Genomic DNA, 107,680 nt, shown 5'->3' with positions numbered 1-107,680 from the left:
GATTCGGCCGCGCTGATGCTGATCGCGCAGATCCGCGACGAGGCCCACCGCTTTGCCATCACCGGCATGCGGGCCAAGCGCGCCAAGGTTAGGGTGGGGGGCAGCAAGCTGGAAGACATCGCGGGCATAGGCCCCAAGCGGCGCGCCAGCCTGCTGCAGCGTTTTGGCGGTATTCGCGGCATTGCCTCTGCGAGCGCGGAAGATATCGCCACGGTGGACGGCATTTCCAGGGACCTGGCCGAGGAAATCTACCGCGCGCTGCATTGATGCGCCATTGGGCGCCAGACGTATTTGAGCAACGGAAACCACCGTTTTGGTGCGCTTTGGCCCGGTGTCCGGCGGGCTTGGTGCGGCTCATGCCAAAATCGGGTCATGTTTCTGACCATCCCCACGCTGATGACCTGGACCCGCATTGTTGCGATTCCGCTGATCGTGGGGGTGTTCTACCTGAACCTGGCGCCCACTGAGCGCAACCTGATCGCCACCGTGATGTTTGTGGTGTTCGCCGCGACCGACTGGCTGGACGGCTTTCTGGCGCGCAAGCTGAACCAGACCTCCTCCTTCGGCGCCTTCCTGGACCCGGTGGCCGATAAATTCCTGGTCTGCGCCTCCTTGCTGGTGCTGGTGCACCTGCAGCGCGCCGATGTGTTCGTGGCCCTCATCATCATTGGCCGCGAAATCGCCATTTCGGCGCTGCGCGAATGGATGGCCCTGATAGGGGCGACCAAAAGCGTGGCCGTCCACATGCTGGGCAAGGTCAAGACCACGGTGCAGATGATCGCCATTCCCTTTTTGCTGTTCGACGGTGTGCTCTTCGGCGTGGTCAACACGCATGTCTGGGGCACCTGGCTGATCTGGATCTCCGCCATCCTCACGGTCTGGTCCATGATTTATTACCTGCAAAAAGCCATCCCGGAAATCCGCGCGCGCGCCAAATAGCCCCGCCGTCCCCCTAAAGCTGCCCTCCTTGAGTTCTGCCTCTTCCTCCCCGGGTGCCTTGATCCGGGCCATGCCCGCCGTGTTTGTCGTGATCTGGAGCACCGGCTTCATCGTCGCCAAATACGGCCTGCCTTACGCCCCGCCGCTGACCTTCCTGGCCATACGCTACTTCCTGTCCATTGTTTGTTTCCTGGTCTGGATAGTCCTGGCCCGGGCCGCCTGGCCCAGGACGCGCGCGCAGTGGGGCCACCTGGCGGTCACCGGTTTGCTGATGCATGCGGGTTACCTGGGTGGCATCTGGAGCGCGATGAAGGCCGGCATGGGTTCGGGCCTGACGGCGCTCATCGTCGGGCTTCAGCCCGTGCTCACGGCGCTGTGGGTGTCGTGGATGTCCTCGGGCGATGCCGGCAACGCGCAGGCCCGGGTCAGCCCGCGCCAGTGGGCCGGCCTGGCATTCGGGCTGGGCGGCCTGTTGCTGGTGGTGTCGCGCAAATTCGGTACCGGCCAGGAGGTCAGCGCGCTGACGCTGGCCTGCACTGTCTTCGCCCTGTTCTGCATCACCGCCGGCACGCTGTATCAAAAGCGTTTTGTCCAGCCCACCGATGTGCGCACGGCCAATGCCATCCAGCTGGCGGCGGCCTTGGTGGTGACGCTGCCGCTGGCCTTGTTTGAAACCGAGGCGATCAACTGGAACGTTCATTTCCTGGGCGCCATGGCCTGGTCGGTACTGGCGCTGACGCTGGGCGGCAGTTCGCTGCTTTACCTGCTGATCCAGCGCGGCGCGGCGACTGCCGTGACCAGCCTGCTTTACCTCGTGCCGCCCACCACGGCCCTGATGGCCTGGGCGCTGTTTGGCGAGTCCATCACCACGGCCACCATCCTGGGCACGGCGCTCACGGCGCTGGGCGTGAGCCTCGTGGTGCGGCCCGTGAAGCCGCCGCCGGCCCTGTAGTTTTCCAGGGCGTGTCCTGGAATTGCGCGGCCAGGTGGTCTATCAGAAGGCGTATGCGCCGGGGCTGGTCGGTGCGGTAGGGCGCCAGCCAGTGGATGTCGGCATCGGGCATCGAATAGGCTGGCAAAACACGCACCAGCTGGCCCGAGGCCAGCTGTGGCGCGATGTCCCACAGGCTGCGCAGCATGATGCCGCGGCCTTCCAGGCACCAGTCGCGCACCAGTTCGCCGGAATTGCTGGCCAGGGGGCCGTGGACGCGCACGCGCGCCGGCACCTTGTCGCGCTCCCGGTGCAGCGACCAGACATCAAAGCGCCGCCCCGCGGTGTTGCCGTTTTCACGCACGATCAGGCAGGCATGGTCCTGCAGGGCTTCCAGGCTGGCCGGTGCACCGTGCTGCTTGATGTAACGCGGCGAGGCCACCAGCACGCGCTGGTTGCGCGCCAGCCGCCGGGACACCCACTGCGCCGCCTGCCTGCCCTCGACCGACCAGAGCCAGATCGCGCCGTCAAACCCTTCAAGCGCCAGGTCGGGCAATTGTTCGGTGAGTTGCAGCTGGATTTCAATGCGCGGGTAACGTTCCTGAAAACCGGAAAGCGCCGGCCCCAGCCACAAGCGCCCAAACCCGAAAGTCGCGACGAGGCGGATCAGTCCCGTGGGCTCGGCCTTGCGCTCCTGCAACTCCGATTCAAGCGATGTGAACCCCTCCAGCAGGACCCGTGCGCGTTCGCACACGGTCTCGCCCTCGGCCGTCGGGCTGACCCGGCGTGTCGTGCGCTGGAACAGGCGCTGTCCCAGCTTGGCTTCCAGGGCGGCAAGCCGTTTGGTCACGACCGGCGGCGCGACGTCGAGGGCCAGCGCGGCGGCGCTCAGGCTGCCGCTGTCGCGAACCGCCAGCACAAGTTCAAGGTCGCTGCGATCCATTCATGCCTTAAAGGAAACAATTGATTGCTGAATTATTGCTTGAATCAAGGCGATGCGCTAGCCAGAATGAGTCCCACAACGAACAGGAGACTCGCATGCCATTCATGGACCTTCATCACAAGCTGCGCCGATCATGGTTGTGCCGCGCCGCCTGGCTTGCCTTGGCATGCATCGCCGCCCCGGCCTGGAGCCAGGGCTTTCCCGACAAACCCATTCGCCTGGTGGTGCCCTATGCGCCGGGCGGCAGCGCGGACATCGCGGCCCGGCTTATCTCCGACGAATGGGGTAAACGCCTGGGGCAGCCGGTGGTGGTGGACAACCGGGCCGGTGCCTCCGGCAACCTCGGCATGGATGCTGTCGCCAAGTCGCGGGCGGACGGCTACACGCTGTCGCTCAATACGGTTTCGCAGGCCATCAATCCATCGCTGTTTGCCCGGTTGCCCTTTGACACGCTGAAAGACCTGAAAGCGGTTGGCACCGTGGCCACGTCGCAGCACGTGCTGGTGGTCAACAACCAGGTGGCCGCCAAAACCGTTCGCGAGCTGGTGGCGCTCGCCAAAGCCCGGCCTGGGAAACTGTCATTCGGCTCGGCGGGGACCGGCAGCACCTTTCATATGGCGGCCGAATTGTTCAAGGCCGAATCGAATACCTTTATTCTTCACGTTCCCTACCGGGGCGGCGGGCCGGCTTTGGTCGATACCATCTCGGGGCAGGTGGACATGAGCTTTCCCGTGCTTTCCGCCGCGCAGCAGCATGTGGCGGGCGGCAAGCTGAGGGCGCTGGCGGTGACAGGACCCAGGCGCTCGCCCATGCTGCCGGAGGTACCGACCATGGCGGAGGCCGGGTTGGCGAACTATGTGTTTGAAACATGGTTTGTGGTGAGCGCGCCGGCCGCTGTTTCGCAAGACGTGCTGGGCAAGCTCAACCAGTCCCTGAACGAGACGCTGAACGCGCCCGAGGTCCGGGCGCGCCTGGCGCGTGAGGGTTTTGATGCATGGCCTCAAACGCCGGTGCAGTCCGACGCCTTGATCCGGTCAGAATACCAACGCTGGAACAAGCTGGTGGCGCAAAAAGGAATCAAGGCCGATTGATGTTCGAAGGATTTTCCCAACGCGACATAGAAGGGCCCGCCGGCAGGCTGCGCACCCTGCGGGGCGGCAGCGGCGCGCCTTTGCTGCTGCTGCACGGCCACCCGCAAACCCATGTGATGTGGCACGCGGTGGCTGGTGAACTGGCCAAGGTATTTACCGTGGTTGTGATGGACTTGCGCGGCTACGGGGATTCGGCACGGGTCGCGAGCGACGCGGATCACCAGGCCTATTCGAAACGCGCGATGGCGCAGGACGCCATGGCCGTCATGAAGGCCTGCGGCTTTTCGCGTTTCCAGGTGCTGGCCCACGACCGCGGCGCGCGCGTGGCGCATCGCCTGGCGGCCGACCACCCGGATGCGGTGCAGCGCCTGATGCTGCTGGACATCGCGCCCACACTCGCCATGTACAACAACACCTCGGATGCGTTCGCGCGCGCCTACTGGCACTGGTTCTTCCTGATCCAGCCGCCGCCTTTGCCGGAGGCGCTGATAGCCTCCGACCCGGTGCGCTATGTGCGCAGCGTGATGGGCAAGCGCCATGCGGGCCTCGCCGCATTCGCGCCGGCCGCGCTGGCCGAGTACGAGCGCTGCGCGCAAATCCCCGGCACCGCCGTCAGCATTTGCGAAGACTACCGGGCCTCCGCCGGCATCGACCTGGTGCATGACCGCGCCGACGTTGCGGCCGGCCTGCGGCTGGCGCAGCCATTGCGCGTGCTGTGGGGCGAGCATGGCGCGGTGGGCCAGTGCTTCAAGGTGCTCGAACTCTGGCGCGAGCGTGCGCTGGATGTGTCGGGCCTGGCCCTGCCATGCGGCCACTACATCGCGGAAGAAGCGCCGGCATTGCTGCTGGCCGAAGCGCTCCAATTTTTCAAACCCTGAACCAGCAAACCCAAGATCCCCTGAAAACCCAAAGGAACACCATGAGCAAGCACACCGGAAAAAAAAGAATCGCTGTCATCGCGGGCGACGGCATCGGCAAGGAAGTCATGCCCGAGGGCGTGCGCGTGATGGAGGCCGCGGCCGTCAAATACGGCATTGACCTGCAGTTCGACCATTTCGATTTTTCGAGCTGGGACTATTTCGAGAAGCACGGCAAGATGCTTCCCGACAACTGGAAGGACCAGATCGGCGGCCACGATGCGATTTACTTCGGCGCGGTGGGCTGGCCCGAGAAGATCGCCGACCATGTCTCCCTGTGGGGCTCGCTGCTGCTGTTCCGTCGCGAGTTCGACCAGTACATCAACTTGCGGCCGGCGCGCCTGATGCCCGGCATCATCGCGCCCGTGGTGCGGCGCGACGGCAGTCCGCGCCAACCCGGTGAAATCGACTTTTACATCGTTCGCGAAAACACCGAGGGTGAATACTCCAGCATAGGCGGAAAGGCCTTTCCCGGAACCGACCGCGAGTTCGTGCTGCAGGAATCGGTGTTCACCCGCATCGGCGTGGACCGCGTGCTGAAGTTTGCGTTCGAGCTGGCGCAATCGCGGCCCAAGAAACACCTGACGAGTGCAACAAAATCCAACGGCATCTCGATTTCCATGCCTTACTGGGATGAACGCGTGGCCGAGATGGCGAAAAGCTATCCGGCCATCCAACTGGATAAATTCCATATCGACATCCTGACCGCGCATTTTGTGCAGCGCCCGGACTTTTTCGATGTGGTGGTGGCCAGCAACCTGTTCGGCGACATCCTGAGCGACCTGGGGCCGGCGTGCACCGGCACCATTGGCATCGCCCCCAGCGCCAACCTCAACCCCGAGCGAAAATTTCCCTCGTTGTTTGAGCCGGTGCACGGCTCGGCGCCCGACATCGCGGGGCGCAACATCGCCAATCCCATTGGCCAGATTTGGTGCGGTGCAATGATGCTGGAGTTCCTCGGTCACAAGGAAGCGCACGACGGCATACTCGCCGCGATCGAAAAAATATTGAGTCCCGAAAGCGGTGCACCGCGCACGCCCGACCTGGGTGGGAAGGCCGGAACGGCCGATGTCGGCAAAGCCGTTGCACAGGCGCTGGCCGGGTCGTAAATTCGTTGGAAAGCCGTGTTTTGTCAAGCATGAAAATTACACACCGTGCTTACGATTAAGTCGTGAAAGGGCTGAAAAAACGTCTAGAATCCGCCTCCGCACGTTGTAAAAACTTGCTGCTGTATTGACAGGTTAGAAGTCCATGGCTCTAATTGGAAGCAGCAGAAAACCTGCACAAGCCGCTCCCGCTGACGCTACACCACAGTGTCCCGGGAGATATTTTTTAGAGACAACCAGATTAACTTTTTATCAACGAGGGGCTCCTTGTGAACAAGACCGAACTGATCGAGCACATTGCCAAACATGCTGACATTTCCAAAGCTGCCGCCACGCGCGCACTGGAATCCACGATTGGCGCTGTGAAAACAACCCTGAAAAAAGGAGGCTCCGTGTCTCTGGTGGGTTTTGGCACTTTCGCGGTGGGCAAACGCGCTGCGCGCACCGGCCGTAATCCACGGACCGGCGATGCGATTAAAATCAAGGCAGCCAAGGTTCCAAAGTTCCGTCCGGGCAAAGCGCTCAAGGATGCTTTGAACTGACAAGAACGTTTGACGTGGGGTGCTTAGCTCAGTTGGTAGAGCAGCGCCCTTACACGGCGTAGGTCGGCGGTTCGAGCCCGTCAGCACCCACCACCCACGAGGAAAAAGGCGAACGAGGTTCGCCTTTTTTGTTGGTGGGCCCAGGTTGTCCGTTAGCAGTCGTACAGGAAATTCGAGATGTTTGATTTCGTTCGCAAGCACACCAAAATCGTCATGGTGCTGTTGTTTTTGCTGATTCTTCCGTCCTTTGTGTTGTTGGGCCTTGATGGCTATAACAAATCCAAGGACCAGACCGCAAAGGTGGCCAGGGTGGACGGCAAGGACATCATGCAGTCGGAGTGGGACCGCGCGCACCAGCGTGAAATGGATCAGCTCCGCAATTCCATGCCCAACCTGGACCCCAAGCTGCTCGATTCGCCCGAGGCGCGCTACGCCTCCCTGGAGCGGCTGGTGCGCGAACGCGTTGTCGCCGCGGCGGCCGAGAAGTTCAAGCTCACCGCGAGCAACGAGCGCCTGGCGCGCGAGCTGCAGCAAAGCCCCGAAATCGCCTCCCTGCGCCGCCCGGACGGTAGCCTCGACATGGAGCGTTATCGCCAGCTGTTGGCGGCCCAGGGCATGAGCCCCGAGATGTTCGAGGCCAATGTGCGCACCGACCTGTCGAACCGCCAGGTGCTGGCGGGTGTGGGCGCCAGTGGTTTCGCTTCCAATTCGGCCGCCGACATTTCGCTGAACGCCTACTTCGAAAAGCGTGAAATCCAGCTGGCCCGCTTCAACGCCGCCGACTTTGTCGCCAAGCTGAACCCTACGGACGCCGAGCTCGAGCAGTATTACAAGGCCAACGAAAAACTCTTCCAGGCGCCTGAACAGGCCAGCATTGAATATGTGCTGCTGGACATGGATGGTGTGGGCAAGGGCATTGCCGTCAACCCGGCCGACCTGAAAACCTATTACGAGCAAAATCTTCCGCGCTTTGAAGGCGAGCGGCGAGCCAGCCACATCCTGATTGCGTCCCCGAAGTCGGCCCCCGCAGCCGACCGTGAAAAAGCCAAGGCGAAAGCGCAGGAACTGCTGGCCTTGGTCAAAAAATCCCCCGACAGCTTCGCCGACATCGCGCGCAAGAATTCGCAGGACCCAGGCTCTGCAGCCAAGGGCGGCGACCTGGATTTCTTCGCCCGCGGTTCCATGGTCAAGCCTTTTGAGGATGCCGCTTTTGCCATGAAAAAAGGCGAGATCAGCGACATCGTCGAGTCCGAATTTGGTTATCACATCATCAAACTGACGGACGTCAAGCAACGCAGCTTTGAAGAGCTGCGCCCGGAACTTGAGGCCGCCATGAAAAAGCAGGAAGCCCAAAAGAAGTTCGCTGAATCGGCCGATGTCTTTACCAACGCGGTGTATGAGCAGGCCGAGAGCCTCAAGCCGGCGGCAGACAAGCTGAAGCTGGAGATCAAGTCGGCGGCGAACGTGACGCGCCAGCCCCAGGTCGGCGCGACTGGCGTGTTGGCAAACGCCAAATTCCTCAACGCCTTGTTTGCCCCGGATGCGATCGAGAAAAAACGCAACACCGAAGCCATTGAAGTGGGGCCCAGCCAGCTGGCTTCGGGCCGCATCGTGCAGTACGCCCCCGCGCATACCCGCCCCCTGGCCGAAGTCAAAGACACCGTGCGCCAGCGCTGGCTGGCCCAGCGTGCCGCGGAAGAGGCTCGCAAGGAAGGCGTGGCCAAGCTGGCCGCGTGGAAAGCCGCTCCCGCGTCGGCGACGGGCCTGGCCGCGCCGGTCGTGGTGTCCCGTGAACAGACGCAGAAACTGCCTATCCCGGTGATCGATGCCGCGCTGCGCGCCGATGTTGCCGCTTTGCCGGCTTTTGCGGGCGTAGATCTCGGGAGCCAGGGCTACGCCATCGTCAAGGTCGAGAAGGTGGTTCCCCGTGACGCACCGGTTGAAGCGGCCGCCAAACAGCAGCGCGACCAGTATGCGCAGTGGTGGACGTCGGCGGAAAGCCTGGCGTATTACAACAGCCTGAAAGACCGTTTCAAGGCGGAAATCCTGGTTCCCAAGCCTGTCCCGGCCAAGGCAAATGCAGAAGAAGTCGTGACCCAATAAAGAAGCGGCGGCTTTGCCGCTATAATGCAGGGCTCCGGTGGCTGTAGCTCAGTTGGTAGAGTCCAGGATTGTGATTCCTGTTGTCGTGGGTTCGAGCCCCATCAGCCACCCCAATATCTGAAATCCCGCGTGCCCTTTGGTACGCGGGATTTTTTCCTTGGGCTTGCCGCATTCACAATTCGAAACGCGGACCCCGACTGTGTGCGGCAAGATACAGATGCTGGCAGCTGTTTCCAGCTGTGTGTCCGCCACTTCAGCCCCTCCACCAGGTTTTCTCGCAAATTTCGGGAGAGCCGTCTTCTACGACAGGAACGCCTTGTTTCAGAGATTTGGTCATTTCGCCTCGGCCAGACAGTGCTTGATCCGCTTGCCGGCCATTTTGCTGGTCACGGCGCTGTGGACGGCCGGCGCGCATGCGGCCGATACCTGGCTCACCATCACCGGTGATCCCGCCAATTCCGCGAGCCATTACGTCCAGGTCAACGTGGCCGCCATCGAGGTCAAGGAGGACCAGCGGATCATCCCGGTGCGCATCAACCGTGCCATGCAGTGGGCCCCCGCCGGCGAAGCCCTTCAATTTCGCTCGGTGGTGACCCAGGTGCAGATCGATTGCACGCAGCAAATCGCCCGTTATGTGAAGGCGGCTTTTTATGCCCAGCCGGATTTTCGCGGGGAGCCTTTCAGGATCACCACCTATGCCGGGGACGATATGCGCCCGATGATCTTCAAGGACAGTGACGACGATCCCAATGCGCGCATCGTCAAGGCTGCCTGCAGCGTCGGGAACGTGACCAACAATTAGCCACGGATGCAGCTCTGAGGGACCGCCGAGCTCTTGGAACGCTCAGTTGACCATGACCAGCTTGCCCTTGACACCGCGCGAGCCCATGTGGGCATAGGCGGCCTTGAGCTCGGCCATGGGCATGGTGCGGTCTATCACCGGCTTGATCTTGCCCTGCGCGTACCAACCCGCCAGTTCAGCCATCATGGCGGCATTGGCCTTGGGCTCGCGTTTGGCAAAGTCGCCCCAGAATACCCCCACGATGGAGGCGCCCTTGAGCAGCGTCAAGTTCAGCGGCAGGGCGGGGATGGGGCCCGAGGCGAAGCCGACGACCAAATACCGGCCGCGCCAGGCGATGGAGCGGAAGGCCGGTTCGGCAAAGTCGCCGCCCACCGGGTCATAAATCACGTCCGGCCCCTTGCCGTCGGTCAGGGCTTTGATTTCATCGCGCAGGTTCTTGCTGCTGTAGTTGATGGTGGCATCCGCGCCTATGGAGGTGCAGAGTGCGCATTTCTCATCGGTGGAGGCGGCCGCGATCACGCGCGCGCCGGCAGCCTTGGCGATCTGGATGGCGGCGGTGCCCACGCCGCCAGCGGCGCCCAGCACCAGCACGGTTTCACCCGCCTTGAGCTGCGCGCGGTCCATCAGGGCATGCCAGGAGGTGGCATAAATCATGATGAACGCGGCGGCATCCACATAAGAAAAGCCCGGAGGCAACGGCATGCACAGGGCTGCCGGCGCGATGGTGTGCGTGCCAAAGCCGCCTGTGCCCGAGAGGCAGGCGACGTTTTGCCCTACCTGGAGGTGCTTGACGCCTTCCCCCACGGCCTGGACGACGCCGGCGTACTCGGAGCCCGGCACAAAGGGCAGGGGCGGCTTGATCTGGTATTTGTTCTGCACGATCAGCAGGTCGGGAAAGTTCAGGCTGGCCGCCTTGATTTCAATCAGGACTTCGCCGGCCTTGGGTTGTGGCGTGGGCAGCTCTTTCCAGGTCAGGGCGTCTACGCCGGTGGGATTTTCACAAAGCCAGGCTTGCATGAGATGTCTCCGATGAAGTGAAGGTATGAAGGCGGCGGTACGCTTGAAGGAGCGGAAACCGCGCAGGGCGGCGCCTTGACTGCATCATAGGCAAAGCAGGGGCGCTCGCCAGTCCCAATGAGGTCCGGGCTGTCACGGCCGTGACCGTAAAATCACCCCATGAAAATTCTCATCTGCAACGACGACGGTTACCAGGCTTCCGGCATCATCGCCCTCTACGAAGCGCTTAAAACCGTTGCGGATGTCGAGGTCGTGGCGCCCGAGCAGAACAACAGCGCCAAATCCAACGCGCTGACCTTGCACTCGCCGATGTATGTACAGACGGCGGCCAACGGTTTTCGCTACATCAACGGCACGCCCGCCGACTGCGTCCACATCGCGCTGACCGGCCTGCTGGGCTACCGGCCCGACCTGGTGGTGTCCGGCATCAATAATGGCGCCAACATGGGCGACGACACGATTTACTCCGGCACGGTGGGCGCGGCCATGGAGGGCTATTTGTTCGGCATCCCGTCCATTGCCTTTTCTCAGACTGAAAAAGGCTGGGCCCACATCGATGTCGCGGCCAGGCGCGCGGCCGAGCTGGTGCGGCAACTGATCCCCTCGCTGGAAAATGTGGCCGAGGGCACGGAACCCACGGTGCCGCCGTGGCTGCTCAACGTGAATATTCCCAATCTGCCTGACGATGAGATCCGTGGCATGAAAGTTTGCCGCCTGGGGCGCCGCCATGCGGCCGAGCGTGTCATCATGCAGACCAGCCCGCGCGGCGAGACCATGTACTGGATAGGCGGCGCGGGACCCGCGAAGGAAGCCGGTGAGGGCACCGACTTCCACGCGACCAGCCAGAAGTTTGTCTCCGTCACACCGCTGCAAGTGGATTTGACCGACCATGAGCGCCTGCCTTACTGGGCCCAGACCGCCGCCCGGTTGAGCGAGACGCGCTGAAGGGCGGATGCATGAAATCCAGCCTCAAGCCTCCTTTTAATCTCGCTGCAGCCAAGCCCGCCTCGAAGGTGCCGGAAGGCGCGACGCGCCCGTCCTTTCCGGTGCGTCTCAAGCCCGATGCTGGCGTCCCATCGGCGACCCGATTGGGCGCGGCCAATGTCCGCCCCGCGGTGCCTGAGGGCTCCAACTTGGCGAAGAAGGCCGCAATCAGCGCCTCTTCCGCGCGGCCAGGCGGTGTCGGGCTGGACTCGCAGGCTGTGCGTGCGCGCATGGTGGCCAAGCTCGCGGCGCAAGGCGTCAGCGATGCGCAGGTATTGGCTGCCATGGGCCTGGTGGAGCGCCATCGATTTGTCGACTCCGCGCTTGTCAACCAGGCCTACGAAGACACCAGCCTGCCGATAGGCCTGGGCCAGACCATCTCCAAGCCCAATGTGGTGGCCCGCATGCTTGAGCTGCTGCGCCACGGGGCAGCGGGTGGCGCGGGAAAACTGGGCAGGGTGCTGGAGATCGGCACCGGCTGCGGCTACCAGGCCGCGGTGCTCAGCCACCTGGCCACGGAGGTCTACAGCATAGAGCGGCTGCGCGGCCTGCATGACAAAGCCAGGGAGAACCTGCGGACTTTACGCCTGCCCAATCTGCACCTGCTCTTTGGGGATGGCATGATGGGCTATGCCAAAGGCGCGCCTTATGCGGCCATCATCGCGGCGGCGGGTGGTGAAGCCATCCCCGCGGCCTGGATAGACCAGCTGGCCGTGGGTGGCCGCCTGGTGGCGCCCATGCAAACGGCCGGCGGTGCCCAAGCGCTGGTGGTGCTGGACAAAACCCCCCAGGGCGTGCGGCAGACCTTGCTGGAAGCCGTTCACTTTGTGCCTTTAAAATCGGGGACAAGCTAAGCCGGGGCCCACAGAGGCGCAGACCGGCATCATGAAGAAATAAGTCCGATAAACCAGACGCGCCCTTCGGGCCTTGCGGCTCAGGCAAGTCAGCCAAGATTGAAGACGAAAGAAACAATGAATCAAACCGTAAGGTCGAACAGGATAGCGACTCTGCCTGCCACCCGCTCCATGCCTGGCAGGCTGGGCCTGTCCTGCATGCTTGCTGCCGTGTTGCTCATGGCAGGTTGCGCTTCGCGTTCCCCCACCAACGCGCCGGTGGAAGACCGCGGAACCTTCGGAGCGCGCCCAACGCCGGGCGCTGTGGATCCCGGCAACGTCAAGCAACTGCCCGGCTTTGAGAACGCCGGTAAACCCGGCTACTACACGGTCAAGCCCGGCGACACCATGATCCGCATCGGCCTGGAGAACGGCCAGAACTGGCGCGACATCGTGCGCTGGAACAACCTTGAAAACCCCAACATCATTGAAGTGGGGCAGGTGCTGCGCGTCGTGCCGCCGACCAATGAGAACCCCTTGGTCGTGACCCGCCCGGTGTCACCCGGCTCGGCCCCCGCGTCCAGCACGGCACCCGCACAGGCCGCCAGCGCCGCCAAACCTGCATCCGCACCTGCCAATGCCAGCCCGGCACCGGCCGCGACAGGGGGTGATGAAGACATCGCCTGGATCTGGCCGGCGCAGGGCCCCATGGTGGCGGGCTTTGACGAAGCCAAAAACAAGGGCCTCGATATTTCCGGCAAGGCCGGCGATGCGGTCGTGGCCTCCGCCGACGGGCGTGTGGTGTATGCGGGTGCCGGCTTGCGCGGCTACGGCAACCTGGTCATCCTCAAGCACAACAACACCTTCCTCACGGCCTATGCGCACAACCAGACGCTGCTGGTGAAGGAAGACCAGAACGTCAAGAAGGGCCAGAAGATCGCCGAGATGGGCAACAGCGACGCGGATCGCGTGAAACTGCACTTTGAGATTCGCCGCCAGGGCAAACCGGTGGACCCGGCCAAATACCTGCCAGCCAAATAAGCGCGCTGCGTGCAGGCAAAAGGAGCCCGGCGACCGCCCGGCTCCTTTTTCTTTGCCTACCGTTTGTGGGCCCCTCAGCGAGGATCCACGATCTCGTCGTAGCCGCGGCCCTTGAACTCCAGCAGGTCCAGCCCGTGGCCGAATGGGTCGGCCAGCCCGGCGATGCGTCCCCAGGCACGATCGGCCACCGGCATCTCCAGTACCGCGCCGCAGCGCTGCAGCCGTGCCACTGCGGCATCGATGTCTTCCACTACAAAATCCAGGTGAACCGGCGTCCAGTGCCGGCTGTAATTGCGCACACCTTCGCTTGCGCTGACGGGCCTGGTGCCCGGCGCGTTGAAGAGCAGGTCTATGGGGCTGCCGGCACCCAGGATTTCCACAAAATCACTCTTGAAACGGCGGCCGACCCGCAGCCCCAGTCCCTGGGTGTAGAACGCGATGGCGCGCGCCATGTCATCAACGTCTATGCAGATGCGAAGTTCCATGCGGCATTCCTTTCGGTGGTCCGGAAAATGGTAGCGCAGCCTGAGACAATCGGTGCATGACAGAAGAAAGCCCCATCACCAAGCCCGCCGCTGCTGCAGACTATCTGCCTGACCTGCTGGAGGTTGAGTCGCTCGACATCGACGCCCAGGGCATTGCCCATCGGGCCGACGGCAAGGTGGTGTTCATCGAGGGTGCCTTGCCTTTTGAGCAGGTGACGGCCAACGTCTACCGCAAGAAGAGCAGCTTTGAAAAAGCCGTGGTCATGGCCATCCACCGTGAGTCGTCCCAGCGCGTGCGCCCGGCCTGCCCGCATTTCGGCATGCACACCGGCGCCTGTGGCGGCTGCAAGATGCAGCACCTGCACGCGGGCGCGCAGGTGGCCGTGAAACAGCGAGTGCTGGAAGACAACCTTCGGCACATCGGCAAGCTCAGGGCGGACAACCTGCTGCGCCCGATTGAAGGGCCGGCCTGGGGCTACCGCTTCCGCGCGCGGCTGTCGGTGCGTTATGTGCGCAAAAAGGGAACAGTGCTGGTGGGTTTCCATGAGCGCAAAAGCAGCTACGTGGCCGACATGGTCGAGTGCCATGTGCTGCCCCGCCATGTCAGCGACATGCTGGTGCCGCTGCGTGAGCTGATCGGCGGCATGGACGCGAAAGAAACCCTGCCGCAGATCGAGCTGGCGTGCGGCGACGACGTGACGGCCATGGTGCTGCGCCATATGGAACCCCTCAGCGCAGGCGACCTGGCACGCTTGCGCGCCTTTGCCGCGGCCCACCCGGGCCTGCAGTGGTGGCTGCAGCCCGGCGGGCTGGAGACGGTGAAGCTGCTGGACGATGCGGCGCAGCAACTGAGCTACGGCCTGCCCGAATTCGGCATCACCATGCCTTTCAAGCCGACCGACTTCACCCAGGTCAATCCGCAGATCAACCAGGCGCTGGTGTCGCGGGCCCTGCGCCTGCTGGCCGTGCAACCGGATGAGCGGGTGATTGACTGGTTTTGCGGCCTGGGCAACTTCACGCTGCCACTGGCCACACGCGCCCGGGAGGTGCTGGGTATCGAGGGCAGCGAAGTGCTGGTGGCCCGGTCCCGTGAAAACTTTGAAAGAAACCGGGCGGCATCTCCCGTCCGCCGGGCATTGGCTCCTACCCGGTTTGTGGCACGCAACCTGTTTGAAATGACCCCGGCCATGCTGGTCAAGGACGGCGCCGCCGACAAATGGCTGGTAGACCCGCCGCGCGAAGGGGCGTTCGAGTTGTTCAAGTCCTTGGCGGCCCTGGAGCAGCAGATCGCGAGCGGCGTTCCCTGCGACGACGGCGAGCACCAGCAAAGCCTGGCCCTGGACGGCTGGACGCCGCCCAGGCGCATCGTTTACGTGAGCTGCAATCCGGCCACCCTGGCACGCGATGCGGGTGTGCTGGTGGCCGGCGGCGCCTGGCACTGCACGGCGGCCGGCGTGGTCAACATGTTTCCGCATACGGCGCATGTGGAGTCCATTGCGGTATTCGAGCGAACATAAAAAAAGGAGCCCAGGAGGCTCCTTTTTTCGAGGCGGGCGTTTTTAGTCGCTGTCGCCGCCGAAGATCCCCAGCAGGGCCAGCAGGCTCTGGAAGATATTGAACAGGTCCAGGTAAATGGCCAGGGTGGCGCTGATGTAGTTGGTTTCGCCGCCGTCAATCACCTGTTTCAGGTCATACAGCAGGTAGGCGCTGAACACCGCGATGGCCAGGGTGCTGATCACCGCCATCATCATGGTCGAGCCGATAAACACGTTGATGATGGCCGCCACCATGATGACCAGAGCGCCGGCAAAGAGCCATTTGCTCATGCCGCTCAGGTCGCGCTTGATGACGGTGGCCAGGCTGGCCATCACGAACATCACGCCGGCGGTGCCGGCAAACGCCGTCATCACCAGCGAGGAACCATTGCTGAAGCCCAGCACGATGGCAATCAGGCGAGAGAGCATCAGGCCCATGAAGAAGGTAAAGCCCAGCAGCACGGGCACGCCGGCGGCCGAGTTCTTGGTCTTCTCAATGGCAAAAATAAAGCCGAATGCTCCGCCCAGGAACACGATCAGGCCCAGTCCGCCTGTCAGCGAACGGGTGATACCGGTCGCCACGCCCAGCCAGGCGCCCAGCACAGTGGGCAACAGGCTCAGGGCCAGCAACCAATAGGTGTTGCGCAGGACCTTGTTGCGTTGCTCGACGCTTGTGGCAACGCCATAGTCGAGGGTTTGAACATTGTCAGTCATGAGAGTCGTCTCCAGGGCGCCAGCAAATGCGGGCAAGATTATTTTAGGGTGCATTGCCGTTTTTCCAGTCCGCACTTCCTACTTTTTGTAAGGGTTCTATAAGCTAATTTGGCGGCAATGGGTTTGAAGGAGGGCCTCGAATTTGCGTATGCTCGGTGTCTTTGCCATCAACGGAAAATCCTGAAGACCATGAAATCAAAAGCAGTGCTTGAATTCGCAGACGTCAAAACCATCGCCGCGGCCGCCGAGGCGGAAGCCCTCAAGAACAACTGGGCCGTGACCATCGCCATCGTCGACGACGGTGGTCATTTGCTGCACCTGCAGCGCCTGGACGGCGCACCGCCGATTTCCTCGCACCTTGCGCCTGCCAAGGCCAACACCGCCGCCATGGGCCGCCGTGACAGCAAGATCTACGAAGACGTCATCAACGGCGGGCGTATGTCTTTCCTGTCGGCACCTTACCTTCATGGCATGCTGGAAGGCGGTGTGCCCATCATGAAGGACGGCCAATGCATTGGTGCCGTGGGCGTGAGCGGTGTGAAATCCAGTGAAGATGCGCAGATCGCGCGCGCAGGCATGGCCGCCATTGGGCTCTAAAGTTCGCTTGCCAGGGGGCATGAAAGCCGACCGCAGGGTCGGCTTTTTTTGTGGGTATGAGCCTGATATCGAGGAAAAAAAGCCTGGCTAAACAACTCCGGGGAGTCTGTGGCTGGCTAAAAACGACCTTGGGAGCTTGGTAGCCCCGGATCGCCCCACGATGAAACTCTTGATGAAAAACTGTGCTGAAACCTGTGTGCGACCTTATTTGGTCAAAATCAATTTGCCCAGGCGCGTGGCTTGTAGCCGGTAGGTGGCGCCGTTGTGGTTAATTTCCACGGCCTTTTGTCCGCGCAGGATTTCCGTGCTGTTGACCGTGGCCGCAGGACTGCCCTGGCCGCCCGAAGCGGTCTCTGTGTGCACGGGCGCGCGCGCAGGAAGGCTTAAGGTGTTGGAGGGGGGCAATGCGATGGACATGGTTTAAACCTGTTTGGGTTTCGTTGAGTTAATGATAACCATTCTCATTTGAAAGTCAAGCGAGTTTGGGCTGCGAAGTGTTTTCTTTTTGTGTCAAAGGAGAAGGCCCGCCGTGCGGTTTAGGTGGCAGGCCTTGATCAGTTTTGATCAGTTCTTGGGTTCGGTGATAAAGCCGATCTTGCGCAGTCCGGCCTGTTGCGCCGCCGCCATTGCCTGGGCCACGCGTTCATAGCGAACCGATTTGTCGCCGCGGATGTGCAACTCGGGTTGCGGGTTATGGGCTGCCGCGGCCTTGAGCTGAGTGCCCAACTCTTCATCGGTGATCTTGGTTTCATTGAGGAAATAGCTGCCTTCAGCGTCCACGCTCAGGCGAATCGTTTCCGGCTTGATGTTCTGCGCTTCGTTGGAGGCGCGCGGCAGGTCGATGTTGACGGAATGCTTCATCACGGGGACCGTGATGATGAAGATGATGAGCAGCACCAGCATGATGTCCACCATGGGCGTCATGTTGATCTCGTTCATCACGTCATCGCTGTCGTCTTGGGTTCCAAAGGCCATGGTGCTTCTCGGTCGCTGAATAGGGAGCCCCGCGTTACAGGTCGCGGGGGGCTGTTTGGATGGGGCTCAGGCCTTTTTCATGGCCACGACGTTGGCCTGGCCGCCGGCGCTCACGCGGGCGCCGGTCACGAAATAGGCATGCAGGTCGTGCGCGAAGCGGTTGAGCTTTTGCAGAACGCCCTTGTTGCCGCGCACCAGCGCGTTGTAGCCCAGCACCGCGGGAATGGCTACGGCCAGGCCCAGGGCCGTCATGATCAGCGATTCGCCGATGGGGCCAGCCACCTTGTCAATCGTCGCTTGGCCGGCCGCGCCTATGGACAGCAGCGCATGGTAGATGCCCCACACGGTGCCGAACAGGCCAACGAAGGGCGCGGTTGAGCCGACGGAGGCCAGTATGGCCAGGCCGGACTGCAGCTTGCCGGTGAATTCGTCGATGGTGTTGCGCAGTGTGCGCGTGACCCAGTCGCTCACGTCCAGAGCGTCATGCAGGTGCGCCTTGGTGTTGCGGTGGTGCAGGGTGGCTTCGCGGCCTTCCAGGGCCAGCTGGCGGAAGGGGTTGGTTGGGTCGCCGCCGAGCTTGGTGAGGCCGGCCGCGAAATCCTCGCTATGCCAGAAGTCTTCGGCCGCGCGGGCGATCTTTTTGTATTTGATGAGGTCCAGCGACTTGATGATGATGACCATCCACGAGGCCAGCGACATCACCAGCAGCAGCACCGCCACTGATTTGGTGACGATATCGCCCTGGCTCCAGACGTTGGCAAGGCCGAATTGGGAATTCATGAATCAATACTCCACGGGTTTAAAAAGTTAGTTAGTCCATAACGAAAATGACGGGCACCTCAACCCATGTTTCCTGAGGTACGCCGCCGCGCTTGCTCGGCACAAAGCGCCACTTCAAGACGCCATTGACAGCTCCCTGGTCAAGCCGGTCAAAGCCGCTGGACTTAAGGACCTCAGATTTCTTGACCTGTCCGTCAACGCCAACGAGCACGCGCACCATCACCTTGCCTTGTTCACCCCGTCGTCTGCTGATGGGTGGGTAGGGCGGTTTGGGGTTGTACAGGTAGTCAGCGTCGCTGGAAGGCAATTGCACAGCGGCAGGCGGTGCAACGGGTGCCACGGGTGCCACGGCAACGGGTGCCGGCGGTAGCGGCGGCGCGACCACGCCAGTCGGTGCGTTTGGCGACGGCGTTGGGTCCGTGATGGCCAGAGGCTGGGGCGCTGGCTGCACGGGCGCTTTGGCGATGGCTTTTTTCTGAACCGGGGGCGTAGGCGGCGTTGGGGGAACGGGTTCCACCTTGGGGGCTGGCGGGTCGACGAACTGCGTCAGGATTTCCACAGGCACCACGATTTCCGCGGCGCGCATCAGCAGGCCGCTCTGCAGTGCCCAGATGAAGCCGATGTGCAGGCCGACCACGACCAGGGCGATCACGGCATTCCGGCTCAGGGGCTGGCGTGGCGCGGGCGGGCGCGGGGCGGTGGAAAAGGTGGCGGTCATCGGGAAATGGTGGGTAGGCGAAGGGCCGCGAATGTGTCGCGGTCCGGTTCTAACGATGTTTGAGCAGAATCAGCGGCGGAAGATCCACCACGTGGAAGCTACCACCAGGACCAGGCTGGCAGGAAGTGCCGCGATCAGGCTTGGGGTGAGTGTTGCAAGATGTTCCATGGGCCGCCTTCCTGTGTATGGGTGGCAAGCTTGATGTTGGCGGTCGGGCAGCTGTTGCTGCACTGCGCCACCACGTCACGGGCGCAACCTTCGCACTGGCCGCACTGGGTGGCCACGCCGAGTTCGAACTGAATCTCGTCAAAGCCCAGGCCCGCACGGGCATGGCGGACGATTTCGCGGTCGGAGATACGGCGGCAGACACAAACAATCATGGAGTGGCTTGGCTGGGGATTGATTCAATCGATGCGTAGATTATAAATGCGAATCTGTCGCATTTGCAATCTTAAGGGGCATTATTTCGATACAGGGCTGCCGCCGGCACACCATTCACCGTCCAGCGTAGCCTGGAAATCCCGCTGAGCAATGACTGTCAAGCCTTTGATGCTATGAATTTTGTAGTGTTCGGGCGGGGCACGGCCGCGCTCCCCGGCCCCAAAAGGCCCCCAGCGGTAGGGGTGATGTCCGGCGAGGCCTTTAGACTTCAGCCCACATGCGCAGCAGGTTGTGATAGCAGCCGGTCAGGCGCACCACTTCCGGGCTTTCGGCGGCGCCTTGGGCCGCGCGTTCCAGGTCTTTCTGGCGCAGCGAGGTGATGGCCATGTCCATCTCGTACAGAAGCCGGCGCTGGGCATCGGAGCGGACCATGCTTTCGATCCAGAAAAAGCAGGCCAGCCGTTCGCCGCGCGTGACCGGCTCAACGCGGTGCACGGAGGTGCCCGGGTACATGACCAGGTCACCGGCCTCGAATTTGATGCGCTGTTCGCCATAGGTGTCCTGCACCACCAGCTCGCCGCCGTCATAGCTGGCCGGATCGCTCAGGAACAGCGTGCAGGAGATGTCGGTGCGGACATGGCGCGCCGTGGCCGCATGCGTGCGCACGGCATTGTCGATGTGGTTGCCGAAGTTGTTGGCGTCGCCGCCGTAGCGGTTGAACAGCGGCGGATAGACCGATTTGGGCAGCGCCCCAGTGACGAACATGGGGTTGCGGGCCAAGGCCACCGACACGATATGGCGCGCCTGCTGGGCGGCCGGCAATTCTTCGGGCAGTTGCCGGTTGTTCTTGACGGTACCGCTCTGGCTGCCGGCGGTGATGCGGCCGTCGGCCCAGTCGGCGCCCAGGATCAGCTCGCGGACCTGCGCGAGTTCGTCGGGCTGGAGGGCTTGATGAATGCGAAGCAGCATGGAGGAATCTCCGGAAAGATCGCTGAAATGAAAAAGGCACCCGGAGTATCCCCCAGGTGCCCAAAACCTTGAAAAAATTCGCTTCTTCGAATCAGAACTTGCTGGTCAGCGTCACACGCACGCTGCGTGCGTCGCCGGGCGCGGCGAAACCGCGGTACAGCGTGTTGTAGTAGACCTTGTCGAAGAGGTTGTCGATGTTCAGCTTGACGGTATTGCCTTCGCTGATGCGGTATTCCACCAGCGCGTCGGCTTTGACATAGCCGGGTGCGCGGTTGAAGGTGGTGACGCTGTTGGCCGGCTTGTTGGTGCTGACGGCAGTGAAGCCGCCGCCGATGCGCCACTTGTCGCCTATGCGGTAAGTGGTGAACAGGTTGGCCTGGCGGCTTGGGCTCAGGCCCGGGTTTTGGCCCACCTCGGCTTGGCTTGCCGGACTGCTGCCGGATTGGTCGATCCTGGCTTTGAGGAAGCCAATGCCCGCAAAAATATCCCACTGGGGCGTGATTCGGCCTGCGACTTCGAATTCGAGGGCGTCGGTATGGCGTTTGCCGGACAAAATATAGGAATCAAATGGGCTTGGGCCCGTTGTGTCGGTGTTGCGCTCGTTGTATTTTTCAGTGCGTGCCAGTGCGGCGCGCAGTGACAGGTCACCGCCATAGAGTTCCCATTTGGCGCCGATTTCCATATTGCGGCTGCTCTCGGGCGGTGTATTGGCCGATTGCGCATCAAACTGGTAGAGATCGCCCTGGGTATTGAAGGAGGTGCCATACGCCGCGTAATAGCTCACTTCTTCCGTCGGCTGGAACATCACGCCCAGACGTTTGCTGAGCAATGTGTCCGATCGCTTCAGACGAGTATTGTTGGGTGCGGCATTTCCAGAGCGGTCGAAGTCTCCCCGGAAGTTATCGATCCGAAGCCCACCCACCAGTTTCCAATAAGGGGTAAGTTCAAGGGTGTCCTGTCCGTAAAGCCCCAGCGTGGTGGCTTTGAATTGCGTTGCGACACGATCCGTGAGATTGCCACCGATACCTGCGCTGATCGGGTTTCCAACCGTGGTCGAGGGTTTTGGCGTGAGCGCGTTGGTTATGGACGGATAGGTGGATCGGCTGGAGTTCTCAACCGCATATTCAGCGCCGACAAGAATGCTGTTTTTGCGTCCAAACCAGTTGGTGCTTGTCAGGTAGTCCGTCTGCAGGAAGGTGTGATGCTCCTTGCCCGACTTGGAGTTATTGCTACGGTTGACCACCGTGTTCGGATTCAGGTTGAAGATCGTGGTGCCCGCGGCGAAACTGGACTGCGTGGCCCACATGGCGCGTGAGTAATAACCGTCGCGTAGCGTGGTCTTCAGGCTGCTGCCATCGGCCCAGCGGTGCGTGTGCGACAGCGTCAGAGCATCGGCCTTGTCATTTTGAAAGTCGGTGTTCAGGCCATACCAGTATTTGTTGGTCGGCGAGGGCGCGGGACGGCTATTGAGCCACGCAAAACCCCAGTCGGGTTTGTCGTTGTAATGCAGGTGGTAGTAGCTGATTTCAAATTCGTTGGCCGTGCCGATGCCGAAACGGTAGTCCACCGCCAGGCCGCGGCGGTGGGTGGAGGCGCTGGCGTTTTCGCCGCGGCCATCGCCGTCGGTGGCCATGGCGTTGATGCGCAAGGCCGCATCGTCGTCCAGTTTGAAGTTGAAGTCGCCCTGGTAGCGCTGGTAGCCCTTGGTGCCGACAGTGGCGTTCACCTCGTGTTCGGTGATCAGGCGCGCCTGCTTGCTGACCTGGTTGATCACGCCGCCGGTGGAGCCGCGGCCGAACAGCATGGAGGCTGCGCCGCGCAGGACTTCCACGCGCTCGGTGTTGAAATTGTCGCGGTTGTACTGCGCGATGTCGCGCATGCCGTCCAGGTAAATGTCGCCCGCCGCGCTGAAGCCGCGCAGGCGGATGTTGTCGCCGACGCGGCCGCCTTCGCCGGCTTCAAACGTGATGCCGATGACGTTTTCCAGGGCGCTCTTGAAGCTGTCCTTGCCCTGGTCGTGCATCAGCTTTTCATTGACGACCGTCAGCGATTGGGGGATGTCCTTGGCCGCCACGGGCATCTTGCCGACGCTGGTGATGCCGCTCTGGTAGGTTTGGTTCTCGCGGTCGCGCGTGCCTGTGACCGTGACGGGCGCCAGGGTTTTTCCCTCGGCCTGTGTGGAGGTCGTGGTGCTTGCGGCGGCGGGGGCCGGGGCGGCGCTTTGCGCCCATCCGGACACTGATACAGCCAGCATCAGCGCGCCCAGCGGCAGCAGGGCTTTGTCGGAGGATGAGGCAGAAGCCGCTGGCGCGGCGAGAGGGGCGAAGCTGTTGGTACCGGCATTGCGGTTCTTTTTGTTGCGCGCAGTTTTTGCGGCGCGAGCGGACGGGTGTGCCAAGATGGCCTCCAAGCAAGGTCCGGCCTGTGGCAGGCGGACCGGGTTCAGGAAAAAGCTTGGCTGGCCCGAAATCACCGAAAAGGGACGCGAGTTGGCTGGCTCGAAAAGATCGCTCGAAGTTTATCTCAAATGATAATGATTCGTAATATCTTGTTTCTGAACGATGAAGAATTGGGTGCCGCAAGGCTTGTTTTTGTGGCAAAAATGCAAAACCGAGGGACCAAAGCGGATTGCAAGACGGGGTCGCGCGGGAATGAGACAGGCGGCACAAGCTGCCGAAACGACGACGGGGCCCACAGGCCCCGTATTTTGTTGAGCCGCACCAAAGGTGCGGGCTTGCCGCCAGGGCTTAGCTGATCTCGCCCATCTGGCTTTGCAGGTAGTTCTGCATGCCGACCTTGGCGACCAGCTCGATCTGGGTTTCCAGAAAGTCGATGTGCTCTTCGGTGTCGTCCAGGATCTCCTGCAGCAGGTCGCGAGAGACGTAGTCGCGCACGCTTTCGCAGTGGGCGATGCCGTCCTTGATCGTCGCCTGCGCGCCGGTTTCGGCTTTCAGGTCGCAGTTCAGGGCTTCCAGCACGTCCTCGCCGATCAGCAGCTTGCCCAGGTCCTGCAGGTTGGGCAGGCCGTCGAGCATGAAGATGCGGTCCATCAGCTTGTCGGCGTGTTTCATTTCGCCGATGGATTCCTCGTATTCCTTCTTGGCCAGCTTGTCCAGGCCCCAGTGCTTGTACATGCGGTAGTGCAGAAAGTACTGGTTGATGGCCGTCAGTTCATTCTTGAGCTGCGCCTGCAGATGAGCGATGACTTTTGCGTCGCCTTTCATGGGAATTCCTTATCGTTGTAGTTCGGATCGCCCATTGTCACTGGCCGCAGCTCGCAACTCAAGCATTCCCCCGCTGGCGCGGTCTGCTTGCGTTTGATTGTGAGAACCGTTCGTATTGCTGCGGGGCCGGCGTTCAGCGCTCGGCGAAGGCGCGCTCCACCACGAAGTGGCCGGCATGCTGCATATTGCCCTCTTCCAGACCCTGGGCTTCCAGCATGGCCTTGATGTCGCGCAGCATGTCGGGGCTGCCGCACAGCATCAGGCGGTCGTTTTCCGTCGAGATCGCCGGCAAGCCGAGGTCGCTGTAGATCTTGCCCGACTGCATGAGCTCGGTGATGCGACCCTCGTTGCGAAAGCGCTCGCGCGTCACGGTCGGGTAGTACATCAGCCGGCCGCGCACCAGTTCGCCCAGGAACTCATGCTCATGCAACTCGTGCTCGATCAGCCCGCGGTAAGCCAGCTCGGCGCTGGTGCGGCAGCCGTGCACCAGCACCACGCGCTCAAAGCGCTCGTAGGTGTCGGGGTCCTTGATCAGCGAGAGGAAGGGTGCCAGGCCGGTGCCAGTCGCCAGCAGCCACAGCGTCTTGCCGGGCAGCAGGTTTTGCAGCAGCAGCGTTCCGGTGGGCTTGCGGCCCACCAGGATGTCATCGCCAGGCTTCAGGTGTTGCAGCCGGGAGGTCAGCGGGCCGTTGGCCACCTTGATGCTGAAAAATTCCAGTTGGTCTTCATGGTTGGCGCTGGCTACGCTGTAGGCGCGCATCAATGGCTTGCCGTCGACGGGCAGGCCGATCATCGTGAACTGGCCGTTGACGAAACGAAAGCCGGGATCGCGCGTGGCAGTGAAGCTAAAGAGCGTATCGGTCCAGTGGTGGACGGAAATAATGCGTTCGGTGTTAAAGGCGCTCATGAGAAAAAGGAAGAAGGAAAGAACGAAAAGTAGTTTGGACAATGCAAGAGGGCAGGAGGCCCGCCGCGCACTCCTTCAGTTCAGCCTTCAGATCGTGCGTGAGCAGCGTCGTATTTTATCGCCTGCGCGAAGCTGTCGTTCGCGAGCCCTGCGACGCCATGCCGGCGCCAAGGTCTCGCTGCTGCTCAGCGCCCGTCCGGTTTGCGGGGCACCCACGCGAACCAGGCCATCACGGCGACCGGCAGGCCCAGGCTCAACCAGGCCCACCAGTCGCCCCAGCCGTCGGAGACCAGTGCGCTCAGCAAGCCGCTGGTGCTAAGCAGGCCTAGCATCAGGGGCCAGCGCCAAAGGCGCCAGAAGGAGTTCGTCAATGCGTTCATGCGGCACCGTCCGGTGCTTTGCGGCCGAGGGCGCGCGGCTCTGGCACATGTGTGGTCGTGGTTGGTTTCGCCGCCGGGTTGCGGCGCTTGATCCACAGGTAGAGGCCGCTGCCCAGCACGACGATGGTGGCGATGTCCAGCAGCGCCCAGAGGATTTGCATGGGCATGCCGCCGTAATCGCCGAAGTGCAGCGGCTGCGATACCAGCAGCGCGGTGAGGTACCAGGGCAGCGGCGGGCTGGCGGTGAGCGCATTGGTACCCGCATCCACCAGCACCGGCTTGAGCAGGCGTGAATTGAAAGGCTCATTGCCGCGCAGGAACACCGTGTAGTGGTGCGGGCTGGAAAACGTCGTGCCCGGAAAGGCGATGAAAGCCATCTTCATATCGGGGGCGAGCGCGGTGGCCGACGATGCCGCCTGCTGCACCGAGGCCAGCCGAGCCGGCGGCTTTTGCCCCTGGTAAGGTGCCAGCAGCGCGCTGAGCTGGTCGTACTGCCAGTATTTGATCACCAGATCGGCCCAGGTGTTGATCATCCCGGTGGCGCCCACGGTGAAGGCCCACACCAAAGTCACGATGCCCAGCAGGTTGTGCAGGTCCAGCCATCTGGCGCGCGGCCGGCTTTGCCGCACGGCGCCGAACTCCAGCTTGCGCATAAAGGGTGCGTACAGCACCACGCCCGAAACAATCGCCAGCAGCAGCAAGAGGCCCATCAAGCCCAGGAACAGCTTGCCGGGCAGCCCGGCGAACAGGTCCACATGCAGCTTGAGCATGATGTACATAAAACCTTCGTCGAACTTCGGCTGCGCCAGCACTGCGGCGCTGCGCGCATCGACAGCGACGGTTTTGTTGCCGACCTCGGAGGTCGGCGTGTCACCCAGCGTGACGTACCAGAAGCGGTCGTCGTCGATCTCGTGTGAGGCGAACATGGGCACCTTGCCCGGGTGCAAGGCCTGCGCCACCTGCATCACCTTGTCGAGGCTGGCGCGCGGCGTGTCTTTGGGGAGGTCTGGCACTTCCACTTCAGTACCCAATAAATGGCCGATCTCATGGTGAAAAATCAGAGGCAGCCCGGTCAGGCACAGCAGCAGCATGAAGACCGTGCAGACCAGGCTGCTCCATTTGTGGATCCAGGTCCAGGTTTTGACCTTGCGGCTGTTCATCGTAGTTCTCCTTCATGCCTAGAAACGGTAGGTGGTGCACATCAGCTTCGGCCGTGCGGCGCTGGGGGTGTGCAGGCCGTGCCGCCATCCTGGAGCGCGGTGGCCAGGGAAAGAACGCTGAACGGGGCCAGGCGGCGTGTGGTGCACGTCAAGTTCGAGCTGGACAAGTCAAAACTCCGGGGAGGAACGCCAGGAAACTGGCGTGCACACGTCGGCCCGATGCGCCACGGCGAGTGGCGGAAATTCAGGAGCCGCGTGGGCAGGTTGTTGGCTTGCTGCGCCTGGCAGCGCGAGAGGCTGCTGGGATGTCTGGCTAGCGGAAGAGAACAAAGGGAAAGGGCGCTGCGGACTATAGCATCAATGAGAGTAATTCTCATCTGAAAGACGCTAGGGTTCGTCCGGTTTTTGGCGGGATTCCCGTCCTGTGACGCAAAAAAAAGCCGCCCGGTCGGGGCGGCTTTTTGGCTTTCAGCGCTTCATCATGCCAAGGGCTTATTGCGCAGCGATGGGGCTGCGGATCAGGTAGTCGAAGGCGCTGAGGGCGGCCTTCGCGCCTTCACCGGCCGCGATGATGATCTGCTTGAAGGGCACCGTCGTCACGTCGCCGGCCGCGAACACGCCGGGTACCGAGGTCTGGCCCTTGGCGTCGACGATGATCTCGCCGTGTTTCGACAACTCGACCGTTCCTTTGAGCCAGTCGGTGTTGGGCACCAGGCCGATCTGGATGAACACGCCTTCGAGCGCCACGGTTTTCAGTTCGCCGCCGGCGCGGTCCTTGTAGACCAGGCCGTTGACCTTTTGGTCGCCGGTGATTTCGGTGGTCTGCGCGTTGGTGATCACCGTGACGTTCGCCAGGCTGTTCAGCTTGCGCTGCAGCACGGCATCGGCGCGCAAAGCGGTGTCGAACTCGATCAACGTCACATGGCCGACGATGCCGGCCAGGTCGATGGCCGCCTCGACGCCCGAGTTGCCGCCGCCTATGACCGCCACGCGCTTGCCCTTGAACAATGGGCCGTCGCAGTGCGGGCAGTAGGCCACGCCTTTGTTCTTGAACTCATGCTCGCCGGGCACGTTGATGTTGCGCCAGCGCGCGCCGGTTGAAATCACGATGGACTTGCTCTTGAGCGAAGCGCCGTTTTCAAGCTGGACTTCGATCAGGTTTTTGTCCGGACCGCTGTTCGGGATCAAGGCCTTGGCGCGCTGCAGGTTCATGATGTCCACGTCGTAATTGCGCACGTGCTCTTCCAGCGCGTGGGCGAATTTGGGCCCTTCGGTTTCCTTGATGGAAATGAAGTTCTCGATGCCCATGGTGTCTAGCACCTGGCCGCCGAAACGTTCCGAGGCCACGCCGGTGCGTATGCCCTTGCGCGCGGCATACACGGCAGCGGCTGCGCCGGCGGGGCCGCCGCCGACGATCAGAACATCGAAGGCTTCCTTCTTGTCGATGATCTTGGCTTCGCGTTCCACACCGCTGGTGTCGATCTTGGCGAGGATTTCTTCCAGGCTCATGCGGCCGTTGCCGAACATGGTGCCGTTGAGGAAGACCGTGGGCACGCCCATGATCTCGCGCTCCTTCACTTCGTCCTGGAAGGTGCCGCCCTCGATCATCGTGGTCTTGATGCGCGGGTTCTGCACCGCCATCAGGTTCAGGGCTTGCACGACATCAGGGCAGTTGTGGCAGGTCAGCGAGACATACACCTCGAAGTCGAAATCGCCGTCGAGTGCGCGGATCTGCTCCAGCACGGCCTGCTCGACCTTGGGCGGGTAGCCGCCGACCTGCAGCAAGGCAAGGATCAGCGAGGTGAATTCATGGCCCATGGGCAGGCCGGCAAAACGCGGGCCGTGGTTTTCGCTCGGACGGTTGATCGAGAACGAGGGCTTGCGGTGATTGTCGTCGCGGCTTTCCGTTAGCTTGACCAGCGGCGAGGCCCCGGCGACGTCCTTGAGCAGCGACAGCACTTCGCCGGAGGCTTCGCTCTCGTCGAGCGAGGCAACGATTTCGATCGGTTGCGTGGCGCGTTCGAGGTAGCTTTTCAGTTGGGCTTTGGTGGCGTCGTCGAGCATGGGGGACTCACTTTCAATGGCAAAACGGGATCAAAAGGGAACAAAAAAGCCCGGGACGGCACACATGTGCCGGGCCCCCGGGCCTTGTCAGGAGGGCAGCAGGGCGCTTAGATCTTGCCGACCAGGTCGATGGACGGGGCGATGGTCTTGGCGCCTTCGTTCCACTTCGCGGGGCAAACCTGGCCGGGGTGGGCTGCCGTGTATTGGGCCGCCTTCAGCTTGCGCAGGGTTTCCTTGACGTCGCGTGCGATCTCGTTGGAGTGCACTTCGGCGGTCTTGATGACGCCTTCGGGGTTGATCACGAAGGTGCCGCGCAGTGCCAGGCCTTCTTCGGGAATGAACACGTCAAAGGCCTTGGTCAAGGTGTGAGTCGGGTCGCCCACCAGCGGGAACTTGGCCTTGCCGACGGCGGGGGAGGTTTCGTGCCAGACCTTGTGCGAGAAATGGGTGTCGGTGGTCACGATGTAGACCTCTGCACCGGCCTTCTGGAATTCGGCGTAGTTGTCGGCGGCATCTTCGACTTCCGTGGGGCAGTTGAAAGTGAATGCAGCCGGCATAAAGATCAGGACCGACCATTTGCCCTTCAGCGATTCGTCGGAAACGTCGATGAACTTGCCATTGAGAAAAGCTTGGGTTTTGAAGGGCTGGACTTGGGTATTGATCAGGGACATCTAGATGGATTCCTATAGGTGATGAAAAAAGGCTAAAACTTGCCGGCGAATCGATAGTATATAACTTTTAACTACTCATAAACGATTGATATTGACTATTGATTGGATAGGTGCGATGCGGCTTGTCCGGCCGCTATCTTTGCCGCTCCCTGTGACTTCATGGTGACCCATGACACAGCGGGAGACGCGCCAGGACGGAGGTTTCACTGATTTTTTTGCATCCAAATGTTGCGAATGAGAACAATTCGCATATACTTCGATCTCTCCAGAGCCAGCCACAAGTGACCGGGAGCCGACAGGCTCATTCGCGTTGCCGCAGCAAGCCCTCCAAACCTCTTACTTTGGGCTTGCATGACTTCCATCCATCCTTCCTCCCGCTTCGCGCTGCGCGAAATCTCCCTGTTGACCGCCCTGGCCTGTGGCGCCGGCTTTGCCGCGCAGGCACAGACGGTGCCCGCCGCGGTGCAAGTCGCCGCCCTGAAAGAAATTGTCGTCAGCGGCTCGCGCGGCGAGCAGTCGGTCGACGACATCCCGCAAACCATCGACGTGATCGATGCCGACGACATCGAGCAGGGGCAGATCAGGGACATCCGCGATGCGGCCAAAAATATTCCCAACGTCTCCGTGCGCCGCGCGCCGGCGCGTTTCGGTCTGGCGCAAGGCGATACCGGCCGCGAGGGCAATGCCGGTTTCAATATCCGCGGCCTAGACGGCAACCGCGTGTTGATGATGGTGGACGGCATACGCATTCCGCGCAGCTATGCCTTCAGCCCCAATTCCTTCGGGCGCGACAGCGTGTCCATAGACCTCATCAAGCGCATCGAAATCGTCAAGGGACCGGCCTCCGCGCTGTATGGCTCCGACGGCATTGCCGGCCTGGTCAACTTCATCACCTATGAGCCGGACGACTACCTGCGGGACGGCAAGTCGCTGGGCGGCCGCGCATCCATCAGCTACAGCGGCGACAACAACGAGAGCGCCGTCAGCGGCACGATTGCCGGCCGTGTCAACGAGATGCTGGCCTGGCAGCTGAATCTGGCCACCAGCAGCGGCAAGGAACTGGAGAACCGCGGCGACAACAGCGGCACCGGCTTTACCCGCACGGTGCCCAATCCGCAAAGCGACAAGACCAACTCCCTGCTGGGCAAGGTCGTGCTGACGCCGACCGCTTCGCAAAAACACGTCATCACCTTCGAGCACGTCGACAAAAAGAGCGACTACAACTTGCTGACTGCGCGTTCGGCCACGGTGCTGGACTCCTATTCGAGCGGCAAGATGGATCGCGACCGCCTCACCTGGGACGCCAGGTACAAAGTCGACACCGTACTGACCGACAACATCCAGACCGTGCTCAGCTACCAGGACGCGAAGTCCAAGGACTACACCTATGAGCGGCGCACGGCGCTGCCGCAGGAGCGCGTGCGCGACACGAGCTACAGCGAACGCACGCTGCAGGCCAGCATTCAGGCCGACAAAACCATCCGCACGGGCGCCAACTCGGCGCAGAAGATCACCTACGGCCTGGACCACACCAGCGCAAAAATCGAAAACCTGCAGACCGGCCTGGTGCCGCCCGCCGGTGAAACCTTCCCGCTCAAGCGCTTCCCCGACACCACGGAGACCGCCACCGCTGTTTATGTGCAGGATGAATTCATGCTGGGCGACTGGAGCGTGACGCCGGGCGTGCGTGCCGACAGCTTCAAGATAGACGCAGCGCAGGCCGGCTTCCCGGTGCCCGCGGTGTCGATGTCGGGCTCGGCGGTATCGCCCAAGGTCGGCGTCATCTACCGTGCCACGTCGCAGTGGAGTTTCTTTGGCAACTACGCTAGTGGTTTCCGCGCGCCCAATGCGGGGCAGGTGAACGGTTTCTTCCAGAACCTGGCCGGCGGCTACCGCACCGTGCCCAATCCCAACCTCAAACCGGAAAAGAGCCGCAACGTCGAATTCGGGGTGCGCGCGCGGCTGGAGCAATTGAGCTTCGACACGGCCGTGTTTTACGGCCGCTTCAAAGACCTGATCCAGGACGGCGCCATCGTGAGCGGCGCCTTCGGCAACCCAGCCAACCCCGCCGTGATCCAGTCGATCAACATCGACAACGCCACCATCAGCGGCTTTGAGATCAAGGGCGACATGAACTGGGGCAAGTTCGGCGACGGCAAGCTCAGCACGCCGTTCTCCTACGGCTACACCCGCGGCACCGTGAAGAACACCGGCAAGCCGCTGGACACCATAGACCCGGCCAAGCTCAGTGTCGGCCTGAAGTATGAGACCCCGTCCTGGGATGTGCGCCTGGATGCGAACCACCACTCAGCCAAGAAGTTCGACGACATCAGCGCGCAGACCATTGCCGCCTCGCCGCCCGCGGTGCCGGTGGCGGCCGCGCAGTTCGCCGTGCCGTCCGCGACCACGCTGGACCTGACCGGCCAGTGGCGCTTCAGCAAAACCCTGCGCCTGAACGCCGGCCTGATCAATCTGACGAATAAAAAGTACTGGAACTGGTCGGACGTCCGCGGTGTGGCGGCCAACTCCTCCTTCCGCGACGCCTACAGCCAGCCGGGCCGGTACTTCAACGTCTCGCTGGTCGCCGATTTTTGATACCGACCTGTACCTTTTACAAGCCAGAAGGAAAGCGCATGAGCCAGTTTCCCGACCATGGTTCCAACGATGGCGACAGCGGTGCGGCCGACACGCGTGGCCTGCCCCCGGCGCAAGCCCTGCTGGCCGGGACGCTGGCGCTCATGACCGGCCATGCCCAGGCCTGTTGCGAAGGGCAGCGCGCCTTGCTGGCCCAAAAGATCACCGACAACCTCCTCATGCTGTCGCGCCATGTCGGCGCGCCACCGAATTTCAGGGCCATTGCCGCCAACCTGCATCCCCTGTGGATGCGGCTTTTGCAGCCCGGCCCCGACCAGCCACAGCAGGGGCGTTTGCCTGCGGACCCTTCTGATACCCACCGCGTGCTTTGGCACATAACCCCGGAGACCCTTCAATGAGCGCAGTCCTTCAAACCCAGACGCGGCCCGACGCCGCAAGCCATGCAGATGCCGGCACGGCCCGCCTGAACCCGGCCGCCCTGCGCGAGCGCTTCGCCGCCGCGCGTAGCAGCGGCAAGCGTGCCAAAGATGCCGCCGAGAGCCTGGGCATCACCGAAGGCCAGGCCGTTGCCGCCCACGCGGGTACGCACGAGCATGCCCTCAAGGCTACGCCGCTCAAAGGCCCCTGGGTCGAGATCCTGCAGGCGCTGGAGCTGTGCGGTCCGGTGATGGCTCTCACGCGCAATGAAGCCACCGTGCATGAAAAAACCGGTGTCTACCGCAACATCAGCGCGCAGGGCCATATGGGCTTGGCCCTGGGCGAAGAGATCGACCTGCGCATTTTCTTCAGCCGCTGGCACGCCGGTTTTTACGTCTTTGAGCCGGCCAATGATCCCAAAAATCCGGCCTCGGAAAGCCTGCAGTTTTTTGACGCGCACGGTGTGGCCGTGCACAAGGTGTTCGCGCGGCCCGAGACCGACCGCGAAGCCTTCAGGGATGTCGCCAACCAGTTCAGTGACGCCGGCAAGGGCTATGCCTTCACCCCCGCCGTGCCCAAAGAAGCGCCCAAGCCCGACGCGGAAATCGATGCCGCCGCACTGGCCCAGGGATGGAGCCAGATGAAGGACACGCACGAGTTTTTCGGCCTGATCGGCAAGGCCGGCGCCGAGCGCCAGCAGGCCTTTCGCCTGGTCGAAGGCCGCTTCACCCAGAGGGCCGACCTGGGCATTGTGCGCAAGCTGCTCGATGAAGCCTCCATGGACGGCGCGCCCATCATGGTGTTCGTCGGCAGCCCGGGCTGCATCCAGATCCATACCGGGCCGGTCAAGCGCGTCGAGCCCATGGTCACGCCGACGGCGCAGTGGATCAATGTGCTGGATTCGGGCTTTAACCTGCACCTGCGCGAAGACATGGTCAAGAGTGCCTGGATTGTGGAGAAGCCCACGACCGAGGGCCTGGTTACCTCGGTGGAAGTCTTCGACGGCGCGGGCGAGCTGATGGCGATGTTCTTCGGCGCGCGCAAGCCCGGTGTTCCCGAGCTGCAGGCCTGGCGCGACATCGTGGCGCGCCTGCCCAGATTCAAGGAAGCCGCATGAGCGATGCCGGAAACGGTTTCGGCGCCGTGGAGATCAAGGCCTTTGTGCCGGCCAAGGACTTTGCGCTGTCCAAGCGGTTCTATGAAGAGCTTGGCTTTGAGGTCCCCTGGTCGGACGACACCCTGGCCTATATGCGCCTGGGCGACACGGCCTTCTTCCTGCAGAACTTTTTTGTGGCCGAACACGCCAGCAATTTCATGATGCACCTGATCGTGCAGGACGTGGAAAGCTGGTGGGCGCGGCTGCAGAAGACGGACATCGCGACCCGCTACGGCGTGCGCACCGCAGCGCCGCAAGACCAGCCCTGGCGTCAGCGCGACTTTGTGCTCGGCGACCCTTCCGGCGTGCTTTGGCGCATCGCGCAGAACATCGCATGAAGACTTCCTTGCGTAAAACACTCCCCCACAAGGCTTCCCATGACAGCAGCCCCTTCTTTGCTCCGCCGGCGCGACGCCTTGCGGTATTTTTCACTGCCGGTGGTTTCCGCCGCCTCCAGCGTTTGCGGCCTGTCTGCGACTGCTGCGCAGGCCCAAGCCCAGGTGCCGGCGAAGATGCCGCGCATCGTCTCGGTGAGCGGCGCGACCACGGAAATCGTCTACGCGCTGGGCGCTGAAAAGCAACTCGTCGGCACCGACACCACCAGCCTTTACCCGGCCGCGGCCCTGCAGACGCCCAAGGTCGGCTATATGCGCCAGCTGTCGGCCGAAGGCCTGCTCTCGCTCAAACCCGACGCGGTGATAGGCACGACCGAAGCCGGCCCCCATGTGGTGATGGACCAGATTCGTAACGCCGGCGTCAAGGTGGAACTGGTGGAGGCCGACCACAGCTGGACTGAAGTGCAGCGCAAGGTTGCCGCGGTGGGGCGGGCCACGGCCCGCTTGGCCCAGGCCGCCGCGCTGCAGGCCAAACTTGATGCCCAGTGGGCCGAGGTACTGGCCGCCGTGGCCCGCAGGGGCGGCCGCAAACCCCGCGCCATCTTTATCCTTTCGCATTCGGGCTCGCCGCAGGTGGCCGGCGAGAAAACCGCCGCGCATGCGATGCTGAACTACGCGGGCCTGGACAACGCCCTGATCACTGCCGGCAGCGCCAGCAATTTCGCCGGCTACCGCGCCATGACGCCCGAGGCGGTGGTCGCCGCCGCGCCCGACGTGATCGTCACCACCACGCAGGGCGTAGAGGCCGTCGGCGGGCTCGAAAAATTCTGGCAGCGCCCCGGCCTGGAGCTCACGCCCGCCTACAAGCGCCGCGCGCTGGTGGCGCTGGACGCGCTCTACCTGATCGGTTTCGGCCCGCGCCTGCCGCAGGCCGTGGCCGAGCTGCACCAGGCCGGCCTGAAGGCCGTCGCATGAACGACCAGCCCAGGAGAACCGCCATGACCGAAGTCCTCTGCGCACGCACGCCGGTGGTGCTGCACTGCGCTGATTTGCGCCAGGCGCTGGCGTTTTACCGCGACGGCTGGGGGTTTGCCGTGCGGCACAGCGTGCCCGGCGTCATCGCCGTGCTCACGCGCGAGTCGGTCACGGTGCAGCTCTGGCAGCGCCGCGCCGACATGGCGCCGCAGCACTTTGCTTGCCGCTTGCTGGTGGACAACATCGAACAATGGCACATGGCCTTGCAATCGGCACCCGGCCAGGCGCTGCCCGCGCTGCTGGAGCAGGAGTGGGGCCGCGAATGGGGCATCAGCGACTGCGAAGGCAACCGGCTGCTGCTGGTGCAGTCGGCCCCGCATGCCGCCAGGCGCAGGGCCAGCGCATGAAGGCCGCTTTGCACGGCGACCATAGGCGCTGGCCGGCGGCGCTGGTGCTGGGCGCGGGCGTGCTGTTGCTGGCCTTGAGCTTCGTCGCGGGCAGCGCGCGCGGCGCTTATGCCATCAGTCCCTTGCAACTCTGGAACGTGCTGCTCGACATGCTGGGCGGCAGCGCCCAGCCCACGCCTGAGCACCTGGTTTTCATGAACATACGCTTGCCGCGGCTATTGCTGGGCGTAGCGGCAGGGGCGGCGCTGGGCATGTCCGGGGCGCTCATGCAGGGCCTGTTCCGCAACCCGCTGGCCGACCCCGGCCTCATAGGCGTCAGCAGCGGCGCGGCATTGGCCGCCGGCATGGCCATCGTGCTGGGCAGTCTGTGGTTTCCCGACATGCCGCGCACGCTGGGCAGCTGGACGCTGGTGGCCGCGGCTTTCGCGGGCAGCCTGCTGGTCACCATGCTGGTGTATGCCCTGTCGCAACAGGACGGCGCAACGCGGGTCGGCCTGATGCTGCTCGCGGGCGTGGCCATCAACGCCCTTGCCGGTGCCGGCCTGGGCTACCTGACTTTCCTGGCTACCGATGAGCAATTGCGCAACATCCAGTTCTGGCTGCTGGGCAGCCTGGGCGGCGCGCGCTGGAGCGCGGTGGCCCTGGTGTTGTCGGTGGTGACGGCGGCCGTGGGCTCGGGCATCGCGCTGGCCAGGCCGCTGAATGCCATCGCGCTGGGCGAGGCGCAGGCGGCGCTGCTGGGTGTGCCGGTGGAGCGCATCAAGCGCCTTGCGGTGCTGCTGACGGCACTGTCGGTAGGCGCCGTCACGGCCACCACCGGAATCATTGGCTTTATCGGCCTGGTGGCGCCGCATTGCGTGCGCCTGGTGGCCGGGCCTGACCACCGCGTCGTGCTGCCGGGCTCGGCCCTGTTCGGCGCGGCCCTGGTGCTGGCGGCGGACAGCGTGGCGCGCACCATGGTCAAGCCGGCCGAGCTGCCGCTGGGCGTGCTGACGGCTTTTGTCGGCGTGCCCTTCTTTTTGCTGTTGCTGCGGCATTTCCGCAGCCGGATATGAGCCATGAACGCACGCAACCAGACCGACTTTTTGCCGCTGGCCGGCATGCTGGAAGTGGCCGGTGTAGGCGTCGAGGTGCCGGGCCGTTCGCTGCTGCAGGCGGTGTCAGCGCAATTCATCGCCGGCCAGGTCACGGCCGTGCTGGGCCCCAACGGCGCGGGCAAGTCCACCTTGATGTCGCTGCTGACCGGCCAGCGCCAACCTTCGGGCGGCCATGTCCACCTGGCCGGCAAGGCCCTGTCCGCCCATGCCCCGGCCGAGCTGGCCCGCATGCGCGCCTGCGTGGCGCAGGAAACCCAGGTCGCGTTCGAGTTCACCGTGCGCGAAGTGGTGGAGCTGGGCCGCTATCCGCACCGCCGCCATCCCGGCCGGAATGAAGCCGACGTGGTGCTGCAAGCCATGCAGGCCACCGCGGTCGAGCATTTGCAGCACCGAGTGCTCAACACGCTCTCAGGCGGTGAAAAAGCGCGTGTCCACCTGGCGCGCGCGCTGGCGCAGGTGTGGGAGCCACTGGCGGGCCAGTCCACACGCTGGCTATTGTTGGACGAACCCACCGCCGCGCTTGACCTCCAGCACCAGCACCGCATGCTGCAACTCGTGCGCGCCTGGGCCACCGCCCAGGGCGTGGGTGTGGTGGCTGTGCTGCACGACCTGAACCTCGCACTGCGCTACAGCGACCGCTGTGTGGTGCTGCAGCAAGGGCGGGTGGTGGGCAGCGGCGCCACCGCCGAAGTGCTCACGCCGCTTTGCATTGAAAAAGTCTGGGGTGTGGTCGCACACCCGGTGGCGCAGCAGGGCGAGGCGCTAGGGCCGCGCCAGTACCTTTTTGAGGCGCCTGTCTAGGCGCTAGGCCGACAAGGCTATCACGACGGCCGACTCGTCAATCTGCGCCTGCACCAGGCTTTTGGCTTTCAGCCCGCTGCCCGGCGCCGCAAAACCCACCAGTTGCAAGCCACCGTCAAGCTGCAGCGACACCTCGTCGCCGCCGGCGCCGCGGCTGATCCGCACGGCCTGGCCCTTCAGGCTTTGCCCGACTGGTGGTGCGGAGCTTTGCGCGCTGACCACCACCGCCGTGGCCTTGCACAGTGCCAGCACCGTTTGACCTTTTTTCAGGCCGAGCAACTCGGCGCTGGCTTTGGTGATGCGCGATACCAGCGCGGCGCCGCCGGCCAGCCTCAAATGCACATGCGCTACCTGGCCCCGCAGCACCAGCTTGTCGACCTCGCAAGGTAGCTGGTTGCGCATGCTGGTGCGCACGCCCATGTTGGAGAGCGTGGGCAGCGCGCGCGGCAGCAGCAATTCGTTGGACTTGAAACCGGCCAGCACCTGGCTGCGGGTTTCATTCAGGAGGCCGGCAACCGCCAGCAATTTCTGGCCCGCCGGCGTCAGCGTCGCGCCGCCGCCGCCCGAACCGCCCACGGCGCGCTCCACCAGCGCCACGCCGGCCAGGTTGCTCAAGGTGTCTATGGCCTGCCAGGCGGCCTTGTAGCTGACTTCGGCCTGGCGTGCTGCCTGCGAGATCGACCCGCTCTCGCCGACCAGGCGCAGGATGTCGATGCGCTTGTCGGCCGGTTCGTGGCCCAAGGCGCTGGCGAAGGAAGGGGCGGTGGATGGGGCTGCGGGTTTTTTCATGGAAGGCCCGGGGGGCAGGCAGCGCTATTCTAAAATAGAATAGCGCTTGGGCGGTGGGCCATGCGCTGCCAAGTCGGCCTGTCCCAATACCCTCCATCTTTCACCTTCGGAGTCCCCAGATGCCCAAAATCGTGTTGCGCTGGCTACCGGTGCTGTGCCTCGCACTGGCCTCGGCCGCTGCGCTGGCCGAGGAAATCCAGGTCGCGGTCGCGGCCAACTTCACGGCGCCGATGAAACTGATCGCCGCCGACTTCGAAAAAGACACGGGCCACAAGGCGGTGCTGACCTTTGGCGCCACCGGCAAGTTCTACGCGCAGATCAGCAACGGCGCGCCCTTCGAGGTGTTCCTCGCGGCCGACGATGAAACCCCCGCCAGGCTGGAGAAAGAGGGCGCTGCCGTGAACGGCAGCCGCTTCACCTATGCCACCGGCAAGCTGGTGCTCTGGTCGGCGCAGCCCGGCCTGGTCGATGCGCAGGGCGAGGTCCTGAAAAAGGGCGACTTCAAAAGGATCGCCATCGCCGCGCCCAAGCTCGCACCCTATGGCGCGGCCGCCGTCGAAACCATGAACAAGCTGGGCCTGCAGGCCGCGCTGGAGCCCAAGCTGGTGCAGGGCGAAAGCATAGGCCAGGCCTTCAGCTTTGTCTCCACCGGCAATGCCGAACTCGGTTTTATCGCGTTGTCGCAGGTCTACGAAGGCGGCAAGATCAAGTCGGGCTCGGCCTGGATAGTTCCCGACAAGCTGCACAGCCCCATCCGCCAGGACGCGGTGCTGCTGGCCAAGGCCAAGGACAGCAAGGCCGCGGCGCAGCTGATGGCCTATCTCAAGACCGACAAGGCCAAGGCAGTGATACGCGCCTTCGGCTACGAGCCCTGAAGCGCGGCCGACCATGCTGGATGCCGCAGGCCTGCAGGCACTCGCGCTGACCTTGCGGCTGGCGGCGACCACCACTTTGGTGTTGCTGCTGGCCGGAACGCCGCTGGCCTGGTGGCTGGCGCGCACGCGCTCCTGGCTCAAGGGGCCGGTGGGCGCGCTGGTGGCCTTGCCGCTGGTCTTGCCGCCTGTGGTACTGGGCTTTTACCTGCTGGTGTTCATGGGCCCGAGCGGCCCGGTTGGCCAGCTCACGCAGTCGCTGGGCTGGGGCCTGCTGCCTTTCAGCTTTGCCGGCTTGGTGGTCGGCTCGGTCCTGTATTCCATGCCTTTTGTGGTGCAGCCGCTGCAAAACGCTTTTGAAGCCCTGGGTGAGCGGCCGCTGGAAGCCGCCGCCACCTTACGGGCCTCGCCGCTGGACACTTTCTTCAGCGTGGTGCTGCCGCTGGCGCGGCCCGCCTACCTGACGGCCGCGGTCATGGGCTTCGCGCACACGGTGGGCGAGTTTGGCATCGTGCTCATGATGGGCGGCAACATCCCCGGCAAGACGCGTGTGATGTCGGTGCAGATCTACGACCATGTGGAGGCGCTCGAATACAGCCAGGCGCACTGGCTGGCTGGCGGCCTGCTGGTGTTTTCCTTCCTGGTGCTGCTGGCGCTCTACACCTTGAACACCCTGCAGCCGGGCCGGCGCAAAGGGCAGGGCGCATGAAGCCTGAGGGCGGTGGCATCACCGCATCCTTTCGCCGCGCATTCACCGGCTTTTCGCTCGATGTGTCGCTGGCCGTGCCGGGGCGTGGGGTCACGGCCATCTTCGGCCCTTCGGGCTCCGGCAAGACCAGCCTGCTGCGCTGCATCGCCGGTCTGGAGCGCGCCGGCAGCGGCCACCTCTTCGTCAATGGCGAACTCTGGCAGGACGATGCCGCCGGCATCTTTTTGCCGGTGCACCGGCGCCCCTTGGGTTATGTGTTCCAGGAGGCCAGCCTGTTTGAGCACCTGGACGTGGCCCGCAACCTCGACTTCGGCCTGCGCCGTGTGCCGCCGGCGCAGCGCCGCGTTTCGCTCGAACAAGCCATCGCGCTGCTGGGCCTGCAGGCGCTGATGCAGCGCATGCCCGCTACGCTCTCGGGCGGCGAGCGCCAGCGCGTGGCGATTGCCCGGGCGCTGGTCACCAGCCCGCGCCTGCTGCTGATGGACGAGCCCCTGGCCTCGCTGGACCTTGCCCGCAAGGCCGAAATCCTGCCCTACCTGGAGCGCCTGCATGGCGAACTCGACATGCCAGTACTCTACGTCAGCCACGCGCCCGACGAGGTCGCTCGGCTGGCCGACCACCTGGTGTTGCTGGATGCCGGCCGGGTCACGGCCTCGGGCCCCACGCGCGAGCTGATGACGCGACTGGATTTGCCGCTGGCGCATGGCGATGCCGCAGCCGCGGTGCTGGACGCCGTGGTCAGCGCCGTCGAGCCCGACTGGCACATGAGCCATGCCGAGTTCCCCGGCGGCCGCATCAGCCTGCTCAACCCTTCGCTGCAGGTCGGCCAGCGCGTGCGCGTGCGCATCCAGGCGCGCGACGTGAGCCTCACGCTGGCGCGCCAGGAGGGTACCAGCGTGCAGAACATCTTCCCGATCATCGTCACCGGCCTGGCGGCCGACAGCCCGGGCCAGCTCATGGTGGGCCTGGACGCCGGCGGCAGCGCGCTGCTGGCCCGCATCACGCAGAAATCGGCCCAGGCACTGCGATTGCAGCCGGGCAGCCGCGTGTTCGCCCAGGTCAAGGGCGTGGCGGTGCTGGGCTGAGGCGCTGGGCAAAAAAGGCCAGGATTTCGTCGCGCGCCGCCAGCGTGGGCTGGCCCGCCTCATCGACCAGGTGGGCCGTCACCACGCTGTGCGGTGTGGGCACATGCCGGGCAAAGAAGGGCGGCACCTCGGTATTGGCGGCGCTGTCCGGCAGCACCCGGCCCACAAAACGGTCGCCCAGGGCCTCGGCATAGGCCGCAAAGCGCTGGGCCCGGCAAAATTTGTCGCCTTCGAAGCGATAGGCCAGCACGGTGAGCTTCTCTTTATCGAGCCGCCGGCGCACCGCCTGGATGTCGGCGGGCGATATCTCCAGGCCGGCCGGGTCGTTGAGCGGCAACGAGGGCTGGGACAGCACAGGTGCCAGCACCGCGGGCTCCAGCATCATGGAGAGCGCGAAGTTGCCGGTCCAGCACATGCCGATGGCGCCCACGCCGGGCCCGCCGCATTCCCGGTGCGCCAGCCTGGCGAGCGCCGTCAGCCACTGCGTCACCGGGCTGGTCTCATTGGCGCGCAGCGCGCGGAACTCGGCGCTGACGCAGGCGCGCTGGAAAACGGCCGCGCCTTCGTCGGCGCCGGGCACCGCGCCGTCGCGGCCGAACAGTGAGGGCATGTAAACGGTCAAACCCGCGTTGCGCACCCAGCGGCTGAAACGCGCGACCTGCGGGCTGATGCCCGGCATTTCGGTCATGACGATCACGGCCGGGCCCGAACCGGCCACGTAGACTTTTTTGGCCACGCCGCCCAGCGTGATGGCGCGGGCCGTGAAGTCTTCGAGCGGGTCATCCTCATTCATGCTGCGCTGTGCGGGGGCTGGGGAGTGGGCCATGGTCGTGCTTTCTGGGGGGAACGCCTGCATTGGACGCGGCCGGCAGCTAAACTGCGAGTGTCTGTTTAGACATCTTTAAGGCTTTTTCAGTCAATGACCGATTTCACCGTCCTGGTCCTGCCCGGCTCTTTCGCGGCCAGCGTGGCCGTCACGCTCGACGTGCTGCAAGCAGCGGCCACGCTGGCGCCGCGCCTGAAGCTCGCGCGCCCTAGCTGGCGCGTGCTGTCGCCCTCCGGCGGTGCCGTGCCCCTGAGCAGCGGCATGCGCCTGGACACCACGGCCCTGCCCAGGCGCTGGCGCGCCGACACGGCGACCTGGATCATCCCGGGGCTGGGCCTGGACAACGCCCAGGCGGTCGCGGCCGGGCTGGCGGGCGTGGATGCACAGCACGCCATCCAGGCCGTCACCGCACACGCGGCGCGGGGCGGCCGCGTCGCGGCCTCCTGCTCGGCGGTGTTTTTGCTGCAAGCGGCCGGCCTGCTGGCCGGGCGCCGCGCCACGACATCCTGGTGGATGGCGGCCGAACTGCGCCGCCTGGAGCCGCGCTGCACCGTGGATGCCGACCGCATGGTGTGCGCCGACGGCCCCGTGAGTACGGCGGGCGCCGCTTTCGCGCAGACCGACTTGATGCTTCACCTGCTGCGCACGCAGTTCGGCGCGGGGCTGGCCGACGCGGTGGGGCGCATCCTGCTGATAGACGGGCGGCAGGCGCAGGCGCCTTTTGTGCTGCCGGCCATGCTCTCCAACGGCAACGAACTCGTGGCCCGGCTGATGGCGCGCATCGAATCGGCCTTGCCGCACCCGCCCAGCGTAGAGGCGCTGGCCGGCGAGTTCGCGATGTCGCAGCGGACCCTGTCGCGGCGCGTGCGCGAGGCCACGGGCCAGAGCACGCTGGCGCTGGTGCAGAGCGTACGCCTCAACCGCGCCCGCATGCTGATCGAGTCCAGCCGCATGAGCATAGAACAGGTGGCCGGGCAGGTCGGCTATGAGGACGCGACGGCGCTCAGGCGCCTGATGCGCAAGTCGGCGGGTGCCAATCCCAGCCGCTATCGCAGGACGCAGGCTGGTTCGCCGTAAGTAACAGCGGGTTTCATTTCGGCCTGTGGGCTGCGGGAATTGCGTATCGACGCTGCCCGCTGCTTGGACGCGTGAACCGGTCAGGGGCCGGCCGACTACCCGCCCGGCTCAGTATTCGAGCCGTTCCGGCCGGATTTCCTGCAGAATGGTGGTCGAAATCTCTTCAATCGACTTGGTGGTGGTCGAGAGCCAGCGTATGCCTTCGCGCCGCATCATGGCCTCGGCTTCGTGGATTTCGTCGCGGCAATTCTCCAGGCTCGCGTATTTCGAGTTGGGCCGGCGTTCGTTGCGGATCTGGCTCAGGCGTTCCGGCGCGATGGTCAGGCCGAAGATTTTTTTACGGTGCGGCACCAGCGCCGGCGGCAGCTGCCGGCGCTCGAAATCTTCGGGAATCAGCGGGTAATTGGAGGCCTTGAGGCCGTACTGCATGGCGAGGTAGAGTGAGGTCGGCGTCTTGCCGCTGCGGCTCACGCCCACCAGGATCACGTCCGAATTCTCCAGGTCGCGGTTGCTCTGGCCGTCGTCATGCGCCAGCGAAAAATTGATGGCCTCGATGCGGTCGTCGTATTCCTTGCTCTTGGAGGCATCCGAAAACCGGCCCACGCGGTGGTTGGACTTGATGCCCAGCTCACCCTCCAGCGGCGCGACGAACATACCGAACATGTCCAGCAGCATGCCGTTGCAATGGGTTTTGATGACGGCCAGGATTTCCATGTTGACCAGCGTGGTGAAGACGATGGGGCGTTTGCCCTCGACTTCGGCCGTGTGGTTGATCTGCCGTATCGCCTGGTGGGCCTTGTCCACGCTGTCGATAAAGGGCAGGCGGACGTGGCGCGGCTTGAATTCAAACTGGGCCAGGATGGCGTTACCAAAGGTTTCCGCGGTGATGCCGGTGCCGTCGGAGATGAAAAACACGGTGCGTTGGGACATGGTGGGTGTTTGGCTGATTGAAAGCTGGGTGAAAGCCTGACGCGGCGCATCCGGCGGCAGGCCCCTACAATTGGGCCAATTATCCAGTTTGCCACGCCATGCCCCGCCACAACCCCCTAGAACAACAACAAGGTTGCCTGCCGCGCATGGCGAATTCCCCGGTTTTTAAACCTCCCGGAGTATTTTCATGTCCAAGCTGTTTGAGGCGACCGCCCTGGTCGTACCGTTTGAAAACCTGAGGATGACAGACGTCGAGGCCGTTGGCGGCAAGAATGCCAGCCTCGGCGAGATGATCTCGCAACTGCCCACTGGCCCCGAGGGTGTGCGGGTGCCCACCGGATTCGCCACCACGGCCCACGCTTTTCGCGTGTTCCTGGCCCACGACGGGCTGGACAAAAAAATCAACGGCGTGCTGGACGCGCTCAACACCGACGACGTGCGCGCCCTGGCCGACGCCGGCGCCAAGATCCGCGCGCTGGTCGAAGCCCAGCCTTTCCCGGCCGACCTCGAAAAAGCCGTGCGCGACAGTTTTGCCGTTTTGAGCGCCGGCAATGCCCAGGCCAGTTTTGCGGTGCGCTCCTCGGCCACGGCCGAGGACCTGCCCGACGCGTCTTTCGCGGGCCAGCAGGAAACTTTTTTGAATGTGGTCGGCATCGAGGACGTGCTGCACAAGATGAAAGAGGTGTTCGCCTCGCTCTACAACGACCGCGCCATCAGCTACCGCGTGCACCAGGGTTTTGCCCATTCCGACGTGGCGCTGTCCGCCGGCATCCAGCGCATGGTGCGCAGCGACAAGGGCGCGGCCGGCGTGATGTTCACCATAGACACCGAAAGCGGCTTTGAGGACGTGGTTTTCATCACCTCCAGCTACGGCCTGGGCGAAACCGTGGTGCAGGGCGCCGTCAATCCCGACGAGTTCTATGTGCACAAGCCCATGCTCAAAGCCGGCAAGCGCGCCGTGATCCGCCGCAACCTGGGCTCCAAGCTGCTGCAGATGGAGTTCGCCACGCCGGAAGAGAAAAAAGCCGGCGGCAAACTGGTCAAGACCACCGACGTGCCGACGGAACTGCGCAACCGCTACTCGCTGACCGACGACGACGTCGAGCAACTGGCCCGCTACGCGCTCATCATCGAGGCGCATTACGGCCGCCCCATGGACATCGAATGGGGCAAGGACGGCACCGACGGCCTGCTCTACATTCTGCAGGCGCGCCCCGAGACGGTGAAGAGCCAGGCCAAGGGCAAGGCCGAGCAGCGCTACAAGCTCAAGGGCACCGGCACCGTGTTGGCCGAGGGCAGGGCGATCGGCCAGAAGATCGGCACCGGCCCAGTGCGCATCGTGCACGACATCAAGGACATGGACCAGGTGCAGGCCGGCGACATCCTCGTCACCGACATGACCGACCCGAACTGGGAGCCGGTGATGAAGCGCGCCAGCGCCATCGTCACCAACCGCGGCGGGCGCACCTGCCACGCGGCCATCATCGCGCGCGAGCTGGGCATTCCGGCCGTGGTCGGCTGCGGCGACGCCACCGAGACGCTGAAAGACGGCATGCTGGTGACGGTGAGCTGCGCCGAGGGCGACACCGGCAACATTTATGACGGCCTGCTCGAAACCGAGGTGACCGAGGTGCAGCGCGGCACCATGCCGCCCATAGACCTCAAGATCATGATGAACGTGGGCAACCCGCAGCTGGCCTTCGACTTCTGCCAGGTGCCCAACCACGGCGTGGGCCTGGCGCGTCTGGAGTTCATCATCAACAACAACATCGGCGTGCACCCCAAGGCCATCCTCGAGTACCCCAATATCGACGCCGACCTGAAAAAAGCCGTGGAAAGCGTGGCCCGCGGCCACGCCTCGCCGCGCGCTTTTTACGTCGACAAAGTGGCCGAAGGCATCGCCACCATAGGCGCGGCCTTCTGGCCCAAGCCGGTGATCGTGCGCCTGTCGGACTTCAAGTCCAATGAGTACCGCAAGCTGATCGGCGGCTCGCGCTACGAGCCCGAGGAAGAAAACCCCATGCTGGGTTTCCGCGGCGCGGCACGCTACCTGAGCCCCGACTTCGCCGAGGCCTTCGCGATGGAGTGCGAAGCGCTCAAGCGCGTGCGCAACGACATGGGCCTGACCAATGTCGAGGTCATGGTGCCCTTTGTGCGCACCCTGGGCCAGGCCAAGGCCGTGACCGAGCTGCTGGCCAAACACGGCCTCAAGCGCGGCGAGCAGGGCCTGAAGATCATCATGATGTGCGAGGTGCCCAGCAATGCGGTGCTGGCCGACCAGTTCCTCGAGTACTTCGACGGCTTCTCGATCGGCTCCAACGACCTGACCCAGCTCACCTTGGGCCTGGACCGCGACTCGGGCCTGGACATCCTGGCCAAGGACTTCGACGAGCGCGACCCGGCGGTCAAGGCGCTGCTGAGCCAGGCCATCGCCGCCTGCAAGCGCGCCAACAAATACGTCGGCATCTGCGGCCAGGGGCCCAGCGACCATCCCGACTTCGCCCTGTGGCTCAAGGAGCAGGGCATAGGCTCGATCTCGCTGAACCCCGACACGGTGATGGACACCTGGAAACAGCTGGCCGGCTGAGCCAGGCCCGTCGCGCCCACCGAGGGAAAACCCCCGGTGGCCGGCGCCCCCGCGGTAAGCAATTGGCAAGTCCTCCGATGACAATCGGAGGCACTGCCTTTCCTGTCTGTCATCAGCCATGCTTGCCGTCGCCACCACCGCCAAACTGCTTGCTGAAATTGCGCTGCTCGCGCTGGTCGGCCAATGGGTGCTGGGGATGCTGGCTGGTGCCGGACGCGGCGGCAACCCGTTTTACCGCCTGCTGGAACTGCTGGGCCGGCCCTGGGTGAGGGCGGCGCGCTGGATTTCCCCACCCGTGGTCCTGGACCGCCACCTGCCTTTGGTGGCCTTCCTGGTGCTGGCGTTGGTCTGGCTTGCGGCGGCCGTCACAAAAGTCCGCATCTGCCTGGAAATCGGGGTGGCGCTGTGCAAATGAGCCTGCCGCTTGCACCCGCCCTGCAGTACCACTTCCTGAAAGCGCAGGCCTTGCTGCTGCTCGCGGCCGGCAAGCGCGCGGCTGCCTTGCCAAAGTTCACTCGGATGCTGTGCCTGCGGCCTGCCGATCTTTACGCCCTGGCCAGCCGTGGCCATGTGCAGGCGCAACTGCAGCTCACGCAGGAGGCCATTGACAGCCTGCGGCAACTGACCACCGCCTGGCCGCGGCAGGCCGCGGGATGGTTCAACCTGGGCTATGTGTTGCAGCAGGCCGGGCGCCATGAGGAGGCCGGCTCCGCCTTTGAGCGCGCGCTGGCGCTGGACTCGCGCCTGGACCGGGCCTGGTACGGCCTGGCGCTGGTGCGCATCCACCAGCAGCGCTGGCAGGAGGCCGCCCAGGCGCTGGAGCGCAACACCGCGTTGCAGCCGCTGGGCCCATATGGCTGGTACCGGCTCGCGCAGGTCTGGCTGGCGCTGGGCGAGCCGGGCAAGGCACGCAAGGTCATCGCCCACCTGCGCCGTTTCGAGCCGCGCGTGGCCGCGCAACTGGAACGTGAAAACGCCACCGCACTGCAGGCGGGCAGGGTAACCAGCCGCGAGGCAGGCCATGCAGCCCGCTGACAGCCACCGCCGCTACTGGCGTAAAAACCTCGCGGTGACAGCCTTGCTGCTGCTGGTCTGGTTCAGCGTGACCTTCGGTGTCAGCTACTTCGCGCGCGCGCTGAATTTCCGGTTCTTTGGCTGGCCTTTCAGCTTCTGGGTGGGCGCGCAGGGCGCCTTGCTGGTGTACTGCCTGATCATCGGCTTTTATGCCTGGTACATGAACCGGCTCGACATCGAACACGATGTGGCGGACGGGGACTAGATGGCCGGCTTCTTCGGTTCACGCGACGGGGTTTTGCTGTCCAGCCAGCAGTTCAAGGCGCAGCTCAACCGCGTCTACCGCTGGTATACCGTGGGCCTCGTGGTGTTTGTGCTCATCCTCGCGGGCCTGGAGCGCATGGGCCTGCCGCGCCTATGGATAGGCACGGCCTTTTTGCTGGCCACCATAGGCCTGTACGCGGGCATAGGCATCATGAGCCGCACCACCGACGCGGGCGAATACTATGTGGCGGGTCGGCGCGTGCCGGCGGTCTACAACGGCATGGCCACTGGCGCCGACTGGATGTCGGCCGCTTCCTTCATCGGCCTGGCCGGAACGCTCTACCTCACGGGCTACAGCGGCCTGGCCTTCATCATGGGCTGGACCGGCGGCTACTGCCTGGTCGCGCTGGTGCTGGCGCCTTACCTGCGCAAATTCGGCCAGTTCACGATTCCCGACTTCCTGGGAGAGCGCTATGGCAAGCTGCCGCGCCTGCTCGGTGTGGGAGCGGCCATCCTGTGCTCCTTCACCTACCTGGTCGCGCAGATTTACGGTGTGGGCCTGATCACCTCCTACCTGACCGGCATCGCCTTCGAGTTGGGCATTTTCCTGGGCCTGGGCGGCATCCTGGTGTGTTCCTTCCTGGGCGGCATGCGCGCCGTGACCTGGACGCAGGTGGCCCAGTACATCATCCTGGTGGTGGCCTACCTGATCCCGGTGGTGTGGCTGTCGGTCAAGCAGACCGGTGTTCCGGTGCCGCAGCTGGTTTACGGCTTCCAGTTGGAGAAAGTCAGCGCCAAGGAAAAGGAGCTGGCCGCGGATCCCAAGGAGCTGCAGGTGCGCGAGCTGTTTCGGCAGCGCTCCGAGGCGCTGTCCGGCAAGCTGGCCCACCCGGCCGAGGCGCTGGCCGCCGACAAGCTGGCCGCTGCCAAACGCATGGAGCAGCTCAAGGGCGGCAATGCCTCGGTGGCTGAAATCACCTCGGCAGCCAAGACCCTGGCCGCCATGCCCAGGGACGAGGCAGCGGCCGTCAAGGCCTGGACGGCGGCCAAAGCCGCGGCCGAGGTCAAGACCCAACCGCTCAACGGCATGCCCGCCCATGCGGCGCAGTTCTCGGGCGACCCCGAGGGAACACCCCGGGAGCAGGAGGCCTACGACACCTCGCGCCGCAATTTCCTGGCCCTGGTGTTCTGCCTTATGGTGGGCACGGCCGCCTTGCCGCACATCCTGATGCGCTACTACACCGTGCCCAGCGTGCGCGAGGCGCGGCAGTCGGTCACCTGGTCGCTGTTTTTCATCTTTTTGCTGTATTTCACGGCGCCAGCCCTGGCCGTGCTGGTGAAGTACGAAGTCTTTACCGTGCTGGTCGGCACGCGCTTTGACCAGCTGCCGTCCTGGGTCGGCGCCTGGAGCCGGGTGGACGCCAGCCTGCTGTCGGTGGCCGACATCAACCGCGACAACATCCTGCAGCTCAATGAAATGACCATAGGCGGCGACATCATCGTGCTGCTCACGCCCGAACTGGCGGGCCTGCCTTATGTCATTTCGGGCCTGGTGGCGGCCGGCGGGCTGGCCGCCGCGCTGTCGACCGCCGACGGCCTGCTGCTGACGATCGCCAACGCACTGGGCCACGACCTTTATTACAAGATGATCGACCCCAACGCCTCCACCGTGAGCCGGGTCACCGTGTCCAAGATCCTGCTGCTCATCGTGGCCCTGCTGGCGGCCTATGTGGCGGCGCAAAAGCCGGCGGACATCCTTTTCCTGGTGTCGGCGGCGTTTTCCTTCGCCGCCGCCTCCTTTTTCCCGGCGCTGAGCCTGGGCATCTTCTGGAAGCGCGCCAACGGCATAGGCGCCGTTCTGGGCATGGTATCGGGCCTGGGCGTGACGTCTTACTACATGTTCACCAACCAGCCCTGGCTGCGCGCCACCTTCGGCATCAGCTCGCCGGTGCAGCTGTGGTGGGGCATAGACCCGATTTCTGCCGGCCTGTTCGGCGTGCCCGTGGGTTTTGCCGTAATGGTGCTGGTGAGCCTGCTCACCCCGGCGCCCAGCCAAAAAATCCAGGAACTGGTCGAGTACATCCGCTACCCGGACCTGAAACGGCTCTAGAGCCGCCGAAATGTAACAAGGCAGGGGTAGGCGCTAATTCCCATCAGCAGGGGCCGCGGAACTGGCTTTGCCAGGCCGCAGGCGCCCCCTCGGGGGGCAGAGAGCCACACGCAGTGGGCGAACGTGGGGGCTTTTTTCCACCAGCATGAGCCGTGGAACCGGCTTTGCCGGGCCACAGGCGGGCGGCCCCCTCGGGGGCAGGGAGCCACACGAAGTGAGAGACCGTGGGGGCGTGCTATACTCTTGGGCTTCGCCTTGCTGCACCCTTAACGACGCTGGGGCAGCTTTCATCAACCACAAGGAGAGTTTATGCGTCACTATGAGATCGTCTTGCTGATCCACCCGGATCAAAGCGAGCAAGTCCCAGCCATGCTGGAACGTTACAAGGGCATGATCACCGCCGGCGGCGGAAAAGTGCACCGTGTTGAAGACTGGGGCCGCCGCCAGCTGGTGTACCTGATCCAGAAGCTCGCGAAAGCCCACTACCTCTGCATCAACATCGAAGCCAGCCAGGCCGTGATGGAAGAAATCGAACACGCGTTCAAGTTCAACGATGCCGTGCTGCGCCACCTGACCGTGGTCAAGAAAAAGGCCGAAACCGGCCCATCCCTCATGATGCGCAACGTCGAGAGGGAAGAAGCCCGTAAAGCCCAACAGCAGGAGTATGCGGCTTAATTGCCACCATGCTGTTGAACGCCTCGCTGCCGCGCAGCTGCCATTGAGCAAAAGCCCGCAGTGAACCACGTTGAACTGACCGCCTGTATCGCCGAGGCAAGTCCTCTTCGCTACACGCCCGCTGGAATCCCTGCCGCCAATTTCGTCCTCGAACACGAGTCCGAAGTTGTCGAAGCCGGAGTCACCAGACAGGTCAAATTGACGGTCAGGGCGGTTGCCTTCGGAGCGCTGGCTGAGCAATCAGCCAAGTCACCCTTAGGCCAGCCCTTCAGGTTCACCGGTTTCCTCATCAATGCGCGCACCAGCAAAGGTGTTGTTTTCCATATTCAAGCTCTGCACAAGGTAGAGCAAGTACCGAACCCCATTTAAGGAGTCCATCATGGCCGGACCAAAACGTTTCAACAAAGACAAGCGCCCCAAGCGCAATACCCAATCCCTGCTGTTCAAGCGCAAGCGTTTTTGCCGCTTCACAGCCGCTGGCGTTGAAGAAATCGACTACAAGGACATCGACACCCTGCGCGATTTCGTTGCCGAAAACGGAAAAATCATCCCCGCGCGCCTGACCGGCACGCGCGCGATTTTCCAGCGCCAGATCAACACCGCCGTCAAGCGCGCTCGCTTTCTCGCGATGCTGCCTTACAGCGACCAGCACCGTACCCTGTAAGGAGCGCGACCATGCAAATCATTCTGCTCGACAAAGTCGTGAACCTCGGTAACCTCGGCGAAATCGTCAAGGTCAAAGACGGCTACGCACGCAACTTCCTGATCCCTTCGGGCCGCGCACGCCGCGCCACGGAAGCCAACAAGGCCGAATTCGAAGCCAAGCGCGTCGAACTCGAAAAGGCTGCGGCTGCCAAGCTGGCCGAAATGCAAGCCCAGGGCGAAAAGCTGAGCGGCACCACCGTCAAGCTCACGCAAAAAGCCGGTGTTGACGGCCGCCTGTTCGGCTCCGTCACCAACCACGACATCTCGGCCGAGCTGACCAAGCAGGGCTTCCCCGTGCTGAAGTCGCAAATCCGTATGCCCAACGGCCCGCTGAAGATCGTCGGCGACCATGCCGTGACCGTGGCCCTGCACACCGACGTGGCTGTGGACATTACCGTGACCGTGTACGGCGAAACCGCTTAAGCGCTTTTTCCCTTCACGAAAAAAGCCGCTCGCCGAGCGGCTTTTTTCATGCCCGGCCGCATCCCCTGGCTATGCACAAGCTCCCGGTCCATTTCCACCCGATTTCCCCCGGTTATCCACAGCCTTATCCCGCGGTGTTTTGCGTCCACGGCGTACCATTCACCCTCTCCCAAGGAAACCCATGTCAGCCGTACTTTCCACCTATGACGATCCCGGCTACAGCCCCGACCGCCAGATCGCCCAGCTGCGCATTCCGCCGCATTCCATCGAGGGTGAATCCAGCGTGCTGGGCGGCCTGTTGCTCGACAACGGCGCCTGGGACCGGGTGGGCGACCTGCTGGTCGACGAGGATTTCTACCGCTCCGAGCACAAGCTGATCTTCGCCGCCGTGGGTGCGCTCATCAACGCAAACAAGCCGGCCGACATCATCACGGTCTACGAATACCTGCAGAACCAGGGCAAGGCCGACGAAGTAGGGGGCCTGAGCTACCTCAATTCGCTGGCGCAGTACGTGCCCAGCGCCGCCAATATCCGCCGCTACGCCGAGATCGTGCGCGAGCGCTCCATCCTGCGCAAGCTGGTGTCGGCCTCCGACGAAATCGCCACCAACGCCTTCAACCCGCAGGGCAAGGACGTCGCGACCATCCTCGACGAGGCCGAGCAGAAGATCTTCAAGATCGGCGAGCAGGGCTCGCGCATGAAGGAAGGCTTCCAGAGCATGGACACGCTGGTCGTGAGCCTGCTGGACCGCGTGACCGAGATGGCCGAAAACCCGCAGGACGTCACCGGCGTTCCCACAGGCTTCAGGGACTTTGACCATATGACGTCGGGCCTGCAGGCCGGCGACCTGATCGTCCTGGCGGCGCGCCCCTCCATGGGCAAGACCGCGCTGGCCATCAACATCGCCGAACACGTCGCGCTCAACGAAGGCCTGCCGGTGGCGGTGTTTTCCATGGAAATGGGCGCCTCCCAACTCGCCGTGCGTATCGTCGGCTCCATAGGCCGCATCGACCAGACCCATTTGCGCACCGGCGCCCTGACCGACGAGGAGTGGCCGCGCCTGACCGAAGCGATCGAAAAGCTGCGCACCGTTTCGCTTCACATCGACGAAACGCCGGGCCTGACCGTGAGCGAGCTGCGTGCCAATGCGCGGCGCCTGGCCCGCCAGTGTGGCAAGCTGGGCCTGATCGTGGTCGACTACCTGCAGCTCATGAGCGTCTCCGGTGGCATGGCCGAAGAGAACCGCGCCACCGCCGTCGGCGAAATCTCGCGCGGCCTGAAGATGCTGGCCAAGGAACTGCAGTGCCCGGTCATCGCGCTGTCGCAGCTCAGCCGCGGCGTCGAGTCGCGCACCGACAAGCGCCCCATGATGAGCGACCTGCGCGAGTCCGGCGCCATCGAGCAGGACGCCGACATCATCATGTTCATCTACCGCGACGAGTACTACACCAAGGAGGCTTGCAAGGAGCCCGGTGTGGCCGAGGTCATCATCAGCAAGCAGCGTAACGGCCCCACGGGTACGGTGAAGCTGGCCTTCATCAACCGCATCACCAAGTTCGAGAGCCTGGCGCACGGCGCGTCAGGGGACTTCTAACGATCACTGGTGGCCTCAAGGCGCAACACCCGTGTCAGCGGGTGTGCGCCTTTTTTTGCGTATGACCGTCACCGGCCCCGCAACACTCCCCGCTGACGAGGCTTGCACGGGCCTGGCGGCGAACAGTTGCTCAGCGCTGCTGATGGCGGCATCGACGTCGCCGCGGTTCAGCCGCTGAACCACAGACCCATTGACCTGCAGGTAGGCGCCGTTGCGCGCAATGGCCAGGAAACCGAACTCCATACCGCGGTGCACGGTTCCGATCACGCGGTAATGCTCTACCGGTGGAATGGCCCAGGGGGCCCTCAGGATTTTGTGCAGGCGAACCGTCAGGCGTTCATCCATACGGCTTTCTCCCTTGTTCTGGTATCGGATGGCATCGTTCTCCCCGTCTTCGAAAACTTCGCTGACGGTTTGCCGATCTCTTGTGAGGACGTTGAAGGTATTCGAGTTCGCCTGGGAGGCTCGCGCGAATTGTCTGTGCGCGGTAGATGTTTGTCGGATTTCCCGAATCCGGCTCGCTTTGGCCTGTTCTTTGCCGCTTGGACTGGCTAGCATCCGCCGGGACGGCAAGGTTGATCCGCGTTCGTCTGGATCCAAGGTTTGCTCCGTCCGGTTGTCTTGCGGGCACCCGAGCCGTCACTTGAAGTGGAAGTTTTTCAACTCACCAACCTACAAGGAAAATCCTATGCCTACCACCTCGAATAACGCGGAAGCCCACACCTTGTCGCGCAACCTGTCGTCCAATTTCAAAGGGGACGTGAATTCGCTCAACCAGAAGGTTGTCGAAGGCCGCATCCTCGAAACCGCCATTGCCCAGCTCGCGGGCCGGCCCGGTTTTAATCCGGCGGCAATCAGCATCGTGTTCGGCCTGAAGTGGTAACTGCCGGCTAGCCATCGCGGGGCGCGTGAAGATTTTTCGCGCGCCCCGTTCCGGCCCTGGTCCCTTATTCGCCCATTCCCATGTTTCGTTCGGCCATCGTCAAACTGACAGCGGTGTGCGACATCGATTGCAGCTACTGCTACATGTTCAACCAGGCGGACCGCACTTTCGAGCGCATGCCGGCACGCATGGCCTTGCCCACCGCTTTGCGCCTGCTGGACCGCATCTGCGACTACCATCCGCGGGGCGAGCCCGAACCCTTTTCCATCGTCTTGCACGGCGGCGAACCCATGCTCTGGCCCGATGCCAGCTTTGCCGAGCTGCTTTCGCAGATCGCTAGCCGCCGCGAACAAGGCTGGAACCTCGACGTCGCGATACAAACCAACCTGGTGCAGCCGATCGCGCCGCAATTGCTTTCCCTGTTTCGCGAACACCGCGTGTCGCTGGGCGTCAGCCTGGACGGCCCGCTCGAAGTGAACGATGCCGCGCGTGTGGACAAGCTCGGCCGCGGCACCTATGCGCGTGTCATGGCCAACGTCGAGCGCATGCTCGCCGACGGCGATGGCGGTTTGATAGGCGGTTTTCTGGCGGTGGCCAACCCTGCGCTGCCTCCGGTGGAGTTCCTCGCCTGGGTGCGAAGCCTGCCGATTTCCAAGGTCGACGTGTTGTGGCCCATCGAATTCAACTGGCGCCATCCTCCGTGGCCGCTGGGGGCGTCGCGTGCCTATGCCGCCGCGCCGCGCTACGGCGCCTGGTATGCCGAACTGTTCCGCGCCTGGTGGGCGCTGGACGATCCGGGCATCACCATCCGGCTTTTCAACAACCTGCTTCATGTCGCGCTGGGCGGGCTGGGCCATATCGATGCCCTGGTGAACGACAGCTACAACATGTTTGTCGTCAATACCGACGGCAGCTACGAATACCCCGACTACCTGCGTGTGGCCGGCGATGGCTCGGCCGGCACGTCTTTCCACATAGCCATGGACGGCATCGCCGCGCTGGCCGGTGACCCGCTGTTCGCGCGGCTGCTCAACTTGCGCGCCGAACTTCCCGCGAAATGCTCGGGCTGCCGCCACCGCCTGATCTGCGGCGGCGGTTTCCTTCCCGGCCGCAGCGACGCGAAAGACGGCATCGCGCAGCGCGAGTCCGTGCTGTGCGCGGACCAGATGTATTTTTTCGACACCGCGCTAGGCCTTATCGAATCTTCCCTTCAACAGCGAGGTAGCCATGCCCACAGTGACCCGGAAAATGCCGCCGCCACAGGCAGCCAAGCCTGAATTGCAGTGCGCCGATTTTGTCGAGCTGGCCTTGATGCCGGACGCCGTGATCACGGCCAACCTGGTCCATGAATCCGCCGCGGGCCGCCTGGACGACTTTCTGGCTCTGGCCGACATCGTTCAGGTTTCACCGGCGCTGGCCGCGCATCGCGAACACTGGGAGCAGGCGGTGCTCGACCTGGAGGCCCTGCTGCCGCATGAGCGCATCGCCATCGGTTCCTCCCCTTTGTACCGCCGCTGGTTGCATGCGACCGGGCGGGCGCTGATCGCGGGCGCGCCGCTGCCGGCTGTTGAGCCCTTGCTCGCGTCGGTCGCCAACTATATGCCGGGCCTTTCCGAGATGTCGCCGCGCAGCAGGGTGTTGATGTCACGCGGCGGCCGCATCGAGACCTGGGATTGCGCCGGCGGCGTCGAACTGCCGGCCGGCCATGCCGACGGCGCCTGGTTATGCCGGCGTAAAGGCGCCTGGGTCCACCTGAGCCGGCCGTCAGCCGGTGGCCAGACCTTGAGCACCTGTCTTGTCGCGCCGCAGGCGCTGCTGCCGCGGTCCCACATCGTGGTCCGCAACGATCTGCCGGGCTTGCGGGTGTCGCTTGACGAGACACGCACACCCGAGCGCGGCAGCACCGTGCGTGAACAGGAAACTGACGTGCGCGAACGCTCCTACCCGCAGGGCCGCCATCGCCCCATCATCGAAGCGGCGCAGGCCCTGCTGTCGGCCTGGCCCGAGGAGTATGACGACTGGCGCAGCATGATGCGCGTGGTGGTGCCGCGCCTGCCGCCGCCGGGCTGGCAGATGGAAGGGTTCACGATTTCCTCCATGCAGGGGGCGGCATGGATACACCCGTCCACGATCTTGCGCACCCTGGAAAGCTTGGTCCACGAGCACAGCCACGTGAAGCTGCGTTATATCGAGGAAGCCGTCCCGCTGCTGCAGCCCGTGCAGACTGGCGCGCGTTTTCCGGTCGGGTGGCGCACCGACCCACGCCCGGTGGTCGGGATCTTCGAGGGGGTTTATGTGCACCTGCACTGCGTCATGGCGCTGGTCCGCTACCTGCAGGACCATCGCCTCGATGCCACGCTGCGGCGAGATGCCACCACCCGCCTGGACGAATTGCGGACGCAGGCGCGTGAAGGTTTCGAACTGCTGCGCGCGCACGCACGTTTTACCGCGGCAGGCCAGGGCTTTTTGCACTGGGCTGAGTCCGCCTTGCAGGACAGCTGAAGCGCCGGCCCGGGAGAGGCTCGGAGAAAATGCGCCTTAGCGCACGCACTCAAAGCCGTACTGGCCTTCAGCCGGCTTGGTGATCAAGCGCGCATGCCGGCCGCCGCGCTTCTGGCATTCGGTTTCGGCGATCTCGGTGGCGTCGGGCAGCTGTGAAGGGCGGCCTTTGACGATGATCAGCTTTTCACTGTTGCTCAGCAGTTCGGCGGCACAACCCGAGAGCAGGGCGCCGGCCAGCAGCAGCGAAGACAGCAGGTAAGTGTTTTTCATGCGAATTTCCTTGATGGGGTTAATGTAAAGCCTGCGTCAATCCAGTCCCAGCGCCCGGTACACCCGCAGCGCGCCATAGGCATCATTGGCCGCGTAAATGATTTGCGCCTCCGTGAGCCTTTCGTTGGCCCAGTTGGAGGTCGCCGCTTTTTTGGACTTGAGGAAACGCTTGTTGAACATCACCGCCACGGCGCCGCGCACGCCCATGTCCTTGCGGTAGCCGCGCTCGCGAAACACCACGTTGAGGTCCAGCACACCCTGCAGGTCCGTGCCCAGCTTGCGGATGATGCGGCGCTGGTCGTCGCCCAGGCCAAAGCCGGCCTTGATCACGGCGGGTGAGCTCAGCACCAGGCCCACGGCGCGCCGGCATTCGGCGTCTTCGAGCTGGAAGATCCAGGCCTTGTGAAGGGTTGCGAGCTGCACGATGTGCGGCCCGTCCGAGGCCTCATTTTTGGCGAAGGTGGGTTTGGACTCGGTGTCAAAGCCCAGTACCGTGGCGCCGGTCAGGTCCTTGAGTGCCTGGGCTGCCCGCTCGGCGGTGGACACGACTTCGATCTGGTCCAGGCCCAGCCGCTCGAAGGGCTCCAGCAGCGCGATTTCTTCTTTACCGGGGGTGGGATGGCGCTCGGTCATAGGTATCCATGCAAAAAGGGCGTTCAAAAAAACAGGAATCGGCAAGGCTAGAGCTTACAGTCGGGGTAGGGCGCCATTCCGGGCAACCCGCTTCCTGACTCCACCATGGCCGCACAAAGCATCACCACCGAGCATTACAAGCTCTTTCCGTCGCCGCGCAACCGGCACCGTACGATTTTCCTGCACCAGGTGTTTGTGCCGCACTCCTACATGCTGATCGACATGGAAAGCTACCAGCTCAAAGGCAAATACAGCCTGTTCGGGGCTTGTCGGCTGGCCGACATGCGCATGGGCCAGCTGGTCACGCTGGAGCTGGCCGAAGACCAGGCCAGCTTCAACGCCAAGTTCGTGCCGGACTGAAACGCCCGCCACCCAGGCCTAACGAACGGCGCCCACGCCGCGCAGCATTTCATGCACGTCGTGCGTCATCACGGCCAGGAAGCCCGCCAGCGCCAGGTAATAAAACCCGTACTCGAAACGCGTGGCCGCGCTGACCGCGTAATAGGTCTGGGCCTCCTCGCTGTCCGATTTGTAGCGTATCGCCTTGAGCAGCTGCGGCGCGGCCAGCAGCGCCATCAGGATCAGCATGGGGCTGGGCCGCCAGAAGAACAGTGCCACCAGCACCGGTACCCCCAGCAGCCAGATGCGCGGCGACAGCACCGCGGTAATGCGCCCGCCGTCGAATGGCGACAGCGGGATCAGGTTGAAGAGGTTCAGGAAGAAGCCGGAATAGGCGATCGCGAGCAGCAAATTGCTGTCCTGGTCGCGTGCCACGAAATAGCAGGCCAGCGCCCCCACCGTGCCCAGCAGCGGGCCGCCCAGGCCCACATAGGCTTCGGTTTCCGCGTCATGCGGCATGTCCTTGAGCTCCACCCAGGCGCCCACAAAAGGGATGAAGGTGGGCGCACCTACATTGAGGCCGCGCTGGCGGGCGGCGATGTAGTGGCCCATCTCATGCACGAACAGCAGCAGCACAAAGCCCACCGCATAACGCCAGCCGAACAGCAGCGCATATGCGAACACCGACACCAGCATGCTGCCGCCGGTCAGCAGCAGCTTGCCGAACTTGGCGCCCGTGAAAAGCAGCAACAGGAGCTTGGCCATGCCGCTTCGCCGTTCAGGCTTTGGGCGGCGCGGGCGGCACGTCCCCCGCGCCGCCGCTGAACGCGGCGGGCACGGTGTCCTGCTCGGCCCGGCTGACCGCCGGCATAGCGGCAGGCACAGGGGCCGGCTTGCGTTTGAAGTATTTCAGGAACAGCGTGCCAAAGCCCGCCACGGCCAGAAAGATCACCTTCGCGAACTTGGCGAAAAACAGCGCGATCACCGCGAAGAAGCCCAGTTTTTTCGCGGCCACGCCCAGCACCAGCGCGGCCAGGCCGTATTCGGCCACCTTGTCGGTCTTGGCGTTGAAATCGGCGTAACGCTTGCCCTCGTCGTACTGCAGGGCGGCCAGCAGTTCCGCCGCGGCGGGCTTGTCCTTGGGCAGGTCGTCCAGCGCTGTGACCAGGTTCAGGCTGAAGTAACCTTCGCGGCCCAGCGCATAGGTGTTGTAGTTCACGCCCTGCGCCGCGCCTGAGGGCGCGCCGCGGTCCTTGCTGGACATGGCCCAGACCAGGCGGTGGGTGGCGGCGTTGTAGGCCGGCTTTTCAGCCCAGCCCACGATCTCCATTTCGGGGAAACCCATTTTTTTGCGCTCGGCGTTCGACGCCTCGGTGCCTTCGCGGTAGCTTTTGAGCAGCTCGTCTGCGTTCCAGTCCTTGGCGTCGTCGTCCTTCACATAGCCGGCCGCCTCGAAGCGCACCGTCATGAACCAGCTGTCGCCCGTGGCCGGAAACACCAGGCCCTGCAGCCGCGAGTCGGTGCCGGGGTTGCCCATGGCGTTGAGCAGCTTGCCCGCCTGGGGTTGCGGCACAAAGATGCGGCCGGCGGGCAGCTTGAGCACGGCCTGGCTCGCCAGCGCGATGTCCTGCGGCCCTTCCTTGGCGGCGGCGCGGCCCTCGGCCCAGATCTTTTCGCTTTCTTCTTTTGACAGGGTCTGTGCCATGGCGGCGGCACAAGACAGACAAACAGCCAGCGCGCAGATGCGCGTCCACAAACGGTTCATGAAAGCCCTCCTTGTTGGAATAATTTGCGGGCTATTCTGACACGCCACTCGCGAAGGCGGTCCGGAGGCAGCCCGAAAGTGCCCGGGCCGCCCTCGCCAACGGGGCCTAAGCCTGCAGCTGCCGCGCCAGCAGCACCGCCACATGGATGGCCTCGCGTTGCGCGCCGTCCTTGATCTGGTGGCGGCAACTGGTGCCGTCGGCCACCACGATGGCATCTGGCTGCTTGCGCACCGCCGGCAACAGGCTCAATTCGGCCATCTGCATGGACACCTCATAGTGGCCGGCCTCGTAGCCGAAGCTGCCGGCCATGCCGCAGCAGCTGGATTCGATCAGCTCGGGCTGCGCGCCCGGGATCAGCCTCAGCACGTCCAGGATGGGGCTCACCGCGCCAAAGGCCTTCTGATGGCAGTGGCCGTGCAAAAGAATGGGCTGGGCCGCGGGCTTGAGCCGGCCCTTGAGCATCTCGAGCTTGCCGCCCGCCGCCTCGCGTACCAGGAATTCTTCCAGTAGCAGCGCATGGCGGCTGATGGTCTGCGCCGCCTCGCCCAGGCCCATCACCAGCATCTCGTCGCGCAGCGTCAGCAGGCAGGAGGGCTCCAGGCCGACGATGGCGATGCCGCGCTCGGCGAAGGGCAGCAGGGCGCCCACCACCTCGCGCGCCTTGGCCTTGGCCTTGTCGACCATGCCGCCGGCCAGGTAGGTGCGGCCGCAGCACAGGCTTTTGCCGTCGGCCGTGGTCTTGGCGGCGACGTGCACCGTGTAGCCGCCTGCCTGCAGCACCCTGAGCGCGGCCCAAGCATTTTCGGATTCGAAATAGCCGTTGAAGGTGTCCACGAATAGCACCACGGGCTTGGTGGCGGCCAGCACCTCCTCGCGGCTCGCGGTGTGGATGCGGCCCGGCGGCGCCGCGCCGGCTTCAGCCTGTGCGCCCAGCCGCTTCCAGAAGGTGTTGCTGCGCCACTGCGGCAGCGTGCGGCGCGCCGACAGGCCCAGGATTTTTTCACTCCAGGCCGCCAGGCCCGGCACCTTGTCGCGCAGGTTGAGCAGCGGCGCGAAGCGGCTGGCCCAGTGCGCATAGTCGGGCAGGTGGGCGACCAGCCGGTCTTTCAGCGTGTAGCCGTGTTTGGCCTTGTAATGGTGTAAAAACTCCACCTTCATCTTGGCCATGTCCACGCCGGTGGGGCAGTCGCGCTTGCAGCCCTTGCAGCCCACGCACAAGTCCATGGCCTCCTGCACGGCCTCGCTGGTGAAAGCGTCTTCCGCTTTCAAGCCATCCAGTTGGCCCGACAGCGCCAGGCGCAGCGTGTTGGCGCGTCCGCGCGTCAAATGTTTTTCGTCCCGTGTGGCGCGGTAACTGGGGCACATGGTGCCGGTATCAAACTTTCTGCAGTGGCCGTTGTTGTTGCACATCTCCACGGCCTTGGCAAAACCCTGGGCCGGGTCGCCTCCGGTGCCCGGCTCGCTGGTCTGCTCGGTCACCGGGTCGTTCTGCACGTCCCAGGCGCTCCAGTCCAGCGCGGTCTTGATAGGGATGACCTTGTAGCTGGGCGGAAAGCGCATCAGCCGTGTGTCGTCCATCTTGGGCGGGTTGATGATGCGATTCGGGCTCAGCAGGTTCAGCGGGTCCAGGTAGTTCTTGATCTGCGCAAAAGCCTCGTTGATCTTGCGGCCGAACTGCCACTCAATCCACTCGCCGCGGCACAGGCCGTCGCCGTGCTCGCCGCTGTAGGCACCCTTGTAGTGGCGCACCAGGGCCGAGGCCTCCTCGGCGATGGCGCGCATCTTGGCGCCGCCCTCGCGCCGCATGTCCAATATGGGCCGCACGTGCAGCGTGCCGACAGAGGCATGGGCGTACCAGGTGCCCTTGCTGCCGTATTTGCGGAACACGTTGGTCAGCGCGTCGGTGTACTCGGCCAGGTGCTCCAGCGGCACGGCGCAGTCCTCGATAAAGCTGACCGGCTTGCCGTCGCCCTTGAGGCTCATCATGATGTTCAGGCCCGCCTTGCGCACTTCCCAGAGGTTTTTCTGCGGCGCGTCGTCCATCATCTCGACTACCGAGCCGGGCAGTCCCAGGTCGCCCATCAGTTCCACCAGCTGGCGCATCTTGGGCGCCAGCTCAGCCTTGGAGTTGCCCGAGAACTCCACCAGTAAAATCGCGTCGGGCTGGCCGATGAGCGCAGTGCGCACCGTGGGTGCGAAGGCCGGGTTCTGCAGCGACAGCTCGATCATGGTGCGGTCCACCAGCTCGACTGCGCTCAGCATGCCGTCGCCGCCCAGCTTCACGATGTGCTGGGCCGTGTCCATGGCCTTGTAGAAGGTCGGGAAGTTCACCACGCCCAGCACCTTGGTGCGCGGCAGCTCGGCCAGGCGCAGCGTGAGCGATTTTGTCAGCGCCAGCGTGCCTTCGCTGCCCACCAGCAGGTGGGCCAGGTTCACCGAGCCGTCCTGGGCATAGGGCTTTTCGTTCTGGTTGTTGAAGATGTCCAGGTTGTAGCCGGCCACGCGGCGCAGCACCTTGGGCCAGTGCGCCTCCAGCTCGGGCCGCAGCCGGTCGGACAGCGTTTTTACATAGTCGCCCAGTTCGCGCGCCGCGCCGCCGGCCTTGTCATAGCGGCCCAGTTCCAGCAGGCTGCCGTCGGAGCGCCAGGCGCTGGCGCCCAGCACGTTGTGCACCATGTTGCCGTAGGCAATGCTGCGACTGCCGCAGGAGTTGTTGCCGGCCATGCCGCCCAGCGTGGCCTGCGCGCTGGTGGAGACGTCCACCGGGTACCACAGGCCGTGCTGCTTGAGCGAAGCGTTCAGGTGGTCCAGCACGATGCCGGGCTGGACTTCGGCCGTGCGCTCGCCCGGGTCCACGGCCAGGATGTTGCGCAGGTGCTTGGCATGGTCTATCACCAGGCCCGCGCCCACCGTCTGCCCGCACTGGCTGGTGCCGCCGCCGCGCGGGACTATGGGCACCTGCAGGTCACGGCAGATGTCCAGCGCGGTTTTGACGTCGGCATCGGTGCGCGGCACAAACACGCCCACGGGCGTGACCTGGTAGATGGACGCGTCGGTGGCATAGCGTCCGCGGTCCGCCGGCGAGAACAGCACCTCGCCCTGGGTTTCGGCGGCCAGGCGCGCGGCCAGCCGGCCGGCGACCTCGTTGCTGACGCGGGCCACGTCGTCATACGCCTGGGCCGCGGCCTCGCGGCTGATCTTGAGGGGGAGGGGAGCGTTCATCGCGGCTTTTCGCCTTTGGGTGGGGGACTGTGATGGGAGAGCCGGGCCGGGCTCAGGCCTTGGCGCCGCTCTTGCTGTTCGTGGCATGGATGGCGCGCAGCTGCTGCACCACCACGTCGCGCTTGCTGCTCAGGTGGCGCAGCAATACGTTGCGCATGGCCGCGCCGTCACGCTTTTGCAGGGCTTCGATCATCAGCTCGTGTTCCTTTACGGCCGCTTTCCATTTCTCCTCGTCCTGGTTGGAGCGAAAGCGCAGCGCCTGCAGCCGCGCATTGACCTGCGCATAGGTGCTGGCCAGCACCGGGTTCTTGGCGGCCGCATTGATGGCGCTGTGGATGGCGGCATTGAGTCGGTAGTAATTGGGCAGGTCGCGGCGCGTGTAGGCGGCCAGCATCTCGAAATGCATGGCCTTGATTTCCGCCAGCTCGGCCTCGGTGATGCGTTCGGCGGCCAGCTCGCCCGACTGCGCTTCCAGCCCCGCCATCACCTCGAAGGTATTGAGCACGTCGGCTTCGGTCAGTTCCACCGCGATCGCGCCGCGGTTCGGCAGCAGTTCCACCAGGCCCTCGGCGGCCAGCATCTTGATGGCCTCGCGCAGCGGCGTGCGCGAGACGTTGAGCACCTCGCTGAGTTCGCGCTCATTGAGCTTGGCGCCGGGCTGGATGCGGTTTTCCACCAGCATCTGGCGCAGCCGGTGCGCCACCTGTTCATGCAGGGCGGCGCGGGGGATGGGGATGATTTCAGCAGCCATGGGTAAATTTTGTATGCAAAATTTACCCCTGTCAAATCGATATTTAATCCTTTGATGTATTGACAAATGAATTTTGTATGCAAAAAATAGGGGCTTACTTCAGGAGCAGACCGCCATGTTGACGCTTGACTTTCATCCCACGGGACGTCATTTTTTGCAGATTCCCGGCCCTTCGCCGGTGCCGGACCGCATCCTGCGGGCCATGAGCCTGCCCACCATAGACCACCGGGGCCCTGAATTCGCGGCGCTGGGCCTGAAAGTCCTGGCCGACATCAAGAAGATCTTCCAGACCAAACAACCCGTCATCATTTATCCGGCTTCGGGCACCGGCGCCTGGGAAGCGGCGCTCTCCAACACCCTGAACCCCGGCGACCACGTGCTGATGTACGAAACCGGCCACTTCGCCGCGCTGTGGCAAAAGCTGGCCGCGCGCCTGGGCCTGAAGACCGAGGTCATCAGCTACCCCGGCGCCGATATCTGGCGCCACGGCGTGCAGGCCGCCCTGATTGAAGAGCGCCTGAAGGCCGACACCCAGCACAGCATCAAGGCCGTTTGCGTGGTGCACAACGAAACCTCCACCGGCGTCACCAGCAACATCGCGGCCGTGCGCAAGGCCATGGACGCGGCCAAACACCCGGCGCTGTTGCTGGTCGACACCATCTCGGGCCTGGCCTCGGCCGACTACCGCCACGACGAGTGGGGCGTGGATGTCACCATCAGCGGCTCGCAAAAAGGCCTGATGCTGCCGCCCGGCATCAGCTTCAACGCTGTCTCCGCCAAGGCCCTTGAAGCCAGCAAGAAAGCCACCTTGCCCAAGGCCTTCTGGGCCTGGGACGAAATCATCGAGATGAACAAGACCGGCTACTGGCCGTCCACCCCCAACACCAACCTGCTGTACGCGCTCAGCGAAGCCTGCGACATGCTGCTCGAGCACGGCCTGGAAGCCGTGTTCGCGCGCCACCAGCGCTGGGCCGCGGGCGTGCGCGCGGCGGTCAAGGCCTGGGGCCTGCAGATCCAGTGCGCCGACCCGGCCGTGTATTCGCCGGTGCTGACCGGCGTGATGACGCCTGAAGGCGTGGATGCCGACGCGGTGCGCAAAATCATTTATGAGCGCTTCGACTGCTCGCTGGGCACCGGCCTGGGCAAGGTCAAGGGCCGCATGTTCCGCATAGGCCACTTGGGCGACTGCAACGACCTCACGCTGATGGCGGCGCTGTCGGGCTGTGAAATGGGCTTGAAACTTGCTGGTGTCAAGCTCGCGGGTTCGGGCGTGCAGGCCGCCATGGACCATTTCTCCAGCCATGCGGCCGTGGTGCCGCAGCGCAAGGCGGCCTGAGAGCCGCCACCGCCATCCGCCTTCAAACTGTCACTTCGCTTCGTTCTACTACTGAATCAGAGGGAAACCATGCAACGCAGAACTTTTATCAGCGCGACGGCGGCCACGGCCGCCCTGGTGGCGTCACCCATGCTCAAGGCGCAGACCCTGCCGTCCGGCCCGGTCCGCATCATCGTGGGTTTCCCGCCCGGCGGCGGCACCGACGCGCTGGCGCGCGTGGTCGGGCAAAAGCTCTCCACCATGTGGAACACCTCGGTGGTGATTGAAAACAAGGGCGGCGCCGCAGGCGTCATCGCGGCCGACTATGTGGCCAAACAGCCGGGCGACGGCAACACCCTGCTCATGGCCCACATCAACAGCCACGCACTGGCGCCGGCGCTGGGCCTCAAGCTGGGCTACAACCCCGAGCGCGACTACGTGCCCATCAGCATGGTCGGCGTCACGCCCAATATGCTGATCTGCAACGCCGATCAGCCCGCCAAGACCGTCAAGGACCTGGTCGCGCTGTGCAAGGCCAGGCCGGGCCAGATCAGCTTCGCCTCGGCCGGCGGCGGCTCGGCCCAGCATTTCGCGCTCGAGATGTTCAAGCTGCAGGCGAAGATTTTCGCGCTGCACATTCCCTACCGCGGCTCCGGCCCGGCCCTGGTCGACCTGATAGGCGGGCAGGTCAACTACTGCTTCGAGACCATGACCTCGGCCACGCCGCACGTCAAAAGCGGCAAGGCCATCGCGCTGGCGCAAACGCGGCTCAAGCGCGCCAAGGGCCACCCCAATGTGCCCACCATGGCTGAGTCGGGCTTTCCCGGCTTCGAGGCCACCGTGTGGTACGGCCTCATGGGCCCGTCCAAAATGCCGCACGCCATGGTCCAGCGCATGAATGAAGACGTCAACAAAGTGCTGGCCATGCCTGATGTGCAGGAAAAGATGGACCAGTACGGCGCCGAGGACGGCGGCGGCAGCATCGAGAAGTTCGCCACCTTTATCAAGGCCGAGCAGAAGAAATGGGCGCAGGTGGCCGAGCAGGCCAAGGTCAAGGTTGACGCCTGACACCCCCTGCGCGCCTGGGTGGGACCGGCCTGGCGCCGGTTTTTTTTATCAACAACAAACAAGTTTTTTATCAGCAGAGGCTAGGGATCGTTTCATGACAGTTGTGAATTTTTCAAGGGCCGGCCGTGTGCTGGCCGGTTTTTTTCTGTGCGCCGCCAGCGTGGGCGCTTCGGCCGACATCATCCTGGGCCATTCGGGTGACCTTTCGGGCACCAGCGCGGCGCTCACCACCGACTATGTGCGCGGCATGAATGCCTACTTTGACGACATCAACAAAAAGGGCGGCGTGCGCGGCGAGAAGATCAAGCTCGTGAGCCTGGACGACGGCTTCAACCCCGACAAAACCGCCGAGAACACCAAGGCGCTGATCGAGCAGAACGCCGTGGCCCTTGTGGGTTTCCGCGGCACGGCCAATATGCTCAAGATCGTGCCCATCGTGCAGGGCGCCGGCATTGCCCAGATCGGTAACACCAGCGGCGCCAAGTCGCTGCGCGACCCTTATGTGCCCAATGTGTTCCACGTGCGCGCCAGCACCACCGACGAGATCGAGGCTGCCGTCAACCACGCCTGGACCATAGGCATCAACAAGATCGCCGTCGCCTACCAGGACGACGCTTTCGGCAAGGAAGGCCTGGACGCGCTCATTGCCGCCATGCAAAAGCGCGGCGCGGCGCCCGCCGCCGTGGCCCCGGTGCCGCGCGGCACGGTGGACGTGGCCAAGGCGGTGGACGTGATCGCCGCCGCCCAGCCGCAGGCCGTGATGCTGATCGCCCAGGCCAAGCCCAATGCCGCCTTCATCAAGGCCTACAAGGCCAAGGGCGTGAGCGCGCAGTTCATGGTGCTCAGCGTCTCCTCGGGCCTGCATGCCGAGCTGAAAGAGCCGACCGCCGGCACCATCGTCTCGCAGGTCGTGCCTTACCCCTTTACCGAACTCGGTAACGCCGTCGTGAAGGAATACCAGACCGTGATCCAGGGAACTGCCGACAAGAAATTCAGCTACAACAGCATGGAAGGTTTCCTCAACGCCAAGCTGGTGGTGCGCGCGCTGCAGAAGACCGCTGCGCCCATCACGCGTGCCAAGCTCATCAGCACGCTGGAGACCTTCACCAATGAAGACCTGGGCGGCTTCGCGCTGACCTACAGCAAGCAGAGCAACCTGGGCTCTCGCTTTGTCAATTTGACGATGATCCGGGCTGACGGCACTTTCGCCCGGTAAGGCTTTTTAAGCCGCAGGCGGCGGCGTCTTGGGCTCAAAATCGCACCAGGGCGCCACCGCGCACTGCCAGCACAGCGGCTTGCGCGCCAGGCACACATAGCGCCCGTGCAGGATCAGCCAGTGGTGCGCGTCCACCAGGTAGTCAGTGGGCACGCGCTTGAGCAGGTTCATCTCGACTTCCAGCGGGTTCTTGCCGGGCGCCAGGCCCGTGCGGTTGCTCACGCGGAAGATGTGGGTGTCCACCGCCATCACCGCCTCGCCGAAGGCCGAGTTCAGCACCACATTGGCCGTCTTGCGGCCCACGCCGGGCAGGGCTTCCAGCGCCTCGCGCGTGCGCGGCACCTGGCCGCCGTGCTGCTTCACCAATATCTCGCAGGTCGCCAGCAGGTTTTTTGCCTTGGTGCGGTACAGCCCTATGGTGCGTATATACGACTCCAGGCCCTCTAGCCCCAAATCGAGGATGGCCTGCGGCGTGTTGGCCACCGGGTAGAGCTTGCGCGTGGCCTTGTTCACGCTGACATCGGTCGCCTGCGCGCTCAGCAGCACGGCGGCCAGCAGTTCGAACACGCTGGTGTATTCGAGCTCGGTCACCGGCATGGGGTTGGCGGCCTTGAGCGTGGCGAAGAAGGGGGCGATGGCTTCTTTTTTCATGCCCCGCAGTGTATCGGGGTGTCCCGGCCTGCGCCGGCCGGTGCTGTTCAGGCCGCCATGCGCGGCACGTCCCACACCGAACTGGGCGGCTCGCCGGCGCGCTGGAGCTGCTCCTGCACCGCTCGCCAGATGAAGGGGCATTCGTCGGGTCTGGCGGTGCCGGCCACGATATAGGCCAGATGGGCTTCCGCGGCCATGGCCTGCATGCGCTGGTGCGTCTCGGCATTGGGCGCGATGCCCAGCAAGGCCGGCGTGGCCGGCAGGTTTTCGCAGGCGGCCATCATGCGGCTCATCAACGCATCGTCGAATTTGGGCGAGCCGGAAAACAGCATCACAAAATACGGCCAGTCGGGCAGGAAGGCGCGGCGCAGGCCGTGGGTCAGGCCGTTGCGCGCCACGGCGATCATGCGGCAGGGATGGCCGCCTTCCATGAACTCCACATATTCGCTGCTGCCGTCCATGTCCTGCTCACCCGCGAAGCGCCGCTTGGCCACCGTCCCGCCGGTGCGTTGCGCCAGCCAGCCGACCATGGCGAAGGCCTCGTTGCCGCCGGCCGCGCAGATGCCGACGCGGTGGAAGGCTTCGGGGTCGGCCAGTCCCTGCGCCTGCGGCAGCTGCATGGGCGCCGACAGGCGCCGCAACACGGAGGAGGGCGCGTACTGCACGCCTTTTTCAAACTGCTCGCGCAGCGCCATCACGCGGCGGCCGAACTGCACGGCCGACTCGGTGGCCTGCGACATCACCATGGACCAGGGCGTGGGCAGAATGCGCCGGCCCCGGCTGCTGTGCAGGGTATGCAGCGAGTGGTGGCGCGGGTCGCCGGCCAGGCGCAGCAGCAGGGCACGCAGCTCGGGCGACGGGCCCTCGGCCCAATGCACGAACCAGCCGCTCTGGTAATGCAGGATGGCGTGTATGCCGTCCGCGGCGTTATAGGGCAGGGAGTGCGCGCGTATGTCCTCCATTTGCGCGTAGATGCCCTCCTTGATGTGGCAGATACTGGCCGTCACCACACGCTCGACTTCCGGCTGTCCAGGGGGCGCGGCATAGGGCGCAATGCTGTTCACCATGGGACCATCCTGCCCGATAAGCAAAAACCCCGTCAATGCCTGCCCCCAAAAGCCGCGGGTAAATAGTGGCAAAAATGCCTCTTGAAAAGGATCGCAACACTTTCTTGCAACTCGGCGCGGGTGATGTGTGCATGATGCAGCGCCGCTGCAGTGGCGCGCCGGGCCAATGGCGATTCGCGCGCCACGGGTGATTACGGGGGCGGTGCCGGCCCGAACTGCTTTAGCATCGCAGCCATGAAAGCTCACACTCTTTTACGACTGCTGGCCGCCTCTTTGGCCGCCGCATTGCTCGCCAGCTGCACCGCCGCGCCCGGCACGGTGGCCGACGCCGCGCCGCGCCCCAAGCTGGTGGTCTTCCTGGTCGTCGACGGCCTGCCGCAGCGCCAGGTGCTGGACTACCGCGACCAGCTCGCGCCCGACGGCTTCGCGCGCTTCCTGGACCGCGGCGCCTGGTTCGCCAACGCGCATTACGGCCATGCCTTCACCGTCACCGCGGCCGGCCATGCCACCATGCTCACCGGCGCCTATCCGCATCGCACCGGCATCATAGGCAACGACTGGCGCGACCCCGTCACCGCCGAGCCCGTCTACTGCACCGGCGATACCTCGGCCACCTATATCGGCCACGCCACCAACGCCCTGGACGGAACCAGCCCGAAAAACCTCAAAGCCGAAACCGTGGGTGACGTGCTGCGGCGCGTCGACAGCCGCTCCAAGGTCATAGGCATCTCGGGCAAAGACCGCGGCGCCATCCTGCCGGCCGGCAAGACCGGCATCGCCTATATGTATATGGGCGCCACCGGGCAGTTCGCCTCCAGCACGCATTACATGGCGGCGCACCCGGCCTGGGTCGACCGCTACAACGCCGGCAAGCCGGCCGACCGCTACTTCAAGGCCGAGTGGAAGGCCTTGCTGCCCGAGGCCGCGTACGCGCGCTCGCTGCCCGACCAGCAGCCCTGGTACGGCCCCGCGGGCGGCGGGTTGCCGGCGATGTTCGGGGCCAAGGAGGACAGCGCGCCCGGCCCGCGCTTTTACGGCTCGCTGCTGCGCGGCCCCTTTGTCGATGCGATGTCGCTGGAATTCGCGCGCGCCGCCATTGCCGGCGAGCAACTGGGCCAGGACGACATTCCCGACATCCTGTCGGTGAGCCTTTCAGGCCACGACTATGTGAACCACGCCTTCAGCGCCGAGTCGCGCCTCTCGCACGACCACCTGCTGCAGCTGGATCGTTTGCTGCAGGCCTTCTTCCAGGACTTGGACGCGCGCATCGGCAAGGACAACTACATCGCCGTGCTCACCGCCGACCACGGCTTCATGCCCGCGCCCGAGTACAACGCCAGCCAGGGCCGCGAGTCCGGCCGCGTCAACAGCAGCCAGCTGCTGGGCCGCGTCAATGCCGGGCTTGAAAAACGCTTTGGCCCGGGCAAATGGGCCGCGGGCTTTTCAGGCTCCAGCGTGCTGCTCGACAAACAGCTCATCGCGCAAAAGCAGGCCAGCGCCGACGCCCTGGCCGAGGAAGCCCGCGCGCTGCTGATGGCCGAGCCCGGTTTTGCCGCGGCCTACACGCGACGCGAACTGCAAAGCGGCAGCCGCGCCGGCGCACCTTTCTTTGAGCAGATCCGCAAATCCTGGCATGCCGAGGTTTCGGGCGACGTGCAGTATTCGCTCAAGCCCGGCTGGATGTTCGGCAACACGGTCGCCACGCATGGCTCGCCCCACCCGTATGACACGCAGGTGCCCATCCTGATGTACGGCCCGGCCTGGGTCAAAGCCGGCCGCATCGACGCGCGCGTGGAAGTCGTGGACATCGCGCCCACGCTGTCGCGCGTGCTGCGCATCGCGCCGCCTTCGTCGGCCGAAGGCAAGCTCCTGCCCTTGCCGGGGCTGTAGAAAAAAGAAGCGGCAGGGCGCTCAGCCGCTTTTTTTCGCGCCGCGTCTGCGCGCCGGTGCCATGCCGTTGCCCGATTCGCGAACGGCGGCGATCAGCTGCGCGGTGAAGTCCAGCACCAGCGGCGCCAGCGTCTGCCCCTCCAGCGACAGCACCTGCAGCACACGCTGGCGCAGTTCCGGCTCGGCAAAAGGCACGGCCACCAGCTGGCCCTGGCGTATCAGGTGCGCGGCCGTCAGGTAGCCCGACAGCATGATGTCGTCGCCGCGCGTGCTGGGCAGCAGTGCCGACGAAAAATTGCTGACCACCGAGGCCTGGTACTGCAGGCCCTGGACGCTGGCCACCATGTCAAAGAGCTGGCGCCCCGTCATGCCCTTGGCGCTGATGCCCAGCGGGTATTTCACGACATTCGCCACCGTCACCGCGCGGGCCCGCGCCAGCGGGTGCGTGGGCAGCATCAGCGCGTACATGGGCGCGGTGGCCGCATGCCGCACCGTCATGCCTTTTTCCGGCGCCATGGTGTACTTGAGCGCCACGTCGGTTTCGCCTTGCAGCAGCAGGCGGCTGACCGCTTCGGGCGAGCCCACGCTGAGCTCGATCAGCGCCTCGGGGTGGCTGCGCCTGAAGCCCGTCATCACCTCCGGCATGAAACCCGTGGCGAAACCCTCGGTGCAGGCCACGCGCACACGCCGCGCGCTGTAGCCGGCCAGGCCGCGCACCTGTTCCATCACGCGTTCGGCGTCGTCGCTGCCCGCGCGCGCATAGGCCATCAGGCGCTCGCCCGCATCGGTGGGCACCATGCCGCGCGCCCTGCGCTCGAACAGCGCGCAGCCCAGTTGGTCTTCCAGCTTGCCGACCTGGCGGCTCACGGCCGAGGCCGCCACATGCAGCTGCGCCGCGGCCTGGCTGACTGAGCCGGTGCGTGCCACCTCAAGGAAGTAGCGGATCTGCGTGCTGAAAAAAGTGGTTTTCATGCGAAGGCGGCTGGGAGGGGCAGGGTGCTTGAATTCATACTTTGCCAAAAAGGCAAAGCTCTGTTGCGATATCTCTCATTGTAGTAAATCCTGATTCTTCCTACATTTGGTTTCATGACGCGCCCATGAGGCGTCCATGACACGCTCAAGACCGCGCGCCCCTTTTTGAGAACGATGAAACATGCTGAGATCCGACTGCCTTGATGCCGCTGCGGCCTGGTTTGACGAAGGCCATTTTTTTGACGTGCTGCAAAGGCGCGTTGCCCTGCGCACCGAAAGCGACAGCGGCAAACCCAACCCCGCGCTGGGCGACTACCTGCGCGGCGAAATGACCGACTCCCTGCGCGCGCTCGGCTTTGCCTGCAGCGTCCTGCCCAATCCCGTCGAGGGCGCCGGCCCTTTCCTGGTTGCGCGGCGCGTCGAAGACACGGCGCTGCCCACCGTGCTGACCTACGGCCACGGCGACGTGGTCAGCGGCCAGGAAGGGCGCTGGCGCGAAGGGCTGCAGCCCTGGGAACTGGTGCGTGAAGGCGAGCGCTGGTACGGCCGCGGCACCGCCGACAACAAGGGCCAGCACACCGTCAACCTGGGCGCGCTGGCCAGCGTGATCAAGGCGCGCGGCGGGCGTCTGGGCTACAACGTCACGCTGCTGCTCGAGATGGGCGAAGAGGCCGCCTCGCCGGGCCTGCACGCCTTTTGTGAAAGCCATCGGGCCCAGCTCAAGGCCGACCTGCTGATTGCCTGCGACGGCCCGCGCGTGCATGCCGACAAGCCCACCTTGTTCCTGGGCTCGCGCGGCGCGATCAATTTCAGCCTGCGCCTGCGCGCCCGCGACAAGGCCTACCACTCGGGCAACTGGGGCGGGGCGCTGCTGAATCCGGCCACCGTGCTGGCCAGCGCCGTGGCCTCGCTGGTCGATGCGCGGGGCCGCATCCTGGTGCCGGCCCTCAAGCCGCGCGCGCTGCCCCTGTTGGTGCGCCGCGCGCTGGCCGATGTGGACATCGGCGGCGGCGAGGACGACCCGCTGCCCGACGCCCACTGGGGCGAGCCCGGCCTCAGCACGGCCGAACGCCTGATCGGCTGGAACACCCTCGAAGTGCTGGCGTTGGGCGCCGGCTCGCCGCAGCGCCCCGTCAATGCGATTCCCGGCGAAGCCGTCGCCCATTGCCAGCTACGCTTTGTGGTCGGCACGCCTTACCAGGACCTTGCCGCCATCCTGCGCAAGCACCTGGACCGCCATGGCTTCAACCGGGTCGAGGTGGAGATCACGCTCACGGGCGCGGCCACGCGCCTGGACCTGGACCACCCCTGGGTGGGCTGGGCGCAGCGCTCCATAGGGCAGAGCAGCGGCAAGCCGGTCGTTACCTTGCCCAACCTGGCCGGCTCCCTGCCCAACGATGTCTTCGCCGACCTGCTGGGCCTGCCCACCTTGTGGGTGCCGCACTCTTACCCGGCCTGCGCCCAGCACGCGCCCGACGAACACCTGCTGGCGCCCGTCGCCCGCGAAGGCCTGCGCATCATGGCCGGCCTGTATTGGGACCTGGGGGAGCCCGCCGGGCTGCCCTGGCACGCCGCGCCGGCCGCCACCTGAGTTGTTTTTGTCCTGATTGCCCCCTCACTGGAGTTGCCCATGCCTTCCCCCATGCCTTCCCCGCTTTCTGCCTCACGCCGGTCCCTGCTTCACGCGGCCCTTCTGGTGGCCGCCTGTTGCGCACTCGCGTTTCCCGGCCTGTCGCAAGCACAGGCCTGGCCCGCCAAGCCGATCAAGCTGGTCGTTCCCTTTCCGCCGGGCGGCGGCACCGACGTGGCGGCCCGCATCATCGGCGAGCGGCTCAGCGCCCGCCTGGGCCAGCCCGTGATCATTGACAACAAGCCCGGCGCCTCCACCGCCATCGGCGTGGTCATGGTCAGCGCGGCCGAGCCCGACGGCTACACCTTGCTGTTCTCCGGCTCCAGCAGCTACACCGTCAACCCCGCGGTGCGCAGCAAGCTGGGCTACGACCCCTTCAAGCAGCTCTCGCCCATTGCCATGGTCACGCGCGCGCCGCTGGTGTTGGTGACCTCCGCCACCGGGCCCTACAAAACCCTCAAAGACGCGCTGGCCAAAGCCAAGGCCAGCCCGGGTACCGTAACCTATGCCACCTTCGGCACCGGCTCGGCGCCGCACCTGGCCGGCGAGCTGCTGGCCGACGCCGCTGGCGTCAAGTTCTCCGCCGTTCCCTACAAGGGCAGCGCCGAGGCCGACATCGGTGTGGCGCGCGGCGACATCGCCCTGGGCATAGACACCATGGCGGCGGTGAACCCCCTGGTGCAGTCCGGCAAGTTGCGCGTCCTCGCGGTCATCAGCGAAAAACGTTCTGCCCTGATGCCGACCGTGCCTTCTTATGGCGAACTGCAGCTGACGCCGGCGCTGCTCGACGCCTGGTACGCCGTAGCCGCGCCTGCGGGCGTTTCACCGGCCGTGCGCAGCCAGGTGCTGCAGGCGCTCACGGCCGTGATCGCCGAGCCCGAAGTCAGGAAGAAGCTCCAGCAGCAGTCCATGGAGCCGGCCTTGCTGGGCCCGCAGGCGCTGCGCGACGTGATGGATTCCGAGATCACGCGTTACCGCGCCCTGGTGGCGCGCGCCAATATCCGGATCGATTGATTCCTCAGGGCGCGGCCACGGCCTCACGAAGGGCGGAGTCGATGTCGGCCCGCCTCTTGAAGACCAAGGCGCCCTGGTCCTTGATGCCGTACTCCGAGGCGATGGCCATCGGGTCCACGGTGGTCAGCCAGACGGCGCCGTCTTTTTCCCAGGCGGCGGCACGCAGCGGCAGGGCCATCACCGCGGCTGGGTTGGACTGCATCAGCGGCGTGCCGGCGGCGGGGTTGCCGAAGATGAGTTCTTCGGTCGGCGCGAGCTGGAGCCCGGCGTCCTGCGCGGCGCGGCCATGGTTGATGTGCGCGATGATGGCGTTGCCCCGCGCGCGCAGGATTTTTTCAAGCCGGTCCATGGTCTCCTTCACCGTAAAAGGGCTTTGCTGCACCCGCAGCCTGGCGGTCGCCAGCGGTGGGCCCAGGCGCGCGTCATAAGCCCCGGCGATGCGGCGTGCGAGCTGCGTGAGGTCCACGCCCTCCTTGTTGGCCAGCAGTGTCACGCACAGAAGCTCGGACGCATCGGTGAAACGGCTCAGCAGCGAAGAGAAGCCGGCGCCGTCACCCGTCGTCACCATCAGGCCCTTGTGCCCCGGGAAATACCACGGCCCCGAAGACACCCCGCCTTCGGGCGCGGCATAAATCCATTTACGCAGCGCCGGTGACGCGATCAAAATTTCGCCGGCCAGGCCCACGTCCCACAGCGACACATCAAGCGCCGAGGCGTAGATGCGCAGGCCCGCAGGCACGGCGACCGCATCGCCTGCGGCATAACCCGTGGCCGGCTCGCTGGGGTTGATCAGCGCCGGGGTTTTCAGAAAGGCGCTGTGCGGCCTGGCATCTTTTTCCCAGGCCAGCGAGGCAAGGGCGCTGCCGAAAGTGGTGTGCTTCAGTCCCAGGCGCTCGATCTGATTCACGCGGATGTGGTCTTCGGCCGATTGGCCGCTGGCCTGCGCGACCAGGGGCGCCAGCCATTGCGACGTCGTGTTGCCCCCGCGTATGGCTTGCCCCACGGTAAGGCCCGCGGGAGCGCCCGGCACAAAGCGCGAGACCGCATCGTCAAGGCCAAGCTTGTTGGCCTCCACCAATTGCAGTATGGCAACGGAAAGGTAGGCATTCGCCATCTGGCCGATGTCGAACATGGTGTTCGACGCCGAGAGCCGGCGCGAGGCGACATCGCTGAGCCCATAGCCCGTCATTCGCGTGATGTAGGGCGCCTGCACAATCGCCACCGCCATGCCCGAAATCCCCTGTTCGGCCATGAAGCCGGAGATCATCTGGTCTATCGATTGCCCGGCGTAGGCCACATCGGGATTGCCGCGCTGCGCCCAGGCGCTGGAATGGCTTGCCGCCAACAGCAAGCCGGCGAGAAACATTTTTTGCAGCGAACAAACAAGCTTGTGCATGGCGGCGCCCCCCGTAGTTTTGCGGGAGTATGGCACGCGCCGCCAGGCAATGGCGCTACAGGGCTCTTACGGGCACGCAGAGCCAGCAGCTGAAGTTTCCTGTTTTCGGGTCCATCACAAAGTCTTCTTCATACAGTTCCAGCGCCGGGTTGTTGTCCGGCTGGTAACCGCTTTGCGGCAGCCACTCGGCGAACATGTGCGTCCAGGCTTCGTGCACCTCATTGCCAGGCTTGCCGGTGAAGCGCCCGCAGGCATAGCGCCCGCCGCCAAAGTTCTGCACGCCTATTTCGCCCTGCGGCTTGAAGGCTTCATCGACTTCTATGCAGGCGTCGTAGCGGCACTTGTCGGCCGGCGTGATCTCGGGGTTGTCCTGGCTGATCCCGTACATCTTGCGGCGCGGGTTCATATAGCCGTTCTGGCCGCACCAGGCGGCAAAGCGCTGCCACAGCTGCGCCACGCCGTCGCCGTAAGGCCCGGTGTTGCGCATATAGGCCAGGCGCATGGGAGGAAGGGTTTTGAGTTCAATGTGCATGGCAAGGGTTCTTTCGGATGAAGGGACCGGCCCGGCGGGCCAGAGGGTTCTATCTTTAAACAACGCCATGATGGATTCTTGATTCGGCTTGTGATTGCCTTGATGAATCTTGCTAAGTTCAATCTGCCGGTGCGTCGCCCACTCGCGCCAGCCCCCGCGCCGCCACGCTGTGGGCGTCGTGCCGAAGTGGGTGCGAAAGGCACGGCTGAAGACTTCCGCTGAAGCAAAACCCGTGTCGAGCGCTATCTGCAACGCGGTCTGCGGCGTAAAAATCAGGCGCTGGGCGGCGGCCTCCAGCCGAAGGCGGCGCACGCAGTCGGCCAGGGTTTCGCCCGTTACCGCCTGGAACACGCGATGGAAGTGCCAGGGCGAAAAATACGCCACGCCGGCCAGCGCTTGTAAATCCAGCGTGCCTGCCAGGTTGGCGCTGATGTGGTCCACCACCCGGTTGATGCGGGCGATGTAGGTGCTGCGGGCCGCGGGGTTGGAAAGAAGCTCTGCCATCGATGTCAGTCCAGTTCAGCCACGAATTCTTCGGCCTGCGCCAGCATGCCTTCGCGTATGGCCGTGAATACGGGCATGGGGAAATCCGGCGGCAACTGCGCCGCCACGCGCTCCAGCGCATCGGGCACCTGCAGCACCAGCGCCACCATCTGGTCGAAGGCGCCCGGCACGCCGCTTTGCCGCGCCAGGGCCTCCCAGTGGCGAGTGCGGATTTCGTGCAAGTGGTAGTGCGTATTCTTGTTGCGCAAGGCCATGGCAAGTTTGGCGCGGCGTGGGCTCACCTGGTTGGGGCCGTTGCCGATGATGGGCCAGGCCGACAGCACGTCATACAGCGGTGTCATGCGAAAGCCGCCGCCGCGCTCCAGGAAGATCGAAAAATTCTTGGCGTGGCCGTCAGTGGCGGCCATGATCCAGAAGGCCAGCAAGGCCTTGACGAACACCAGCTTGTCGGCAGCAGCCTGGCTGCTTCTGTCAAGCTGGCGCAAGATCGTTCGTACGCCGGGTCCTCCGTCCGATTCGTACTTCATGGCGCCCGACACGCCCAGCGCCTGGCAAAAGTCTTCCTGCGGCAGCCGCGCCAGCCAGGGCGGGCGGCCGGGCGGGGTTTCGGGGGCGCGGTCAAAACGTTCCACCACCAGCACCTTGCGTCGCCCGAAGGTCGCGATCTCGCACGCCGCCACCGGCAAGCCCAGCCGGCCCAGAATCCGAGCGCACAGCCATTCGTTTTCGACGGAGGTCTGCATGTCTGCCCGCATGTTGCCCACCAGGCCCAGCGGCAGCTTGACGATGTGCGTTGTGGGGGTGGCGCCCAGGGGCCGGCACCATAGCCCTTCATGCCAGAGCAGGGCGGTTTTTTCCTGCGCACCGGCAATCGAGATACGAAAATCGTCTTCCTGCTGCTGGCCCAGCGCACGTCCGGCCGTGACCGCGTTGTCGATGGCTTGCTCCACGCCTGCCTCGTCCAGGGGCTGTGCCTCAATGCGGTCAAAGCCCTCTGGCTCCATCCCCGGCGGCAGCAACTGCACCGCGCCCACGCAGTCGCGTCCGACGGCGGCCAACAGCTCAAATGCATTCGTGCTGCCGGTGGCGAACTTGTCGCGCAGCCGCCTGCGGATGGCGTCGCTGTCGGGCAGCAGGTTGTCAAAAAAGTTATTCACCACCTCACCGCGATGCGGCAGATTCCCTGGCATAAAAGGCAAGGAAAGCGACAGGGGACGCGAAGCAGGGGACGCCAGCCACTGTTCGTCGTACTGGAAGCGATGTTCACCATCGGTAATGGACCAGTTGCCAAGGGGCTCTCCATTGGCCCACACTGCCAGCGTGTTGGCGCCTGGACTGGTACGGGGGCGGCGGAAGGTCACCATGGTGCTGGCCCGCCTACCATTTCGGCGCATAAGGGGCGGGCTCGTCTTCTGCCACGCGATGCCGGGGAGCTTCTTGAATCACAAGGCTGCAGCCCATGGCCGAAACCATGCGCGCGATCTGGTCGTAGGCCGTGACTTCAGGCGCGGCCTCTATGCGCGCGATGCGCTTCTGGCTGACGCCCAGCATTTCGCCCAGCTGGGTCTGGGTCAGTTTGCGTGCCTGGCGCAGCGTTCGCAACATGGTGCGCAGTTGCTGGGGCGTGTCTACCGGATAGGTCACATTGCTCACAATACACCTCAAAAGTAGTTAAGCAATAATACTCCTGAAGTGTAGTTAAATCAAATAACTCCTTTTAAGTAGTTAATTCGCACCCAGCGCGTGCATGCCACCCAGCATTAACCAGGATGCCGGTTTGTTGTCATGATTAACCCGCCTTGCGAATCGTGCCCTGCGCCGCGGCGCACAGCGTGCGCTCCCCGCCGCGCAGCACAAAGATGTCGCAACGGCATACGGCCTGGGTCTTGCCGCTGCCCACCACCGTGGCCACGGCCAGCAGGCGTTCGGCATCCCTGGCCGGCCGCAGGTAGTTGATCTTGAACTCGGCCGTCACCGAATCGCCCAGCACCGAGCCGCCCGCGAAGGTCAGCGCGTTGTCCGCTAAATAAGACAGCACGCCGCCGTGCACAAAGCCATGCTGCTGCAGCAAGCCGGGCACTACGGGCACCGACAGCTCCGCGCTACCGGGCGCAAAGGCATCGAGCCGCGCGTCCAGCAGCGCGCTGAAGGGCTGCCGGCTCAGTACGTCGCGGCCGAAGGACAGGAGCTCAGCGGGCATGCTGCCCCCGCGCAAACGGCGGTGCGGGCCGCCGGCGGCCGCCCGAGGCCAGCCAGCGCAGCAGGCGCACGCGCGTCGTCCACGGCACGGGCCGGGGCTCCAGGCCCAGTGAGAGCTGCGCCTGCGACAGCACGTCTTCCACGCAGACGTCGTGCAGCGGCCCAATCACCAGCGGCCAGTAGAGCAGGGCGGGGCCGCGCGCCCGCATCTCGATGCGGTGCTCCAGCACGCAGTGCGCGGGTGTGGCGTCCAGCACCTCAAAGCCGTGCCAGCCCTCAAACCCCCTGGGCGCCGTCAGGCGAAAACGCACGGACTGGCCCGGTGTGTAGGCCTCCACCACATAACGGATAGGCCCATGGCCGCCCGAGGCGCCCACGGCCATGGGCCGGTCCAGCTTCATGCGCGGCCAGGCGCGCCCTGGCCACATCGCATCGGCCGGCGAGCCCAGCGAATCAATCAGCGCGCCCACCCGTTCCGGGCTCGCATGCAGCAGGCGTTGATGAACGTTCACGACTTTCATACAGACACTCCTTGTTGAATTTCTCTTGGGTAGTCGGCTCAGGCCGCCACGGCCATCCAGGCGCCATGCTCCAGCGCGGCGCGCAGCTTGGGCGCAACCGCCGGCACGGGCTGGCTGACCCAGCGCTGCGTCAGCGACATGGACGGCGAGAACACCAGCGCCATCCACACATGAAAAGGCATGGCCCGTATCTCGCCGGCTTCCACGCGCTGCTCCATCCACAGCTTCAGCGCGGCAAAGGCCTGCTCATTGGCCGTGCTGGCCTCGGCGCCATCCGTCATGTCGCCGCCGCGCCGCAAGGTGTGCAGCAGCCGCGCCTGGTCCGGGTGTTGCAGCACCCACTGGATATAGGCGCGCACCAGGCCCTTCACGCCGGCCTGGGCCGAGGCCTTGCCGGCAATCGGCTGCATCAGTGCCGTGTGGAAGCCGCGCAGCATGTGGGCATACAGCGCATCGGCCAGCAGCGCCTTGGTCGGGAAGTGGTGGTACAGGCTGCCGTTGCTCACACCGGCTTCCTGGCGCACCAAGTCCATGGAAGCGGCCGTGAAGCCCTGGGCCAGGAACACCTTGGTGGCGGCCTCCAGCAGGCGGTCGCGAGTGGAGGTTGGAGCGGAGGCGGGGGTAGCAGCGGAGTCCATGACTAGAGTATTACTCTAGATCAACACTCTGTCAACCACCCCTTGGCCCGCCTTGCCGCGCGCAGGCCGCGCCCAAATTGGCGACAATGCAGCCCAGAAAGCGAGAAACCGAACATGCCCCTGCACTTTGCCGACCGCCTCAACAACGTTGAAACCTCCGCCATCCGCGAACTCTTCAAACTGCTGGGCAAGCCCGGCATCGTCAGTTTTGCCGGCGGCTTCCCCGACCCCGCCATGTTCGACGTGGCCGGCATCCAGGAAGCCAGCAACAAGGCTCTCACCGAAGAACCCGGCGGCGCGCTGCAATACGGCGCCACCGAGGGCTACGGCCCGTTGCGTGAACAGCTCAGCGCTTTTATGGCCACCAAGGGCGCCAAAGACGTCGCACCCGAGAACCTCATCGTCACCACCGGCAGCCAGCAGGCGCTCGACTTGCTCGGCAAGACCATGATCTCGCCCGGCGACAAGGTCATCGTCGAAGGCCCGACCTTCCTGGCGACCATCCAGTGCTTCCGCCTCTACGGCGCAGAACTCATCAGCGCACCGATTGATGCGCACGGCGTCAAGACCGACGAGCTTGAAAAACTCATTGCCCAGCACAAGCCCAAGTTTGTCTACCTGATCCCCACCTTCGGCAACCCCAGCGGCGCGCTGCTGAGCCTGGAGCGCCGCAAGCAGGTGCTGGAAATGGCCGTCAAGCACCAGACCCTGATTGTTGAAGACGACCCCTACGGCGACCTCTACTTCGGCGAAGCGCCGCCCCCTTCGTTGCTGGCGCTCAGCCCCAGCGTGCCCGGCAGCCGCGAGCTGCTCGCGCATTGCGGCTCCCTCAGCAAGGTGCTGAGCCCGGGCCTGCGCGTGGGCTGGATGGTCGCCCCCGCCGAGCTGCTGGCCAAGGCCACCATGTGCAAGCAGTTCAGCGACGCCCACACCAGCACCTTCGCCCAGGCCACCGCTGCCCAATACCTCAAAGCCGGCCGCATGCCCGACACCCTCAAGCGCGTGCGCAAGGTCTACGGCGAACGCGCCACCGCCATGGGCAATGCCTTGAAACGCGAACTCGGCGACGCGATTGAATTCACCCAGCCGCAAGGCGGCCTGTTCTTCTGGGCCCGCCTCACCGGCGCGGGCGGCAAAAGCAGGGACGCCGGCGAATTCGCGAAGAAGGCGATTGAACAGCTCGTGGCCTTTGTGCCCGGCGCGCCTTTCTACGCGGCCAACCCCGACCTGGCCACGCTGCGCCTGAGTTTTGCCACGGCCGATGTGGCGAAGATTGAAGAGGGTGTGGCAAGGCTGGGCAAGGCGCTGTAAGCCACCGGGCGGCATTGCCGTTTTTGCCGCGAGGCCGCCACGGACGGCCTCGCGCGATGGATTCATCAAAAAAAGAGAAGAGGGAGCTTATGAGTGAACACCTGACGGAGCCCGTGCCACCGCACGGCGGGATGGATGCGGATGCCTACCCCGCGCCGCCCCAGCTGCATTGGGCCCTGGTGCTGCTTTTTACGCTGCTCACGCTGGGCATCTTCATGATTGTCTGGATCTTCATCCAATCCACCTGGGTGCGAAAAATCAACCCGGCCTCCCATGTGACCAGCCAATTCAGCGCTTATGTCCTGCTTGCCATCGTGAGCCAGGTATTGGTGGAGGGCTCCGGCAACCTTAAGGCAGTGGGCCTGCTGCTGACGCTGGCGTCCTATGTGGTCTTTTACTTCGGCGCGTATTCCATCCGCAGGTCCATGCTCAACCACTACAACAGCGTTGAGCCCATGCAGCTCAGGCTTTCGGCGGCGATGACTTTCCTCTTCAGCACCTTTTACCTGCAGTACCACATGACCCGGATTGCGCGGTGGAAGGCCGCGTCGAAACTGGCCATCTAGCGATCATCAGGGCGACGGTTGCAGCTTTTAAAAACCTCAACAACCCTGGAGCCTGGCGATGCGCAAAACCTCACAACCACAAACCGCATGGCTGGCAGTAGCGGCGCTGGCGTTCTCGGTCTTTGCCGCCTTTACCGGTTTTCCCGCGTTCAGCCAGACGGCCGCACCGAACGAGCCCTCGCAAGCCATCGCAGCGCCCAACCCCGAAGACGCCGCGCTGGGGCAGCAGCTGATGGCCGCCGCCCAACTGCTGCAACTCCGCCAGCCCGAGCGCGCGATCACCGAGCACCTCGACAAAATCATCGCCGCCTATGAGCTGCGCTACAAGGACGAAAAATTCAGGCCCTACACCGGTCGCTCGCGCGTTGAACAGCTGCTCTACCTTGTGCAGGCGGCCGCCTCCAAGCAAGAGCCCGAGCAGGGCGCCATCATCGTGCCGCAGATCTGGTCCGACGCCTGGTACCTCAAGGGTTATGCGCTGATAGAACTCAGGCGCCCGGCCGAAGCGCGCAGCGCGCTTGAAGCCGCGCTGGCCCTGGCGCCGCGCAACGCCCAGTACCTGGGCGAGTTGGGCAACTGGTACCTGGGCCAACGCAACTGGCCCCAGGCTCTGAAGATTTTTGAACAGGCCGAAGCCGCCGCCAAAGCGTTTTCCCCGCCCGAGGTGAAGAACACGGAGCTGTCCCGCGCCTGGCGCGGCTTCGGTTATGTGTATGTCGAGCAAGGCCGCTGGGACGATGCTGAAAAAATCTACCTCCAGTGCCTGGAACTCGACAAGAACGACAGGCGCGCCCAGAACGAACTCAATTACGTGCGCAGCCAGCGGCCAAGCCAGCGCGCACCCGCCGCCACGCCCTGAAGCCGGCCCGACGACGGGCCTCAGCCCGTGTGTGCCAGTTTGCCGGCTGGGGGCCTTACTCGTTGATCTCCGCCTCCACCAGCTTGCCCAGCAACACCAGCGACTGCTGCCAGCCCACATAACATTGGTCCGCGGGGATCACCGCGGGAATGCCTTCCTGCACCACATGCATTTCCACGCCGGCGGAGACCTTGGCCAGCGTGATGGTGGTGGTCATCTCGCCCGGCAGGTTGGGGTCGTCGAAGCTGGCGGTGTAGCGGATGCGCTCGCCGGGCTTGAGCTCCAGGTAGCTGCCGCCGAAGGAGTGGCTGTGGCCGTTCGTGTGGTTGGTGAATGACATTTTGTATTTGCCGCCGACCTTGGCGTCCATTTCATGAACGGTGCCGGTAAAGCCGTTGGGCGGCAGCCATTTGCTCATGGCGGCGGGGCTGAGGAAGGCGCGGTACACCCGGTCAGGGGTGGATTGCAGGACCCGGTGAAGCTTGACGGTATTGGTAGTCATGGCGTGTTTCCTTGGTGAATGACAGAGACAAAAGAGAGAGAAAGAGAGAAGGCAGGGGCCGCCCTCTACCTGTACGACGAACGGGCCACAGCGAGATCGACATGGTTTTTGGGTAAATCTGTAATATTTTCTATACGGTGCGCTTGCACACCATCAACAGCGCCGTGCCATCCGGCGTTTGCACTTCGCCCACCGCGCGAAACCCGGCTTTTTCATAACAGCGTATCGCGCGCGCATTGCGCGGGTCGGGGTCGGTCTGGATGTGGGTGACCTGCGGGTCGGCCAACAGCCGGGCCACAAAGGCCTTCACCATTGCCGTGCCCAGGCCGCGCCCCAGCTGCGCGGCGTCGGCAATCGACTGGTCTATCCCGCGCACGCCCGGGTCGGTTTCGTCCTCCCACCAGCCGTCGCCCGAGCCCATGGCCACATAGGACTGGATGTACGCAAAAGGCCGGCCGTCCAGCAGCGCGATATGCGGTTGCACTTTGCTGGGGTCGTTGATCCATGCGCCGTATTCGGCTTCCACCTCGGCCAGCGTGGGGGCCGGCCCCCACCACTCGGTCCAGTGCGGGCGCGCCAGCCAGCCGTGCAGCAGGGGCAGGTCGGCCGCCTGCAAGGGCCTGAAGCTGATATTCGCGGCCGCGGCGGTCTGCGGTGCGCGTAGTGCGCTGTCCATGGTATCTCCTGGGGTGGGTTCTCAATCGACCTGCCATTTTGCACAGGGGGCAGGGTGCCATGCCCCTTGCCCATACGTTTTGCAGGTGTTTGCCTACAATCCGATACAGCGTGGGTGTGTCGCCCGCTCCCTTGATTCGGGCCTGTTCACCTTCATGACTTCCGCCGCCGCGCACAGCGCCATTCGCGCCTCCTCTTCGCCAATTTCCCCCGCCACCCGCCGCTCCATCCTGCTGCTGTCGTGTGCCACCTTCTCGAGCATGGTGGCCCAGCGCATTTGCGATGCCATGCTGCCCGAGCTCTCGCGCGTGTTTGCCGTCAGCCTGGCCCAGGCGGCGCAAGTGGTCTCGGTGTTTGCCGTGACCTACGGCATCTCACAACTGTTTTACGGCCCGCTGGGTGACAGGCTGGGCAAGTTCCGCATCGTCACCTTTGCCGCGCTGGGCTGCAGCGTGGGCAGCGCGGTCGCCGTGTTTGCCAACAGCCTGGACGTGCTGCTGCTGGCCCGCATCATGATGGCCCTGGGCGCGGCCGCGCTGATCCCGCTGGCCATGGCCTGGATAGGCGACACCGTGCCGGCCCACGAGTTGCAGGAAATGCTCACACGCACGGGGCTGGGCAGCACCCTGGGCATTGTCTGCGGCCAGCTGCTGGGCGGGCTGCTGACCGATGCGCTCGGCTGGCGCTGGGCGTTTGCGTTTCTGGTGTTGCTGTTTGGCGCGGTCGGCTCGCTGCTGTGGGGTGATTTGCGCCGGCAGCAGGCGCTGCCGAAAGCAGAAGCGGAGGCGCAGGCGACCCCAACACCAACACCCGAAGCGTCCGCAGCACCCATGGCGCGCCCGCATTTCCTGAAACAGACCTTGCTCATCATCAGCCGCCCCTGGCCCCGCACCATCCTGCTGCTGGCCGTGATTGAAGGCGCCATGGGTTTTGGGGTGCTGGCCATGTGGGCTTCGCATTTGCACCATGCTTTGGGCTTGTCGCTGTCGGCCGCGGGCGCCATCGTCGCGCTCTTTGGCCTGGGCGGCGTGGGTTATATGGCCGCCGGCCGCTCGCTGATCCCCCGCCTGGGCCAGCACGGCCTGGTCTTGTTGGGCGGCGGGCTGCTCGGCATCAGCGCGCTGGCCATCGCCTATATCCCGCACTGGGGCCCGGCCATCCCGGCCAGCCTGGTCGGTGGTTTTGGCTTCTTCATGTTCCACAACGTCATGCAGGCCAACGCCACCCAGATGGTGCCCGAGGCGCGCGGCACGGCGGTTTCGCTGTTTGCGTCTTTTTTATTCCTGGGCCAGTCCCTGGGCGTGGTGCTGGCCGCGGCCTTGATTGGCCGCATTGGCAGCAGCGCCGTGGTGGCACTGGGAGGAGGGGTGATGGCGGTGGAGGGGGCTTATTTTGCTTGGGTGTTGAGGCGGCGGGGGGGCTAAAGGTGTCGCAGTATCAAGTGCGCCACGTTATAAGAGGTTGAACTCTTCGTCGAAGAGGAGCGCTCAGAAAAAGCCAAGTGGCGCAGGACATCCATCTCCTGTCGGGCGCGGCCAGTGCAACTGAAAAAAGCTATCGTTCAGCGGAATGGGCTGATGGCGGCTGCGCCCAAAGTTGTCCTCGATCTCGTCAGCCAACTTAGTTATCGTGACGTCGTAGATATGAAAAGGTTAGAGTCGAGCAATAAAAGCAATTCAGACTAGGTAATTTTGTCGAAAGCTTAGTAAGTTGCTAAACGTACGTTTTTCCTTACTTCAGCTTTATTAATCATGATGGTGGGGGACGCCAAAAATGAAACTAATCCGTCGGCGAAAAAATGTTGCGGCTTCAGATCCATATAACACTCTTGCCAATCCAATTGCGGCTAGTGTTCTGACCTCTGAGCAATATATGAAGGCTGTCGCAACCTTCATATCGTTTGAAAGCGATTCTCTACTTGAGGTTAGGTTTCGTGCGCTGTTCGAAAAACCGCGATTTAGAAACGTCTTCAATAGTGAGGCGGTACGGATAGAAGATTTTGCAGACAAGAAAATTGTTCGCGCAAGAATTTCGCCACGTCGTGCCGTCGGCATTTATCGCGGAATCATCGCCGGTAATCGAGAAAAGCTAGCCTTGTTCTATGCGAGTAGGCGGCAATATGAGCGAGCCTTCTTGCTTGGAGATTTTGTTGCGGCCGAGGCTATCGCTGAACGACTGAAAAGCGATTGTGGGGAATCACTTTGGTACGTGAGATCGAAAATGGTGTTGCTCTCGAAGCAAGGCCGATTGGATGAAATGGAGAAATTTGCGGCTGAATGTAAAGCCCGCACAACCTCAGGTTTTATCGAAATGGTATTTAGCTGGTATTTGCTTTTGGCCAGCGATCCACTCTTGCATCTTCGTAAGGTGGTTACATCAACTATAAAAGAGCTAGCTGAGGGCCAACAACAGGACTGGTCAGACTTTTTCTCTTTGATGTTTATCCCAGCATCAATGGTCCCTGTTGGTCGTGGCCTCTCGTGTTTGACCTTAGTGCAGATATTGCCGGTCGTAGATCAGGCGTGCCTTCTTGAGGCCCTGATTGGAGAACTCGATTCGTCGGGAGAAGATGTTCTGGATGGAATGAAGCTTTTGCTGATAGATCTGAAAAAGCTCAACTTACCCTCAGAAATATCAACTATTCATGCTTTAGTCCAGTATGAAGAGGAAATGCTTTATAGGTTGATAGCTTCATATGAGCTGGGGAACTATCCAGAGATGTTTCAGTTGTTCAGCGATAGCTTCAGTAGATCTGGGCCATTGTTTGCTCCGTTAAATTTACTAGCTAAGGCTACTGCGTCTGGAGGCGGATGGCCATTAATTTCTCCAGAATCGCCGTTAGGTCAATTAATCTTGATTCTCGGGCAAATCTACATGCTGGACTCACAGCCGGGGAAACTAGAAGACGACTATCTGGCGCAGGTCATCACATTAAATGGGTTCAATAGCACAGGTCACCTACAACTAAGTCTGTATAAGGCATTACCGTATCGATTGCCACGTAAACGGAGAGGTGAGCTAGCAAGGTATGCGAGCAATGGATCGGAGCAAGGTACTCCTCTCAGCTCTCTGTTGTTAGTTTCAACTGAGCCAGTGCTGGAGTATCAATACTCGTCTGACGTGGGGGTAATGCCCGAACATCGGCGCATCAAGCAGGAGATTAGAAGGACGTGGAAGGTTGTGCGGCGAGACTCAATAGAGGACCTGCTATCTAGATATGCCGAGCTCACACCTTTAAAAAAAGATCATCTCGAACTTGCTGCTGCTTACTATCTAGCTTCAGCTGCACATGACTCTCTGGTGAAATTTGGCGCTCGCGCCTTAGCTTCCAATCCGAACGCCTATGTTGCGTTACCCATGGAAGAGATGCTTGGTCATGTTGAAGTTTCGCGCGCCTCTCATATTGAAGCCGTGATTATTTCGTATTTCTATGCCAAGCGTATCGATAAGCGCAAAGAGTATGTATTGAATGAGACGTACGAAGAGTTCTTGCTAACTCAAGGGGCAGAAAGGCCCATAGCACTCCTAGAGAAGCTGGATATGAATGACCCGCTTTCAGTGGTATTGCTGCGAGATGTTTCGGCACTTGATGCTATGGATTTTTTAGGATGTTTCGAGGATAGCAATGATCTGCGATCTGAACGAATCCGTATCCTGGATTATTTAAAAGATCACCAAGCCATCGATCCGGAAGCGCACGGTCAAGAAGTTGACGAAATCGTTGGTCAAGTTGTGATCGATGCTGGAGCTACAGAATTTAACGAAAGCAAGATAGACGTTAATTCGGCGGCCATCAAACGCAAGCTAATGGAAGACGTGACATCTTTGCTGAAGTTATACAAATCTTTCAGCACTGAGAAAGAGGAAAAGGTTATTAGAGTGGGTATGGATGACACGGAGCAAGATTCAATTCAAGCTCTGGTCGTTGGAGATAGAAATACAACGCTACTTCGCTTGCTAAATCTCATTAGAGATGCTTTTGTAAATGATGAGAAGTATGGGTTAGATAAAAACTTGAGCACGGAAATTCGACATGGATTTTTCTCAAATCTTATTCGTTCTAGGCTTGAAGACCGGCGCCTCATCACTGAGATCGATGATTCAGGAAAATATAAGAGAAACGAGTATTGGTTGCAGGCTAACTCGCTGCTTCACGAAGAAATTCTTAAGGAAATTGATGAGCATCTAAGCTGGTTTTCGGCGAGCTTTAATGCGCTTGTGTCTAAAGCAGAGGAATGGATGAAAGTCACCTCAGAAGTGAATGAATTCCCAAATCGAGTCTTTCGCTATCCTCTGTATATGAGCGAGTTTTCGCAATTTCATCCTATTGCATCTAAAGCAAATGCCGAGGAATTTTTAGATTTCTGCATCTCTCGATTGTGGGTTGAAACGGAGGCTTCATTGGTTGCAATGCGAGAGCTTCTAAATGTCGAATTCAAACAAGAGGTAGGGCTGTTATTTGATGAGCTTCTTGAACGAATTACGGAGGCAAAGAAAAATGCAGCAATGCTTGAGCTAATGACGGCCATAGTTCAAGTTCGTCGAGACATACAAGAAGACATTACTACTGTCTCTGAGTGGTTTAAACGAAATGAAGGTGCGTTCAATAGCGATCGCTATATGGTCGATATCCTAGATATTTCAGTTGAATGTTTTGCACGAGTGAGAGGTATGGCGCTGGATGTGGACATAAAGGCGTGTGAAACTGAAACTTCGTTGAAGCTTGAGGGGCAACAGGTCAAAGCCTTTATCGTGGTGCTCGTCAATCTATTTGAGAATTGCTGCAGAAAAAGCGGCTTTGGCGGAGAGACCAAAGTGCGTGTTTTTGAGCATGGCAACAATTCATCCTGGTCTCTTCGGATCTGTAACGACTTATCCCCAAGCAGATTGGCGGAATGCACTCCTGAGTATGTGCGTGCGCTTGATCTGCGTATGCGATCTACAAAATCTTTGGAGTTAATGCGAACTGAAGGGGGAACTGGTCTGAGCAAAGTTTTCAATCAACTTCGCCTAATCAGCGATCGCTTCAATGTGGAATTATCTGTTGTAGGTCGGTCGTTCGAGGTGGAAATTACTTATGAAAAAAACTGTACTTCTAGTTGAAGATAACAGGCACAAACGTGAACGGGTTTTGGCTTTTCTAACGGAGTCATGGAGTTCATGGGCCGTCACGCAGGCTCAATCATTCACATCAGGGTGCAGATGCGTTGCCTCTGACGAATACGGTCTTATCCTTATGGATATGAGCTTGCCCACCTATGACAAATCGCCAAAAGAGTCCGGTGGTCGTTTCCGTACTCTTGGAGGCCGGGAGGTAGCTCGTAAGGCCTTGCGAAAGGGCTCGCAGACAAAAGTACTTTTCTTAACTCAGTACGACGCGTTTGGTGATGGTCCCACGTCTCACACTCTTGAAACCTTAGATGCAGAGCTAAGCATGGAATTTAAGAATCTCTATTTGGGGTTGGTGTATTACGACAGCTCCCAGAGCGCTTGGAAAGAAAAAATATCTAAAGTTTTAGAGGTGTTGGATAGTGAAGTTACTAATAGTTGATGATGATGAGAAGCGCAGTGATGGGCTTAAGGCCTATCTCGAAGCGCATTGCTCTATCCCAGCCTCTGATATTTTTAAAGCCTCACATTTTGACGAAGCAAAAAAATTACTCAAGGCAATCTACTTCGACGTGCTTGTGTTGGATGTCGTTCTTCCAAAGAGGCTAAACGAAAAAAGCGATGCGAGAGTAAGCCTTCAACTTATAGAACAGTTGAGTAGGAACGCCTATTTAAAAAAGCCCGAAAAAATTATCGGTATTACAGGTCACCTAGACGATATCGGAGGGTTTCGGCGGGAGTTCGAGAAGAATTGCCTCGTCGTCATAGAAGCCCCTTCCAACTCAGATGTTTGGAAAAAGAAGATAGGAGAGTCACTTTCCTATACGGATGCGTCCAAATTTTCACGCGTCTTCAATGAAGCTAAGGCGACATTGATAAGTGTGCATGGCATACGAACATTTGGGCAATGGCAAGTGAGATTGAGGAATTTGGTGGAAAAAAATACTGATCAGGTAAATTTTCACACGTACAAATTTGGCTACTTCTCAAGTCTGCTTTTTCTCATTCCCATTGCAAGAACTTATCAAGTGAGACGATTGCGTGATCGACTTGAATCCGCGATTGAAGCTGCGCACAATCAAACGTTATTCATTTTTTGTCATAGTTTTGGCACTTATCTTGTCGCCCATGCTTTGAAGGAGCTCGTGAATGCTAAGGTTCATTTCCCTTCTATGACACTTGTTCTATCTGGTAGTGTCTTGGAGTCGGGATTTGATTGGGGGTTTTTAACCCGAGATACTCGCGTGCGAATTGTTAACGATTGCGGCGCGGACGACAAAATTCTGTGGTTGAGTGAGGCGTTCGTGTATGGAACAGGGATGGCTGGAAGGGATGGATTTCACGGCTTCAACAATCAAGCCTTGATGAACAGGTATTTCAATGGCGGGCATAGCTTGTACTTCGATGGGGATGAGTTCATGGCTAAGTACTGGATACCGTTAATTACGCTACACGAGAGCAAGTTAGCTGAAATTGACGAACGGAAGAATCGCAATTTTTTCGTTGGCTGGGGGAATAATGTAGTGGGGCTATTGGGGACGATCAAAGCTGGGTTTTATTGGGGCTTGGCCGCACTACTCATTTGGCTGTCTATGAGCGGCTATCTAAATATTCTTAATACCGTTAATGGGAACTTCCATTTGTAGAGCGAGCCGAGATCAGTGTTAAATTCATGATCGTTCGCTGCTAGTACTCTTTATCCCGTCCTAATCACCGTCACAAACCCCGTCCCACTCTCAGCCAGCCAGACCTTCCCGGGCCGCCCCAGAATCTGCCGCACCGCGGCATTGGCGCGGGGCAGGGGTATCACTTCAAACTTCTCGCTGGCCGGGTCAAAACGCAGCATCGCGTTGTTGTTCCTTCGTGAGCGTTATCAGGGGCGAATGCCTGACATCTCAATCAAAGCCCAACACCCCGCGAAGCAAACTCCACCACTGCCGGATCACGAAGAAGAATGGCCTGCGCCAACTCTCGCGCCAGGGTGCTGACGGCATATTGTTGTGCCTCGGCAGCGGAGTATGTGTTGCCGAGTTCGGCGCCCCAGACGGCGTCGGAATCCACCAGGATGAACTCGGGGACCGGCTGGGAAAAGGAGGCATGAAATGCAATGATGTGCCGGTTTTGCCATGTGGTGCCCGTACCCCATTCACCCAGCGTGATTTGCAGGTCAAGCCCGCGTTGCCGGTCGCCCTCAAACCAGCGGGCGAGATAGGTGGCCAGCGGAGCGCCCGCCCTGTAGATGTCACCGTGCGCAACGCACACGGGCTCCGTGCAGCCTTCAAAGTCCTCGTAGATGTCGCTGCCCAGTTCGGTGAATGTCAGGTCTTCAGCCATACCTCACCCTTGCGCAAGCCGTGCTGACTGCAATGCTGCTACTGAGCTTCTTCACGAACCACGCCTCCTCACTTCGATTGAGAGAAAACTGGCTCGGCGAAATCCTGAGGGGTCAGCGTGACATCGCCGTCAAATGCACGCGCCACCGCTGTGGCATAGACCGGCGCCCAGTTTTTCAAAGCTTCATAGAAATTTTCGCGGGCTGGATTCTGCGCCACCACCTTGACATTCCAATCGTTAAAAGCGCGAGCGGATTTCTTGCTTTTAGGTATTCCATAGGGTCGAGGGTTAAAGGCGACTCGCATCACGAGACAGTCGTAAGGCGTGTATTTGGTGACGATGATGAAAGGCATATCGGAGGAATATTTGGTGCCGGCCGATACGATGTCGCGCGCCCAAGCTTGGAAGACCTCGCCTCTGGATCCATCGACAATACCGCTTAGATAGCCTATTCGAATACAGAATTGATCGTTCAAACTGCGTTTTCGATCATCAATCCAGTAAGAATCGCCCAATGTCTTGCACGGCTCATCGACCCAATTGAGGTTGTCGGATTGCTTGGTTGCCGAGATCGTCAAAAGCCGGTTGAGTCTTCCTTCCAGAATTTCGTCGAAAGTGATATCAAGCATGGTCGCACCACCGCCAGATGCGCTGGAGTTGCGCTCGGCATGGTGGATGACGCGCCACTTTCCCGCTGGCAAGGTGATGACGCGGCGGCCGTACTTGAACGCACCTGAGACGGTGTCGCCAGCACGCAATGAGCCGGCCGTTACAACCGGCTCTTGTGCGTACGTGAACTGGAGCGAGAAAAGAAGTAAGGCCGCAAGAAACACCCGGAGAAGCGTCGGTGTGGTTTTGGTGGTGGCTGGCAGCATTGATTTCCTCGGTTCTAGCTAATGGTTTTATTGGGGATGAAATTAACCTCAAGAGGTTAACAGTGCTCTTGGGGGTTCCAGCCGCTCTATTGGCTTAAAACCGGTAGTCGGAGAAAAACTCATCTGATGAAGAAAGTTTTTCATTGCGTCGGAGGGATCGATGGCGTGGTAGCTCAGCTTTTCTATCGTTGATCGCGGTGCCAGATAGGAAAGAATTGCAGACTGCTTCAAATGACCGGTTGCGCTATCGACAAGATCATCGACGGCATTGATCTGGACCGCATCGACAGGAATGAGCGCTAGTATTTCCCTGGTGACTCGCAATGACGCGCTGCACACGTGATCTTGATAAAGACGGTTGTATTCGCCTTTGGGAATAGCTTTGACACTCGCGCGTCCAGACGCCAGAAGCTTGGGCCGCTCTTTGGGGATTACGTCCTCGCCGTGCACGCTTAGATCTATGACGACCAAGTTAGGGTTTTCTATCTGAATTAGGAGGTTCTCACCAAGGAGGCCGACGGCGTGTAGAGGTTCGTAGAGTTTGATGGCTTCCAACATGGCCGCCGGATCTTTGGCCAATATGCGTTTTGCAAACTCGACTTGGTCCTTGTGGTCGGCAAGGTCCTCTTCAAACTTGGTCGACTCCTCACGAAATCGTTGCTGATCTTCTATTTTCGCTGCGGACAAGGCATCAGAAAGTTTTTTCAATTTCTTTTCCGTACTGCCAAACAGCTTGTCCAGCCAGGATGGCTTGTACTGGTCCAAACGGGACTGGGCAGCAGTCGCAGACTTTTGGCTCAATTGAGGTTTGGCGGGCGCAAGAGCAGCGGCTTGCGATTGCCAATTAATGGATGGGGAGCAGGATCGATGAAGCGTAATCAGCTTCTCGACATACTCCTCGAAGTCTCTGACGGCTTCGGCCGCTTGTTCACGGGCTTCGAGTTTTTCCGAGAGAGCGATCTCCTTGGCGCGCTGCCTAGCCCTGCGATTTGAGTTTCGTTCTGCTTCCCTGGAAATTGCTCCCAGCGTCCGTAGCGTTCCGCGCCAACCCATATCTGCCTCCTTCGCCTCCGATTGAGGTGTAAGGACATGTTAGCGATCTAGATCGTTCGGGGCATCCTCTACTTGAAGGGGTATTGAAGTATTCAATCCTCACCCCGTCCTGATCACCGTCACAAACCCCGTCCCACTCCCAGGCAACCAGACCTCGCCAGGCCGGGCCAGGATCTGCCGCACCGCAGCATTGGCGCGGGGCAGGGGGATGACGTCAAACTTCTCGCTGGCCGGGTCAAACCGCAGCATGGCGTTGTTGCTCCACTCCGACGCCCAGACGATGTCCTTGCTGTCGATGTGGAGCCCATAGGCATCCGGGTCTGCGGTAGCAACGAGCCCCTCAAATCCCCTGGCCCCCGGATACCTCAATCCGCTGCGCATTCACCCAACGGTTGTTTTCGGTCAACAAGCTCGCGATCATGGGACCTATGTCGTCGGGCAAGCCGGCGCGGCCCAGAGCCGTGATGCCGGCGAAGATTTTGTTGATTTCGGGGTTGTCGCGCACGGCGCCGCCGCCGAAGTCGGTTTCTATCGCGCCGGGCGCCACCGTGTTGACGGCGATGCCGCGTGCGCCCAGTTCCTTGGCCATGTAGCGGGTCAGCACTTCCACGGCGCCCTTGACCGCCGCGTAGGCGGCGTAGCCGGGGTAGGAGGTTCTTGTCAGGCCTGAGGACAAGTTGACGATGCGGCCGCCGTCGGCAATCAGGGGCAGCAGGGTTTGGGTCAGAAAGTAGACGCCCTTGAAGTGCACGTTGACGAGGTCGTCGAATTGCGCTTCGGTGGTGTCGCCTATCAGTGCGTAGTCACCGTGGCCGGCGTTGTTGACGAGGTGGTCGAAAGTGCCCCGCTGCCAGCTGCCCTGCAGCGCGGCACGCAGGCGGTCGGCGAAGGGCGCGAAGGTGGCGACCTTGCCGGTATCCAGCTGCAGGGCCACAGCCTTGCGGCCCATGGCCTGGATGTCGGCGACAACGGCTTGTGCGTCTTCGGCCCGGCTCTGGTAAGTGAGGACGACGTCCCCGCCGCGGCGGGCGATGCTGAGGGCGGTGTTGCGGCCCAGGCCGCGGCTGGCGCCGGTGATCAGGGTGATTGGGGTGATGTTGCTCATGATCGGGTTCTTGTCTGCAGGCTTGGTGAATGAGGATTCCAGTGTCCGGCGGGCGGGCCGGTGCGGGTTGCCGGAAATTCGGTGCTTCTTGCCTGATCCTCCAAATTTCGGCGCCGGGCTCGCGGCACTGGACCGCCAGCGGTTAGGCTTGCGGCATGAGCACGCTCCCTTTTCTTCTGGATGTTGTCGGCCGTTATGCCGAAGCCCATGCCGACAAGGCGGGTCTGGCGCAGACGGCCATCCCTGGTCTCAGCCTGGTGCGCGCGACTTCGCCCAGCGGCCTGGTCCATGCCATATCGCAGCCGCTGGTCAGCCTCTTGTTGCAGGGCAGCAAGCAGGTGGCCATGGGCACACAATCCTTCGCGTTCAGCGCGGGTGAAACCCTGCTGATCACGGCGGACGTGCCGACCGTCAACCAGATCACGCGTGCAAGCCTCGCCCAGCCTTACCTCTCGCTGGTGCTGGAACTGGACCTGGCGGTGATCGCGGAGCTGGTGCTGCAGATGAAGGACGGGCCCGCGCCCGACACTGCGGCTGTGCGGGTGGGCGCGACCGAAGCCGAGGTGGCCGAAGCGGCGTTGCGGCTGATGCAATTGCTCGATCGCCCGGCGGCCTTGCCGGTGCTGCAGGCGCAGCTGGTGCGCGAGATGCACTACTGGCTGCTGGCGGGCCGGCTGGGCGCCGCGATACGGCGACTGGGCTGGCCTGACGGCCATGCGCAGCGTGTGGCGCGCGCGGTATCTGTGCTGCGGGCGGATTTTGCGCGGCCTTTGCCGGTGGAGCGGCTCGCGGGCGTGGCGGGCATGAGCCTGTCTTCATTTCACCAGCACTTTCGCAGTGTGACCTCGCTGTCGCCGCTGCAGTTCCAGAAACAATTGCGGCTGATCGAGGCGCGGCGTTTGATGCTGTCGCAAGGCTTGAGCGCGAGCAGTGCGGCGTTTGCGGTGGGCTATGAAAGCGTGCCGCAGTTCACGAGGGAGTACGGCCGCATGTTCGGCTTGCCGCCGGTGCGGGAAACGGGCGCGACGCGAAGCCGGGCGGCGGCGACAGCCTGAAGATCGTCGTCATGCACAGCGCGCTTGGGCCGGGTGCTGTCGGGTGCTGCCGGATGCTCACCCCGTCCTGATCACCGTCACAAACTCCGTCCCACTCTCAGGCAACCAGACCTCCCCGGGCCGGCCCAGAATCTGCCGCACCGCGGCATTGGCGCGGGGCAGGGGGATCACCTCAAACTTCTCGCTGGTCGGGTCAAAACGCAGCATGGCGTTGTTGCTCCATTCCGAGGCCCAGACGATGTCCTTGTTGTCGACGTAGACCGCATAGACATGCGGGTCGGCACCTGGGGCTTTATACGTTTTCCAGCTGTTGGCGCCTGTGCCCAGTGCCGGGTCGTGCATGGAGAGGTTGCCGCTGCTCCATTCCGAAACCCAGATGCGGCCCTTGCTGTCTGACCAGACCCGCCTTGCGCCCTGGCGCGGGGTAGGTGGCTCGACGATGCGGGATTCGCCGGTTTTGGTGTCCATGTGGGCGATAAACGATCCAGCTAAGGAGCACCACCAGATCTCGCCTTTGGGTGTGGCGCAGATGCCGTAAGGGCCTCGGCCGCGGGGGGAGTCCTTGACGGTCACGGTGCCTGCGCGTAAGTCGACCTTGCCGACATAACCGCTCTGGCCGGTGAACCACAAATTCCCCTCGCCGTCGAAGGCGCAGGTGTTGAGATTGGCATACGGTGTGCCGGCGGGCAGGGGGAAGACTTTGACCTGGCGCGAAGGCCAGGCGACGCGGGCAATCGCGTTTTGCCCGCCGTCGGTCAGCCAGGCTGCGCCGTCGGGGCCGGCAATCACGCCGTGGGGCGATGAGCCTCCGCCCAGGGCAACCAGTTCGGTCTTGCCGCTGCGCGGGTCAAACCAGCCGAGGTGGCCGCTGCGCTGGGCCGAGAACCACACGCCGCCGTCGGGCGCGGGCGCGATGTCGTGGATGCCGGTGGCGGAGCGGGTGTTGAGCGGCCAGGATTGCAACCGGGGTGACTGGGCTTGTGCCGCGCGGGGTGTGAGCAGGGCGGCACCCAGGGCCGGCAGGGCCGCGAGTGTCGTGCGGCGCTTGAGGTCGAAGGTGAAGGCGAGCTGTTGCTGCTGCATTGCCATGGCAATACCTCCTGCTGCGCAGAGTATTTTTTTAGCCGCTGCGCGGAACATGGTGGACGGGTTTGAACCGGGCGAACCCGGGCGGGTGCTCAGCCCATTGTGGCGGCAACAGCGGCGGCCATCAATGGGGCTTGTCCCCGTCCCCTGTAGCGCCGTCCTGGAGGTATTTCTCGACCTTGCTGGCCTTGTCGCCGACGGCGGCAATGGCGCGCCTGAGTTGTTCGCGGTCGGCGTGCAGTTTTTGTTCCCATGCGGCGGCGGCCTGGGGGTTGTGGAGGTTGATGCGGTCGGGTTGCTCGACGGGGCGGTGCGAGAGAAAGCTCATGGATGGAGGTCTCCTTGGCGTCTGTTCGGCGTGTTTATGCGTTTGGCGCCTGTATATCAATAGAACTACCTTAGCGTGATGCCGGTCTGCCGCTTGTAGGCCGGCGCCGACATTTGGGAGCGGCAAGCGCTCCTGGCGGCGCCGGAAAGCAGCTGTTTTTTTCCGGTTTTGCCGGCCTTTCGCCACCCTTGTTTCACCGCGCCGCCGTCCTACAAAAGGGGTTTACAGCGCCCCAGTAAACTTGCAGGCAATGAAGAATCCCTTCCAGACCCTTTTCCAGGCACCCCTGGGCCCGCGCCTGCGCGCATTCGCGGCCTCAATTCCCGGCCGGCTGCGCAAGCTGACCAAGCGTGACCTGGCCCTGGCGCTGGCCATGGTCCCGGTGATGTTGCTGCTGTACACGGTGCTGCTGCTGCCGTTCACGCCCAGCATCAGCGATTTGCGCAAGGCCAAGACGGCCAAACCCTCGGTGCTGATGTCGGTGGACGGCCAGGAACTGGCGAGCTTCCAGCGCGCCAACCGTGACTGGGTCAAGCTTGATGCGATTTCGCCGAATGTGGTGGCCGCGCTGATCGCAACCGAGGACCACCGCTTTTACGAGCACCACGGCATGGACTTCCGGCGCACGGTGTCATCGGTGCTGCTCACGCTCACGGGCCGCAAGCAGGGCGGCTCCACGCTCACGCAGCAGCTGGCGCGCAATATGTACCCCGAGGAAATCGGCCGTTCGGCCACGCTGACGCGCAAGCTCAAGGAGGCGATCACGGCCTTCAAGATCGAGGCGGTGTACAGCAAAGACGAGATCCTCGAGAGCTACCTGAACACCGTGCCTTTCCTCTACAACGCCTACGGCATAGAGATGGCGGCGCGCACCTATTTCGACAAATCGGCCAGCGAGCTGGACGTGCTGCAAAGCGCGACGCTGGTGGGCATGCTCAAGGGCGCGAGTTATTACAACCCGGTGGTCAACCCCGACCGCGCGCTGCAGCGCCGCAACATCGTGCTGATGCAGATGGTCAAGCACGGCAAGCTGCCCGCGGAGAAACTCGCGGCGCTCAAGAAAAAACCGCTGAAGATCGACTTCGAGCGTCTGGACCCGGAACTCGGCGAGATGCCGCACCTGGCGCAGCAGCTGCGCCGCTGGCTGATCGAATGGGCGGACCGCAACGACTACAACATTTACGCCGACGGGCTGGTGGTGCGCACCACGATCGATTCGCGCCTGCAGGCCATGGCCAACAAGGCGCTGGTGGCGCAGGGCGAGCGGCTGCAGAAAATCGTCGCGGGCGACTGGCGCTTCAATTCGGGCTGGAAGGCCAAAAGCGGCGCGCAGCGCGAACTGGCCCTGGCCTTTGTGCGCGACACGCCCGAGTACAAGGCCGCGCGCGCCGCGGGGCAGAGCGACGAGCAGGCGCTTAAAACCCTGACGGCCAATGCCGCTTTCATGCAGGCGCTCAAGGACGAGAAGACGCGGCTGCAGGCCGGCTTTATGGCGCTGGACCCGACGAACGGCCAGGTGCGGGCCTGGGTCGGCAGCCGGGATTTTTCGGACGACCAGTTTGACCATGTGCAGCAGGCGCGGCGCCAGCCGGGCTCGACCTTCAAGCCTTTTGTGTACGGCGCGGCCTTTGAGGAGGGTGCGCGGCAGAGCGACGGTTTTGTCGACGGCGTGGTGGAGATCCCGCTGGGCAACGGCGCCTTCTGGCGGCCCACCGACGGCGGCGGGCCCAGCGGTGAGTTCATGAGCCTGCGCCAGGGTTTGATGTTCTCCAAGAACACCATCACCGCGCAGGTGATGCAGGTGGTGGGCCCGGCCCATGTGGCCAAGCTGGCGAGAGCCATGGGCGTGCGGCAAAGCAAGCTGGAAGAAGTACCGTCGCTTGCGCTGGGCACCAGCCCGGTGACGCTCAAGGAAATGGTCACGGCCTACGGCACGCTGGCCAATGACGGCCGCTATATAGAACCCATCATCGTCACGCGTGTGGAAGACCGCAACGGCAAGGTGCTGGAAGAGTTCGAAGCCAAGGCGCCGGAAACGGTGATGTCGGCCACGGTGGCGCAGACGCTGCTGGACGTGATGCGTGGCGTGATCGACCAGGGCACGGGCGCGGCGATACGCAGCCGCTACGGCCTGCGCGCCGACCTGGCCGGCAAGACCGGTACCACGCAGGGCAATACCGACGGCTGGTTTGTGATGATGCACCCGCAGCTGGTGGCGGGCGCCTGGGTGGGCTTTAACGACAACCGCGTGACCATGGGCGACAGCTGGGGCCAGGGCGCGCGCAGCGCGCTGCCCATCGTGGGCGAGTTTTTCCAGCAGGCCATCAAGGCCAAGGTGGTGGACGCCGAGCAGCGCTTCCCGGCGCCGCAGGGCGGCGGTGTGACGGACCAGGAGCAGCAGCGTGTGGAAGCCTTGCTCAACGGCGCCGAGCCGCCGCAGGAAGGCCAGCCGGGCGAGCTGCCGGCCGGCGTGGGCATGGCGGGGGCGTCAACGGGCGGGCAGGGCGGCGCGCCGCGCTGGCAGCCGGCGCCCGTGATCAAGTACGTGACCATCCAGGCGCCGGCAGAAACACCTCAGGCCGTGCAGGGCGGGGATTCGGGCGGCATGCCCAATGTGGTGCTGCAGCCGCCGGCGCCGGTGGCGGCCGAGAAGTTGCCGGTGTTTCCGGGTGTGGTGGTGGGGCCGCCAATCGCGCCGCGCTAGCTTCTGGCACCCCCCCCAAAAAAACGGCCACTCGAAAGCGGCCGTTTTTCATTGGAAAGGGAAAGCGCGATCAAGGCTTGGGGGGATCGCGCTCCAGGTCTTTCCTGATTTCCTTGGCGGTGTCCTTGATGTCTTCCTTCACATCGCCGTAGGCCTTCTGGGCCTTGCCTTCAAACTCGCGGGCATGGCCCTTGGCCTGCTGCTCGGCGTTGCCGACCATCTTGCCGGTGTGCTCCTGCACTTCGCCGGCGACTTCCTTGATCTTGCCTTTGACCTGGTCTTTGTTCATGGGGATACCTTTCGGGTGGTTGGGAGGGACATGGAAAAACTCCATGCCTTCAAGTTAAGGGCTGCCCGGGGCGGCGCACGCAGGGAGGGGGCGCGGCCGGGTGTCGGCTGCGGACTACAACAAGGTGTTGCTGCCATGCCAACGCACGTGCAACGCTATGTCATTTCATGTGACAAGCCGCACCGCCGCCCGTTAGACTGGATCGAGTGCGACATTGTGCAAATGCTGCAAGAGGGCGAAACATTCTTAGGTCCCGCAGCATCATCAAAAGAGCTGCCATGAAAAAGAACATGCTGTTTTGGGGCTTGCTGGGAGGCGCCTCCGTGCTGCACGCGCAGGCCGCGTGGTTCACCGTGCTCGGCGACCCACAGGACCCGGCGCTCAACACCATAGAGGTCGATCCGGTCCCGGTGAGCGTGCAGGGCGAGACGCGCACCATGAAGATACGCGTGAGCCGCTCCCTGCCGCGCACCAGCTGGGACGGCGTGCCTTACCGCTCCTACACCTCCACCGTGCAGTTCGACTGCGCGAACAAGACCGCGCGCTACCTCTCGCTGGATTTCTACAAGGAGCCGCTGTGGCAGGGCGAGCCGCACCAGACCTCGACCTACCCTGAGGGCGTGGTGCGGCACATGGCGTTTCGCGACGTGACGCCCAACCCGACGCAGCGGCTGATACGCGCGGCCTGCCGCCCGGCGGAGAAAAACTAGCGGCGGCGGCGCCCTTGTGCCTTGGCGGGGCCGGCGCTACGATGGGCGGACGCCGCCATGTTGGGAGTGGCTGCGATACCTCCTCCAGAAGAAAGGCTTCTCCTCATGCCGCAACTCATTGCATCGGTCGAAGGCGTCGAAATCAAGCACATCTACCTGAAGAACGACCGCACGACGCTGGGGCGGCGGCCGTACAACGACATCGTGTTCGACAACCTGGTGGTCAGCGGCGAGCATTGCGTGTTTGAGCTCAAGGGCATCGCCGACGTCTACCTGCGCGACCTGGGCAGCACCAACGGCACCTACCTCAACGGCCACATGGTCAAGGCGCGCGAGCTGCTGCACGACAACGACATCATCAACATCGGCCACTTCAAGATCCAGTACCTGGCGACGTCCGCGCATGAGGAACCCGCCGAGAGCCAGGAAACCACGGCAATGTCGCTGGACGCGATAGGGCTGCCCGGCACCGCGGGGGCGCGGCAGGCCAGCTTGCGTGTGCTCTCAGGTTCGTCGGCGGGGCTGGAAGTGCCGGTGGTCAAGGCGGTCACCACCTTCGGCCAGCCGGGCGTGGCGGTGGTGTCGATCTCGCACCGGCGCGACGGCTACTACGTGGCCCATATGGATGGGGAGACGCCGTCCACCCTCAACGGCAAGGCCATAGGCCCCAAGGCCACTCCGCTGTCACACCAGGACGTGCTGAACCTGGCGGGGACCGAGATGGAGTTTTTGCTGAAGTGAGCCTGGCTCCGTCTCCCAGAGGGAGCGGGGACTTAGAAGATGCGCCGCCGCTTGGCGGCGCCTGGGGCACACCAGGGCCCCATCCATAACAACACCGGCGACGAGGGCGCACCATCATGACCAGACGCGAATGGCAATTGGCCATCCCCATCCTGATCGGCCTTGCGCTGTGCGTGGCGGCCTTTGTGCATGGCCAGAACATGGCCAACCCGGATGGGGGCATGGTGGCGCTGCGGGTGTTCAAGGCGCCGCAGGGTGAGCGCGTCGCCGTCGTCGCCAACAAGGCCTTGCATGTGCTGGATGCCCAGGGGCGCCGCATCGCGCGCCAGGACCTGAAGGCACTGGGCCTGGGCGAAAGCCCCGGCGACATGGACTGGACAGTGGATGCCCGGCAGCGGGTTGAGGCCTGGTTCTTTGACGGCGCCGCCGTGCCCCGCGTGCTGCGTTGCGCCTGGAGCGATGCGCAGCTGCAACTGGTGGACTGCCGCACGGCCATGGAAGGCCCGCAGCTCAAGAACAATGCACTGTCCCTGACCGTGCACCTGGCCGTGGACCGCCTGAGTGAGCGCGTCTTCATCGCCGATGCCAAGGGGACCCGCGTGCAGTCGTTTGACCTGGACGGCAAGGCCCTGGGCAGCAGCGACCCGCAGCTAGTGCCACTGCTGTTCCCCAACCGCCTGCGCTATCTGGGCAATGACACCCTGGTGGTGGCCGACAACGACCACCGCCGGCTGATCTGGCTGCGCGTCGCCGCCGGCCAGCCGACCGAGCTGTTGCGTAGCCTGGGCTCGGCTGTGCACGGCCAGGCCCGCCAGGGCCGCGGCAAGGTCACCGACGTGGCCCTGGGCCCGGACGGCACGCTGTGGATGCTGGCCGTGATGCAGGGCCAGAAGGATGGCGACGTGCTGGTGTTCGACGCCCAGCGGCGGCCCGTGGCGCGCGCGGCATTGGCCGATGATTCCGACCCGCTGCTGATCGACGCGCTGGGCAGCGCTGCGCTGGTCGGCGACTACAGCTTCATCAGGCTGAACCGCGTCGACGCGCAAGGCCGCGACCTTGGTGAGTTTGGCGACGCCGCTTTCCGTGGCGAACTGCAGGCCGTGCGACAGCGGGTGCTGTCCGGCGCGCTGTGGAAAACCGGCGCCATGGCCATGGGTGGCCTGCTCATTGCGGCCGGCCTGGTACTGGGCCTGCTGTTTGGCCAGAAACCCCAACGGCCGGGGGCGGTTTGATCACCACCCATGCCCGCAGAAAGCTAGATGAGGGAACTGCTCGGGTTGGTACTCGAGTAATTGACAGGCCTGCGCGGCGGGCCCTCGCCGGCCAGGCGCAGCGCGAAGGCGCGGGCCAGGGCCTGCAGCTTGAGGGTGGACTTCAGGTGCAGCGGTGTCATGCCGGCCTTGGTGAGGTCCGAGGCATTGCTGGACACACGTGAGAGCTGCGGCTGCTCGAGCTTGGCGCGGGCGGGGCGGCGGGCGCGTTCGCTGGGGGCGAGTTTGGCGGCTTCGCTGGTGGTGGCGCCCAGGAATTTTTCGCGCAGCAGCGCGGCGCTGGGCCGGCGCTGGCTTTCAACAATCCAGTAGGGCAGGCCGGCGCGGGCCAGCAGCTCGCGCTTGAAGCCGTGGTTGCGGCCGGTGACCTCACCGCGGCCCAGCACGTCGATGCAGCCCAGCACCGTGCCTTTCTGGTCGGCCAGGGCGCAGGAGAAATTCACCGTGCTCAGCAGCGCCTGCCAGTGGGCGTCGCCGCCGCGCTGGTTGGGTTCGATAAAACCGGTGAAGGGGACTTTGGGCAGGATGCGGTGCTCGGGGAACACTTCCTCCAGCCAGCGCCAGACCTGGAGCTCGTCGCGGCTGGCCAGGGGCTTGGCGCGCAGGGTGTGGTTGCGCGCCACTTTTTTGCGGGTGGCCACCACATGGGACAACCAGCGTTCATAAGCCAGGGCGCCGAGGGCCACACTGCCGACAAAGAGGAAAAACCCGATCAGAAAACTGCTGCCCGTCATGTTCGCGCCCTGAAATCGCCCGGAGGTCATACTGAAGAAGAAGGGCGTAGCGCCTATCCCGGCCCTGTTTATAAGGGATATCAGGTACATTTTTGGTTTTCTGTGAACTGCTTCACAATTTTTTACGAACGATCGTTCTAAAACTTGGCGCGCCGCCCGGCGGCCATCCCTCTTTTCTCTTTGATGAAACAAACTCCCGCAGGCGGCCTGGTGTATTCCACCGAGGCCGGAAGAATGTGCCCGGTCTGCCGCCGGCCGGTGGCGGCCTGCAGCTGCAAGCAGGCGGCGGCGCCCATGGCTGGCGGGCCGGTACGCGTGAGCCGCGAAAGCAAGGGCCGGGGCGGCAAGACGGTGACCGTGGTCAAGGGCCTGCCGCTGGACGCCATGGCCCTGGCGCTGCTGGGCAAGCAACTGCGCGCGGCCTGCGGATCGGGCGGCACGGCCAAGGACGGGGTGATCGAGGTGCAGGGCGACCATTGCAACACCGTGATGGCGGCGCTGCAGAAACAGGGCTATGCGCCCAAGCGGGCTGGCGGCTAGGGCTCTATATATATGAACCCCGAAGACCTGTTGCTGCTGGTGACCCGCGAAATGCCTTTCGGCAAGCACAAGGGCACGCTGATCGCCGACCTGCCGGGCAATTACCTGAACTGGTTTGCGCGCGAGGGTTTTCCCAAAGGCGAGATCGGCCGCCTCTTGGCGCTGATGCAGGAAATCGACCACAACGGCCTGAAGCCGCTGCTGGACCCGCTGCGCCGTTGAGCAGCGCGGCACTGCCGCGCGTCGCCTCCTACATTTGCAGTATTGCCCCCTGATGCATTACTGCGCAGAATCCTTGCACTCGCGTTGGCCGGCAGCATGCCGGCCCAGGCCGCACCCCGCGCCGCAACGCCCGCACGAGGTGACCCGAATGGAATACGAACTGCCCTTGGAAACCAAGGCCAGGAAAATGATGGCAAGGTTCCGCACCCACGAGTGGCTGGGCCTCGCCGCGGGCTTTCTGATCTTTGCCGCCGCCGACCTGCTGCGCGCCTGGTGGGCGCCGCAGCTTCCGGTGTGGATGGTGCGCGGCTGGTTTTTCCCCATCATCGTGCTGGCCTCGGTGGCCGCGCTCTACCTGTCGGTGTCCATGCACAAGGCGCTCAAGCAGCACAGCGTGGTGGACCCGCAGCGGCGGCGCGAGATGTGCCTGCTGTTCCTGCTGGGCTCGCAGGACCAGCAGGGCCTGAAGCTCATGAAACGCATCGCCATGGCGGCCAATGTGCATGCGCTGAGTTTCGGGATGGCGCTGGGGTTGCTGGTGTTCAGCCTGGTGCGCGTCTAGAGCCGTTCAAAAACCCTCCTGGCGTTGTTGCGGCCGCCTTGCCGTGCCAGGGCCTGTTAGCCCTGTGTTTGCAAATGCGAATGGGGTGAAAACGGCGCCAATCAAGGCGCGCGACGAATCCCAGACCGGGAGTCTGGGTGAGGAGTGCAACGCCGAGTGGCGCCGTTTTCACCCCATTCCCTTCGGGTTGCGATCAAAAAGGCCTTGCGCGGCGTTGCAAAGCCTTGACGGGGCTCGCCCCGCCTGCGTTTTGCGCCTTGCTCAAGGCCTTTTTGACTCGCAACGCATCTTGCAAACACAGGGCTAACAGGCCCTTTGCACTGTCTGCGGCGTCGCGCCTAGCCAGGACCGCTTCGCTGGGTTTTGTGAACAGCTCTTTTCAAAGAACTGCTGCTAAACGCGTCCCCTGGTTGATCGCGCGTTTGGCGTCCAGCTCGCCGGCCTCGTGGGCGCCGCCTATCAAATGGGTCTTGACGCCGGCCGCGCGCAGCGGCTCCAGCAGTTCACGTAGCGGCTCCTGGCCGGCGCACAGCACGATGTTGTCGACGGCGAGCACGGTGCCGTCCAGACGCTTTTCGCCGAAGGTGATGAACAGGCCCAGGTCCGAACCCTGCTCGCCTATGCGTTCGTAGTTGACGCCCGAGAGCATTTCCACATTCCTCATCTTGAGCGCGGCGCGGTGTATCCAGCCAGTGGTCTTGCCCAGGCCGGCGCCCAGCTTGCCGGGCTTGCGCTGCAGCAGCGTGACCTGGCGCGCGGGCGGCGCCACCTGCGGGCGCACCACGCCGCCGCGCACCTCGCCGGGATCGGCCACGCCCCATTCGGCCAGCCAGGCTGGCAAGTCGAGGGCGGTGGAATGGCCGGCGGGCGTGACCAGGAATTCGGCCACGTCAAAACCGATGCCGCCCGCGCCTATCAGGGCCACGCGCTGGCCCACGGGCTGGCGGCCCAGCAGCACGTCGATGTAGCTGAGCACCCTGGGATGGTCCTGGCCCGGGATGCGCGGGTTGCGCGGCGTGACGCCGGTGGCGAGTATGACTTCATCGAACTTCCCGGCGATCAGGTCCTGGGCGCCGACGCGGGTGTTCAGGTGCAGGCGCACGCCGGTGCCGCTGATGCGGTTGCCGAAGTAGCGCAGGGTTTCCTCGAACTCTTCCTTGCCGGGCACGCGCTTGGCCAGGTTGAACTGGCCGCCGATTTTGTCGGCCGCGTCGTACAGGTCCACACTGTGGCCGCGCAGGGCCAGCGTGGTGGCGGCGGCCAGGCCCGCCGGGCCCGCGCCTATGACGGCGACGCGTTTTTTGGCGGGGGCGATGCGGATCACGAGTTCGGTCTCATGGCCGGCGCGCGGGTTGACCAGGCAGCTTGCGAGCTGGGCCTTGAAGGCGTGGTCCAGGCAGGCCTGGTTGCAGGCGATGCAGGTGTTGATCTCATCGCGGCGGCCCTGGGCAGCCTTGTTGACGAATTCCGGATCGGCCAGGAAGGGGCGGGCCATGCTGACCATGTCGGCGCAGCCCTCGGCCAGCACCTGTTCGGCGACTTCGGGCATGTTCAGCCGGTTGCTGGTGACCAGCGGGATTGTGAGGCCCGCGGCGCGCAGGTCGGTGCGCAGCTTTTTGGTGACCCAGGTGAAGGCGCCGCGCGGCACCGAGGTGGCAATCGTCGGCACGCGGGCTTCGTGCCAGCCTATGCCGCTGTTGATGAGGGTGGCGCCGGCGGCCTCCACGGCCTTGGCCAGCAGCACGACTTCCTCCCAGTTGCTACCGCCGGGGATCAGATCGATCATGGAGAGGCGGTAGATGATGATGAAGTCGCGGCCCACGGCTTCGCGGGTACGGCGCACGATCTCCACGGCCAGGCGCATGCGGTTTTGGTAGCTGCCGCCCCAGTCGTCGCTGCGCTGGTTGGTGTGGGTGACGAGGAACTGGTTGATGAAATAGCCTTCGCTGCCCATGATCTCGACACCGTCGTAGCCGGCCTCGCGCGCCAGCAGCGCGCAGCGTATGAAGGCGCGTATCTGCCGCTCTATGCCGCCGGCGCTGAGTTCGCGCGGGGCGAAGGGCGAGATCGGGCTCTGGATGCGCGAGGGCGCGACGCACAGCGGGTGGTAGCCGTAGCGGCCGGTGTGCAGGATTTGCAGCGCGATCTTGCCGCCCTCAGCATGCACGGCGTCGGTAACCTGTTTGTGGCGGCGCGCCGCGCCCGTGCTGGCCAGCATGCCGGCAAAGGGTTTGGTCCAGCCGGCGATGTTGGGCGAAAAGCCGCCCGTGACCATCAGGCCCACACCACCGCGCGCGCGTTCGGCGAAGTAGGCGGCCATGGCGGGGAAATGCTTGCGCCCGTCTTCCAGGCCGGTGTGCATGCTGCCCATGAGCACGCGGTTTTTCAGCGTGGTGAAACCCAGGTCCAGTGGGGTGAGCAGGTGGGGATAGGGGGAAGAAGGGGTCGCGGCCAAAAGCGGGTCTCCTGTCAAAACTGCCTGCATCGTAGTCGCAACATGCGGCCACAGAAAGCCCACCGGGTACTCTAGGGGACAGGCTCTATCGGCACTCGGTGCTTACCCTGAAGCCCTTGCGGCCTTGTCCGACACGGGGCGTGCGGCAAGACTGCTACTTTGAAGTCATGCCCAAAAACACCACCAGCCCCACACGCGCCAAGACCGGCGAAGGTGCGACCGTGCCGCACCCGCCGCGCAGCGAACCCGACGACGCGGCCGACGGCAATGATGCCGGCGCCTTGATTGAACGGCCCATGAAGCCCGGCCCCGACGGGACACTCAAACAGCACGACTTCCCCGATGGCGGCGGCAGCGGCGGGGCCGAGGCTTTCCGGCGTAAGCCGGGCCGGGGCAAGCCCTCACCGGGTGTTTAACCGGTGGTTAACGGGTGTTTGGCCTGTGTCTGGCTGTCGGCTTAGCGGCTTTTCTTGATCGCCTGCGCGGCCTGGGTGACGAGCTCCGGGCCTTTGTAGATCAGCCCGGTGTAGATCTGCACCACGTCGGCGCCGGCCTGGATCTTGGAGACGGCGTCGGCGCCGCTCAGGATGCCGCCCACGCCGATGATGGGAAAGCCCTTGCCGAGTGCCGCGCGCAGCTGGCTGATGACGCGGTTGCTGGCCTCGAGCACGGGCGCGCCGCTCAGGCCGCCGGCTTCGTCGGCATGGCGCAGGCCCTTGACGGCCTCGCGGCTGAGCGTGGTGTTGGTGGCGACCACGCCGTCCATGGCATGGCGCTTGAGCGTGGCGGCGATGACGGCCACCTGGGCTTCGTCGAGGTCGGGCGCGATCTTCACGAAGATGGGCACAGGTTTGCCGTGCTGTTTGGCGAGTGCTTCGCGGCGCTCGGCGATGCGGCCCAGCAGGGCGTCCAGCGCCTCGTCGCTTTGCAGGGCGCGCAGGTTTTTGGTGTTGGGGCTGGAGATGTTGACGGTGACGTAGTCGGCATGCGGGTAGACGCCGTCCAGGCAGGTGAGGTAGTCGTCGACCGCGTTCTCGATCGGCGTAGCGGCGTTCTTGCCGATGTTCAGGCCCAGCAGCAGGCCGCCCTGCGCGCCGGGCTTGCGCACGCTGGAGCGCCGGACATTGGCCAAAAAGGCGTCCAGCCCTTCGTTGTTAAAGCCCAGGCGGTTGATCAGCGCGTTGGCCTCGGGCAGGCGGAACATGCGCGGCTTGGGGTTGCCGGGCTGGCCCTTGGGCGTGACGGTGCCGACTTCGACAAAACCAAAACCCATGGCGGCCAAGCCGTCTATGCAGCGGGCGTTTTTGTCCAGGCCCGCGGCCAGGCCGACGCGGTTGGGAAATTTGAGGCCGGCCAGCTCTAT

Annotated in this window: 112 protein-coding genes and 2 tRNA genes (2 of these 114 only partly in view); 64 read left to right on the top strand and 50 right to left on the bottom strand. The window is 63.4% G+C overall.

Annotation, left to right across the window (positions count from 1 at the left end):
- The 3 genes from uvrC to BLQ85_RS04090 all read left to right on the top strand — a co-directional run.
- Window positions 1-267, top strand: the final stretch of a protein-coding gene (gene uvrC, locus BLQ85_RS04100) for an excinuclease ABC subunit UvrC (protein WP_074574995.1). It extends 1,704 nt beyond the left edge of the window; only the last 267 of its 1,971 coding nucleotides appear in the window; its start codon lies off the left edge, out of view; its stop codon occupies window positions 265-267.
- A 105-nt stretch (window positions 268-372) separates the two neighbouring features.
- The gene (pgsA, locus tag BLQ85_RS04095) at window positions 373-939 is read left to right on the top strand and encodes a CDP-diacylglycerol--glycerol-3-phosphate 3-phosphatidyltransferase (RefSeq protein WP_007868495.1); all 567 of its coding nucleotides are present in this window, start codon (window positions 373-375) and stop codon (window positions 937-939) included.
- Between the two features lie 70 nt (window positions 940-1,009).
- Window positions 1,010-1,891 (top strand): DMT family transporter, encoded by an 882-nt coding sequence (locus BLQ85_RS04090; protein ID WP_175456038.1) that lies wholly within the window; start codon window positions 1,010-1,012, stop codon window positions 1,889-1,891.
- On the opposite strand, the gene BLQ85_RS04085 is transcribed toward BLQ85_RS04090, so the two are convergent.
- Window positions 1,833-2,813, bottom strand: a complete 981-nt coding sequence (locus tag BLQ85_RS04085) for a LysR family transcriptional regulator (protein ID WP_074574992.1) — start codon at window positions 2,811-2,813, stop codon at window positions 1,833-1,835. The genes BLQ85_RS04090 and BLQ85_RS04085 overlap by 59 nt on opposite strands.
- 95 nt (window positions 2,814-2,908) lie before the next feature.
- Here BLQ85_RS04085 and BLQ85_RS04080 point away from each other — a divergent pair, with 95 nt between their 5' ends.
- The 8 genes from BLQ85_RS04080 (at window position 2,909) to BLQ85_RS04045 (ending at window position 9,374) form a co-directional block, all read left to right on the top strand.
- Window positions 2,909-3,904 (top strand): Bug family tripartite tricarboxylate transporter substrate binding protein, encoded by a 996-nt coding sequence (locus tag BLQ85_RS04080; RefSeq protein WP_083336729.1) that lies wholly within the window; start codon window positions 2,909-2,911, stop codon window positions 3,902-3,904.
- Window positions 3,904-4,782, top strand: coding sequence for an alpha/beta fold hydrolase (locus BLQ85_RS04075; RefSeq protein ID WP_074574989.1), 879 nt, complete (start codon window positions 3,904-3,906; stop codon window positions 4,780-4,782). The genes BLQ85_RS04080 and BLQ85_RS04075 overlap by 1 nt, the downstream gene beginning before the upstream one ends.
- Window positions 4,783-4,823: 41 nt before the next feature.
- A complete protein-coding gene (locus BLQ85_RS04070) occupies window positions 4,824-5,930 on the top strand; it encodes a tartrate dehydrogenase (protein WP_074574987.1) in 1,107 nt (368 codons plus the stop codon).
- 266 nt (window positions 5,931-6,196) lie between these two features.
- Window positions 6,197-6,469, top strand: coding sequence for an HU family DNA-binding protein (locus tag BLQ85_RS04065; RefSeq protein WP_007874140.1), 273 nt, complete (start codon window positions 6,197-6,199; stop codon window positions 6,467-6,469).
- Between the two features lie 17 nt (window positions 6,470-6,486).
- Window positions 6,487-6,562 (top strand) — tRNA-Val (locus BLQ85_RS04060).
- Between the two features lie 84 nt (window positions 6,563-6,646).
- Entirely contained in the window at window positions 6,647-8,572 is a 1,926-nt protein-coding gene (locus BLQ85_RS04055; protein ID WP_074574985.1) for a SurA N-terminal domain-containing protein, read from the top strand.
- A gap of 37 nt (window positions 8,573-8,609) precedes the next feature.
- A tRNA-His gene (locus tag BLQ85_RS04050) sits at window positions 8,610-8,685 on the top strand.
- 245 nt (window positions 8,686-8,930) lie between these two features.
- Window positions 8,931-9,374, top strand: coding sequence for a surface-adhesin E family protein (locus tag BLQ85_RS04045; RefSeq protein ID WP_074574983.1), 444 nt, complete (start codon window positions 8,931-8,933; stop codon window positions 9,372-9,374).
- 42 nt (window positions 9,375-9,416) lie between these two features.
- Here BLQ85_RS04045 and BLQ85_RS04040 read toward each other — a convergent pair whose 3' ends face one another.
- The gene (locus BLQ85_RS04040) at window positions 9,417-10,391 is read right to left on the bottom strand and encodes an NADPH:quinone oxidoreductase family protein (protein WP_074574981.1); all 975 of its coding nucleotides are present in this window, start codon (window positions 10,389-10,391) and stop codon (window positions 9,417-9,419) included.
- A gap of 159 nt (window positions 10,392-10,550) precedes the next feature.
- Between BLQ85_RS04040 and surE the strand changes: the two genes are divergently transcribed.
- The 3 genes from surE to BLQ85_RS04025 all read left to right on the top strand — a co-directional run bounded on the left by surE (window position 10,551) and on the right by BLQ85_RS04025 (window position 13,249).
- Window positions 10,551-11,336, top strand: a complete 786-nt coding sequence (surE, locus tag BLQ85_RS04035) for a 5'/3'-nucleotidase SurE (protein WP_074574980.1) — start codon at window positions 10,551-10,553, stop codon at window positions 11,334-11,336.
- An 11-nt stretch (window positions 11,337-11,347) separates the two neighbouring features.
- Entirely contained in the window at window positions 11,348-12,229 is an 882-nt protein-coding gene (locus BLQ85_RS04030) for a protein-L-isoaspartate(D-aspartate) O-methyltransferase (RefSeq protein ID WP_254779682.1), read from the top strand.
- A gap of 171 nt (window positions 12,230-12,400) precedes the next feature.
- Entirely contained in the window at window positions 12,401-13,249 is an 849-nt protein-coding gene (locus tag BLQ85_RS04025) for a peptidoglycan DD-metalloendopeptidase family protein (protein ID WP_074574975.1), read from the top strand.
- A gap of 74 nt (window positions 13,250-13,323) precedes the next feature.
- On the opposite strand, the gene BLQ85_RS04020 is transcribed toward BLQ85_RS04025, so the two are convergent.
- Window positions 13,324-13,734 (bottom strand): VOC family protein, encoded by a 411-nt coding sequence (locus BLQ85_RS04020; protein ID WP_074574973.1) that lies wholly within the window; start codon window positions 13,732-13,734, stop codon window positions 13,324-13,326.
- Window positions 13,735-13,790: 56 nt separating this feature from the next.
- Between BLQ85_RS04020 and rlmD the strand changes: the two genes are divergently transcribed.
- On the top strand, window positions 13,791-15,251 hold the full coding sequence (gene rlmD, locus BLQ85_RS04015) for a 23S rRNA (uracil(1939)-C(5))-methyltransferase RlmD (protein ID WP_074574972.1): 1,461 nt from the start codon (window positions 13,791-13,793) through the stop codon (window positions 15,249-15,251).
- 42 nt (window positions 15,252-15,293) lie between these two features.
- Here the strand turns inward: rlmD and BLQ85_RS04010 are convergent, their stop codons facing one another.
- The gene (locus tag BLQ85_RS04010) at window positions 15,294-15,983 is read right to left on the bottom strand and encodes a Bax inhibitor-1 family protein (protein WP_074574970.1); all 690 of its coding nucleotides are present in this window, start codon (window positions 15,981-15,983) and stop codon (window positions 15,294-15,296) included.
- Window positions 15,984-16,172: 189 nt separating this feature from the next.
- Between BLQ85_RS04010 and BLQ85_RS04005 the strand changes: the two genes are divergently transcribed.
- A complete protein-coding gene (locus BLQ85_RS04005; RefSeq protein ID WP_074574968.1) occupies window positions 16,173-16,580 on the top strand; it encodes a GlcG/HbpS family heme-binding protein in 408 nt (135 codons plus the stop codon).
- Between the two features lie 204 nt (window positions 16,581-16,784).
- Here BLQ85_RS04005 and BLQ85_RS04000 read toward each other — a convergent pair whose 3' ends face one another.
- The 13 genes from BLQ85_RS04000 to ahpC all read right to left on the bottom strand — a co-directional run bounded on the left by BLQ85_RS04000 (window position 16,785) and on the right by ahpC (window position 28,809).
- Window positions 16,785-16,997, bottom strand: a complete 213-nt coding sequence (locus tag BLQ85_RS04000) for a hemin uptake protein HemP (protein WP_139200880.1) — start codon at window positions 16,995-16,997, stop codon at window positions 16,785-16,787.
- Between the two features lie 147 nt (window positions 16,998-17,144).
- Window positions 17,145-17,555 carry an ExbD/TolR family protein gene (locus BLQ85_RS03995; protein ID WP_074574966.1) on the bottom strand — a complete coding sequence of 137 codons (411 nt, stop codon included), beginning with the start codon at window positions 17,553-17,555 and terminating at the stop codon, window positions 17,145-17,147.
- A gap of 66 nt (window positions 17,556-17,621) precedes the next feature.
- Entirely contained in the window at window positions 17,622-18,335 is a 714-nt protein-coding gene (locus BLQ85_RS03990) for a MotA/TolQ/ExbB proton channel family protein (protein ID WP_007874172.1), read from the bottom strand.
- Between the two features lie 31 nt (window positions 18,336-18,366).
- Window positions 18,367-19,053, bottom strand: a complete 687-nt coding sequence (locus tag BLQ85_RS03985; protein WP_074574964.1) for an energy transducer TonB — start codon at window positions 19,051-19,053, stop codon at window positions 18,367-18,369.
- A gap of 134 nt (window positions 19,054-19,187) precedes the next feature.
- Window positions 19,188-19,433, bottom strand: coding sequence for a (2Fe-2S)-binding protein (locus BLQ85_RS03980; RefSeq protein ID WP_074574963.1), 246 nt, complete (start codon window positions 19,431-19,433; stop codon window positions 19,188-19,190).
- A gap of 262 nt (window positions 19,434-19,695) precedes the next feature.
- Window positions 19,696-20,403: a Fe2+-dependent dioxygenase gene (locus BLQ85_RS03975; RefSeq protein WP_074574961.1), complete on the bottom strand. Its 708-nt coding sequence runs from the start codon at window positions 20,401-20,403 to the stop codon at window positions 19,696-19,698.
- 91 nt (window positions 20,404-20,494) lie between these two features.
- Window positions 20,495-22,801: a TonB-dependent receptor gene (locus BLQ85_RS03970; protein WP_139200879.1), complete on the bottom strand. Its 2,307-nt coding sequence runs from the start codon at window positions 22,799-22,801 to the stop codon at window positions 20,495-20,497.
- 349 nt (window positions 22,802-23,150) lie between these two features.
- Entirely contained in the window at window positions 23,151-23,627 is a 477-nt protein-coding gene (gene bfr / locus BLQ85_RS03965) for a bacterioferritin (RefSeq protein ID WP_074574959.1), read from the bottom strand.
- Window positions 23,628-23,760: 133 nt separating this feature from the next.
- Window positions 23,761-24,534 carry a ferredoxin--NADP reductase gene (locus BLQ85_RS03960; RefSeq protein WP_074574957.1) on the bottom strand — a complete coding sequence of 258 codons (774 nt, stop codon included), beginning with the start codon at window positions 24,532-24,534 and terminating at the stop codon, window positions 23,761-23,763.
- A gap of 185 nt (window positions 24,535-24,719) precedes the next feature.
- Entirely contained in the window at window positions 24,720-24,914 is a 195-nt protein-coding gene (locus tag BLQ85_RS03955; RefSeq protein ID WP_074574954.1) for a hypothetical protein, read from the bottom strand.
- Window positions 24,911-26,074, bottom strand: coding sequence for a PepSY-associated TM helix domain-containing protein (locus BLQ85_RS03950; protein WP_074574952.1), 1,164 nt, complete (start codon window positions 26,072-26,074; stop codon window positions 24,911-24,913). The genes BLQ85_RS03955 and BLQ85_RS03950 overlap by 4 nt, the downstream gene beginning before the upstream one ends.
- A 492-nt stretch (window positions 26,075-26,566) precedes the next feature.
- Window positions 26,567-28,138, bottom strand: a complete 1,572-nt coding sequence (gene ahpF, locus BLQ85_RS03945; protein WP_074574950.1) for an alkyl hydroperoxide reductase subunit F — start codon at window positions 28,136-28,138, stop codon at window positions 26,567-26,569.
- A gap of 107 nt (window positions 28,139-28,245) precedes the next feature.
- Entirely contained in the window at window positions 28,246-28,809 is a 564-nt protein-coding gene (gene ahpC / locus BLQ85_RS03940; RefSeq protein WP_007874200.1) for an alkyl hydroperoxide reductase subunit C, read from the bottom strand.
- Between the two features lie 351 nt (window positions 28,810-29,160).
- Here ahpC and BLQ85_RS03935 point away from each other — a divergent pair, with 351 nt between their 5' ends.
- Genes BLQ85_RS03935 through BLQ85_RS03900 form a run of 8 tightly spaced genes read left to right on the top strand, consistent with a single transcriptional unit; the run spans window position 29,161 to window position 36,592 of the window.
- The gene (locus BLQ85_RS03935; protein ID WP_074574949.1) at window positions 29,161-31,404 is read left to right on the top strand and encodes a TonB-dependent hemoglobin/transferrin/lactoferrin family receptor; all 2,244 of its coding nucleotides are present in this window, start codon (window positions 29,161-29,163) and stop codon (window positions 31,402-31,404) included.
- A 38-nt stretch (window positions 31,405-31,442) separates the two neighbouring features.
- Window positions 31,443-31,802 (top strand): hypothetical protein, encoded by a 360-nt coding sequence (locus tag BLQ85_RS03930; RefSeq protein WP_074574947.1) that lies wholly within the window; start codon window positions 31,443-31,445, stop codon window positions 31,800-31,802.
- Entirely contained in the window at window positions 31,799-32,938 is a 1,140-nt protein-coding gene (locus tag BLQ85_RS03925) for a hemin-degrading factor (protein ID WP_254779680.1), read from the top strand. Before BLQ85_RS03930 ends, BLQ85_RS03925 begins: the two co-directional genes overlap by 4 nt.
- Entirely contained in the window at window positions 32,935-33,315 is a 381-nt protein-coding gene (locus BLQ85_RS03920; RefSeq protein WP_074574945.1) for a VOC family protein, read from the top strand. The genes BLQ85_RS03925 and BLQ85_RS03920 overlap by 4 nt, the downstream gene beginning before the upstream one ends.
- Window positions 33,316-33,354: 39 nt before the next feature.
- Window positions 33,355-34,287 carry a heme/hemin ABC transporter substrate-binding protein gene (locus BLQ85_RS03915; protein WP_074574943.1) on the top strand — a complete coding sequence of 311 codons (933 nt, stop codon included), beginning with the start codon at window positions 33,355-33,357 and terminating at the stop codon, window positions 34,285-34,287.
- 23 nt (window positions 34,288-34,310) lie between these two features.
- Window positions 34,311-34,694, top strand: a complete 384-nt coding sequence (locus tag BLQ85_RS03910; protein WP_074574941.1) for a VOC family protein — start codon at window positions 34,311-34,313, stop codon at window positions 34,692-34,694.
- Window positions 34,691-35,749, top strand: a complete 1,059-nt coding sequence (locus BLQ85_RS03905) for a FecCD family ABC transporter permease (RefSeq protein WP_074574940.1) — start codon at window positions 34,691-34,693, stop codon at window positions 35,747-35,749. The genes BLQ85_RS03910 and BLQ85_RS03905 overlap by 4 nt, the downstream gene beginning before the upstream one ends.
- Before the next feature lie 3 nt (window positions 35,750-35,752).
- Window positions 35,753-36,592, top strand: a complete 840-nt coding sequence (locus tag BLQ85_RS03900; protein WP_074574937.1) for a heme ABC transporter ATP-binding protein — start codon at window positions 35,753-35,755, stop codon at window positions 36,590-36,592.
- Window positions 36,593-36,595: 3 nt separating this feature from the next.
- Here the strand turns inward: BLQ85_RS03900 and BLQ85_RS03895 are convergent, their stop codons facing one another.
- Window positions 36,596-37,381, bottom strand: coding sequence for a TOBE domain-containing protein (locus tag BLQ85_RS03895; RefSeq protein ID WP_074574935.1), 786 nt, complete (start codon window positions 37,379-37,381; stop codon window positions 36,596-36,598).
- Window positions 37,382-37,500: 119 nt separating this feature from the next.
- On the opposite strand from BLQ85_RS03895, the gene modA reads away from it, so the two are divergent.
- Genes modA through modC form a run of 3 tightly spaced genes read left to right on the top strand, consistent with a single transcriptional unit; the run spans window position 37,501 to window position 40,047 of the window.
- Window positions 37,501-38,256, top strand: a complete 756-nt coding sequence (gene modA, locus BLQ85_RS03890; protein WP_074574933.1) for a molybdate ABC transporter substrate-binding protein — start codon at window positions 37,501-37,503, stop codon at window positions 38,254-38,256.
- Between the two features lie 13 nt (window positions 38,257-38,269).
- Entirely contained in the window at window positions 38,270-38,962 is a 693-nt protein-coding gene (gene modB / locus BLQ85_RS03885; protein WP_074574931.1) for a molybdate ABC transporter permease subunit, read from the top strand.
- Window positions 38,959-40,047 carry a molybdenum ABC transporter ATP-binding protein gene (gene modC, locus BLQ85_RS03880; RefSeq protein ID WP_074574930.1) on the top strand — a complete coding sequence of 363 codons (1,089 nt, stop codon included), beginning with the start codon at window positions 38,959-38,961 and terminating at the stop codon, window positions 40,045-40,047. The genes modB and modC overlap by 4 nt, the downstream gene beginning before the upstream one ends.
- Here the strand turns inward: modC and BLQ85_RS03875 are convergent.
- Window positions 40,022-40,873, bottom strand: a complete 852-nt coding sequence (locus tag BLQ85_RS03875; RefSeq protein WP_074574928.1) for a dienelactone hydrolase family protein — start codon at window positions 40,871-40,873, stop codon at window positions 40,022-40,024. The genes modC and BLQ85_RS03875 overlap by 26 nt on opposite strands.
- A gap of 93 nt (window positions 40,874-40,966) precedes the next feature.
- Between BLQ85_RS03875 and BLQ85_RS03870 the strand changes: the two genes are divergently transcribed.
- Complete coding sequence (locus BLQ85_RS03870; RefSeq protein ID WP_074574926.1) at window positions 40,967-41,950, top strand: GlxA family transcriptional regulator; 984 nt, start codon at window positions 40,967-40,969, stop codon at window positions 41,948-41,950.
- A 108-nt stretch (window positions 41,951-42,058) separates the two neighbouring features.
- Here BLQ85_RS03870 and BLQ85_RS03865 read toward each other — a convergent pair whose 3' ends face one another.
- Entirely contained in the window at window positions 42,059-42,880 is an 822-nt protein-coding gene (locus BLQ85_RS03865; protein WP_074574924.1) for a posphoenolpyruvate synthetase regulatory kinase/phosphorylase PpsR, read from the bottom strand.
- Window positions 42,881-43,067: 187 nt separating this feature from the next.
- On the opposite strand from BLQ85_RS03865, the gene ppsA reads away from it, so the two are divergent.
- From ppsA to dnaB, 10 genes are all read left to right on the top strand, one after another.
- Window positions 43,068-45,467 (top strand): phosphoenolpyruvate synthase, encoded by a 2,400-nt coding sequence (gene ppsA, locus BLQ85_RS03860; RefSeq protein ID WP_007871101.1) that lies wholly within the window; start codon window positions 43,068-43,070, stop codon window positions 45,465-45,467.
- A 118-nt stretch (window positions 45,468-45,585) separates the two neighbouring features.
- Window positions 45,586-45,882 carry a hypothetical protein gene (locus BLQ85_RS03855; RefSeq protein WP_074574921.1) on the top strand — a complete coding sequence of 99 codons (297 nt, stop codon included), beginning with the start codon at window positions 45,586-45,588 and terminating at the stop codon, window positions 45,880-45,882.
- On the top strand, window positions 45,879-46,502 hold the full coding sequence (locus BLQ85_RS03850) for a tetratricopeptide repeat protein (protein WP_074574918.1): 624 nt from the start codon (window positions 45,879-45,881) through the stop codon (window positions 46,500-46,502). The genes BLQ85_RS03855 and BLQ85_RS03850 overlap by 4 nt, the downstream gene beginning before the upstream one ends.
- Window positions 46,489-46,746, top strand: coding sequence for a DUF4212 domain-containing protein (locus BLQ85_RS03845; RefSeq protein WP_074574915.1), 258 nt, complete (start codon window positions 46,489-46,491; stop codon window positions 46,744-46,746). Before BLQ85_RS03850 ends, BLQ85_RS03845 begins: the two co-directional genes overlap by 14 nt.
- Complete coding sequence (locus BLQ85_RS03840; RefSeq protein ID WP_074574912.1) at window positions 46,747-48,855, top strand: sodium:solute symporter family protein; 2,109 nt, start codon at window positions 46,747-46,749, stop codon at window positions 48,853-48,855. It begins immediately after the preceding gene.
- Window positions 48,856-49,164: 309 nt separating this feature from the next.
- Window positions 49,165-49,530, top strand: coding sequence for a 30S ribosomal protein S6 (rpsF, locus tag BLQ85_RS03835; RefSeq protein WP_007871089.1), 366 nt, complete (start codon window positions 49,165-49,167; stop codon window positions 49,528-49,530).
- A gap of 60 nt (window positions 49,531-49,590) precedes the next feature.
- Window positions 49,591-49,899 carry a primosomal replication protein N gene (priB, locus tag BLQ85_RS03830; protein WP_074574910.1) on the top strand — a complete coding sequence of 103 codons (309 nt, stop codon included), beginning with the start codon at window positions 49,591-49,593 and terminating at the stop codon, window positions 49,897-49,899.
- A gap of 10 nt (window positions 49,900-49,909) precedes the next feature.
- Window positions 49,910-50,194 (top strand): 30S ribosomal protein S18, encoded by a 285-nt coding sequence (rpsR, locus tag BLQ85_RS03825; protein ID WP_007871078.1) that lies wholly within the window; start codon window positions 49,910-49,912, stop codon window positions 50,192-50,194.
- 11 nt (window positions 50,195-50,205) lie between these two features.
- Complete coding sequence (gene rplI, locus BLQ85_RS03820) at window positions 50,206-50,658, top strand: 50S ribosomal protein L9 (protein WP_007871075.1); 453 nt, start codon at window positions 50,206-50,208, stop codon at window positions 50,656-50,658.
- Window positions 50,659-50,839: 181 nt separating this feature from the next.
- On the top strand, window positions 50,840-52,252 hold the full coding sequence (gene dnaB, locus BLQ85_RS03815; RefSeq protein ID WP_074574908.1) for a replicative DNA helicase: 1,413 nt from the start codon (window positions 50,840-50,842) through the stop codon (window positions 52,250-52,252).
- 15 nt (window positions 52,253-52,267) lie between these two features.
- On the opposite strand, the gene BLQ85_RS03810 is transcribed toward dnaB, so the two are convergent.
- Window positions 52,268-52,597, bottom strand: coding sequence for a hypothetical protein (locus BLQ85_RS03810; protein ID WP_074574906.1), 330 nt, complete (start codon window positions 52,595-52,597; stop codon window positions 52,268-52,270).
- A 343-nt stretch (window positions 52,598-52,940) separates the two neighbouring features.
- Here BLQ85_RS03810 and BLQ85_RS03805 point away from each other — a divergent pair, with 343 nt between their 5' ends.
- The 3 genes from BLQ85_RS03805 (at window position 52,941) to BLQ85_RS03795 (ending at window position 55,637) form a co-directional block, all read left to right on the top strand.
- A complete protein-coding gene (locus tag BLQ85_RS03805; protein ID WP_074574904.1) occupies window positions 52,941-53,135 on the top strand; it encodes a hypothetical protein in 195 nt (64 codons plus the stop codon).
- An 80-nt stretch (window positions 53,136-53,215) separates the two neighbouring features.
- Complete coding sequence (locus BLQ85_RS03800; protein ID WP_074574902.1) at window positions 53,216-54,412, top strand: radical SAM protein; 1,197 nt, start codon at window positions 53,216-53,218, stop codon at window positions 54,410-54,412.
- On the top strand, window positions 54,363-55,637 hold the full coding sequence (locus BLQ85_RS03795; RefSeq protein ID WP_083336727.1) for an aKG-HExxH-type peptide beta-hydroxylase: 1,275 nt from the start codon (window positions 54,363-54,365) through the stop codon (window positions 55,635-55,637). Before BLQ85_RS03800 ends, BLQ85_RS03795 begins: the two co-directional genes overlap by 50 nt.
- Window positions 55,638-55,673: 36 nt before the next feature.
- Here the strand turns inward: BLQ85_RS03795 and BLQ85_RS03790 are convergent, their stop codons facing one another.
- Both BLQ85_RS03790 and BLQ85_RS03785 read right to left on the bottom strand, forming a co-directional pair.
- Entirely contained in the window at window positions 55,674-55,907 is a 234-nt protein-coding gene (locus BLQ85_RS03790; RefSeq protein ID WP_074574897.1) for a hypothetical protein, read from the bottom strand.
- Window positions 55,908-55,943: 36 nt separating this feature from the next.
- Entirely contained in the window at window positions 55,944-56,540 is a 597-nt protein-coding gene (locus tag BLQ85_RS03785) for a 3'-5' exonuclease (RefSeq protein WP_074574896.1), read from the bottom strand.
- A gap of 105 nt (window positions 56,541-56,645) precedes the next feature.
- Here BLQ85_RS03785 and BLQ85_RS03780 point away from each other — a divergent pair, with 105 nt between their 5' ends.
- Entirely contained in the window at window positions 56,646-56,900 is a 255-nt protein-coding gene (locus tag BLQ85_RS03780) for a hypothetical protein (protein ID WP_074574894.1), read from the top strand.
- Window positions 56,901-56,918: 18 nt separating this feature from the next.
- Here the strand turns inward: BLQ85_RS03780 and BLQ85_RS03775 are convergent, their stop codons facing one another.
- From BLQ85_RS03775 to BLQ85_RS03760, 4 genes are all read right to left on the bottom strand, one after another.
- Entirely contained in the window at window positions 56,919-57,644 is a 726-nt protein-coding gene (locus tag BLQ85_RS03775; protein WP_074574892.1) for a site-2 protease family protein, read from the bottom strand.
- A 13-nt stretch (window positions 57,645-57,657) separates the two neighbouring features.
- The gene (locus tag BLQ85_RS03770; RefSeq protein ID WP_074574890.1) at window positions 57,658-58,644 is read right to left on the bottom strand and encodes a DUF2167 domain-containing protein; all 987 of its coding nucleotides are present in this window, start codon (window positions 58,642-58,644) and stop codon (window positions 57,658-57,660) included.
- Between the two features lie 106 nt (window positions 58,645-58,750).
- Complete coding sequence (locus BLQ85_RS03765; protein WP_083336726.1) at window positions 58,751-61,867, bottom strand: FAD-binding and (Fe-S)-binding domain-containing protein; 3,117 nt, start codon at window positions 61,865-61,867, stop codon at window positions 58,751-58,753.
- Between the two features lie 52 nt (window positions 61,868-61,919).
- Complete coding sequence (locus BLQ85_RS03760; RefSeq protein WP_074574888.1) at window positions 61,920-62,618, bottom strand: GntR family transcriptional regulator; 699 nt, start codon at window positions 62,616-62,618, stop codon at window positions 61,920-61,922.
- Window positions 62,619-62,733: 115 nt separating this feature from the next.
- Between BLQ85_RS03760 and BLQ85_RS03755 the strand changes: the two genes are divergently transcribed.
- The 3 genes from BLQ85_RS03755 to BLQ85_RS03745 all read left to right on the top strand — a co-directional run bounded on the left by BLQ85_RS03755 (window position 62,734) and on the right by BLQ85_RS03745 (window position 66,217).
- Window positions 62,734-63,954 (top strand): pyridoxal-phosphate-dependent aminotransferase family protein, encoded by a 1,221-nt coding sequence (locus tag BLQ85_RS03755; protein ID WP_074574886.1) that lies wholly within the window; start codon window positions 62,734-62,736, stop codon window positions 63,952-63,954.
- Window positions 63,955-64,023: 69 nt separating this feature from the next.
- Window positions 64,024-65,001 carry a Bug family tripartite tricarboxylate transporter substrate binding protein gene (locus BLQ85_RS03750; protein WP_074574885.1) on the top strand — a complete coding sequence of 326 codons (978 nt, stop codon included), beginning with the start codon at window positions 64,024-64,026 and terminating at the stop codon, window positions 64,999-65,001.
- A 94-nt stretch (window positions 65,002-65,095) separates the two neighbouring features.
- Complete coding sequence (locus BLQ85_RS03745) at window positions 65,096-66,217, top strand: ABC transporter substrate-binding protein (RefSeq protein ID WP_074574884.1); 1,122 nt, start codon at window positions 65,096-65,098, stop codon at window positions 66,215-66,217.
- 6 nt (window positions 66,218-66,223) lie between these two features.
- Here BLQ85_RS03745 and nth read toward each other — a convergent pair whose 3' ends face one another.
- Both nth and BLQ85_RS03735 read right to left on the bottom strand, forming a co-directional pair.
- Window positions 66,224-66,868: an endonuclease III gene (gene nth, locus BLQ85_RS03740; RefSeq protein WP_074574882.1), complete on the bottom strand. Its 645-nt coding sequence runs from the start codon at window positions 66,866-66,868 to the stop codon at window positions 66,224-66,226.
- A gap of 47 nt (window positions 66,869-66,915) precedes the next feature.
- Window positions 66,916-67,935, bottom strand: coding sequence for a BLUF domain-containing protein (locus BLQ85_RS03735; protein ID WP_074574880.1), 1,020 nt, complete (start codon window positions 67,933-67,935; stop codon window positions 66,916-66,918).
- 234 nt (window positions 67,936-68,169) lie between these two features.
- On the opposite strand from BLQ85_RS03735, the gene BLQ85_RS03730 reads away from it, so the two are divergent.
- Window positions 68,170-69,825 carry an alkaline phosphatase family protein gene (locus tag BLQ85_RS03730; protein ID WP_074574878.1) on the top strand — a complete coding sequence of 552 codons (1,656 nt, stop codon included), beginning with the start codon at window positions 68,170-68,172 and terminating at the stop codon, window positions 69,823-69,825.
- 21 nt (window positions 69,826-69,846) lie between these two features.
- Here BLQ85_RS03730 and BLQ85_RS03725 read toward each other — a convergent pair whose 3' ends face one another.
- Complete coding sequence (locus BLQ85_RS03725) at window positions 69,847-70,797, bottom strand: LysR family transcriptional regulator (protein ID WP_074574876.1); 951 nt, start codon at window positions 70,795-70,797, stop codon at window positions 69,847-69,849.
- Between the two features lie 181 nt (window positions 70,798-70,978).
- On the opposite strand from BLQ85_RS03725, the gene BLQ85_RS03720 reads away from it, so the two are divergent.
- Together BLQ85_RS03720 and BLQ85_RS03715 are read left to right on the top strand one after the other, a co-directional pair.
- Window positions 70,979-72,388: a M20 family metallopeptidase gene (locus BLQ85_RS03720; RefSeq protein WP_074574874.1), complete on the top strand. Its 1,410-nt coding sequence runs from the start codon at window positions 70,979-70,981 to the stop codon at window positions 72,386-72,388.
- 39 nt (window positions 72,389-72,427) lie between these two features.
- A complete protein-coding gene (locus tag BLQ85_RS03715; protein WP_254779678.1) occupies window positions 72,428-73,441 on the top strand; it encodes a Bug family tripartite tricarboxylate transporter substrate binding protein in 1,014 nt (337 codons plus the stop codon).
- 4 nt (window positions 73,442-73,445) lie between these two features.
- Here BLQ85_RS03715 and BLQ85_RS03710 read toward each other — a convergent pair whose 3' ends face one another.
- The 7 genes from BLQ85_RS03710 to BLQ85_RS03680 all read right to left on the bottom strand — a co-directional run bounded on the left by BLQ85_RS03710 (window position 73,446) and on the right by BLQ85_RS03680 (window position 79,231).
- Window positions 73,446-74,837, bottom strand: coding sequence for a serine hydrolase (locus BLQ85_RS03710; protein ID WP_074574872.1), 1,392 nt, complete (start codon window positions 74,835-74,837; stop codon window positions 73,446-73,448).
- A gap of 55 nt (window positions 74,838-74,892) precedes the next feature.
- Window positions 74,893-75,873, bottom strand: coding sequence for an AraC family transcriptional regulator (locus BLQ85_RS03705; RefSeq protein ID WP_074574870.1), 981 nt, complete (start codon window positions 75,871-75,873; stop codon window positions 74,893-74,895).
- Window positions 75,874-75,878: 5 nt separating this feature from the next.
- Window positions 75,879-77,237 carry a type II toxin-antitoxin system HipA family toxin gene (locus BLQ85_RS03700; RefSeq protein ID WP_074574869.1) on the bottom strand — a complete coding sequence of 453 codons (1,359 nt, stop codon included), beginning with the start codon at window positions 77,235-77,237 and terminating at the stop codon, window positions 75,879-75,881.
- A 13-nt stretch (window positions 77,238-77,250) separates the two neighbouring features.
- A complete protein-coding gene (locus BLQ85_RS03695) occupies window positions 77,251-77,526 on the bottom strand; it encodes a helix-turn-helix domain-containing protein (RefSeq protein WP_083336725.1) in 276 nt (91 codons plus the stop codon).
- 136 nt (window positions 77,527-77,662) lie between these two features.
- On the bottom strand, window positions 77,663-78,073 hold the full coding sequence (locus BLQ85_RS03690) for a PaaI family thioesterase (RefSeq protein WP_074574866.1): 411 nt from the start codon (window positions 78,071-78,073) through the stop codon (window positions 77,663-77,665).
- Window positions 78,063-78,593: a hypothetical protein gene (locus tag BLQ85_RS03685; RefSeq protein WP_074574865.1), complete on the bottom strand. Its 531-nt coding sequence runs from the start codon at window positions 78,591-78,593 to the stop codon at window positions 78,063-78,065. The genes BLQ85_RS03690 and BLQ85_RS03685 overlap by 11 nt, the downstream gene beginning before the upstream one ends.
- A 38-nt stretch (window positions 78,594-78,631) precedes the next feature.
- Window positions 78,632-79,231, bottom strand: coding sequence for a TetR/AcrR family transcriptional regulator (locus BLQ85_RS03680; RefSeq protein WP_074574863.1), 600 nt, complete (start codon window positions 79,229-79,231; stop codon window positions 78,632-78,634).
- Window positions 79,232-79,351: 120 nt separating this feature from the next.
- Between BLQ85_RS03680 and BLQ85_RS03675 the strand changes: the two genes are divergently transcribed.
- The 3 genes from BLQ85_RS03675 to BLQ85_RS03665 all read left to right on the top strand — a co-directional run bounded on the left by BLQ85_RS03675 (window position 79,352) and on the right by BLQ85_RS03665 (window position 81,967).
- A complete protein-coding gene (locus tag BLQ85_RS03675; protein ID WP_074575157.1) occupies window positions 79,352-80,542 on the top strand; it encodes an aminotransferase-like domain-containing protein in 1,191 nt (396 codons plus the stop codon).
- A gap of 89 nt (window positions 80,543-80,631) precedes the next feature.
- The gene (locus tag BLQ85_RS03670) at window positions 80,632-81,108 is read left to right on the top strand and encodes a hypothetical protein (RefSeq protein WP_074574861.1); all 477 of its coding nucleotides are present in this window, start codon (window positions 80,632-80,634) and stop codon (window positions 81,106-81,108) included.
- 58 nt (window positions 81,109-81,166) lie between these two features.
- The gene (locus BLQ85_RS03665; RefSeq protein WP_083336724.1) at window positions 81,167-81,967 is read left to right on the top strand and encodes a tetratricopeptide repeat protein; all 801 of its coding nucleotides are present in this window, start codon (window positions 81,167-81,169) and stop codon (window positions 81,965-81,967) included.
- A 55-nt stretch (window positions 81,968-82,022) separates the two neighbouring features.
- Here BLQ85_RS03665 and BLQ85_RS03660 read toward each other — a convergent pair whose 3' ends face one another.
- Window positions 82,023-82,469, bottom strand: a complete 447-nt coding sequence (locus tag BLQ85_RS03660; protein WP_074574859.1) for an SRPBCC family protein — start codon at window positions 82,467-82,469, stop codon at window positions 82,023-82,025.
- A gap of 130 nt (window positions 82,470-82,599) precedes the next feature.
- Window positions 82,600-83,145, bottom strand: coding sequence for a GNAT family N-acetyltransferase (locus BLQ85_RS03655; RefSeq protein ID WP_074574857.1), 546 nt, complete (start codon window positions 83,143-83,145; stop codon window positions 82,600-82,602).
- Between the two features lie 154 nt (window positions 83,146-83,299).
- Here BLQ85_RS03655 and BLQ85_RS03650 point away from each other — a divergent pair, with 154 nt between their 5' ends.
- The 4 genes from BLQ85_RS03650 (at window position 83,300) to BLQ85_RS24115 (ending at window position 89,899) form a co-directional block, all read left to right on the top strand.
- Window positions 83,300-84,568 carry an MFS transporter gene (locus BLQ85_RS03650; RefSeq protein WP_074574855.1) on the top strand — a complete coding sequence of 423 codons (1,269 nt, stop codon included), beginning with the start codon at window positions 83,300-83,302 and terminating at the stop codon, window positions 84,566-84,568.
- Between the two features lie 349 nt (window positions 84,569-84,917).
- Window positions 84,918-88,247 carry a hypothetical protein gene (locus BLQ85_RS24125; RefSeq protein ID WP_139200878.1) on the top strand — a complete coding sequence of 1,110 codons (3,330 nt, stop codon included), beginning with the start codon at window positions 84,918-84,920 and terminating at the stop codon, window positions 88,245-88,247.
- A complete protein-coding gene (locus BLQ85_RS24120; protein WP_074574853.1) occupies window positions 88,222-88,695 on the top strand; it encodes a DNA-binding transcriptional response regulator in 474 nt (157 codons plus the stop codon). Before BLQ85_RS24125 ends, BLQ85_RS24120 begins: the two co-directional genes overlap by 26 nt.
- Entirely contained in the window at window positions 88,676-89,899 is a 1,224-nt protein-coding gene (locus tag BLQ85_RS24115; protein ID WP_139200877.1) for a response regulator, read from the top strand. The genes BLQ85_RS24120 and BLQ85_RS24115 overlap by 20 nt, the downstream gene beginning before the upstream one ends.
- Before the next feature lie 253 nt (window positions 89,900-90,152).
- Here BLQ85_RS24115 and BLQ85_RS03635 read toward each other — a convergent pair whose 3' ends face one another.
- From BLQ85_RS03635 to BLQ85_RS03615, 5 genes are all read right to left on the bottom strand, one after another.
- Window positions 90,153-90,587 carry a hypothetical protein gene (locus BLQ85_RS03635; RefSeq protein WP_074574850.1) on the bottom strand — a complete coding sequence of 145 codons (435 nt, stop codon included), beginning with the start codon at window positions 90,585-90,587 and terminating at the stop codon, window positions 90,153-90,155.
- 68 nt (window positions 90,588-90,655) lie between these two features.
- Window positions 90,656-91,462 carry a hypothetical protein gene (locus BLQ85_RS03630; protein WP_074574848.1) on the bottom strand — a complete coding sequence of 269 codons (807 nt, stop codon included), beginning with the start codon at window positions 91,460-91,462 and terminating at the stop codon, window positions 90,656-90,658.
- A gap of 48 nt (window positions 91,463-91,510) precedes the next feature.
- Window positions 91,511-92,515 (bottom strand): hypothetical protein, encoded by a 1,005-nt coding sequence (locus BLQ85_RS03625; protein WP_074574846.1) that lies wholly within the window; start codon window positions 92,513-92,515, stop codon window positions 91,511-91,513.
- 99 nt (window positions 92,516-92,614) lie between these two features.
- Window positions 92,615-92,764: a hypothetical protein gene (locus BLQ85_RS03620; protein ID WP_371327258.1), complete on the bottom strand. Its 150-nt coding sequence runs from the start codon at window positions 92,762-92,764 to the stop codon at window positions 92,615-92,617.
- Between the two features lie 91 nt (window positions 92,765-92,855).
- On the bottom strand, window positions 92,856-93,620 hold the full coding sequence (locus tag BLQ85_RS03615) for an SDR family NAD(P)-dependent oxidoreductase (RefSeq protein ID WP_217631797.1): 765 nt from the start codon (window positions 93,618-93,620) through the stop codon (window positions 92,856-92,858).
- 155 nt (window positions 93,621-93,775) lie between these two features.
- Here BLQ85_RS03615 and BLQ85_RS03610 point away from each other — a divergent pair, with 155 nt between their 5' ends.
- Window positions 93,776-94,675, top strand: coding sequence for an AraC family transcriptional regulator (locus tag BLQ85_RS03610; RefSeq protein WP_074574842.1), 900 nt, complete (start codon window positions 93,776-93,778; stop codon window positions 94,673-94,675).
- A 57-nt stretch (window positions 94,676-94,732) separates the two neighbouring features.
- Here BLQ85_RS03610 and BLQ85_RS03605 read toward each other — a convergent pair whose 3' ends face one another.
- Entirely contained in the window at window positions 94,733-95,764 is a 1,032-nt protein-coding gene (locus tag BLQ85_RS03605; protein WP_074574840.1) for a Vgb family protein, read from the bottom strand.
- Between the two features lie 121 nt (window positions 95,765-95,885).
- Window positions 95,886-96,089, bottom strand: a complete 204-nt coding sequence (locus BLQ85_RS03600; RefSeq protein ID WP_074574838.1) for a DUF3606 domain-containing protein — start codon at window positions 96,087-96,089, stop codon at window positions 95,886-95,888.
- 250 nt (window positions 96,090-96,339) lie between these two features.
- Between BLQ85_RS03600 and BLQ85_RS03595 the strand changes: the two genes are divergently transcribed.
- A complete protein-coding gene (locus BLQ85_RS03595; RefSeq protein WP_074574835.1) occupies window positions 96,340-98,793 on the top strand; it encodes a penicillin-binding protein 1A in 2,454 nt (817 codons plus the stop codon).
- A gap of 70 nt (window positions 98,794-98,863) precedes the next feature.
- On the opposite strand, the gene BLQ85_RS03590 is transcribed toward BLQ85_RS03595, so the two are convergent.
- Complete coding sequence (locus BLQ85_RS03590) at window positions 98,864-99,082, bottom strand: CsbD family protein (RefSeq protein ID WP_074574833.1); 219 nt, start codon at window positions 99,080-99,082, stop codon at window positions 98,864-98,866.
- A gap of 278 nt (window positions 99,083-99,360) precedes the next feature.
- Between BLQ85_RS03590 and BLQ85_RS03585 the strand changes: the two genes are divergently transcribed.
- From BLQ85_RS03585 to BLQ85_RS03575, 3 genes are all read left to right on the top strand, one after another.
- The gene (locus tag BLQ85_RS03585; protein WP_074574832.1) at window positions 99,361-99,792 is read left to right on the top strand and encodes a surface-adhesin E family protein; all 432 of its coding nucleotides are present in this window, start codon (window positions 99,361-99,363) and stop codon (window positions 99,790-99,792) included.
- A 105-nt stretch (window positions 99,793-99,897) separates the two neighbouring features.
- A complete protein-coding gene (locus tag BLQ85_RS03580; RefSeq protein ID WP_074574830.1) occupies window positions 99,898-100,533 on the top strand; it encodes an FHA domain-containing protein in 636 nt (211 codons plus the stop codon).
- Between the two features lie 116 nt (window positions 100,534-100,649).
- Window positions 100,650-101,765 carry an NHL repeat-containing protein gene (locus tag BLQ85_RS03575; RefSeq protein WP_074574828.1) on the top strand — a complete coding sequence of 372 codons (1,116 nt, stop codon included), beginning with the start codon at window positions 100,650-100,652 and terminating at the stop codon, window positions 101,763-101,765.
- A 23-nt stretch (window positions 101,766-101,788) separates the two neighbouring features.
- Here the strand turns inward: BLQ85_RS03575 and BLQ85_RS03570 are convergent, their stop codons facing one another.
- Complete coding sequence (locus BLQ85_RS03570; protein WP_074574827.1) at window positions 101,789-102,538, bottom strand: DUF2726 domain-containing protein; 750 nt, start codon at window positions 102,536-102,538, stop codon at window positions 101,789-101,791.
- A gap of 183 nt (window positions 102,539-102,721) precedes the next feature.
- Here BLQ85_RS03570 and BLQ85_RS03565 point away from each other — a divergent pair, with 183 nt between their 5' ends.
- From BLQ85_RS03565 to BLQ85_RS03555, 3 genes are all read left to right on the top strand, one after another.
- Window positions 102,722-103,078 (top strand): translation initiation factor Sui1, encoded by a 357-nt coding sequence (locus BLQ85_RS03565; protein ID WP_074574825.1) that lies wholly within the window; start codon window positions 102,722-102,724, stop codon window positions 103,076-103,078.
- A 12-nt stretch (window positions 103,079-103,090) separates the two neighbouring features.
- Entirely contained in the window at window positions 103,091-103,300 is a 210-nt protein-coding gene (locus BLQ85_RS03560) for a DUF3820 family protein (RefSeq protein ID WP_007873974.1), read from the top strand.
- A 148-nt stretch (window positions 103,301-103,448) separates the two neighbouring features.
- A complete protein-coding gene (locus tag BLQ85_RS03555) occupies window positions 103,449-103,862 on the top strand; it encodes a hypothetical protein (protein WP_074574824.1) in 414 nt (137 codons plus the stop codon).
- Between the two features lie 379 nt (window positions 103,863-104,241).
- Here the strand turns inward: BLQ85_RS03555 and BLQ85_RS03550 are convergent, their stop codons facing one another.
- On the bottom strand, window positions 104,242-106,347 hold the full coding sequence (locus BLQ85_RS03550) for an NADPH-dependent 2,4-dienoyl-CoA reductase (RefSeq protein ID WP_074574822.1): 2,106 nt from the start codon (window positions 106,345-106,347) through the stop codon (window positions 104,242-104,244).
- 137 nt (window positions 106,348-106,484) lie between these two features.
- Between BLQ85_RS03550 and BLQ85_RS03545 the strand changes: the two genes are divergently transcribed.
- The gene (locus tag BLQ85_RS03545; RefSeq protein WP_074574821.1) at window positions 106,485-106,733 is read left to right on the top strand and encodes a hypothetical protein; all 249 of its coding nucleotides are present in this window, start codon (window positions 106,485-106,487) and stop codon (window positions 106,731-106,733) included.
- A gap of 41 nt (window positions 106,734-106,774) precedes the next feature.
- Here BLQ85_RS03545 and BLQ85_RS03540 read toward each other — a convergent pair whose 3' ends face one another.
- Window positions 106,775-107,680: the 3' portion of a quinone-dependent dihydroorotate dehydrogenase gene (locus BLQ85_RS03540; RefSeq protein WP_074574819.1), read on the bottom strand. It continues 147 nt past the right edge of the window; 906 of the gene's 1,053 nt are visible here — the last part of the coding sequence; its start codon lies off the right edge, out of view; it ends in the stop codon at window positions 106,775-106,777.

Origin of the sequence: Polaromonas sp. JS666, assembly GCF_900103405.1 — a bacterium.
Classification (GTDB): domain Bacteria; phylum Pseudomonadota; class Gammaproteobacteria; order Burkholderiales; family Burkholderiaceae_C; genus Polaromonas.
Note: the sequence above shows the minus strand (reverse complement) of the source record. Positions and strands in the feature narration are given on the sequence as shown.

What these genes read in the sequence shown, in the direction of transcription:
- modC (WP_074574930.1), top strand. Translation starts at nt 38,959, where the DNA reads ATGAAGCCTGAGGGCGGTGGCATCACCGCATCCTTTCGCCGCGCATTC.
- BLQ85_RS03770 (WP_074574890.1), bottom strand. Translation starts at nt 58,644, where the DNA reads ATGAACCGTTTGTGGACGCGCATCTGCGCGCTGGCTGTTTGTCTGTCT.
- BLQ85_RS03730 (WP_074574878.1), top strand. Translation starts at nt 68,170, where the DNA reads ATGAAAGCTCACACTCTTTTACGACTGCTGGCCGCCTCTTTGGCCGCC.
- BLQ85_RS03755 (WP_074574886.1), top strand. Translation starts at nt 62,734, where the DNA reads ATGTTGACGCTTGACTTTCATCCCACGGGACGTCATTTTTTGCAGATT.
- BLQ85_RS03800 (WP_074574902.1), top strand. Translation starts at nt 53,216, where the DNA reads ATGTTTCGTTCGGCCATCGTCAAACTGACAGCGGTGTGCGACATCGAT.
- BLQ85_RS03575 (WP_074574828.1), top strand. Translation starts at nt 100,650, where the DNA reads ATGACCAGACGCGAATGGCAATTGGCCATCCCCATCCTGATCGGCCTT.
- BLQ85_RS03725 (WP_074574876.1), bottom strand. Translation starts at nt 70,797, where the DNA reads ATGAAAACCACTTTTTTCAGCACGCAGATCCGCTACTTCCTTGAGGTG.
- BLQ85_RS03930 (WP_074574947.1), top strand. Translation starts at nt 31,443, where the DNA reads ATGAGCCAGTTTCCCGACCATGGTTCCAACGATGGCGACAGCGGTGCG.
- rlmD (WP_074574972.1), top strand. Translation starts at nt 13,791, where the DNA reads ATGACAGAAGAAAGCCCCATCACCAAGCCCGCCGCTGCTGCAGACTAT.
- BLQ85_RS03635 (WP_074574850.1), bottom strand. Translation starts at nt 90,587, where the DNA reads ATGGCTGAAGACCTGACATTCACCGAACTGGGCAGCGACATCTACGAG.
- BLQ85_RS03950 (WP_074574952.1), bottom strand. Translation starts at nt 26,074, where the DNA reads ATGAACAGCCGCAAGGTCAAAACCTGGACCTGGATCCACAAATGGAGC.
- pgsA (WP_007868495.1), top strand. Translation starts at nt 373, where the DNA reads ATGTTTCTGACCATCCCCACGCTGATGACCTGGACCCGCATTGTTGCG.
- BLQ85_RS03760 (WP_074574888.1), bottom strand. Translation starts at nt 62,618, where the DNA reads ATGGCTGCTGAAATCATCCCCATCCCCCGCGCCGCCCTGCATGAACAG.
- BLQ85_RS03565 (WP_074574825.1), top strand. Translation starts at nt 102,722, where the DNA reads ATGAAACAAACTCCCGCAGGCGGCCTGGTGTATTCCACCGAGGCCGGA.
- BLQ85_RS03605 (WP_074574840.1), bottom strand. Translation starts at nt 95,764, where the DNA reads ATGGCAATGCAGCAGCAACAGCTCGCCTTCACCTTCGACCTCAAGCGC.
- BLQ85_RS03545 (WP_074574821.1), top strand. Translation starts at nt 106,485, where the DNA reads ATGCCCAAAAACACCACCAGCCCCACACGCGCCAAGACCGGCGAAGGT.
- rplI (WP_007871075.1), top strand. Translation starts at nt 50,206, where the DNA reads ATGCAAATCATTCTGCTCGACAAAGTCGTGAACCTCGGTAACCTCGGC.
- BLQ85_RS03790 (WP_074574897.1), bottom strand. Translation starts at nt 55,907, where the DNA reads ATGAAAAACACTTACCTGCTGTCTTCGCTGCTGCTGGCCGGCGCCCTG.
- BLQ85_RS04070 (WP_074574987.1), top strand. Translation starts at nt 4,824, where the DNA reads ATGAGCAAGCACACCGGAAAAAAAAGAATCGCTGTCATCGCGGGCGAC.
- rpsR (WP_007871078.1), top strand. Translation starts at nt 49,910, where the DNA reads ATGGCCGGACCAAAACGTTTCAACAAAGACAAGCGCCCCAAGCGCAAT.
- BLQ85_RS04000 (WP_139200880.1), bottom strand. Translation starts at nt 16,997, where the DNA reads ATGTCCATCGCATTGCCCCCCTCCAACACCTTAAGCCTTCCTGCGCGC.
- BLQ85_RS04055 (WP_074574985.1), top strand. Translation starts at nt 6,647, where the DNA reads ATGTTTGATTTCGTTCGCAAGCACACCAAAATCGTCATGGTGCTGTTG.
- BLQ85_RS03660 (WP_074574859.1), bottom strand. Translation starts at nt 82,469, where the DNA reads ATGACTACCAATACCGTCAAGCTTCACCGGGTCCTGCAATCCACCCCT.
- BLQ85_RS03600 (WP_074574838.1), bottom strand. Translation starts at nt 96,089, where the DNA reads ATGAGCTTTCTCTCGCACCGCCCCGTCGAGCAACCCGACCGCATCAAC.
- BLQ85_RS03780 (WP_074574894.1), top strand. Translation starts at nt 56,646, where the DNA reads ATGGCCGCACAAAGCATCACCACCGAGCATTACAAGCTCTTTCCGTCG.
- BLQ85_RS03865 (WP_074574924.1), bottom strand. Translation starts at nt 42,880, where the DNA reads ATGTCCCAACGCACCGTGTTTTTCATCTCCGACGGCACCGGCATCACC.
- BLQ85_RS03685 (WP_074574865.1), bottom strand. Translation starts at nt 78,593, where the DNA reads ATGAAAGTCGTGAACGTTCATCAACGCCTGCTGCATGCGAGCCCGGAA.
- BLQ85_RS03680 (WP_074574863.1), bottom strand. Translation starts at nt 79,231, where the DNA reads ATGGACTCCGCTGCTACCCCCGCCTCCGCTCCAACCTCCACTCGCGAC.
- BLQ85_RS03610 (WP_074574842.1), top strand. Translation starts at nt 93,776, where the DNA reads ATGAGCACGCTCCCTTTTCTTCTGGATGTTGTCGGCCGTTATGCCGAA.
- ahpC (WP_007874200.1), bottom strand. Translation starts at nt 28,809, where the DNA reads ATGTCCCTGATCAATACCCAAGTCCAGCCCTTCAAAACCCAAGCTTTT.
- BLQ85_RS03630 (WP_074574848.1), bottom strand. Translation starts at nt 91,462, where the DNA reads ATGCTGCCAGCCACCACCAAAACCACACCGACGCTTCTCCGGGTGTTT.
- BLQ85_RS04090 (WP_175456038.1), top strand. Translation starts at nt 1,010, where the DNA reads ATGCCCGCCGTGTTTGTCGTGATCTGGAGCACCGGCTTCATCGTCGCC.
- BLQ85_RS03625 (WP_074574846.1), bottom strand. Translation starts at nt 92,515, where the DNA reads ATGGGTTGGCGCGGAACGCTACGGACGCTGGGAGCAATTTCCAGGGAA.
- BLQ85_RS03775 (WP_074574892.1), bottom strand. Translation starts at nt 57,644, where the DNA reads ATGGCCAAGCTCCTGTTGCTGCTTTTCACGGGCGCCAAGTTCGGCAAG.
- BLQ85_RS03580 (WP_074574830.1), top strand. Translation starts at nt 99,898, where the DNA reads ATGCCGCAACTCATTGCATCGGTCGAAGGCGTCGAAATCAAGCACATC.
- BLQ85_RS04075 (WP_074574989.1), top strand. Translation starts at nt 3,904, where the DNA reads ATGTTCGAAGGATTTTCCCAACGCGACATAGAAGGGCCCGCCGGCAGG.
- BLQ85_RS03870 (WP_074574926.1), top strand. Translation starts at nt 40,967, where the DNA reads ATGACCGATTTCACCGTCCTGGTCCTGCCCGGCTCTTTCGCGGCCAGC.
- BLQ85_RS03925 (WP_254779680.1), top strand. Translation starts at nt 31,799, where the DNA reads ATGAGCGCAGTCCTTCAAACCCAGACGCGGCCCGACGCCGCAAGCCAT.
- BLQ85_RS03750 (WP_074574885.1), top strand. Translation starts at nt 64,024, where the DNA reads ATGCAACGCAGAACTTTTATCAGCGCGACGGCGGCCACGGCCGCCCTG.
- nth (WP_074574882.1), bottom strand. Translation starts at nt 66,868, where the DNA reads ATGAAAAAAGAAGCCATCGCCCCCTTCTTCGCCACGCTCAAGGCCGCC.
- BLQ85_RS03840 (WP_074574912.1), top strand. Translation starts at nt 46,747, where the DNA reads ATGGCCGGCTTCTTCGGTTCACGCGACGGGGTTTTGCTGTCCAGCCAG.
- BLQ85_RS03560 (WP_007873974.1), top strand. Translation starts at nt 103,091, where the DNA reads ATGAACCCCGAAGACCTGTTGCTGCTGGTGACCCGCGAAATGCCTTTC.
- BLQ85_RS03700 (WP_074574869.1), bottom strand. Translation starts at nt 77,237, where the DNA reads ATGGTGACCTTCCGCCGCCCCCGTACCAGTCCAGGCGCCAACACGCTG.
- BLQ85_RS04085 (WP_074574992.1), bottom strand. Translation starts at nt 2,813, where the DNA reads ATGGATCGCAGCGACCTTGAACTTGTGCTGGCGGTTCGCGACAGCGGC.
- BLQ85_RS03690 (WP_074574866.1), bottom strand. Translation starts at nt 78,073, where the DNA reads ATGCCCGCTGAGCTCCTGTCCTTCGGCCGCGACGTACTGAGCCGGCAG.
- BLQ85_RS03655 (WP_074574857.1), bottom strand. Translation starts at nt 83,145, where the DNA reads ATGGACAGCGCACTACGCGCACCGCAGACCGCCGCGGCCGCGAATATC.
- BLQ85_RS24120 (WP_074574853.1), top strand. Translation starts at nt 88,222, where the DNA reads ATGAAAAAAACTGTACTTCTAGTTGAAGATAACAGGCACAAACGTGAA.
- BLQ85_RS04010 (WP_074574970.1), bottom strand. Translation starts at nt 15,983, where the DNA reads ATGACTGACAATGTTCAAACCCTCGACTATGGCGTTGCCACAAGCGTC.
- BLQ85_RS03855 (WP_074574921.1), top strand. Translation starts at nt 45,586, where the DNA reads ATGCTTGCCGTCGCCACCACCGCCAAACTGCTTGCTGAAATTGCGCTG.
- BLQ85_RS04080 (WP_083336729.1), top strand. Translation starts at nt 2,909, where the DNA reads ATGCCATTCATGGACCTTCATCACAAGCTGCGCCGATCATGGTTGTGC.
- BLQ85_RS03935 (WP_074574949.1), top strand. Translation starts at nt 29,161, where the DNA reads ATGACTTCCATCCATCCTTCCTCCCGCTTCGCGCTGCGCGAAATCTCC.
- bfr (WP_074574959.1), bottom strand. Translation starts at nt 23,627, where the DNA reads ATGAAAGGCGACGCAAAAGTCATCGCTCATCTGCAGGCGCAGCTCAAG.
- ahpF (WP_074574950.1), bottom strand. Translation starts at nt 28,138, where the DNA reads ATGCTCGACGACGCCACCAAAGCCCAACTGAAAAGCTACCTCGAACGC.
- BLQ85_RS03875 (WP_074574928.1), bottom strand. Translation starts at nt 40,873, where the DNA reads ATGGCCCACTCCCCAGCCCCCGCACAGCGCAGCATGAATGAGGATGAC.
- BLQ85_RS03810 (WP_074574906.1), bottom strand. Translation starts at nt 52,597, where the DNA reads ATGGATGAACGCCTGACGGTTCGCCTGCACAAAATCCTGAGGGCCCCC.
- BLQ85_RS03710 (WP_074574872.1), bottom strand. Translation starts at nt 74,837, where the DNA reads ATGCACAAGCTTGTTTGTTCGCTGCAAAAAATGTTTCTCGCCGGCTTG.
- BLQ85_RS03975 (WP_074574961.1), bottom strand. Translation starts at nt 20,403, where the DNA reads ATGCTGCTTCGCATTCATCAAGCCCTCCAGCCCGACGAACTCGCGCAG.
- BLQ85_RS24125 (WP_139200878.1), top strand. Translation starts at nt 84,918, where the DNA reads ATGAAACTAATCCGTCGGCGAAAAAATGTTGCGGCTTCAGATCCATAT.
- modB (WP_074574931.1), top strand. Translation starts at nt 38,270, where the DNA reads ATGCTGGATGCCGCAGGCCTGCAGGCACTCGCGCTGACCTTGCGGCTG.
- BLQ85_RS03715 (WP_254779678.1), top strand. Translation starts at nt 72,428, where the DNA reads ATGCCTTCCCCCATGCCTTCCCCGCTTTCTGCCTCACGCCGGTCCCTG.
- BLQ85_RS03585 (WP_074574832.1), top strand. Translation starts at nt 99,361, where the DNA reads ATGAAAAAGAACATGCTGTTTTGGGGCTTGCTGGGAGGCGCCTCCGTG.
- BLQ85_RS03900 (WP_074574937.1), top strand. Translation starts at nt 35,753, where the DNA reads ATGAACGCACGCAACCAGACCGACTTTTTGCCGCTGGCCGGCATGCTG.
- BLQ85_RS03805 (WP_074574904.1), top strand. Translation starts at nt 52,941, where the DNA reads ATGCCTACCACCTCGAATAACGCGGAAGCCCACACCTTGTCGCGCAAC.
- BLQ85_RS03920 (WP_074574945.1), top strand. Translation starts at nt 32,935, where the DNA reads ATGAGCGATGCCGGAAACGGTTTCGGCGCCGTGGAGATCAAGGCCTTT.
- BLQ85_RS03615 (WP_217631797.1), bottom strand. Translation starts at nt 93,620, where the DNA reads ATGAGCAACATCACCCCAATCACCCTGATCACCGGCGCCAGCCGCGGC.
- BLQ85_RS04025 (WP_074574975.1), top strand. Translation starts at nt 12,401, where the DNA reads ATGCCTGGCAGGCTGGGCCTGTCCTGCATGCTTGCTGCCGTGTTGCTC.
- BLQ85_RS04005 (WP_074574968.1), top strand. Translation starts at nt 16,173, where the DNA reads ATGAAATCAAAAGCAGTGCTTGAATTCGCAGACGTCAAAACCATCGCC.
- BLQ85_RS03745 (WP_074574884.1), top strand. Translation starts at nt 65,096, where the DNA reads ATGACAGTTGTGAATTTTTCAAGGGCCGGCCGTGTGCTGGCCGGTTTT.
- dnaB (WP_074574908.1), top strand. Translation starts at nt 50,840, where the DNA reads ATGTCAGCCGTACTTTCCACCTATGACGATCCCGGCTACAGCCCCGAC.
- BLQ85_RS03795 (WP_083336727.1), top strand. Translation starts at nt 54,363, where the DNA reads ATGCCCACAGTGACCCGGAAAATGCCGCCGCCACAGGCAGCCAAGCCT.
- BLQ85_RS03960 (WP_074574957.1), bottom strand. Translation starts at nt 24,534, where the DNA reads ATGAGCGCCTTTAACACCGAACGCATTATTTCCGTCCACCACTGGACC.
- BLQ85_RS03590 (WP_074574833.1), bottom strand. Translation starts at nt 99,082, where the DNA reads ATGAACAAAGACCAGGTCAAAGGCAAGATCAAGGAAGTCGCCGGCGAA.
- BLQ85_RS04030 (WP_254779682.1), top strand. Translation starts at nt 11,348, where the DNA reads ATGAAATCCAGCCTCAAGCCTCCTTTTAATCTCGCTGCAGCCAAGCCC.
- BLQ85_RS03595 (WP_074574835.1), top strand. Translation starts at nt 96,340, where the DNA reads ATGAAGAATCCCTTCCAGACCCTTTTCCAGGCACCCCTGGGCCCGCGC.
- BLQ85_RS03765 (WP_083336726.1), bottom strand. Translation starts at nt 61,867, where the DNA reads ATGAACGCTCCCCTCCCCCTCAAGATCAGCCGCGAGGCCGCGGCCCAG.
- BLQ85_RS03915 (WP_074574943.1), top strand. Translation starts at nt 33,355, where the DNA reads ATGACAGCAGCCCCTTCTTTGCTCCGCCGGCGCGACGCCTTGCGGTAT.
- BLQ85_RS03650 (WP_074574855.1), top strand. Translation starts at nt 83,300, where the DNA reads ATGACTTCCGCCGCCGCGCACAGCGCCATTCGCGCCTCCTCTTCGCCA.
- BLQ85_RS03845 (WP_074574915.1), top strand. Translation starts at nt 46,489, where the DNA reads ATGCAGCCCGCTGACAGCCACCGCCGCTACTGGCGTAAAAACCTCGCG.
- BLQ85_RS03850 (WP_074574918.1), top strand. Translation starts at nt 45,879, where the DNA reads ATGAGCCTGCCGCTTGCACCCGCCCTGCAGTACCACTTCCTGAAAGCG.
- ppsA (WP_007871101.1), top strand. Translation starts at nt 43,068, where the DNA reads ATGTCCAAGCTGTTTGAGGCGACCGCCCTGGTCGTACCGTTTGAAAAC.
- BLQ85_RS03955 (WP_074574954.1), bottom strand. Translation starts at nt 24,914, where the DNA reads ATGAACGCATTGACGAACTCCTTCTGGCGCCTTTGGCGCTGGCCCCTG.
- BLQ85_RS03785 (WP_074574896.1), bottom strand. Translation starts at nt 56,540, where the DNA reads ATGACCGAGCGCCATCCCACCCCCGGTAAAGAAGAAATCGCGCTGCTG.
- BLQ85_RS03550 (WP_074574822.1), bottom strand. Translation starts at nt 106,347, where the DNA reads ATGCAGGCAGTTTTGACAGGAGACCCGCTTTTGGCCGCGACCCCTTCT.
- surE (WP_074574980.1), top strand. Translation starts at nt 10,551, where the DNA reads ATGAAAATTCTCATCTGCAACGACGACGGTTACCAGGCTTCCGGCATC.
- BLQ85_RS03570 (WP_074574827.1), bottom strand. Translation starts at nt 102,538, where the DNA reads ATGACGGGCAGCAGTTTTCTGATCGGGTTTTTCCTCTTTGTCGGCAGT.
- modA (WP_074574933.1), top strand. Translation starts at nt 37,501, where the DNA reads ATGCCCAAAATCGTGTTGCGCTGGCTACCGGTGCTGTGCCTCGCACTG.
- BLQ85_RS04040 (WP_074574981.1), bottom strand. Translation starts at nt 10,391, where the DNA reads ATGCAAGCCTGGCTTTGTGAAAATCCCACCGGCGTAGACGCCCTGACC.
- BLQ85_RS03670 (WP_074574861.1), top strand. Translation starts at nt 80,632, where the DNA reads ATGAGTGAACACCTGACGGAGCCCGTGCCACCGCACGGCGGGATGGAT.
- BLQ85_RS03735 (WP_074574880.1), bottom strand. Translation starts at nt 67,935, where the DNA reads ATGGTGAACAGCATTGCGCCCTATGCCGCGCCCCCTGGACAGCCGGAA.
- BLQ85_RS03720 (WP_074574874.1), top strand. Translation starts at nt 70,979, where the DNA reads ATGCTGAGATCCGACTGCCTTGATGCCGCTGCGGCCTGGTTTGACGAA.
- BLQ85_RS03905 (WP_074574940.1), top strand. Translation starts at nt 34,691, where the DNA reads ATGAAGGCCGCTTTGCACGGCGACCATAGGCGCTGGCCGGCGGCGCTG.
- rpsF (WP_007871089.1), top strand. Translation starts at nt 49,165, where the DNA reads ATGCGTCACTATGAGATCGTCTTGCTGATCCACCCGGATCAAAGCGAG.
- BLQ85_RS03980 (WP_074574963.1), bottom strand. Translation starts at nt 19,433, where the DNA reads ATGATTGTTTGTGTCTGCCGCCGTATCTCCGACCGCGAAATCGTCCGC.
- BLQ85_RS03910 (WP_074574941.1), top strand. Translation starts at nt 34,311, where the DNA reads ATGACCGAAGTCCTCTGCGCACGCACGCCGGTGGTGCTGCACTGCGCT.
- BLQ85_RS03620 (WP_371327258.1), bottom strand. Translation starts at nt 92,764, where the DNA reads ATGCTGCGGTTTGACCCGGCCAGCGAGAAGTTTGACGTCATCCCCCTG.
- BLQ85_RS04020 (WP_074574973.1), bottom strand. Translation starts at nt 13,734, where the DNA reads ATGGAACTTCGCATCTGCATAGACGTTGATGACATGGCGCGCGCCATC.
- BLQ85_RS03990 (WP_007874172.1), bottom strand. Translation starts at nt 18,335, where the DNA reads ATGAATTCCCAATTCGGCCTTGCCAACGTCTGGAGCCAGGGCGATATC.
- BLQ85_RS03705 (WP_074574870.1), bottom strand. Translation starts at nt 75,873, where the DNA reads ATGGCAGAGCTTCTTTCCAACCCCGCGGCCCGCAGCACCTACATCGCC.
- BLQ85_RS03995 (WP_074574966.1), bottom strand. Translation starts at nt 17,555, where the DNA reads ATGGCCTTTGGAACCCAAGACGACAGCGATGACGTGATGAACGAGATC.
- BLQ85_RS03895 (WP_074574935.1), bottom strand. Translation starts at nt 37,381, where the DNA reads ATGAAAAAACCCGCAGCCCCATCCACCGCCCCTTCCTTCGCCAGCGCC.
- BLQ85_RS03665 (WP_083336724.1), top strand. Translation starts at nt 81,167, where the DNA reads ATGCGCAAAACCTCACAACCACAAACCGCATGGCTGGCAGTAGCGGCG.
- BLQ85_RS03985 (WP_074574964.1), bottom strand. Translation starts at nt 19,053, where the DNA reads ATGACCGCCACCTTTTCCACCGCCCCGCGCCCGCCCGCGCCACGCCAG.
- BLQ85_RS03555 (WP_074574824.1), top strand. Translation starts at nt 103,449, where the DNA reads ATGGAATACGAACTGCCCTTGGAAACCAAGGCCAGGAAAATGATGGCA.